Raw genomic sequence first — 109,973 nt, forward strand, 5'->3', positions numbered from 1 at the left:
GGGAGTGAGCGGTGGGCCTGATCTCGGGGATCCTGACCCTGCCGCTGGCGCCGGTGCGCGGTGTCGTCTGGCTCGGCGGCGTGCTGCGCGACCAGGCCGAGCATCAGCTGTACGACCCGGCGGCGATCCGGCGGCAGCTCGAGGAGCTCGACGAGGCCCGGGCGGCGGACCTGATCTCCGCGGAGGAGGCGGCCGAGCGGCAGCAGGAGCTGCTCGACCGGCTGTTCCGGCGATCGGGCGGAGCCGGCTGACGAGAGGGGGTGGGCCAGGTGGCGGAGGCGCGCACCGGCCGGCGGTCGTATCCGCGGGAGCCGTTGCCCGACGACATCGCGAGGGACATTCTCGGCCGTATCTCCGGGCTCACCGGCAAGCGGGCGCTGGGCGTCACGTCGCTGGAGCGGGCCGACGACGGCTGGACGGTCGAGGTCGAGGTCCTCGAGGACAGCCGCATCCCGTCCTCCAGCGACATGCTCGGCCTGTACCGCACCCGGCTCGACGAGGACGGGCAGCTGCTGGAGTTCCATCGGATCCGGCGGTACTCCCGGGGCAAGGGCGACGTCAGCGAGGTGGCCTGACATGAGCATCGCGCGGCAGCAGCAGGGATCCGTCGTCGGAAAGACCTCCGGTGCGGTCTCGACCGGCCACGAGCCGGCGAACCTCGGCGACATTCTCGAGCGGGTGCTCGACCGCGGCATCGTGATCGTCGGCGACATCCGGATCAGCCTGCTCGACATCGAGCTGCTCACGATCAAGCTGCGGCTGGTGGTCGCCTCGGTGGACACCGCCCGGCAGATGGGCATCGACTGGTGGGAGCACGACCCGTGGCTCTCCTCCCGCGCCCGTCCGCAGCTCGAGCCCGCGGAGGAGGAGCCCGAGGCGTTGGCCGCCCCCGAGCGCCGCTCCCGCCGGCGCGCGGCCGAGCGGGACGAGGAGCCCGAGGCTTTGGCGGCTCCGCGGCGGCGGTCCCGGCAGTACACCGCCGAACGTGACGAAGAACGCGTGCGAGAGCGCCGTGACTGACGACGACGGTGTCTGGCTGCACGCCGTGGCCCGGGACCTCGATCCGGGCGCGCTCGCCGGCCTGAGCGGGGTCGGCGGCGGGCCGCTGCGCGCGGTCGAGGCGGCCGGGCTGGCGGCCGTGGTCAGCTCGGTCGGGCTCGACGAGTTCGGCGCCGAGCCGATGCGCCGCAACCTGGAGAACCTGGCCTGGCTGGAGGCGGTGGCCCGCGCGCACCACGGTGTCGTCGACGCCGTCGGCCGGCACGGCCCCGTGGTCCCGGCCCGGCTCGGCACCGTGTACCTGGACGACGCGCGGGTCCGGGCCGCGCTGGCCGAGCGGCACGACGACTTCGTCACGGTGCTGGAGCGGGTCGCCGGGCGTACCGAATGGGGCGTCAAGGCATTCACCGCGGACCGGCCGGAGCCCGCCGAGCCCGCGCCGGCGCCCGCGGCCGGGGAGCGGTCCGGACCGGGGGCGGCCTACCTGCGCCGGCGGCGCGACGAGCTGTCCGCCGGCGAGCGGCGGCAGCGGGCCGCGGCGGAGAGCGCCGAGGAGGTGCACGGCGCGCTCGCCGGCTGCGCCGCGGCGGCCCGGCGGCATCCGCCCCAGGACCGCAGCCTGAGCGGCGAGCCGGGCCAGATGGTCCTCAACGGTGCTTACCTGGTCGACGCGGGCCGCGCGGAACGGTTCCGCGACACGGTTTCGGCGCTGGCCGCTCGGTTTTCGGCGGTACGGCTGCAGCTGACCGGGCCCTGGCCGCCCTACTCGTTCGCCACGCTCGACGAGGACCGGCAGGGAGCGCCGCGATGACCTCGGACCAGCCGTCCTCGGCGCTCGCGACCGAGCCGATCGCCCTGGTGGACCTGCTCGACCGGGTGCTGGCCACCGGCGTCGTCATCAGCGGCGAGATCACGCTGTCGATCGCCGACGTCGACCTGGTCCACATCTCGCTGCGGGCGCTGGTGTCGTCGGCGGGCACGCTCGGCGCCCCATCTCCGGACGGCGCGGCCCGATGAACGATCCGCACGGCGGCGCCGAACCGGTCCGCCGGCCGGGCCGGCGCGTCGAGGTCGACCGGGACTCGGTGGAGCGCGGCTTCGCCGGCCTGGTGCTCACGGTCGTGGAGCTGCTGCGCCAGCTCATGGAGCGGCAGGCGCTGCGCCGGGTGGACGTCGGTGACCTCACGGACGAGCAGATCGAGGAGATCGGCGCGACGCTGATGGCCCTGGAGGAGAACATGGCCGAGCTGCGCGAACACTTCGGCCTCAAGCCCGAGGACCTGAACATCGACCTCGGCCCGCTCGGCCCGCTGCTGCCCCGCGACTGACCGCATGATCGTCGTCGATGTGACCCGTATCACTGCCCAGCGGAAACCGCCCCCGCCCTCCCGGTCGTCTTCCCTGATGTGACACAAGACGAGGGCGAGCGCGGGCGGCGGCCACCGCAGCGGGGCGTCGATGGTCGGCGTGGGGCTCGGCGGTCATCGGCGCCGACCTGGCTCGCTGGCCCGGAGGCGGACGTTTGTCTCCGTGATCATGATGCCCGTCGTGGCCGGACCGCGGGTTTGCCATGATCCCGGAGACTTCAGGTACACAGGGGTACATCAGCACTCCGTGATCATGAAAAACCGTTGGTGTCGGCGGCGGGTACAGCATGATCGCGGAGACTTCTGGTCAATGTGCTGTGCTCCGCGGCGGGCACCCGGTGAGCTCGCGGTCAACTCGCGGCCGTGTGATGTGCTGCGGCGCCGTGCTCTGGTCCGGCATCGTCCGGCTCGTCGTCGCCGGCGAGCGCACCGGGGTGATCGTCTACAACGCGCGCTGCCGGTCCGGTGACCGGGGGTCAGCCGGTCAGGGGGACGGTGTCGCGGCTGGTCCGGGACGGGTCGCCCATGTCGAGCAGGACCGTGGCGTCGTGGTCGGGGGTGCCCGGGGTGGCGTAGTAGGCGATCAGCCGCTGCCCGTCCGTGCCGTTGAGGGTCATCGCCTCGTACCCCAAGGTGAGCCGGCCGACCATCGGGTGGCGGAAGCGCTTGCGGCCGTCGGTGTGGGCGTCGACCGCATAGCGCTCCCAGAGCCGGGCGAACTCGTCGCTGCTCACCGTCAGCTCGCCGACGAGGCGGACGAACTCGGGCGTCTGCGCATACTCGCCCGCCATGGCGCGCAGGTGCGCCACCACGCCCGGGGCCATCTCGTCCCAGTCCTCGTACAGGCCGCGGGCGACCGGGTGGAGGAAGACATACCGCACGATGTTGCGCTGCCGGGCGGGCCAGTCGTCGATGCCGGCGAGCAGCCGCAGGCCGGACGGGTTGGCGGCGAGCAGGTCGTTGATCGGGCCGACGACGTAGGCCGGGTTGGGGCGCAGCGCTTCCAGCAGCGCCCGCACGCCGGGCCGCACGGTGCGGGACAGCGCGACGCGGCCCCGGGCCGCGCGCGCCCCGCGCGCGACCAGCTCGCGCAGGTGCCGGTGCTCGTCCCGGGTCAGCCGGAGCGCGCCGGCCAGCGCGTCGACCACCGACGGGCTGGGCCTGGTCTCCTTGCCGCGCTCCAGCCGGGTGTAGTAGTCCACGCTCACCCCGGCGAGCGTGGCCACCTCCTCGCGGCGCAGGCCGGGCGTGCGCCGCAGGCCGGCGCCGCCGGGCAGGCCGACGTCCTCGGGGCGCACCGTGGCCCGGTGCGCGCGCAGGAACCTGCCCAGCTCGTTGTCGCCGCTCGTCACCCTCTCAGTCTGGCAGCCGACGGGGCCGCGGCAAGGCGTCAGAGGGGGTGCAGCACGCCCAGGAACGACGGCCGGCGGCGGGCTACGGTCGGCCTGACGGTGGACGCATCGGTGTCGGCTCAGGTTGCTCACCAGCTGCTGGCGGCCATCGAACTAACCCTTTTCCTAGGGACTTCGAAGGATTTAACATGGCGACAGTCACACCACCGACCCCGGCGTCGGTCGCCCAGGCCGAGCAGCGGGCCGTCGCGCCCAACGCGGTGCTCGCCGCGGCGCTGCTCGGGTTCGTCGTGATCTCGCTCGACGCGTTGATCGTCAACGTGGCGTTGCCGGCGATCGGGGCGGATCTCGACGGCGGCATCTCGGGGCTGCAGTGGGTCGTGGACGGCTACACCCTGACGTTCGCCGCGCTGATGCTGTCCGCGGGCGCGCTCTCCGACCGGATCGGGGCGAGCCGCGCGTTCGCCGGCGGCCTGGTGGTGTTCACGCTGGCCTCGGTCGCGTGCGGGCTGGCGACGCACATGTGGATGCTCGTCGCGGCCCGGCTGGTGCAGGGCGCGGCCGCCTCGCTGACGATGCCCGCCTCGCTCGCGCTGGTCCGCCAGGCGTTCCACGACGCCGACCGGCGGACCCGGGCGATCGCGATCTGGACGGCCGGCGGCGCGATCGCCACCACCGTCGGACCGGCCCTCGGCGGCCTGCTGACCAGTGCGTGGGACTGGCGGATCATCTTCTTCATCAACGTGCCGATCGGCATCGTCGGCCTGGTGCTGCTGCGCCGCACCCAGCCGTCGCCGCGGCGGCCCGCACCGCTGGACATCCCGGGCCAGCTCACCGCGATCGTCGCTCTGGCCGGGCTCACCATCGGCGTGATCGAGGGCGGCGCGCGGGGCTACACCAGGCCCGAGGTGATCGCCGCGTTCGTCGTCGCGTTCCTGGCGGTGGTCGCGTTCCTGATCATCGAGGCCCGGCAGAGCAACCCGACGATGCCGCTCGGGCTGTTCCGGCTGCGCCCGGTGTCGATCTCGATCGCCGCCGGGTTCGCCATCAACGTGGCGTGGTATGGCACGATCTTCCTGCTCAGCCTCTACTACCAGGGCGTGCTGCACCAGTCGCCGCTGGTGGCCGGGCTGATGTTCGTGCCGACGACCGCGCTCGTGGCGATCTCCAACCTGTTCTTCGCCGCGAAGCTGATCAAGCGGTTCGGGCCGCGCCTGCCGATGGCGATCGGGCAGGCCGGCACCGTCGTCGGCCTGATCCTGCTGTTCTTCGTCACGCCGTCGACCCCGGCCGCGCTGGTCGCCCTGCTGGCCGTGCCGACCGGGTTCGCCGGTGCGCTGGCGGTCCCGTCGCTGACCGGTCTGCTGCTGGGCAGCGTCGAGGCGGCCCGGGCCGGCACCGCCGCCGGCGTGCTCAACACCATCCGCCAGATCGGCGCGGCGATCGCGGTCGCGGTGTTCGGGGCGCTGGTGGCCGACCAGGCCGGCTTCCAGACCGGCATGCGGGCCAGCCTGGTGATCGCCGCGGTCGTGCTCGGCGCCACCGCCGTCGTCACCCTCGTCGGACTCCCCGGGCGGCGGCCCGCGGACAGTTGATCCCCGGCACCGCCGGGACATACACCTGGGCCTGCCGGCCCTCCGCCGAAAAGGGCGGGGCCGGCGGGCCGTCCGCATTTGCCGGCATCGCCGGGCAACTGTGAGGAATGCGCGGTTAACCGTGCGCTGCGGATTTACCGCAGCGCATGTTCTTACATCCTGAAGAAGATTATGAGTCGCGAATGTTTCATAAGATTCTACGGGGATCACGGACCGTGGATCCGATTTCGCCATGCGTAAAATTCATCGCCTTCCGCGAATGTGAAATGGATGCGATTCTGTCCTGCGTCGATAGGTCGGCCGGCGCCACCGGCGATTCGGGCGGCCGAGGCAGGATGGGAGGATTTCGTGGCAGTTGTCGAGCCGATCACGCGCCGGGCCGCACCGCCGCCCGGCGTGGCGGCGCTGTTCGAGCCGGTCGCCGTCAACGGACTGACGCTGGCCAACCGCATCGCGATGGCCCCGATGACCCGGTATGCCTCGCCCGGCGGCGTGCCGGACGAGACGGTGGCCCGCTATTACGCCCGCCGCGCGGCGAACGGGGTGGGCCTGGTCATCACCGAGGGAACGCTCGTCGGCGACCCGGTCAACGTCGCTCCGGAAGGGGTACCGCGCTTTCACGGCGACGACGCGCTGGCCGGCTGGGCCGACGTGGTGCGGGCGGTGCACGCGGCGGGCGGGCGGATCGTGCCGCAGCTGTGGCACGTCGGCATCTACCGGGAGCCCGGGTTCCTGCCCGCGGCGCCCGCCCTGCCGGTCGGCCCGTCCGGGCTGGACCTGGCCGGCGAGGCGTTCGCGGCGCCGATGACCGGCGCCGAGATCGCCACCGCCGTCGACGCGTTCGCCCGAGCGGCCGCCGACGCCCAGCGGCTGGGCTTCGACGGCATCGAGCTGCACGCCGCGCACGGCTTCCTGATCGACCAGTTCCTCTGGGCGGCCACCAACCGGCGTACGGACGGCTACGGCGGCGCCGCGCGGGCCCGGGCCCGCTTCGGCGCCGAGGCCGTGGCCGCGATCCGGCAGGCCGTCGGCCCGGCGTACCCGATCATCCTGCGGTTCTCGCAGTGGAAGGTCACCGACTACCAGGCCCGCGTCGCGCAGAGCCCGGACGAGCTGGCCGAGCTGCTGGGCCCGCTGACCGAGGCCGGCGTCGACGCGTACCACTGCTCCACCCGGCGGTTCTGGCTGCCGGCGTTCGCCGGTTCGCCGCTCAGCCTCGCCGCCTGGACCAGGCGGATCACCGGCAAGCCGGTGATCGCCGTCGGCTCGGCGGGCCTCGCCGACAGCGACTTCCAGGACGCCTTCGAGGGCAAGGCCACCGAGCCGGCCACGCTCGACCGCGCGGTGTCCGCGATCGGCCGGGGCGAGTTCGACCTGCTCGCGGTCGGCCGGGCGGTGCTGTCCGACCCGGCCTGGGCGGCCAAGATCCGCGACGGGCGGACGGACGAGCTGCGCCCGTTCGACCCGGCCGCGCTCGAGTCGCTGGCCTGACGTCACCGGGCCGTGCGGCCCGACTCCAAGGGGGAACCGAACATGTCTGCACTGCAAGCCACCGCCGGCGGCCCGGTCGCGGTGACCGGCCGCCGGCCGGACCTGCCCGCCCTCACCGGCCTGCGGATCTTCGGGGCGCTGGGCGTCTTCCTGCTGCACTCGCTGATGCTGGCCGACCCGCTCAAGCCGTCGGTACCGATGAGCTTCTTCGCCGACCGCGGCATCGCGGTGCCGGTGGCGCACCTGGTCGGCAAGGCCGGGTTCATCGGGGTCTCGTTCTTCTTCGTGCTCAGCGGCTTCGTGCTGTGCTGGTCGGCGCGGCCGGTCCTGGACCGGCGCGCGTTCATCCGGCGCCGCCTGGTCAAGATCTTCCCCAACCACGTGGCGCTGTGGATCGTCACCATGCTGCTCGTGCCCGCGGTCGCCGGGTTCTGGCGGCCGCTGGCGAACCTGCTGCTCATCCACGCCTGGTTCGATGACCCGAAGACCTTCATCAGCGTCAACTCGCCGGCCTGGTCGCTGTGCTGCGAGCTGCTGTTCTACCTGTCGTTCCCGTTCCTGATCGGGCCGGTGCGGCGCATCGCCGAGCACCGGCTGTGGTACTGGGCGGCCGCGATGATCGCCGGCATGGCCGGGATCGCGCTGATCAACAACTTCGCCGTCCCGGACCACCCCCGCTCGGCGCTGCTGCCGATGGCCGTGCCGCAGCAGTGGTTCGGCTACATCTTCCCGGCGCCGCGGCTGTTCGAGTTCGTCCTCGGCATGATCCTGGCCCGCATCCTCATCGCCGGCCGCTGGCCGCGCATCCGGCTCTGGCAGGCGGGCCTGCTCGCCGCCGCCGGATACGTGGCGACGCTCTACGTGCCGTCGCCGTTCGACTTCATCCTGGCCATGATCGTGCCGGTCGCGGTGCTCATCCCCACCGCCGCCGCGGCCGACCTGGCCGGCGGGGCGCGGTGGCTGCGCAGCCGGCCCATGGTGTGGCTGGGCAAGGTCTCCTTCGCCTTCTACCTCTGCCAGGGCGTGGTGCTCTTCCAAGGGCGGCTGTGGCTCGGCGGGGACCGGACCTACTCCACCCCGGTCGCGTTCGGCCTGTGGCTGACCCTGTTCGCCGCGACGCTCCTGGTGGGCTGGCTGCTGTTCATCGGGGTGGAGGAGCCGATGATGCGCCGCTTCAGCCGCCGGCGCCCCCGGACCACGCCGCCCGTGCCGGCAGAGCCGGCAGAGCCGGTGACAAGAGCGCCGGTGACAAAAGAGCTGGCGGCAAAAGAGCCGGCGGTAAAGGAGCCGGAGGTAGCGGAGCCGGCGGCGAAGGAGCCGCAGGAGCAGGTCACGCCGGCGGTGGCCGGGTGAGCGGTGCGACGCCCTCCCGGCTGGTGTTCAGCGACGTCGACGAGACGCTCATCCGAGCCAAGAGCATGTTCGAGTTCCTCGACTTCTACCTGGCCGAGCGGCACGGCCCGGCCGGGCTGGAGCGCTCCGCGCAGGTCCGGGCCGAACTGCTGACGCAGGCGGCCGCCGGCGTGCCGCGGGCCGACACCAACCGCACGTACTACCGGATCTGGGCGGGCGCGCCGGTGCGGCACGTGGCGCTCGCCGGCCGGCGCTGGTTCGCCGCGGCCGTGCGGGATCCGCGGTTCTTCCACGCGGACGTGCTCGCCGCGCTGCACGCCCACCGCGCGGCCGGGGCCGGCCTGGTGCTGGTCTCCGGCGCGTTCGCGCCGATCGTGGATCCGATCGCCGAACACGTCGGCGCGGCGCACGCCGAGTGCACGCGGCTCGTCGCGCGCAACGGCCGGTACACCGGGGAAATCATCGGCGAACCGGTCATCGGCCCGGCCAAGGGTGAGCGGGTGCGGGCGCTGCTGCGGGCGTACCCGGCGGTGTCGGCGGCCAACTGCTACGGCTACGGCGACCACCTCTCCGACATGCCGATGCTGGCCGAGGTCGGGCACCCGGTGATCGTCGGCGACGACCCAGGACTGCGGGCGGGCCTGCCCGGCGCACCGGTGCTGGCGGTCGCCTGATCCGCACGGCCCGGCCAGGAGCTGAGCGGCGCGGCTCGGCTACCCCGGCAGGCACGACGAACGGAACGGAGGGATCGCGAGTGCGGGGGGAGGTCGCGGGCGCGGCGGCCGCTGGGGAGGCGGAGCCGTCGACCCGCTCGTTGAGAGAGGGCCAGCCGCCGGAGCTCTCGCCGGTGGAGCTGGTCGAGATCGGGGCGCTGCGCCCCGGGGACTCGCCGCGCAGCGGGGGCGAGGTGGACGAGCACATCCGGGTACTGGCCGAGATCGACACCGCGCACGCGCCGATCGTCGTGCACCGGGGCACGATGCGGGTCATCGACGGGATGCACCGGCTGCGGGCGGCGATGCTGCGCGGCGAGGCGACGATCGCGGTGCGCTACTTCGAGGGCTGCGAGCGCGACGCGTTCGTCATCGGTGTCGAGCTGAACACGGCGCACGGCTATCCGTTGTCGCGCAAGGACCGCACGGCCGCGGCCGGGCGCATCCTCGCCTCGCATCCGCAGTGGTCGGACCGGTCGATCGCGCGGGTCGCCGGGCTGTCGGCCAACACGGTCGGCGGGCTGCGGCGGGCCATGGCGGCGGAGCTGCCGCAGGTCCACACCCGGCTCGGCCACGACGGCCGGAGCCGGCCGGTGAGCGCGGCCCACGGCCGGCAGCGCGCGGTCGAGCTGATCGCCGAGAATCCGGACGCCTCCATGCGCCGGATCGCCCGCGAGGCCGGCATCTCGCCGCGCACCGTGGCCGACGTGCGGGACCGGCTCAGCCGCGGGGAGAACCCGGTGGAGCCGAAACGGACCCGCCGGGAGGCGCCGCCGGGCGCCGGCCCGCCCGCCCCGCCCCGGCCGGCCGCGGGCGCCCGGGGCGGGACCGGGGCGCTGGAGACGCTGATGAACGACCCGTCGCTGCGGCTGACCGAGCGGGGCCGGCTCATGCTGCGCCTGCTGACCTCGTACTCGGCGCTCGCCCGCAGCCGCGACGACCTGCTCGAAAACCTGCCCGCGCACTGCACGAACATCGTTTCGCTCGCCGCCCAGGAATGCGGCGAGGCATGGCTGGAATTCGCTCGGGATCTGCAGCGTCGCGCTGCCTGAGCCGTTGTCCGAAAGAGCGGGATTGATGCCGTGAACGGCTTTCCGGAGCGCCGGGGGCCGTGCCACGCTGTCGGCGTCCGCAAACGATTGGGAAAACGAAAAGGAGAGCCGGTGTCGGACAAGATTCGTCTCGCCATTTCCGGCACGTACTCGACGGGAAAGAGTACGACGACCGAGGCCCTTTCCATCGCCACCGGCATTCCCCGGACCCACGCGATGACCTCGCGGGAGATCCTCATGGAGATGGTGCCGGGCAAGACGGTGATGGAGCTCAACGCGATGGAGCTCATCCTGCTGGCCATGCGCCGGTTCGAGGAGCGGGTGCACAACGAGGGCGTCGGCGTCGACTCGTTCATCTCCGACGGCGGCTGCGTGCACGAGTGGGTGTACTTCGAGGCCCGCATGCGGGTCGGCATCAACCCGGGCGCCGCGTGGTGGATCGGCGCCGTGAAGAGCCTCGCCGGGCTGCCGGTCAAGCGCTTCTACCAGCGCTACACCGACACCCTCGGCGTGGTCACGAAGGCCCGGGCCCGGCGGGTCTACGACGCCTACGTGCACCTGCCGGTCGAGTTCGACATGGCGCCGGACGGGCACCGGCCGGTGTCGGAGAAGTTCCGCCGGCTCTCCGACCAGCTGCTGCTGGAGGCGCTGGAGGAGGTCGGCCTGCCGTACCACATCGTCGGCGGCACCATCCCGGAGCGGCTGGAGAAGATCATCGACATCTTCCAGCTGCCGGTGGTCGTGCCGCTGGACGAGGCGATCGCCGAGGCACAGCGCCGGGTGACCGACGCGATCGACGTGCTCAAGGCCGACGCCCGCTACCACGACGCGCAGCGGTCCAAGTCGCTGCGCCGCCGGCTCGCCTGGGCACTGCGGTACTGACCGATGAGCGCGCTTGCCGACGACGAGGCCGTGCGGCTGCTCACCCCCGAGGGCGAGCGGTCCGACCATCCCGACTACCCGCTGGAGGTGTCCGCCGACCGGCTGCGCGGCCTGTACCGCGACATGGTCGTGGCCCGCCGCGTCGACGCCGAGGGCGTCCGCCTGCAGCGCCAGGGCGAGCTGGCGCTCTGGCCGTCGCTGCTCGGGCAGGAGGCGGCGCAGGTCGGCTCGGCGCGCGCGGTGCGCGAGGGCGACCATGTCTTCCCCAGCTACCGCGACCACGCCGTCGCGCTGTGCCGGGGCCTGCCGCCGCTGGACGTCTTCACCATGTACCGCGGCGCCCACCACGGCGGCTGGGACCCGGCCCGGCACGGCTTCCACCTCTACACGCTGGTGATCGGCGCCCAGGTGCTGCACGCCACCGGCTACGCCATGGGCATGGCCGCCGATGGCGCCGAGTCGGCGGTGATCGTCTACTTCGGCGACGGCGCCACCAGCCAGGGCGACGTGAACGAGGCGCTGAACTTCGCCGCGGTGTATCAGGCCCCGGTGGTCTTCTTCTGCCAGAACAACCAGTGGGCCATCTCCGCGCCGGTCGAGCGGCAGACCCGCGCGCCGATCCACCGCCGCGCGGCCGGGTTCGGGCTGCCGGGCGTGCGGGTCGACGGCAACGACGTGCTGGCCTGCCTGGCCGTCACCGAGGCGGCGCTCGGGCGGGCCCGGCGCGGGCTCGGGCCGATGCTGATCGAGGCGTACACCTACCGGATGGGCGCCCACACCACGTCCGACGACCCGAGCCGCTACCGGAGCGCGGCCGAGGAGCAGCGGTGGCAGCGGCGCGACCCGATCGCCCGGCTGCGCACTTATCTGGAGCGCAATGGGCTCGCCGACGAGGGCTACTTCGCGGCGACGGACGCCGAGGCGGAGCGGTCCGCGCTGGACATCCGCGCGGCCGTGCGCGCCATGCCCGACCCGCCGCCGGAGCGGATGTTCGCCGACGTGTACGCCGGGGACCACCCGCTGCTGGCCGAGGAGCGCGCCTGGTTCGCCGGGTACCGCTCGTCGTTCGCCGGCACCGGTGGGGGCGAGGCATGAGCGAGCGCACGATGACGCTGGGGCGGGCGCTGAACGAGGCGCTGCGCGGCGCGCTGCGCGACGACCCGAAGGTGATCCTGCTCGGCGAGGACATCGGCCGGCTGGGCGGGGTGTTCCGGGTGACCGACGGCCTGCAGAAGGACTTCGGCGAGGACCGGGTCCTGGACACGCCGCTGGCCGAGTCGGCGATCGTGGGCACCGCGATCGGTCTCGCCCTGCGCGGCTTCCGGCCGGTGGTCGAGATCCAGTTCGACGGGTTCGTCTTCCCGGGGTACGACCAGATCGTCACGCAGCTGGCCAAGCTGCGCCAGCGCTCGGCGGGTACGGTCGCGCTGCCGGTCGTGGTCCGGATCCCCTACGGCGGCGGCATCGGCGCGGTGGAGCACCACGGCGAGTCCCCGGAGGCGCTCTTCGCGCACGTGGCCGGGCTGCGGGTGGTCACGCCGGCGACGGCCGGCGACGCCTACTGGATGCTGCGCCAGGCGATCCGCGGCGACGACCCGGTGATCTTCTTCGAACCCAAGCGGCGGTACTACGACCAGGGCCCGGTCGCCGACGCCGAGCCGGCGATCGGGCCGCACGCGGCCCGGGTGGCGCGCGCCGGGCGCGACGTCACCGTGGCGGCCTACGGCCCGACCGTGCGGACCTGCCTGGAGGCGGCCGAGGTCGCCGCGGCCGCCGGCATCGAGCTGGAGGTGCTCGACCTGCGCTCGGTGTCGCCGCTGGACTTCGACGCCGTGGCCGGGTCGGTCGGCCGGACCGGCCGCCTGGTCGTGGTGCACGAGGCGCCGGTGTTCTTCGGTGCCGGCGCGGAGATCGCCGCCCGGATCACCGAGCGCTGCTTCCACGTCCTGGAGGCGCCGGTGCTGCGGGTCGGCGGCTTCCACACGCCGTATCCGCCGGCCCGGCTGGAGCACGGCTACCTGCCCGACGCCGACCGGGTGCTCGACGCCGTCGAGCGCGCCCTGACGTACTGACCTTTAGGCGTACTGACCTTTCGGCGTACTGATTCGAGGAAGAGACGATGCCCGAACTGCGCGAGTTCCACCTGCCGGATCTCGGCGAGGGGCTGCCGACGGCGGAGATCGTGCGCTGGTACGTCGGCGTGGGCTCACCCGTGACCGACGGCACGCCGGTGTGCGAGGTGGAGACCGCCAAGGCCACCGTCGAGCTGCCGATCCCGTTCGACGGCGTGGTGCACGAGATCCGCTTCGCCGAGGGCGCCACCGTCGAGGTCGGCGCCCCGATCGTGGTCGTGTCCGTCGCGGATGAAACCAAGCAGGGCGCGCTCCTGGTCGGCTACGGCGCGACGGCCCCGGCCACGAGCCGGTGGGCGGCACGGAGGGCGGCCCGCGGCGCGCCCGAGGTCACGCCCGGGCGGGACGGGCCGCTGCCGGCCAAGCCGCCGGTGCGGCGGCTGGCCCGGGACCTCGGCGTCGACCTGGCCCGGGTCACCCCGACCGGCCCCGGCGGCACGATCACCCGCGCCGACGTGGAGGCGTTCGCGCCCCAGCCCCCGTCCCCGTCTCCGCCACCGGCGCCGGCGAACGGGGTGCGAAGGGCGATGGCCCGGGCGATGACGAGCGCGGCGAGCGTCCCGCACGCCAGCGAGTCGGTCACCGTGGACGTGACCCGCACGATGAAGCTCGTGCGGCGGCTGGCCGCCGACCCGGACTTCGCCGGCCGGCGGGTCACCCCGCTGCTGCTGGTCGCGCGGGCGCTGCTGGCGGCGATCGCCCGGTACCCCGGCATCAACGCGGCGTGGGACGCCGGGCGCGAGGAGACCGTCGAGCGGCGGCAGGTCAACCTCGGCATCGCCGTCGCGGCGCCGAAGGGCCTGCTGGTGCCCAACATCAAGGACGCGCCGGCGCTCACCCTGCCCCAGCTGGCCGGCGCGCTGACGGAGCTGACCGAGCGGGCCCGGGCCGGGCGCACCGCACCCGCCGAGATGTCCGGCGGCACCTGCACCATCACCAACATCGGGGCGCTCGGCATGGACAGCGGCAGCCCGATCCTCAACCCCGGCGAGTCGGCCATCCTCGCGTTCGGCGCCGTCCGGCCGCGGCCCTGGGTGCACAAGGGCAAGCTGCGCAGCCGGCAGGTGAGCACCCTGACCCTCGCCTTCGACCACCGCCTCGTGGACGGCGAGCTCGGCGCGCGGGTGCTGGCCATGGTCGCCGCGGCGCTCGAGCGGCCGGACCGCCTGCTGGTGTGGACCTGAGCCGTGACTGCCTTGGAGGACCGATGACCCAACCCCCGGTGCCACCGATGACCGGCGCGCAGGCGCTGGTCGGCGCCCTGGAACAGGCCGGAGCCGACACCGTGTTCGGCATTCCCGGCGGCGCCATCCTGCCCGCGTACGACCCGCTCTACCACTCCACCGCGATCCGGCACGTGCTGGTCCGGCACGAGCAGGGCGCCGGTCACGCGGCCACCGGCTACGCGCAGGCCACCGGCCGGGTCGGCGTGTGCCTGGCCACCTCCGGCCCCGGCGCGACGAACCTCGTCACCCCCATCGCCGACGCCCACCTGGACTCCGTGCCGGTGGTGGCGATCACCGGGCAGGTGCCCTCCGGCGCGCTGGGCACCGACGCCTTCCAGGAGGTCGACATCATCGGCATGACGCTGCCGATCACCAAGCACAACCTGCAGGTGACCGAGGCCGGGCAGATCGTGCCGGCGATCGCCGCGGCGTTCCACATCGCCTCGACCGGCCGGCCCGGGCCGGTGCTGGTGGACATCACCAAGGACGCCCTGCAGGGGCACACGGAGTACCACTGGCCGCGGCAGCCGGCCCCGGCCGGGTACCGCCCGGTGCCGCCGCCCGAACCGGCCGCCGTGCGGATCGCGGCCCGCCTGCTGGGCGCCGCCCGCCGGCCCGTGCTCTACGTCGGCGGTGGGGTGCTCAAGGCCCGGGCCACGGCCGAGCTGCGCGAGCTGGCCGAGCTCACCGGCGCGCCGGTGACCACGACGCTGATGGCGCTGGGCGCCTTCCCCGACAGCCACCCGCAGCACCTCGGGATGCCGGGCATGCACGGATCGGTGCCGGCGGTCGCCGCCCTGCAGCGGGCCGACCTGATCGTGGCGATCGGGGCGCGGTTCGACGACCGGGTCACCGGGCGGACCGACTCCTTCGCCCCGCACGCCCGGATCGTGCACATCGACGTCGACCCGGCGGAGATCTCCAAGAACGTGCCGGCGCACCTGGCCGTCGTCGGCGACGCGCGGGACGTGCTGGCCCGTCTGGTTCCGGTGGTACGGGCGGAATGGGCGGCCGGCCGGCGCGGCGACTACCGGCAGTGGTGGCAGCGGATCGGCCGCTGGCGGGCCCGCTACCCGGCCGGCTTCGCCGCCACCGGCGACGGGCTCGCGCCGCAGCAGGTCATCCGCCGCCTCGGCGAGCTGGCCGGCCCGGGGACCGTGTTCACCAGCGGCGTCGGCCAGCACCAGATGTGGGCCGCCCAGTTCCTCACCCACGACCGGCCGTACACCTGGCTCAACTCCGGCGGTGCCGGCACCATGGGCTACGCGATCCCGGCCGCCATGGGCGCGAAGGCGGGCCGGCCGGAGGCCGCCGTGTGGGCGATCGACGGCGACGGCTGCTTCCAGATGACCTGCCAGGAGCTGGTCACCTGCGCGGTGAACGGGATCCCGATCAAGGTCGCGGTCATCGACAACGGCACGCTGGGCATGGTCCGGCAGTGGCAGGACCTGTTCTACGGACGGCGGTACTCGCACACCACGCTGCACGGCGGCGGCGACCGGGTGCCGGACATCGCCCGGCTGGCCGAGGCGATGGGCTGCCACGGCCTGCGCTGCGAGTACCCGGGGGAGCTCGACGCGACCATCGAGAAGGCCCTCGCCCTCGACGACGCCCCGGTCGTCGTCGACTTCGTGGTCGACCAGGACGCCATGGTGTGGCCGATGGTGCCGGCCGGCACCTCGAACGACGACATCATGGCCGCCCGCGACGTACGCCCGGATTTCGGCGACGAGGAGTAGCCACCCATGCAAACCCGAACCCTGTCGATCCTCGTGGAGAACCGGCCCTGGTCGCTGACCCGGATCGCGGCCCTGCTGTCCCGGCGCGGCTTCGCCGTGGACTCGCTCGCCGTCGGCCCGAGCGAGCGGCCCGAGCTGGCCCGCGTGACGGTCGTCGTGGACAGCGCCCGCCAGCCGGTGGCGCAGATCGCCGCCCAGCTCGACAAGCTGGTCGACGTCCGGGAGGCGGTGCCGCTCGACCCCGACCTGGCGGTGCGCCGGGAGCTGGTCCTGGTCAAGGTCGCGGTGGCCGGGGCGGCGGCGCAGGCGCGCGTCGCGGAGATCCTGCGGCTCTTCCACGCCAGCACCGAGCAGGTGGGCGCGGACGCGGTCGTGGTGCAGGCGGTCGGTACCGCGGCCGAACTGGCCTCGCTGCTGGCCCTGCTGGACGAGTTCGGCGTGCGCGAGGTGGTCCGCTCCGGCGCCGTCGCGCTGGAGGGCTGCGTGGCGCCGGCCGGTGCCGGTGCCGGTCGGCCGGGCGCCGGCCGGCTGCAACGGGCCGGGGCGTCACGGGCGGGCACGGGAATGGAGAGCGCGAGATGGAGCAGTTGACGCTGCGGGACGGCGGGCCGCGGGGCGATGCCGTCGACGACTACCTGGGCAATGGCGCCCATCGATTCTTCGGGGAGGGCTACAAACGGGCCCGGCAGCGGCTCGCCGCGATCGGGGTGCACGTCGGGGCCGACGGCACCGGCACGGTCGAGGCGTCGGCCTCGGTGTCGTATCCGCCGGACTGGTCGCGGAAGGGCTCGGCCGACCAGCCGCCGCACCTGAGCAGCATCGACGTGCTGCTGGTGGCCGGGGAGGTGGCCGAGGTGTACCTCACCCGGGCGCTGGGCCTGACCCCCGAGCAGCGGGCCGGGCTGCGGCTGCGCCGGGTGCGGCTGCAGGCCGGCACCACCCCGGTCGAGCAGGAGCTGGCCGCGTTCGGCGTCCGGGCCCGCATCGGCGCGCCGGCGGACGGGCCGCACCGCGACGGGCTGGCGATCAGCACGGTCGACTGCGAGGTGGGCACGCTGCGGGCCCGGGCCGAGGTGCTGCACCCGGCGCAGCCGGTCACGCCCGGCTCGGCCGCGTTCGCCGACGCGGACGCGGCGCTGGGCCCGGCGGCGCTGCGGCCGTTCGCGGCCGCGCACCGGGCGAAGGGCCAGTCCGTCGACCGGATCGAGCTGGACGCGTCCGGCCACCGGGCGCGGGCCCGGCTGGCGGCGACCTGGTCGACGCCGGACGGGCTGGCGCTGACCGGACTGGAGAGCTACGCGCACCGCGCGGTGTCCATCGTGGACGTCTTCGTGGCCGCGATCCAGCTGGGCCAGATCCTGCTGTACGAGCTGGACGGGGTGCGCCGCGCCGACAGCAACACGCTGTGGATGCGCCGCACGACGCTGGACATCGCCGAGCCGGGCCGGCCGGTGTCCGGGCCGGGCCCGATCGAGGCCCGCCTGGACGACGCCGAGCTGCTGGCCGCCGGCGACGGCACCCGCTGGCGGGCGGCGCGCATCGAGGCCGCCTTCGACCACATGAGCATCGGCTGCGCGGTCGCGCACCGGCTGCCCGGCGGCATCGACTGGAGGGAACGATGAGCCGTACCGCAGTGCTGGCCGGCGTCGGCGGCTACGTGCCGCCGCGCCGGGTGACCAACGCCGAGCTGGCGCCCGGGCTCGGCACCGACGACGGGTGGATCCGCACCCGCACCGGGATCCGCGAGCGGCGCTGGGCCGACGCCGGGACCACCACCGGCGACCTGGCCGCCGAGGCGGGGCAGCGGGCGCTCAAGTCGGCCGGGGTGAGCGACGCCGACCTGGTGATCCTGGCCACGAGCACCGGCAACCAGCCGATGCCGGCCACCGCGCCGGAGGTGGCCGCGATGCTGGGCCTGGGCCAGGTCGCGGCCTACGACGTGTCGGCCGCCTGCGCCGGGTTCGTCTACGCGCTGACCGCCGCCGCCGGTGCGATCGCGATCGGCGTCGCCGACCGGGTGCTCGTGATCGGCGCGGACCTGTGGTCCACCCGGCTCGACCCGGCCGACCGCTCGACCGCGATCATCTTCGGCGACGGCGCCGGGGCGGTCGTGCTGCGGGCCGGGACGGCGGGCGAGCGCGGCGCCCTGCTGGGCTTCGACGCGGGCAGCGACGGCGACCGCCGGGCCCTGGCGGTGGTCCCGGGCGGCGGCTCCCGGCAGCGCTCCGCCCCGCACCTGGCGGAGCTGGCCAACGAGTACCTCACCATGCAGGGCCGGGACCTGTTCACCCAGGCGGTGGAGCGCATGGCCGCCTCGTCCGAGCGGCTGCTGCGCCGCGTGGGCTGGACCGGAGCCGACGTCGACAAGTGCGTCGCCCACCAGGCCAACGTCCGGATCCTGCACACCGTGGCCGACCTGCTCGACGTCGGCCGGGACCGGATGCTGACCAACCTCGACCGGGTCGGCAACACCTCGGCCGCGTCGATCCCGCTGCTGCTGTCCGAGGCCGGCGCCGACGGGCGGCTGCGCGGCGGCGACCGGGTCCTGCTCACGGCGTTCGGCGGCGGGCTCAGCTGGGCCTCGGCCGCGCTGGTCTGGCCGGCCCTGACCGAGCGCTGAACCACCACATCACCGGCAAAGGAGGGCAACCATGACGGACCAGCAACTCACCGACAAGATCGCCGCGTTCGTGGCCGAGCGGAGCGATGCCGAGGAGGAGGTCACGGCGGACACGAAGTTCCTCGACCTCGGCCTCGACTCGCTGGTGCTGCTGGAGCTGGCCGCGCAGCTCAAGCGCGACTACGGCATCCCGGTCACCGACGACGACCTGTACGCCGCCGGCACCGCGGCCGGGGCCGCCGCGCTCGTGGCCGAGCGCCGGGCGGTGGCGCCGCAGGTGTGACCCGCCGCCGGGCGAGTCCGGCACCGTTGGGCGGCCGGGCGTGACGGGATGGGCTACCGTGCCCACCGTGGAGAACTCGATCGTCGCGGTCACCGTCTACCCGGCGCAGGCGCGGGTCACCCGGCGCGGCCGGACCACGCTCGAGCCCGGCGACCAGGTCGTCGAGGTCGGGCCGCTGCCGCTGGGCCTGGACACCGACTCGATCCGGGTCAGCGGGCGCGGCCCGGCCACCGTCCTCGGCGTCGACGTCGTCCTGCGCCGCCACGCCGAGCCGTCCGACGCCGCGGTGGGCGCGGTGCGCCAGGAGCGGCTCCGGCTCGCCGCGGAGGCGGCCGGGATCGACGACGCCGAGACGGTCCTGCGGCAGCGCCAGGCGTTCCTCACCACGCTGGGTGAGCGGGCCAGCGGCGCCTACGCCCGGGCCCTGGCCGCGGGGGAGACGGCCGTGGACGCGGTGTCGGCGTTCACCACCACGATGGGCGGCGAGCTGACCTCGGTGCTGGCCGGCATCCGCGAGCTGGAGCGGCGCCGCACCGAGGTGGCCGACCGGATCGCCGCGCTGGACCGGCAGCTGCACGACCTGTCCGGCAAGCGCGAGCCCGACGCCCGCTACGCCGTGATCGCGCTGGCCGTGTCCGCGCCCGGCGAGGTCGAGCTCGACGTGTCGTACCAGGTGCCCAACGCCGGCTGGCGCTCGACCTACGACGTCCGGCTGACCGGCGAGTCGCTGCAACTGACCTGGTTCGGGCTGGTCGAGCAGCGCACCGGCGAGGATTGGCCGGAGTGCGAGCTGGCGCTGTCGACGGCCCGCACCAGCGGCGTGGCGGCGATTCCCGAGTTGCAGCCGTGGTACCTCGAGGTGTTCGTGCCCGCGCCGCCGCCGCGCTCGCTGGGCTACGGCGCGCCCGGCATGGCGCTGCCCCCCGCGCCGGCGATGGCGCCCCAGCCGATGGCCCGGGCCGCCGCCTTCGACGAGGCCGCGCCGCCGGCGGTCGAGCTGGCCCAGGCCCGGGTCGAGGAGGGCCCGGTCGCGGCCACCTACCGCCCGGCCCGCGCGGTCGCGGTGCCCGCGGACGGCACCACCTCCCGGGCCACGATCGCCGTGTTCGACCTCGCCGCCCGGCTCGACCACGTCACCGCCCCGGGCCGCTCCACCGACGTGCACGTGCGGGCCGTGGTCACCAACACCTCCCCGCACACGCTGCCCCCGGGGCAGGCGGCGGTGTTCCACGAGGCCGACTTCGTCAGCCGCACGACGCTGTCCACCTGGGCGCCCGGCGAGGAGCTGGAGCTGGCGCTCGGCCTCGACGACCGGGTCCGGGTCGAGCGCGAGCTGGTCCGCCGCACCGCGACGAAGGCGACGCTGGGCTCCAGCCGCCGCCGCGAGGTGGAATACCGCACCACGGTCGGCAACTACACCGGCCGCCCGGTCCGCATCACCGTGCTCGACCAGCTCCCGGTCAGCCGCCACGAGGGGATCACGGTCCGCGAGACGGTGCTGGAGCCGGCCCCGGCCGAGCGGACCGAGCTGGGCGTGCTGACCTGGCGGCTGACGTTGCCGGAGAGCCAGTCCCAGCAGATCCGGATGGGGTACCGGGTGGAGACCGGCAAGGGCATCGAGCTCTCCGGCTGGCGCGAGTAGCCGCTCAGGCGGCGGCCCGGGCCAGCACCGCCTCGGCCACGACGAGGTCCTGCCAGGCCATGCCGGAGCCCTTGAACAGCACCGGGCCGTCCCGCTCGCCCAGGGCCCCGGCGGCGGCGCCGATCGGCACCAGCCGGTCGGCGGTCAGGGCGCCCTCGGCGGCCGCCAGCACCACGTCGCCGCACTCGCGCAGGGCCGTGGCGGCGTCCTCGACGACCACGGTGGCCCGCCGGCACAGCGCCGCGTCGACCTCGCGGGCGTCGGGCTCGTGCGAGCCGACCGCCACGACGACCGCCCGGTCCGGCAGTACCCCCGAATCGAACAACGGCGTGCGGGCGGTCGTCGCGCACACCACCACGTCCGCGGCGCGCAGTGCCTCGGCGACCGCGGCGGAGCCCGCGCGCAGCAGCCGGGCCGGCGTGCGGCCCACCACGGCGGCCATGGCCTCCCGGTCCACGGCGCCCGGCGAGCGGACCACCACGTCCACCGCGGCCAGCTCGGCCACCGCGGCGAGCGTCGCGATGTGCCCGGCGCCCTGCGGGCCGGCGCCGAACACCACCAGCCGCAGCGGGCCCGCGCCCAGCGCCGGGCGGACCGCCGCCACCGACACCGCCGGGGTGCGCAGCGTGGTCAGCGCCGCACCGTCGAGCAGCGCGACCGGCCGCAGCGTGGGGCCGTCGAACAGCACGTAGACGGCGTTGATCCGGGGCAGGCCGAGGGCGGCGTTGCCGGGCGCGATCGTGGCCAGCTTGACCCCGGCGTGGCCGGCCGACGCGGCAGGCATCAGCAGCAGCTCGCCGGCGGGCAGCGGCACCGAGGCGCGGGCCACCCCGGCCGAAGGGTCGAGGCCGCCGCGCAGCGCCTCCTCGATCGCGGCCACCGCCACCGCGGGCGGGACCAGCCGGGCGATCGCCGCGGCGTCGAAGTAGGGCATCATCGCAGCACGAATCCCGGGGTCAGCGGGTCGCCGGGGTCCACCGTGAAGACGTGCTCGCCGGTCGGGTAGGCCATCCCGGTGATGACCGGCAGGACGCGGCCACCCGCGTCGAGGCTCGCCGTCGCGGTGAAGCGGGAGCCGACGATCGAGTCGTGCACGAGCGTGTGGCCGGGGGCGAGCGCGCCGCTCGCGGTCAGCGTCGCCACCCGGGCCGCCGTGCCCGATCCGCACGGCGAGCGGTCCAGCTCCCCGTCGGCGAAGATGGTGACGTTGCGCTGGTGCAGCGCCCCGCCGGCGGTGGTGCCGAGGTCCTCGTAGAGGATCGTGCCGTAGACGCCGCTGAGCCGGTCGTCGTCGGGGTGGCGGGCCACCGGGTGCGCGTCGAGCGCCCACTTCACCTCGCGCCCGAGCGCGATGAGCTCCTGGTGGTGCTCCGGCGTCACCGCGAGCCCCACCGCCGCCGCGTCCACCTGCGCGTAGATCGCCCCGCCGTAGCTCACGGCGGCGGTGACCGTCCCGCGCTTCGTGGCCACCTCGACCTCGGCGGCGATGAGGTACGACGGCACGCTGACGAAGTCGACCGAGCTCACCTTCCCGCCCGCCGTGTGCACCCGGGCCGTGACCCGCCCGGACGGCACGTCGATCACCACGTCGGCGACGCCGTCGGCGGGCGCCGCGACCAGCCCGGAGCGCACCGCCCACGCGCCGAGCGCGATGGTGCCGTGACCGCACGCGGTGGAGAAGCCGTCCTTGTGCCAGAACAGCACCCCGAGCCGGGCCCCGCCGTCGTCGGGCGGCACGAGGAATCCGCCGTACATGTCGGCGTGCCCGCGCGGCTCGTAGCACAGCACCCGCCGCAGCCCGTCCACCGCCGGGTCGCGCATGGCGAACACCCGCCGCTCGGCGACGCTCGCCCCGCGGATCTCCACCGGCGGCTCCGGCACGATCCGGAACGGCTCACCCCCGGTGTGGTAGTCGACGGTCCGCACCACCTCGAACTCCATCGCCCCATCACACCACGCTCGGGAAGCGGGCGAGCGCGGCACGGACCTCCTCGGCGGTGGCGCTGGCGCCGAAGAGCTCCGTGCCCGGGCCGAAGCGGCGGCCCTCGGCGAGCGGGCCGGCGTCGACCGGGTCGAAGCCGAGCGCGTCGACCAGGGCGGCCACCGCGGCGCGGCCGGCCGGGTCGTCGCCGGCCAGGGCCAGGGCGCGGCGGCCCGCCGCGCCCGGCGGGCGGGCCTGCTCCTCCAGGTCGTGGTAGCCCATGTGGTTGAAGGCCTTCACCACCCGCGACCGCGGCAGGAACGCCTGGACGGTCTCGCTGGAGGTGGTGGCCGGGTCGGTGAGGTCGGGGCGCTCCCCGTCGACCTCCCACCAGTAGTTCATGGCGTCGATCACCAGCTTGCCGTGCAACCGCTCGGCCGGGATGGTCCGGTACTTGCCCAGCGGCAGGGCCAGGATGACCACGTCGGCGCCGGCCGCCGCCTCGGCCGCGGTCACCGCGACCGCGCCCGGGGTGACGATCTCGGCGATGAGCGAGATCCGCTCCGCCGGGCCGGAGCCGGCGACGAGCACCCGGTAGCCGGCGGCGAGGGCCAGCCGGGCCAGCACCGTGCCGACCTTGCCGGCGCCGAGGATGCCGATCGTGCGCACCGTGCTCTGATCGCTCCGCTCGCTCATGCCGCGAGCAGGTCGCGGACCATGGGCAGGACCTTGCTGCCGTAGAGCTCGACCGCGCGGGTGCGCTCGCGCACCGGCATCGAGCCGGCCGAGTAGATCATGTCGAACCGGCCGACGCCCAGCCGGCGGATCGCCCCGGCCATCTTGCGGGCCACCGTCTCGGGTGAGCCGATGTACATCGAGCCGTGCGCGACCTCGGCGTCGAACTCCTCGCGGCGCAGCGCCGGCCAGCCGCGCAGCTTGCCGATGCGGTCGCGGATCACCTTGTACCGCGGGTAGAACAGCTCCTTCGCCTCGGCGTCGGTGTCGGCGACGAAGCCGGGCGAGTGCATGCCGACCGGGTGATCCGGCGTGCCGAACTGCTCCGCCGCCCGCCGGTAGAGCTCCAGATACGGCGCGAAGCGGTCCGGCGCCCCGCCGATGATGGCCAGCATGAGCGGCAGCCCGTAGCGGGCGGCGCGGACCACCGACTGCGGCGAGCCGCCGACGCCGACCCAGGTGCTCAGGTGCCCCGACTCGGTCTTGGGGAACACGTCGGCGTCCACCAGCGGCGCGCGGGTGGTGCCGCTCCAGGTGACCGGCCGCTCTTCCAGGAGCCGGGCGAACAGCTCGATCTTCTCCTCGAACAGCACGTCGTAGTCGCGCAGGTCGTAGCCGAACAGCGGGAACGACTCGGTGAACGAGCCGCGGCCGAGGATCACCTCCGCCCGCCCGTTGGAGATGGCGTCGACGGTGGCGAAGCGCTGGAACACCCGGACCGGGTCGTCGGAGCTGAGCACGGTCACCCCGGAGGCGAGCCGGATCCGCGAGGTGCGCGCGGCGATGGCGGCGAGCACGGTCTCCGGGGTCGAGATCGCATACTCCGGTCGGTGGTGCTCGCCGAGCGCGATCACGTCGACGCCGAGCTCGTCGGCGAGCACGGCCTCGTCGACGACCTGGCGGATCGCGGCCGCGTGCGACATGGGCGCGCCGTCGCCGTCCTCCGGCACGTCACCGAAGGTGTCGAGGCCGAACGTGACGTCCACCATGGCTGGCCCCCTTCCGGGCGCTGACACGCTGTAATTGACGCGTCAATCATGCGCCGATATGATTGACGCGTCAATCAGAGGGGTGGGGCTGTGGTGCGGGACACTTCGGGCGGCCGGCCCGGCCGGCGGCTGCCCACGCGCGAGGAACTGGCCGTCTGGCGGGACTTCATCGAGACGGCCGAGGCGCTGCGCGGGCGCATCGCGGCCCGGCTGCAGACCGACGCCGGGCTGTCGAGCGGTGATTATGTGGTGCTGCTGGCGCTGAGTGAGGCGGCGGAGCACCGGCTGCGCTCCTCCGACCTGGCCACCGCCGCCGGCTGGGAGCGCAGCCGGCTGTCGCACCACCTGGCCCGTATGGAGCGGCGCGGGCTGATCCGCCGCGAGGACTGCCCGACCGACAGCCGGGGCGCCGAGGTGGTGCTCACCCCGGACGGCGCGGCGGCCTTCCACGGCGCCACCGTCCCGCACCTGCGCGCCGTCCGCGAGCTGTTCGTCGACGCCCTCACGCCCCAGCAGCTCGCCGCGGTCGCCGACCTCACGGCCGCGCTGCGGGACGGGCTCGCGGCCCCGCCCGCCGCGCCGCCGCGGCCTTGACGCCTACCGCTTCCGCCTCAGGCCGGCGCCGCGGCCAGCCAGGGGCGCAGGATCGGCAGGACCACCGCCGCCTGCATGGCGCGCATGTGGTCCAGGCCGTCCAGCACGTGCACCTGCCAGCCGAGCGCCTCCAGCTCCGGCCGCCGGGCGGCCAGCGCGGGGCCGATACTCACCCGGACGCCGCCCCAGCGCTCGTCGTAGTCGATCTCGTCCGCCGAGCCGGCGAAGCACAGCCGCGGGACGGTGAGCCGGGACAGGGCCGCGCGCTCGTCGAAGCCCCGCAGCGCCTCGTACAGCGTCACGAACTGCCGGGTCTGGGCCTCCGACAGCGTCGGCTCGACGCCCGACCAGTCCGGCTCGGCCGCGGGATCGGCCGGCGGACCGGGCTCCGCGGGCGGCCGGGGCCGCGGGCCGGCGACCGCCGCCGCGTGGGCCGCGGCGGTGACCTTGAGCATTTCCCGGTACGGCCCGCCGAGCGCCGGGAAGCCGCCCATGGCCAGCGCGGTGAGCCGGTCGGTGCGCACGGCCAGCTGCAGGCCGGCGACGGCGAGCCAGGAGTAGCCGTAGTAGGCGAACCGGTCCGCGCCGGCCGCGCCAGCCACGGCGAGCAGGTCGGCGGCCAGGTTGTCCGGGGTCAGCGTGCCGGGCTTCGGCGCCGCCAGCACGTGACCCTCGTAGTCGAACGCCACCACCCGGAACGCGCCGGCCAGCCCGTCGATCAGGGTGCGGCCCAGCGCCGGGTCGGCGCCCCAGCGGCGCAGCTCGTCGGCCTGCGGCCCCTCGACCGGCACCGGGTTCACCGGCAGCAGCACCGTCGGGCCTTCGCCTCGCACCTCCACGGCGATGGCGGCGCCGTCATGCAGTCGTACGCGGAGAGTCATGGCCTCCAACGTATCGTTGAACCGTCCGGTGAGACTTTTCGCGACGCCGCGCAGGCCGGCGCCCGGCAACCCTCAAACCGGTGGACACCGAGTCCGATTTCCGTCAGGACCCGGTTTGCAGCCGCCCGACCAGGTCGACATAGCGCTGTTGGGCGTCCTGCCGGTCGGTGCCCTCGAGGGCCTTCCACGCGTCGAACTTGGCCCGCCCGACGAGGTCGAACACGCCGGGCCGCCGGCCGCTCGCGTCGCCCTGAGTGCCCTGCTTGAACAGGGCATACAACTCCAGGAGGACCTCGTTGCCGGGCCGCTGCGGCAACTGCTTGACCTCGTGCTGCGCCTGCTCGAACGCTTCGCTCACGGACACCCGGCAAGCCTATCCGGCTTTACCCGTGGGCGTCGGGGCGATTGCCGGGACGTAAGGCGGATAGGGCAGGATCGTGGCATGAGCGCTTCGGGGGAGCGGGGACGCGGCCGGTGGGCCGAGCGGGCGGGCGATCTGCTCACCGGGTGGGTGGACCGGCTGCCCATGCGACTGCGCCGGTATCTGCCCCGTGACCTGGTCGGCTTCGCCATGCTGGGCGCGTTCACCTTCTCGGTCGACCTCTGCACGCTGATGGTGCTGCGGCACACCACCCGGCTGCCGCTGCCGGTCGCGGTGTCGATCGCCTACCTCACCGCCTTCGGCCTCAATTTCGTGCTCAACCGCACGGTCAACTTCCGCTCACACGCCCCGGTCGGCGGCCAGGTGCTCCGCTACGCGCTGGTGGCGGTCGGCGACTACCTGATCACGGTCGGGGTGTCCTCCGGGCTCTACGCGCTCGGCCTCGACGTGCGGGTCTCCCGGGTCACCGCGGCGGCGGTCGTGGCCCTGTTCACCTACTCGCTGTCGCGCTGGTGGGTGTTCCGCGACCGGTCCGGCGCCGCCCCCGCCCCCGGCGAGCCCGCCACCGAGGAGCCGGCCGGCGCCCGGCCCGGGGAGCCGGCGGTCAGCGGGATCGCGGGTCCGGGCCGTACCGTCGGGGAATGACCAACTCCTATGCGAGCCCCTCCGCCCTGGAGGGCAAGGCCTGCATCGTGACCGGCGCGGCCCAGGGCATCGGCCGCGGCATCGCCCAGGCCCTCACCGAGCGCGGCGCGGCGGTGCTGCTCGTCGACCACAACCCGGACACCCTGGCCGCGACCGCCGCCGCCCTGTCGGCCGACGGCCGCCGCGCGGAGCCGCTGCTGTCCGACATCCGCGGGCCGGCCGAGCCCGACCGCATCGCCGCCACCGCCGTCGAGCGCTTCGGCCGCCTGGACGTGCTGGTGAACAACGCCATCGCCACCCGACCCGCCGGCCCGTTCACCGAGCACACCGACGCCGACTACGACCTGGTCTTCGACACCGGCCCCCGGGCCACCTTCCGCCTCATGCGGGCCGCCTTCCCGCACCTGGCCGCCTCCGGCGCCGGCTCGGTGATCAACCTCGGCTCCAGCGCCGGCACCGAGGGCCAGGCCGGCTGGGCGACCTACGCCGCGGCGAAGGAGGCGATCCGCGGCTTCTCGAAGGTCGCCGCGACCGAGTGGGGCGCCGCGCAGGTCCGGGTCAACGTGATCTGCCCGTTCGCCAACTCGGAGGGCGCGCAACTATGGGAGCGCTTCGACCCGGACGGCTTCAACGCCGCCCTGGCCAAGGTCCCGCTCGGCCGCATCGGCGACACCCGCACCGACATCGGCGCCCTGGTCGCCTTCCTGGCCGGCGACGAGTCCACGTACATCACCGGCCAGACCATCATGATCGACGGCGGCTGGGGCATGCACCGCATCTGAGCGCCTCAGGCGTAGGTGAGGTCCAGGGTGTCGGCGTGGCCCGGCCAGGTGAGGGTCAGCCGCCAGCAGCCGGGCCTGGGCAGGTCGACGATCGACGGGCCCGGGCCGCCCTCGACGGTGTCGCCGGCGGTGGTGGCCGTGCCGTCGAGAGCGGCGCTGATCGTGAGGTCGCCCGGTGGGTACGACTCCTTCGCCACCCACAGGATCTTGTTGGCCTTGCCGTCCGTGCGGGCGGCCGTGAGCGGAGACCCGAAGAGGACGGCGGTGATCGTGCCGCGGTCGCCCAGGACGTGCGGGACGCTCGGGTCGCCGGAGAAGCCGGCGCGGGCCCAGTCCGGTAGCGGGCCGGTGTCGACCGGCGAGCCGCAGCCGGTCCGGGCCGCGGCCGGCGACTCCGCGGCCGGCGGCGGGGGCGGGGGCGGGGCGGTCGCGGTGCAGGCGGTGAGGGCCAGGGCGGCGGCGAGCGGGGGCAGCAGTCTCACGAAGAGGAGGAGCCGCGGCGTGGGCGCCCGGTTCCCGGTGACACCGCGGCCGCCTCGGCCGTCGCGCTCGGTGATTTACCCTGGGCGATGTGAAGTGGGTCGTGGGGGCGGCGTTCGCCGTCGTTGCGTACGCGGTCGCGCTCATCGGCTGGCTGCTGGTGCCGGGCTGCGGTCCGGTGCCCTTCCCGCTGTGCCTCGTCGCGTTGTTGGCACCGTTTCCGCTTGCCGCCGCTGGCGCCATCGTCGGGCCGCGGGTGCCGCTGCGGCGGCCGGGCGCGGTGGTCGCCGGTGCCGGCGCCGCCCTCGTCGCGCTGTTGTTCGCCGCTCTCGTCGCAACCGTAGCCCTGCCGTTGCCGGCACCGCCCGGCCCGGGTGTGCCCGAGGACGTCGGCGGCGGGTACGTGTTGGACCAGCACGGCTCGCAGACGCCCCTGTCCGTCGATGACTACCGGACCGCGCTGATGTCGCACGAGCGGTTCATGTTGTGGACCGGTGCGCTGTTATGCCTCGTGGGGACGCTCGCGGCGGGCGTGCACGGGGAGCGGCTGGCCGACCGGGCGGCTCGGCGTGGCTGATGGTTCCGCGCCGGAAAATCGCGGATCCCCATGGGGCTAGTGGCCGAAGGCTTCCTCCAGCCACCAGGAGCCGTGGCTGGCGGTGACTTTCGCGTCCAGCAGTAAAGGGCGGTCGCGCGGGCCGGACAGCCAGTCCGCGACCGCGGCCAGGTCGGCGGGGGCGCGGACCACGGCGGCGGCGCAGCCGTAGCCGCGGGCGATGGCGGCCAGGTCGGTGTCGGGGAAGGTGACCGTGTCCAGCGGGTGGCCGTGCGGGCCGAAGTGGTGCACCTCCGCGCCGTAGGCGGCGTCGTCGTACACCACGATGATCATCGGCAGGCCGAGCCGCACGACGGTCTCCAGCTCGGCGACGCCCATCAGGAAGCCGCCGTCGCCGAGCGCCGCGACCGGCAGCCGGTCCGGGCGGGCGATGGCCGCGCCGATCGCGGTGGCCAGGCCGAGGCCGACCGACTGGAACGCCTGCGTGAAGCAGAACCCGGCGGCGTCGGGCACCGAAAGGTACATCGCCGGATAACCCATGAAATTGCCCGAGTCCACGCTGAGGGTCCGCTCGGCCGGCAGCAGGTCGTCGAGGCCGATCGACAGCGTGCGCGGGTCGATGCGGCCGGTGCCGGTTTCGTCGTGGTACGGCACGTCCCGCCACCGCACGGGCGGCAGCGGGCGGTCGCGGTAGCCGGGCGCGGCGTGGCCGCGGGCGGCGAGCAGCGCCTCGGCGGCGGCCGCGGTCGCGCCGGCGTCGCCGAGCACGCCCAGTCCGACCCGGGGGTTGGCGTGCAGGGCGTCGGGGTCGACGTCGACCTGCGCGACGTCGGCGTCCGGGCCGAGGAGTTTGCCGTGCCGGGTGGTCCACATGTTCAGCGCGCAGCCCCAGGCGACCACGGCGTCCGCGCCGGCGATCCGCTCGGCGGCGGCGGGCGAGGCGAAGCCGCCGGACACGTCGAGGTACCACGGATCGCCGTTGAACAGTCCCTTGGCGACGGCCGACGTCGCGAGCAGGGCGCCGCACCGCTCGGCCAGGGCGGCGATGGCGGCCGCGGCCGCCGGGTCGCGCGCGCCGCGGCCGGCGACGAACACCGGGCGCTTCGCGGCAGCCAGCAGGTCGGCCAGCGCCGCCACCGCCTCCGGCGCGGGGGTGAGCAGCGGGGGAGCGGGCAGCGGCCGGTGCGGCGCGGCGGGCGCCTCGCCGGCCTGCACGTCCAGCGGCAGGCTGACCACGACGGTGCGCCGCTCGGTCCGGGCCCGGCGGACGGCCCGCAGCACGTCGTCGACGGCGGAGTCCGGGGTGGCGGCCCGCTCGTGGGTCGCGCCGACCGCGGCGGCGAGCGCGGCCTGGTCGAGGCGGAAGTTGGACCGGGCCCCGGCCGCGCCGGTGTCGGCGGCGAGCACCACCATCGGGGTGCGGCTCTTGGCCGCCTCGGCGATGCCGGTCAGCGCGTTGGTCACGCCCGGGCCCTGGTGCAGCGTCAGCACGCCGAGCCGGCCCGACGTGCGGGCGTAGGCGTCGGCCATCACCGCGGCGCCGCCCTCGTGCCGGGCCGCGACGAACCGCACGCCGGCCGCGGCCAGCGCGTTGGTCAGGTGGAAGTTGCCGCTGCCGACCACGCCGAAGGCGCACTCGACGCCGGCCGCGGCCAGCGCCCGGCCGACGGCCTCGGCGACCAGCACGGCGCCCGCCTCAGCGCTCGACCAGGGCGAGGACCCGGCACGGGCTGCCGGAGCCGCGCAGGATGGGCAGCGGCGCCGCGACGATGACGGCGCCGGTCGGCGGGAGCCGGTCGAGGTTGCGCAGCTGGGTGAGGCCGTACTTCCCGGCGCCGAGCAGGAACGAGTGGCACGGGAACGGCGGGTCGAAGGAGTGCGCGGCGCCCGCGTCGGTGCCGACGGTCTCCACGCCGAAGCCGGCGATCGGGGACTCCTCGGCCAGCCACCGCGCGCACGCCACGGACACGCCCGGCGTGTTGCCAGCGTTGAGGAAGGCGGCGTCGTCCTCGCCGCGGGCGTCCCAGCCGGTGCGGTACAGCAGCCAGCCGCCGGCCGGCAGCGGACCGTGCTCGGCCTCCCAGGCCCGGATGTCGTCGACCTCGAGCAGGTAGCCGGGGTCGGCGGCGGCCCGCTCGGCGCGGTCGATGACCACCGCGGGCGCGAGCAGCCGCCGCGCCGGCACCTGCGACACGTCCTCGCCGTCGCGGCCGGTCACCCAGTGGATCGGCGCGTCGAAGTGGGTGCCGGTGTGCTCGCCGGAGCGGAAGTTGTTCCAGTACCAGCCGGGGCCGCGCTCGTCATACCGGCTGATCTCTTCGAACTGGAACCGCCACGTGTTGCCGAACGGCTCGGGCAGTTGCAGGATCGGCGTGTCACCGCTGAGCGGCGCCGTCAGATCGACAACCTCGATCGAGCCGGCCGTGACGGCATCCACCAAATCGGACAGGAGCGACATGCGGCGACCGTAACACCCCGGCCGCCGCAGTCAACGGTCATTCGTCGTCCGGGTCGGGCTCCTCGATGTGCTGGCCGTGCTGGGCCGGCTCCGCGTATTCGGCCCGCTGGGCCGGCATCAGCTCCCCGGCCACCGGGGCGGCCTCCTGGAACTCGGTCGCCACCTGCGGCTGGTTCACCCACAGCGCGCGCATCTGCTGCTGCATGAAGGCGGTGAGGCGGGCGCGGTACTCGTGGTCGAACCGCTCCAGCGACTCGATCTGCTGCTGCAGCGCCGTGCGCTTGGCGGTCAGCCCGCCGACCACGTCCTCGTAGGTCTGCTCGGCCCGGTGCCGGATGTCGTGGGCCTGCCGCTGCGCCTCGCCGACGATGTCCTCGGCCCGGCCCTGCGCCTCGGCCATCACCTCGTTGGCGTTGCGCTCGGTCTCACCGGCGAACGCCTCGGCCTCGCGGGCGATCTTCACCGCCGACGAGCGGGCCCGGTTGAGGATCATCTCCGCCTCGTCGCGCAGCGAGTCGGCCTGGGCCTGCGCCTCCGACACGATCTGGTTGGCCGCGGCGTGCGCCTCGCCCCGGATGTGCTCGGCCTCGCGCCGCGCCGACTCGATGTGCTCCTCGGCGGTACGCTGCGCCATGGTCAGCACCATGAGCGCCTTCTGCTGCTCGTTGACGCCCGGCGGGCCCATCGGCTGCTCGGGGATCTGGCCCACCGCACCCGTTCCGCCGTTTAAGCGGTCGTCGTACCCTCGCATCCCGCTTTGCGTCATTTCGTGCCCTCCTCCGTGCCGGTTGCGCAGACCGGCCGGGAGTCCGCCGGCAGCCTGGAATGCCCCGCGCAGGGTACCCGAGAAGCCCCCGAGTGTGAGTCCCGCTCAGGATCTGTTCATGCGGACCTAAGCATCTCCTAACCCGCCGCGCCCCGCCACCGGGACTCTGGCACCGGCCCGCGTGCCCCTGAGGGCCGGGGCACGAGCGGTTCAGGGACGGCGATCGGGTGACCGGCGCGCCGGCAGGAGGGTCGGGTGGCCGCCGGCGAGGGAGACCTCGGCGACGTGCAGGCCGTCGTCGAAGACCGTCGAGGGGAAGCGGTCCCAGACGGCGGACTCGTGGAAGGGGAGGATGCGGCGGGTGTCCCGGCCGACCGCGTCCAGCATGGCCTCGGCCAGGTCGAGCCAGGCGGCGGCGCTGCCGGTGGTCATCGCGATCGGGGCGTAGACGCCGTCGCCGTGGATGCCGTCGACGTTTTCGTAGGTGTACATGTTGTCGCCGGCGAAGAGCCACGGGCCGTCGGCGGCGTTGGTGACGGCGACCAGCTGGGAGCCGGCGGTGTGGGTGTCGTGTGCGGGGCGCAGTTCGATGCCGGGGAGGACCTCGAGGGTGCCGTCGGCGAGGGTGGCCGGGCGGGCGGCCAGCTGGGCGGGCAGGTCGGCCTGGCAGGAGCGGGTGAGGAACTCGAAGCGGGCGGGGCGGGCGGCGGCGGCCTGGTAGCGCTCGATCTCCCGGCGCTGGATGTAGACGTGCGCGGCGGGGAACCGCTCGACGCAGCCGGCGTGGTCGAAGTGGTTGTGGGTCAGCAGGATCGTGTCGACGTCCTGCGCCGCGACGCCGACGCGGGCCAGCACGTCGACCGGGGCGAGCCAGCGGGTCCGGCCGTACTTGGCGGTGAGCCGCTCGTAGATGGCCGGGTCGGCGAAGCCGGTGTCGACCAGGATGCAGCGCTCGGCGGTGCGCACCAGGCCGAAGCAGTACGGCATCCGCCGGTGCCCCTCGTTGGGCTGGGCGGCGAACAGGTTGCTGGCCGGGAAGGCGTCGACGTAACCGTACTCCAGGATCCAGATCGAGGCGTTCACCGCTCGGCCGCCGGGCGGACGTCGAAGACGGCCAGCTGCCAGGCCAGCATCGTGTAGTACCCCAGAATCGTGACGAGCTCGAGCAGCCCGGGCTCGCCCAGCAGCTCGGCGGCGGCGCGGAACTCCTCGTCGGCGAGCGTGCCGTGGCGCAGGATCGCCCGCGTGGTGCGCAGCGCGCAGGACTCCACATCGGACAGTCCGGCCGGCTCGCGGCCCTCGGCCAGCGCCGCCTGGTCGGCGTCGGTGAGCCCGGCGGCGGTGGCGGCGCGGCCGTGGGCGTGCAGCTCGAAGGGGCTGTCGTGGTGGTGGGCGACGAGCAGGATGGCGATCTCGCGGGTCCGGGCCGGCAGCCGCGAGCCGAACCGGACCGTCCCGCCGATCTGCTCCAGCGCCCGGCCGAAGCGCGGGCTGAGGATCCACACCGCGGGCGGGCCCTGCAGCCGGCCGTCGGCGCCGACCAGCGAGAACGCGCTGCCGGGGGCGGCCCTCGGGCCGGTGGTGAAGGCCTCGTAGAGCTCGCGCTGCTCCGCGGTCATGTCCGCCGGATCGACGCCGTCGACTCTCATGCCGTGACTCCCAGGAACGCGCGCGGATTGGCGGACACCATGGTGGACAGCTCTTCGGGGGTCCAGCCGAGGTACGCCAGCTGCTCCAGGAACATGCGCAGGCACTCCGGCTCCGGCGGTACCCACCGGGAAAAGACGTCGGTGCTGAGGATCGCCCGCTGCGGCCCGACCGCGCGCAGGGCCGCGTGGACGTCCCGCACCGTCATGTGCCCGTCCGGGTGGACCAGCGGGGCGTTGGCGAACTCCAGGTAAGCCCCCGTGTCGGCGAGCTCGCGCAGCCGCTGCGGGTCCTGGCTGTAGTGCAGCGGGTGCGTGATGAGCAGCCGCTGGCCGATGTCGGCGCAGTAGGCGGCGACGGCGCGGCTCTCTTCGAGGGAGGCGTGGCCGGTGGCGAGCGCGAGGTCGAGGGCGCGGCAGGCGTCGATGACCTCGCGCGCCCGCCCCGACAGGCTCCCGCCGGGCTCGCACAGCGCGATCGCGGTCCTGGCGTTGTACTCGGCGAACGACGGCGAGATGCGCCGCAGCAGCATCGAGATGTACCCGTCGCGGGCCAGGTCGGCGGCGGCGCCCCAGGTCGGCAGGAACACCACCCGGGCGCCGTGGGCGGCGGCGAGCTCGACGACGCTGGGCTCCAGGCCGCCGACCGGCGGGTTGAGGGTGATGCTGCCGTGGACGGCGAAGCCGGTGCCCGACAGGGCCTGCCGGATGTGCGCGGCCCGGTCCATTGTGGACCACAGGTGGGACTTGAGCACCCAGCCGGACATGCCGTAGGCGTGGGCCAGCCGGGCGACCTCGACGTCGTCGCCGCGGTTGCGCAGCCCGGCGGAGAGGTCGGGCTGGCCGTGGACGTGCACGTCGATCGCGCCGCGCAGCAGCGCGTCGAACCCCTCCGGCAGCGCGGCCGGAAACGGATCAGCTCCCAGGTCGGTCATCAGCGCGATTGTATGACAGTATGACCGGAGGATCAAACCCGGGTTGAGCTGGGAAAACGTTGATCGGTTGCAACGTGGTCGTTGACAGTGTTTGTATGACGATTCTACAATCCCCTGCAACCCTCGAAACACCCCGCATCAGAATCGAGGCTCTCATGGCCGCTACGGGCACAACCAGCGGTACCGACATCAATTTGCGCCGGCGCCGGGCCGTGCGTGGCGCCTACACCGGGTTCTTCGTCGACTCGTTCGACATCTACCTGCCGGCCATCGCCCTGCTGCCGGCGATGATGTACTTCAACAAGGGCCTCTCGCCGGGCGCGGCGCAGATCGCCACCGACCTCACCTTCGCCGCCACGCTGCTGGGCCGCCCGGTAGGCGCGCTCATCTTCGGGCACTTCTCCGACCGGCTGAGCCGCAAGCAGACCGGCGCCATCGCCATCTACGGGTTCGCGGCGGTCACCTTCCTCATCGCCTGCCTGCCCGGCGCCGAGCAGGTCGGCGCGGGCCTGGCCATCGGCATCCTCATCTTCCTGCGCTTCGTCGACGGCATCTTCCTCGGCGGCGAGTACACGGCGGCGACCCCCATGGCCATCGAGTACACCGACCCGCGCCGGCGCGGCTTCATCGGCGGCGTCATCCAGTCCTCGGCCACCACCGGGTACATCGCCATCGCGATCTTCACCTATCTCGCCCTGAAGATCCTGCCGGCCGGCAAGATCGACTCCGGCTACGTGCAGTGGGGCTGGCGCATCCCGTTCTTCGTCGGCGCGATCCTGGCCTTCATCGTCGCCCGGTTCATCCGCCGCGACGTCGAGGACTCCGTGGTCTGGCAGGAGGCCGAGCGCAGCAAGGCGCCGCTGCGCGACACCTTCACCGGGTCGTCGTTCCGCGCGTTCCTGCAGGTCTTCGTGGTCATGACCGGCATCTTCTTCTGCTCCAACATGCTCGGCTCGCTGATGCCCCAGCTGCTGCTGGGCCACAAGGGCTACACTGCCAGTGACCTGACGCTCACGCTCATCTTCTGCAACCTGCTGGTGCCGTTCTCCTACATCCTCGGCGGGCGCCTCGCCGACGTGAAGGGCCGGCGCTTCGCGATGATCCTGACCGGCTCGATCACCGCCGTCGTGATGACCGCGGCCCTGGCCCTGCTGGGCTCCAACAGCTACAACGGCTGGTTCCCGCTGACCGTCACCGCGTTCTTCGTCGCCTTCTCCTCGGTCGGGGCGTTCGGCGTGATGCCGGCGTACATCAACGAGCGCTTCCCGACCCGGGTCCGCTCGTCGGGCTGGGGCATGGGCTACAGCTTCGCCGCGATCATCCCGGGCCTGTTCACCTTCTACCAGACGGCGCTCACCGGCTGGATGCCCCGCTCGTACACCCCGGCCGTGCTCGCCTGCCTCGGCGGCGTGCTGATCGTCATCGGCGGGATCATCGCGCCGGAGACGCTGGGGCGTAACCTCGCCGAGGTCGATGAGCTGGAGCAGTCGCAGCAGCCCTCGTCCGCCACGTCCACGACCCTCGCCACGGCCAACTGAGGCCACGTTGTCAGGAGTGCAGATGCGGTACCGCCGGACCGACGTACCCACCTATCGCCAGCTGCTGGCGCGGGACGACGGCCCGGCGGGCTCGTCCTGGGGTGTCTTCGGCGAGCGCGACCAGCTGGGCGCGCTGAACTTCCAGACGCCTCAGAGCCGGGCCGGTGCGGCCGGGCTGGTGCGCACCGGGGCGGTGTTCAACCTCGACTACCCGGTCAACGCGTTTGTGCCGAGCATCGCCGGCACCCGCCCGCCGACCGAGCACCACATGTTCGCCAACAACCCCAACCACCGCGACGACTGGCTGGACTCCTTCTACCTGCAGTCCACCACGCAGATCGACGGCCTGCGGCACATGCGCCACCCGGTGCACGGCTTCTACGGCGGCGTGCCCGACGAGGCGATCGAGGCCGGCACCCCGGACCTGGGCATCCAGCTCGTGGCCGAGCACGGGATCCTCGGCCGGGGCGTGCTGCTGGATCTGCCGCGGTACTTCGCCGACGCCGGCAAGCCCTACGACCTCACCACCAACCAGGGCATCACCCCGGCCGACCTCGAGGGCGCGCTGCAGGCGTGCGACGTGGAGCTGGACTCCGGCGACGTGCTGCTGGTGCATACCGGGTTCGCCCGGCGGTACCTCGGCCTCGACCCGGAGGCGCAGGCCGCCTTCCGCGCCGACATCCAGGTGCCGGGCCTCGCCCAGTCGCCGGAGATGGCGGAGTTCCTGTGGGACCACCAGGTCTCGCTGGTGGCCAGCGACAATCCGGGCGTGGAGGCCTTCCCGGTCGACCGGGCGTCGGGCTTCTGGGACCCGGACGAGCCGGCCCCGGCCCGCGGCCCGACCCACAACGGGATGCTGCACCGCCCGGTGCTCGCCCTGCTGGGCATCCTGCTCGGCGAGCTGTGGAAGCTCGACGAGCTGGCCGAGGCGTGCGCGGCCGACGGCCGCTACGAGTTCCTGCTGACCGCCAAGCCCCTCGCGGTGGTCGGCGGCGTGGGCTCGCCCGCCAACGCCATGGCGGTCAAGTGACCTGCGGCCGATGGAAGGGTGGCATTTGCCGCTTGCATCGCGATTCGGGGGGATTTTTGTAGGTATAGCGGGACTCGCGCTAGGTTCGGCCGCATGCGACGGCGAAACCTCCTCACCCTGGCGGCCGCGGGCACGGTGGCCGGCTGCGCGAAGCCCGGCGCCGGCACCGCCGAGAACCTGGCGCCCGACGCACCCGACCCCGCCGGCTCCTCCAGCCCGGCGGGGCCGGCGTTTCCCGAGGGATTCGGCTGGGGGGCGGCGACGTCGGCGTACCAGATCGAGGGCGCCGCGAACGAGGACGGCCGCGGGCCGTCCGTCTGGGACGTGTTCTGCCACGAGCCGGGGCGCATCCGCAACGGGGACACCGGCGACGTGGCCGCCGACCACTACCACCGTTACGTCTCCGACCTCGACCTGATGCAGGACCTGGGCCTCACGTCGTACCGGTTCTCGGTCTCCTGGTCGCGGGTGCTGCCCACCGGCCGGGGCGCGGTCAACGCCAAGGGCATGGACTTCTACCAGCGACTGGTCGACGGGCTGCACGAGCGCGGGATCGCGCCGGTGGTCACGCTCTTCCACTGGGACACCCCGCAGGCGCTGCAGGAGCTCGGCGGCTGGGAGAACCGCGACTGCGCGAAGTGGTTCGCCGACTATGCCCACACCATGTTCACCGCGCTCGGCGACCGGGTGCCGACCTGGCTCACCCTCAACGAGCCCAAGACCGTGGTCGACGTCGGCTACACCGCCGGCACGCACGCCCCGGGCAAGCGGGACCGCAACCTGGCCAACGTGGTCGGCCACCATCTGCTGCTCGGGCACGGGCTGGCGGTGCAGGCACTGCGCGGTACCACCGGGAAAAGCCGCATCGGGGCGGCGCTGAGCCTGTCGCCCGCCTACCCGGCCGACGACTCGGCCGCGGCGGCGCACCAGACGGCGATCGCCGACGGCGAGGAGAACCGCCGCTGGCTCGACCCCGTGCTGCGGGGCCACTACCCGCAGGACTGGCTGGACACGCAGCCCGCCGACGCGCCGGTACGCGCCGCGATCAAGGACGGCGACCTGGCCGTCATCGGCACGCAGAGCGACGTGCTGGGCGTGAACTACTACGGCACCACGCACGTGACGAGCACCGGCGGCCGGATCATGGTGCACCCGACCTCGCAGGCGACCTGGCAGGAGATCGACCCCAACGGGCTTTACGACCTGCTGACCCGGATCAAGCGCGACTACGGCGACATCCCGCTGAGCATCACCGAGAACGGGATGGCCACCACCAACCCGCTGCGCGACGAGGACCGCATCGCCTTCCTGCGCGACCACTTGGCCGCCGCGCACCGGTCGATCCAGGCCGGGGTGAAGCTGGAGAGCTACCATCTGTGGTCGCTGATGGACAACTTCGAGTGGGCCGAGGGCTACACGCAGCGCTGGGGCATCGTCAACGTCGACTTCGCCAGCCAGCGCCGCACCCACAAGTCCAGCGCCGACTGGTACAAGACGGTCATCGCCCGCAACGCCGTCTGACCTGCACCCCGAAAAGTCGGGCGCTCCGCGCCACGACTTTTCGGATTTATACCCCGACAGGCGAAATATCCGTTAAGTGCCAGCTCGGCCGGACGGATGTCTCCGCGATCATGCATCAATTGCGGTGCGCACACGGGTTTTTCATGATCGCGGAAGGTCGATGTACTCGTGGGTACCTTAAGGTTCCGCGATCATGAAAAACTGGCTGCGCGCGGGTGGGATTCGCATGATCGCGGAGAGATTCGCTCATTCGGTCGCAGCGGCAGCGGCGGCAGCAGCGGCAGCGATGGTAGCGGCGGTGGGGGTGCGCGGCGCGGCGATCGCGGCGCGGCAGCGGCGGGGGTGCGGGACGGCGATCGCGGCGGCGGCGGGGTGCGGGGCGGTGATCGCCGCGGCAGCGGCGACGGCGGCAGCGGCCGAGCGGCAGCGGGGGTGCGGCAGCGGGGGTGCGGGGCGGTGATCGCCGCGATCGGGCGTCGGCGCGGCGGATTCCGCCGGTTCTGGTGGCGGTGCCGAAGGGTGCGGGGCGTGGAGCGTCCCGCCGGTGACGGTGCGTGGGCGGGTCGCGCGGCGGGCGATGGTGTGCAGGTTGCGACCGGGGTCGGTGGGCTGCCGGCCGGTCGGACCGTGCGTGGGGTGCGCCGCGGGGGCGGGGTCAGGTGGCGCGGCGGGCGATGGTCTGCAGGTCGCGGGCGGGGCCGGTGAGCTGCTGGCCGGTCGGCCACACCATGCGCAGGGTGCGCCGCAGTGGCAGTCCGGCGACCGGCACGGCGACAAGGGCGCCGGTGCCGAGTTCGCCGGTCACGGCCAGCGAGCTCAGCACCGCCGGGCCGCTGCCGGCGGCCACCGCCTGCTTGATGGCCGTCGTCGAGGATAGCTCCAGCATCGGCGCGGCCGGGGTGTGACCGTGCTCGCGCAGCGCCGCCTCCAAAGCTCGGCGGGTGCCGGACTCCGCCTCGCGGGCGACCAGCGGCGTGCCGGACAGCTCGGCCGGCGTGATGCCGCGCCGGCGGCGGGTCCATGGGTGGCCGGGTGGGACCAGGACGACCAGCCGGTCCTCCGCGACGGCCTCCGCGTGCAGGCCGGTCGGTAGGTCCGGGCCCTCGATGAAGCCGAGCCCGGCCCGGCCGGCGAGGACGGCGGCGGCCACCTGGGCGGAGTTGCCCGCCCGCAGCGTGACCGCCAGCTCGGGGCTGGTCCGCCGCAGCGCCACGAGCCAGGCGGGTAGCAGGTACTCGGCGACGGTCTGGCTGGCCGCCACCGCGAGCCGGCTCTCCGCGGTGCCGCGCAGCGCCGCGGCGCCGGCGGCCAGCGCCGCCGCGGCGTCGACGGCGACCCGGGCCCAGTCCGCGACCAGCGCGCCGGCCTCGGTGAGGGTGGAGCCGCGCGGGCTGCGGTGCAGCAGCGTCACGCCGAGGCGCCGCTCCAGCTGGCGCAGGCGGGCGCTGGCCGCCGGCTGGGACATGCCGTGCGCCGCGGCGGCGGCGCCGACGCTGCCGGTGCGGACCACGGACAGCAGCAGGTCGAAGCTGGTCAGGTCGGTCACCAGCGGCGGCAGGGGCATAACCACAGCTTATGAGGGCAGAGGCGGGCGCCGCCTACCGGCCGGGCGGGCGGCGGCGCAGCCTCAAGCACATGACCGCACTGCTCGCCGCCCAGGTCCCGGCTCCTGCGGCCGGACGCCGGGACGCCTTCGCGTATCTGGGGCCGAACTGGTTCACCACCGTGATGGGTACCGGCATCGTGGCCAACGCCGCCGTCAGCCTGCCGGCGCACTGGCCCGGCCTGCGGGCCGTCGCGACGCTGGTGTGGGCGCTCGCGGCCGTGCTGCTGGTCGCGGTGACCGCGGCGTGGGCGGTCCACCTGCGCCGGCACCGCGCGACCGCCCTCGGCCACGCCGCCGACCCGGTGATGGCGCAGTTCTGGGGCGCGCCGCCGATGGCGGCGATGACCGTCGGCGGGGGCGCGCTGCTGGTGGGCCGGGACTGGCTCGGCTTGCCGGCCGCGGTCGCCGCCGACCTGGTGCTGTGGACCGCCGGCACGGTGGGCGGGCTGGTCGTGGCGGTGGCGATCCCGTACCTGATGATGACCCGCCACGAGACCGGCCCCGGCGCCGCGTTCGGCGGCTGGCTGATGCCGCTGGTGCCGCCGATGGTCTCGGCCGCGAACGCCGCGCTGCTGGTGCCGCACCTGCGCAGCGGCCAGCTCCGGCTGGACCTGGTGCTCGCCGGCTACGCCATGTTCGGCATCAGCCTCGTCGCCACGCTGGTCATCCTGCCCCAGCTGTGGGCCCGGCTGGTGCACCACCGCACCGGCCCGGCCCGGCTGGTGCCCACGCTGTGGATCGTGCTCGGCCCGCTCGGCCAGTCGATCACCGCCGCGCACCTGCTCGGCACCGCCGCGGCGGGCGTGCTGCCGGAGCCCTACGGCCCGGGCGCGCAGGTCTTCGCCCTGCTTTACGGGCTGCCGGCGCTCGGCTTCGCGCTGCTGTGGCTGGCCCTGGCCGCCGCCCTCGCGGTGCACGCCGCCCGGTCGGCGCCGGGCGGCGTGCCGTTCACGCTGGCCTGGTGGAGCTTTGTCTTCCCGGTCGGCACCCTGGTCACCGGCACCGCGGGCCTCGCCGCGCGCACCGGCTCCGCCGCGCTCACCACCTTGGCCGTCGCCCTCTGGCTGCTGCTCCTGGTGACGTGGGCGACGGCCGCCGCCCGCACGTTCTCCGGCGCCCGTCGCGGCGACCTGCTGCGTCCGCCGAGTCCTTGAGCAGGCGGGGGCTACGCGGGCTCGGGGGCCGGGTAGTCGGCGGCGTTGAAGACCCAGCCGTCCATGGCGGAGAAGTCGAAGCGGGGCGGGGAGAAGATGTCGATCAGGTGGTTGGTGCCCGCGCCGACGGCCTCGCTGGTGTGCAGCGACGGGGGCGGGATCACCGTGACCGAGGGGCCGAAGACGGTCTCGTGCTCGTCCTCGCGCCAGTTGGCCCGGTTGGTCGTCCAGGGCCAGCGGATGTGGTGCACATACTCGCCCTGCAGCACCACCGAGCACTGCTCGAAGTCGTCGTGCGTGTGCGGGGAGAGCTTCGCCGGGTCGCGCGGGCCCTGCACCGGTTCGATGAAGTTCACCATGAACGTGGTGCAGCGGAAGAGCCGGAACTTCGGGTTGGCCAGGGGCGGCACGGTCAGGTCGTAGGTGCGCACCCGGTAGCCGCCGACCGGCTCCGGCCACGGCTGGAACGGCGCGATGTTCTCGTGCCGATCGGCGTAGGAGGCGGCGTTGGCGGCGAGCGCGGCCACGTCCTCGGCGCGGGTGGTCAGCAGCCGCAACACGCGGCCCCGGCCGGTGATCCGCACCGAGCTGTCCCCGGGAGGCACGACGATCATCGTGCGGCCGGCGGCCGGTACCTCCGCACCGGACGCGGTCACCGTCGCGCTGAGCCCGTCGTCGAGCAGCAGCACGACGTGCTCGTCGGGGTGCGCCGTGCGGTCGAAGGCGGCCGTACCGTCCACTTCGGAGTATCCGACGACGAAGTTCTGCCCGCGGGCATACCACGTCGCCACCTCCCCGGTCTTCTCCACCGGCGGCAGCTCGCCGAACTTCACATGCTCGGAACCGGAGAACCGCTCGGGCACGGCCACCTTGGCGGCGGGCAGGGTCGAGCGCGCGTCGGACGGGTCATAGGGCATCGCTGGCTCCCTCGGCGAGGCGTTGGCGGACGTCGGCGACGGTGGTCGCGGCGGCGGAACTGAGCAGGCTGGTGTCGTTGCTGACCATGACGTAGCGGAAGCCGCGGGCGGCGGCCGCCTGGGCCTGCCGCGCGTTGCCCACCGCGGTCCCGGCCGGCACGCCGCGCGCGTCGGCGGCGGCCAGGAAGCGCTCGACGAGCTTCTGGATGTCCGGGTCGGACTCGGGCAGGCCGGAGGACAGCTGCAGGTCGCCCATGCCGAGGAAGACGCCGTTGAGCCCGTCGACGGCGAGGATCTCCTCCACGGCCTCGATCGCGGCCCGCTCCTCCAGCTGCACCGCGCGCATGACCTCCTCGTCGCCGAAGCGCAGGTACTCCGCCCGGCCGAGGGCGCCCCACCGGCCGGCCCGCGACGTCATGCCCATGCCGCGGTCACCGCGGGGGGAGAACAGCATCTGCGCGGCGGCCGCGCGGGCCTCCTCGGCCGAGGTCACCCGCGGCACGAGGATGCCGTCGACGCCCGCGTCGAGCAGCCGCTGCAGGTGGCTGCCGCTGCGGTCGGGCACCCGCACCACGACCGACAGCCCGGCGCCCTGTGCCACGACGGTGGCGGCGTAGGCGAACTCGAACGTCAGCGGCGCGTGCTCCTGGTCGATGACGATGAAGTCGAAGCCGGCGTCGGCCAGGATCTCCACCGGCTCCAGCGCCGGGGTCTTGAGCCAGGTGCCGATCAGGCACTGCGGGGCGGTGGCCAGCCGCTTGGCGAAGCCCTGCCGCGCGATCATGCGTCGAGCCCGATCAGGCGGGCCGGGTTGTCGTGCACCATCAGCCGAATGTCGCGCTCCGGCACGCCGCTGTCCAGCAGCCGGCCGACGATGGCCAGGTAGCCCTCCATGGGCAGCGGGTTGCCGACCTGGCCGAGATCGGAGCCGAGCGCGGTGTGCTCCGGTCCGACCAGCTCGATCCAGTCGAGCAGCACCTGGAGGGGGAAGATCTTGTCGTTGTGGTACATCGCGACCTCGTGCTCGATGACCGCGCCCAGCTCGGCCATGGCGATGGCGTCCTTGGCGCCGACGTCCACCACGTAGTTGGGATGGCTGAGGATGAGCCGGCGGTGCCCGGCCGCCGCGGCGGCCTCGACCAGCGCGCGGGCCGCCTCCGGCCCGAGGTGACCGGTCGAGATCAGCGCGCCGGCCTCCTTCGCCTGCTCGATGATCGTGTAGACCGCGGGCAGCAGGTCGCCGTCGGGGCCGAAGATGGGCACCTCGTCGCTCTGCATCATGCCCAGCGGCTGGAAGTGGCTCTGCACCGCGGGATCCTCGGCCGCGTGGCAGAGGTGGGCGGGGGAGGAGATGGTCGGGAACCAGATCACCCGGCCGCCCATGCGCAGGCAGCGGTCGACGGCGTGCGGGTTGAGCCCGCCGACCTGGCTGTTGAGCGCGATCCCGCCGTAGACCCGCGTGGACACCCCGGACAGCAGCGGCGCCATGGAGAGCACGTCGGTCACCGTGTCGTGGTAATGGCACTTGACGACGATGGCCCGGAACCCCAGCGCCGCGGCCTGTTCGGCCGCCTCGGCGTGGGTGATGCGCCGCGGCATTGGGGACGGTCCGGAATGGCAATGCAGGTCAACCGCGCCCGCCAAGAGCTTTTCCACCGCGCCCATGTCGCTCCTCACAAGGAGTTTTGTTTCGCGGAAATGTATCATCGTCATACGATCTGCGGCAACCCGGCAGGCTTCTGCCGGAGTGCTTGTGCTGGGTACCATGGCAGGAAATCCGACGTGGTGTGTGTGTCGACAGGGAGTTTGCAGTGACGAGGGCCAATCCATTGCGCGTCGAGCGCACCCCCGCGCTCATCCGCTCGCAAGTCGTCGACAACCTGCGCCAGGCGATCCTCGACCGCCGGCTCGCGCCCGGCAAGCGCCTGATCGAGCGCGAGCTGGTCGAGCTGACCGGTGTCTCGCGCACCAGCGTCCGCGAGGCGCTGCGCGAGCTGGCCGCCGAGGGCCTGGTCACCGCCATCCCCAACAAGGGCACCGTCGTCACCAGCGTGAGCGCCGAGGAGGCGCGCCAGCTCTACCAGGTCCGCTCGGTGCTGGAGGCGCTCGCCGGCCGGCTCTTCGTGCAGCACGCGAGCGCGACCCAGCGCCGGGCGCTGGTGAAGGCGCTGGAGCGCATCGAGCGGCTGACCGTGAAGGGCGCGCCGGTGCTGGCCGCCAAGGACGCCTTCTACGAGGTGCTGTTCGAGGGCGGCGGCAACGACGCGCTGCGCTCCGTGGTCGCCGGGCTGCACGCGCGGGTGAGCGTGCTGCGCTCGCTGTCGCTGTCGGTGCCCGGCCGCACCGAGAACAGCACCAAGGAACTGCGCGCGATCGTCGACGCGGTGCTGGCCGGCGACGCCGACGCGGCCGGGGAGGCCTGCGCCCGGCACGTCGAGGAGGCCGGCCGCGCCGGCCTGCTCGCGCTGTCGGAACAGGACGGCGCCTGAACCCCTAACATGCGGCCGCACGCCGTGACGGCGTTTCCACGGGTCTGCTGAGATTGTATGATGGTCGTACGCAGTGCCGGTAGCTGGCGCCTGAATGGGAGCGGTCTATGAGTGATGACGACAGCCGACTTGAGCGCGGCAACCAGGTCCGGCGCGAGGTGCTCGGCGATGCACACGTGGACCGGTCGCTGGCGCAGGCCACCGACTTCTCCCGGGTCGTGCAGGAATACGTGACGGCGAGCTGCTGGGGCGACGTCTGGTCGCGCGGCGGGCTCGACCGGCGCACCCGCAGCCTGGTCAACCTCGCGATGCTGACCGCGCTCAACCGGCCGCGCGAGTTCCAGGTCCACGTGCGTGGCGCGATCCGCAACGGCTGCACCGAGGAGGAGATCCAGGAGGTGCTGCTGCAGACCGCGGCCTACTGCGGCGCCCCCGCCGCGCTCGAGTCGTTCCGCCTCGCCGAGCGGACCCTGGAGGAGCTGCGCCAGGAGGCGCCGATCGACGGCGAGCCGGTCGCCGGCCTCGCCACCGGCATCACGACCGGGTTCACCGCCGCGTGAGCGGGCACACCGGCGCCGAGGTCGTCGCCGACATGCTCGACGGCTACGGCGTGACCCACGTGTTCCTGGTGCCGGCGATCCTCCGGCGCACCCTGGCCGAGCTGGAGCGGCGGCATCCCCACATCGCCCGGGTGGTCACCCACGGCGAGAAGTCCGCCGCCTACATGGCCGACGGCTACGCCCGGGTCACCGGGCGCCCGGGCATCGCGGCGGCGCAGGTCGTCGGCGCGCTCAACCTCGCCGCCGGGCTGCGCGAGCCCTTCCTGGCCGGCTCGCCGGTGATCGCGCTCACCGGCGGTCGCTTGCCGGCGACCAAGTTCCGGCAGGTGTACCAGGAGATCGACGACCTGCCCGCGTTCGACCCGGTGACGAAGTTCAACGGCACGATCGACGACGCCGGCCGGTTCCCCGACATGCTCCGGCACGCCTTCCGGGTCGCCACCAGCGGCCCGCCCGGCCCGGTCCACCTGCAGATCCAGGGCAACGAGGGGCAGCTGGACACCGCGGAGACCGACGCCGAGCCGATCGTCGAGCCCGGTTTCGCGCGGGTGCCGGCGCTGCGCCCGGCGCCCGGCGACGACGCGGTCGCCGAGGTGCTGCGCCTGCTCGCCGCCGCGGACCGGCCGGTGATCGTGGCCGGCGGCGGCGTGCGGGCCTCCGGCGCCGGCGCCGAGCTCATCGCGCTCGCCGAGGCGCTCGGCATCCCGGTGGCCACCTCCGCCAACGGCAAGGACACCATCCCGGGCACCCATCCGCTCTCCGTGGGCGTCGTCGGCTCCTACTCGCGCGAGTCCGCCAACCGGATCGTCGGCCGCGCCGACCTGGTCTGCTTCGTGGGCACCCACACCGGCGGGATGACCACCCACTTCTGGGCGGTGCCGCCGATCGGCACCCCGGCGATCCAGATCGACATCGAGCCGACCCATCTCGGCCGTAACTACCCGCTGCGGGCCGCGATCTGCGCCGACGCGAAGGCCGCCCTGGCCCGGCTGCTCGCCCTGTCCGTCCACTCTGGACGGCCGGACCGGTCGGCCTGGCTCGCCGAGGTGGACGCGGAGCAGGCGGCCTGGCGCGAGCGGTACCGTGAGGTCCTCACCAGCGACGCGGTGCCGATCCGGCCCGAGCGGATCTGCGGCGAGCTGACCGCCGCCCTGCCGGCCGACGCCGTGGTGCTCGCCGACACCGGGCACGCCGGCATGTGGATGGCCCAGTTCTACGACGTCACCGACCCGGGCCAGGACTACCTGCGCAGCGCCGGGCACCTCGGCTGGGCGTTCTCGGCCGGCATCGGCGCCAAGTGCGGCGCCCCCGACCGGCCGGTGGTCGTCTTCACCGGCGACGCCGGCCTCTACTACCACCTCGGCGAGATCGAGACCGCCGCCCGGCGGGGCATCAACCTGGTCACCGTCGTGAACAACAACCACGGCGGCAACCAGAGCAAGCGCGGCTTCGACCGCGCCTACGGCGGGCAGGGCAGCGAGCAGTCCCGCGAGCTGTGGACCTATCGCGACGTCGACTTCGCCCGCATCGCCGGGGAGATGGGCGCGCTGGGCATCCGCGTCGACAAGCCGGGCGACCTGGCCCCGGCCCTCGACCGGGCGCTGAGCGCGGGGCGACCCGTCGTGGTGGACGTGCACACCGACATCGACGTGGTCGCCCCGCTGCCGGTCAGCTGACGGCCGTCGAGGAAGACGAGAAGGCGTCCAGCTCCTCGGCGAGGATGGGCGCCGCCGTGGTCGCCGCGTGGATGCCGATGACGCTGGCGATCTCCAGGACCTCGACGATCTCCTCGGTGGTGGCGCCGAGGCGGATCGCGTTGCGCATGTGCAGCTTCAGGCCGGGCACGTAGAGGTGGGTCGCGGCGGCGTCGAAGGCGATGTACACGAACTCCTTGACCTTCGGCTCCAGCACGCCGGTCTTCCAGGGCACGGAGGAGAACTCGACGTACGCCTCGAAGAGCTCCGGATCGAGCTCCAGCAGGCCGTCCCAGAACTCGTGCCAGTACCCCCGATTCCTGGTGAACTCCGCCTTCAGCTCCTCCTGGTGCTCGCTCAGCGGCGCCGGGCCGGTCCGCTTGCCCTCCTCCTCCAGCACCTCGATCAGCAGCGGGATGCCGATGTTACAGGCGTGGATGCCCAGCGTGCTGGTCAGCTCCAGCACCTCCATCAGCTCCGCCGCGGTGGCGCCGAAGGCGAGCGCGGCGCGCATGTGCTGGCGGACGCCGGGGGTGTAGAGGTGGGTGGCGGCGGCGTCGACGGCGATGTACATGAACTCCTTGACCTTCGGGTCCAGGTGGTTCTTCCGCCACGGCACCGCCGACCAGGCCAGGTAGGCCCGCAGGAAGGCCGGATCCAGCTCCAGGATCCGCTCCCAGGCGTCGCTCCACGTCGAACGGACGGCGATGAACTCGTCCTTCAGCTGCTGCTGTTCGGCGGTCAGCATCTCGCGCTACTCCTCATGCTCGGTGGTGTCACGATGCCCGGAGAGCCAGGCCGCGACCTCGGTGTGATCGGCGTCGGCGGGCAGGTCCTCGGCGGCCGCGGCCCAGGCGGCCACCGCGGCGGCGGAGACCGGCGCCGGCGTGCCCGTGCCCTGCTCCAGGCCGAGCGCGATGCGCATGTCCTTGAGCATCAGGCGCAGCCCGAAGCCGGAGTCGTACTTCCCGGTCAGCACGAACTTCGGCCACTTCGTCTCGGTGGAGCCGCTGCGGCCGCTGGAGGCGTTGACGATGTCGAGCATCACCTGCGGGTCCAGGCCGAACGCCTGCCCGGCCAGCAGCGCCTCCGACGTCACCATGAGGTGCGCGGCGGACATCAGGTTGTTCAGCGCCTTGACCGCGTGCCCGGCGCCGACCACCTCGCCCGCGTGCACGACCCGCGAGCCCAGCGCGTCGAAGATCGGCCGCAGCCGGGCGAACGCCTCCGCCGGGCCGCCCGCCATGATGGTCAGCGTGCCCGTGCGGGCGCCCCCGACGCCGCCGGAGACCGGCGCGTCGACCAGCGTGACCCCGCGCTCGGCGGCGCGCGGGGCGAGCGCGCGGGTGCGGGCCGGGTCGGAGGAGCTCATGTCGACCAGCAGCGTGCCCGGCGCGAGCCGGTCGAGCAGCCCGTCGCCGAGCACCACCCGCTCGACCACGGCGGAGTCGGGCAGCATCAGGATCACGACCTCGGCGCCGGCCACGTCGAGCAGCCGCTCCGCGACGGTGGCGCGGCCGGCGAAGCGCTCCCGGGCGGCCTGCGCCACGTCGAAGACGGTCAGGTCGTGGCCCGACCCGATGAGGCGGCCGGCCATCGGCTCGCCCATGTTGCCCAGGCCCACGAACCCGATCATGCGACCGCCTCGCGCCATGCGGTGCGGCCCAGCGAGATCGCCAGGTGGATGAGGTACGTCTCGGGGCCGCCGCCGTGCCAGTGCACCTCGCCCGGCGGCACCCAGACCGTGTCGCCGGCCGACAGCCGCTGCGGCTCGCCGCCCTCGGAGCAGATCAGGCCCGAGCCGGCCGTGACGACCAGGATCTGGCCGCGCTCGTGGGAGTGCCAGAAGGTGCGGGCGCCGGGCGCGAAGAAGACGTTGGCGAGCGTGACGTCGGGGCCCGCGCGCAGCGGGTCGGCGAACACGGTGCCGGTGAACGTCGCCGTGCGCTGCTCGGACGGCGCGTGGTCGGCGTATGCGCGGATGATTTCCATTACTCCTCCGTGGTGTGCAGCCGCGTGCCGCCCGCGACGTCGCCGATCGCGTCGACGACCCGGTTGCTGATCTGGTCGGCGTAGCCGAGGTTCATGGCCAGCCCGAACGCCGCGAGTGGGCCGGCGGCGGACAGCGACGGCACGCCCAGCCGCCCCAGACAGTCGACGTAAAGGGCGACGTCCTTCATCATCAGCGCGTTGGTGAGCCCGCCGGTGAGGTAGTCGCCCTTGACGATGTGCGGGAAGCGGTTGAGGGTGGCGAAGTTGACCCCGCTGCTGGCGTTGACGACCTCCAGCACCTGGGTCAGGTCCAGCCCGGCCCGTTTGGCGGCCACCATGACCTCGGCGGTCGCGGCCAGGCTGATCGCGTTGAGGAAGTTGTTGAGCACCTTCGTGGTGTGACCGGCCCCGGACTGTCCCATGTGGACGACGGTGGTGGCGAACGCGGCGAAGACGCCCTCCACCTTGGCCAGTGCCTCGGCCGAGCCGCCGACCATGATGGTGAGCGCGCCCTTCTCCGCGGCGGCGGCACCGCCGGAGATGCCCGCGTCGAGGTACTCCACGCCGGCCTCGCCGAGCTCGCCGTGGATGCGCACGGTCGAGGCCGGTGCCGCGGTGCTCAGGTCGATCACGATCTGGCCCTCCCGGGCCGACTCCAGCACGCCGCCCGGGCCGAGCACCACCGGCTCGACCACGCGGCTGTCCGGCAGCGACAGCAGGACGGCGTCGCTGCCCTCGACCACGGCCCGGACGCTGTCCGCCGCCGTGGCGCCGGCCTGCGCCGCCCGCGCCGGATCGGTGTCGAAGCCGAGCACCGGCGTGCCCGCGTCGACGAGCCGGCGGGTCATCCGCCCGCCCATGTTCCCCAGCCCGATGAAACCAACCCTCACGATCTGTCCTCTCCGTAAAGCGCGCGGTCGACGGCGGCGAAGTCCCAGGCGCCGGCGCCGCCGGACGGGCGTACCGTGCTCACGATGTTGGCGCCGCCGTCGACCGAGACCACCTCGCCGGTCATGTAGGCGGCGTCGTCGCTGAGCAGGAAGGCGACCACCCCGGCGATGTCGTCGCCGGTGCCGGCCCGGCGCAGCGGCGTGGTGCTCGCCCGGCGGACCATGTCGTCCTTGCCGCCGGCCGCGGCCGGGGTCGCGGCGAAGAGCTCGGTCGGCACGATGCCCGGCGCGACCGCGTTCACCCGCACGCCCAGCGGCCCGCCGTACATGGCGGCGCCGTGCAGGATGCCGAGCACGGCGTGCTTGGAGGTCTGGTAGGCCAGCAGGTCGGCGCTGCCGCGCAGGCTGCCGATCGAGCCGGTGATGACGATGCTGCCGGGCGCGCCCTGCGCGGCGAACTGGCGGAACGCCGCCCGGACGCCGAGGAACACGCCGCGCACGTTCACCCCCATGACCCGGTCGAACTCGGCGGCGGTGAGCTCGGGCAGCGTCGCGAACGACCCGGCGATGCCGGCGTTGAGGTGGTGCAGGTCGACCCGGCCGAAGCGGTCCACGGCGGCCGCCATGTAGGCCGCCACGCCGTCCTCGGCGGAGACGTCGGCGCGCAGCCAGGCGCTCTGCGTCGGCAGCGCCTCGGCGACCGCCTTGGCCCCGGTCTCGTCGGTGTCCACCGCGACGACGTGCGCGCCCTCGGCGGCCAGCCGCCGGGCGGTCGCCGCCCCGATGCCGCCGGCCGCGCCGGTGATGACCGCGACCTTGCCGGACAGTCCGCGCATGGTTACCTCTCCCCAATGGTGATCCGGGCGGCGAGGCCGTCGCCGATGACCGGGAACCGCCGCATCACGTCCGGGTCGTGCCCGGCGACGAGGCGGTGCGTCGCGGACAGCTCGCGCAGCCGGTCGAATGCCGCATACATCGCCGGCAGGTCGGCGACGTGGGTGAACGGCCGGTCCCGGTCGAGCTCCTCGTAGTAGTGCAGGGCGTCGGAGGCGAGCACGACGTCGCCGGCGAGCACCACCAGCTGCCCCGGGGTGTGGCCGCCGACCTCGAGCAGCTCGACGCCCCCGGGCAGGCTCGCTTGCCCGTCGACGAACCGGACCCGCCCGGCGGCGTGCGCCTCGCGCAGCGCGGCCGCGTCGTCGGCCTCGCCGGAGGTGGCGAACAGCGCCCTGCGGCCCATCGGCCCGGTCCAGAACTCGTACTCCCGGCCGGACACCACCAGCTCGGCGGCCGGGAAGGCGCGCAGGTTGCCGATGTGGTCGTAGTGGCCGTGGGTCACCACCAGCGTGGTGATCGCGGCCGGGTCGACGCCGAGCCGCTCCAGGGCCCGCACCGGCGGGCAGAGCATGGTCCGCTTCCGGCGCGCGCCGCTGTCCTCGTTGAAGCCGCAGTCGACGAGGACGGTCGCCCCGTCCACCCGCACGATCCAGAAGAAGTAGTCCATCTCCAGGTCGGCGTCGGGCTCGCCGTAGACGTCGTAGTGCAGGAACACGTCGCTCTTCCGCGTCCGGCGGGTGCCGTAGCGAACGGCGAGCACTTCTCCGATCACGCCTGGGACTGTACGGCAATCATACAATCGTGTCACCGCCGAGGAGCATCGATGCGTTGTCCGGCCATCGTACGCGGCCCGGCGATCATGCGGTCAAATTGTCGGACCGTCGGACGTTGTCCGGGGTGCCCGGCAGCCATTACAGTCACTGCATGGCGCACCGCCGGCGCCGCTGGGCCCGCACCCGCAAGACGGCGGCCTCCGCCCGGCCGTATCACCGTCGAAATGGGGTTCCTCATGTCATCGCCCGGATCCGGCGCCTTACGCGCGTCGATGGCGGCCTGCGTGGCCGCGCTGTCACTGCTCGCCACCGGCTGCTCCAGCGCCCTGTCCGACAACCCGTCCGGCGACGCCGGCGTCATCCGGCTCGGCTTCGTGGCCGAGCGCAGCGGCGTCTACCAGAGCTACGGCAACACCATCTACCGCTCCAGCAAGCTCGCCGTCGACGAGCTCAACAAGGCCGGCGGCGTCACCGTGGCGGGCAAGAAGTACACCTTCGCCCTCGACCTCTGCGACGACAACAGCGACCAGGCCCAGGTCGCCGCGTGCGCGACCAAGCTGGTGAAGGACAACGGCGACCGGTTCGTCTTCGGCGGGCTCGGCCAGTTCGGCCCGATCGTGGCCGGCATCAGCGACCCCAGCGGCGCGATCTACTTCGCCTCCGGCTCGGCGGTCGCCAACAAGCTCGGCGACTACAAGAACGTCCTGCTCGTCGTGCCGGCGCTGCCGGTGCGCATGCAGCTGGCCGTGAAGGGGCTGCGGCAGGCCTACCCCGACGCCAAGCGCATCGCGATGCTCGGCGACGAGGAGGCGACCACCACGCAGACCTTCCCGCCGCTGGCGGACCTGATGAAGCAGGCCGGCCTGGAGATCGTCAGCACGCAGACGGTACCGCAGAACCAGAACGACTACTCGGCCCAGCTCACCGCCATCAAGGCCGCCCAGCCCGACGTGCTCTACGCCTACGTGTCCAGCCCAGAGCGGCTGCAGACGATGCTGACCACGGCCGAGCGGCTGCACGTGACGACCAAGGTGTTCCAGTGGACGTTCGGCTGTGACGCGCCGTCGAAGTACCTCAAGGAGACCACCTACACCGGCGACACCTTCGCGGGCGCGAGCACCAGCCAGCCGCCGGAGAACGTGGCCGCCTTCCTCAAGAACTACTACGCGCAGCCCAACACCCCGAACCCGGACCCGAACATCGACGCCGCGCTGTGGAACTACGACTTCTTCGGCATGCTCGGCAAGGCCATGGCCGACGCCGGCAGCACCTCCGACACGGCGAAGATCCTGGCGAGCTTCGGCAAGGTCTCCTACTCCGGGCTCAACGGCACGGTGACGATCAAGGACCGGGCCGCCGTCTTCCAGCAGTCGATGTGCACGCTGTCCGGCGGCAAGATCTCCACCTTCCTCGTCCAGCCCTCCTGACCGGCGCGCGCGATGAGTATCTTCCTGCAGCAGGTGTTCAACACACTGAGCTCGGCGAGCGTCTACGCGCTGCTCGCCGTCGGCGTGACGCTCGTGTTCGGCCTGACCCGGATCGTGAACTTCGCGCACGGCGACCTGCTCACGGTCGGCTCGTACGTGCTGTTCCTGGTCGCCCCGGGCGGGGCGGTCTGGTTCCTGGCCGGCTTCACGGCGGCGATCGTGGCGGTGGCGGTGCTCGCCGTCGTGCTGGAGCGCCTGCTGTTCCGGCACACGCTCGTCGCGCCCATCCGCGGCTTCCTGGTCTCGCTGGGCCTCATCCAGATCATCGAGAGCGGGCTGTCGTACGCCTTCACCGCCAGCCCCCGCACCGTCCACCCGGCGATCGACCGCGTGTGGACGGTCGGCGGGGTGGACATGCCGGCCGACCGGGTCCTCGTCATCGTGGGCACGGTCGCGGTGTTCCTGGCCCTCACGTACTACCTCGAGCGCACCAAGGCGGGGCTGATGATCCGCGCGGTGGCCATCGACGCGGAGACCGCCGGGCTCATGGGCGCGCCGGTGACCAGGGCGATCGCCGGCGTGTTCGCCCTCGGCGGCATGCTCGCCGGGGCCGGCGGCGCGTTCGGCGCGCTGCTGGCCCCGGTCACGCCGTTCCTCGGCTACAGCCTGATCCTCAAGGGCTTCGCGGTCGCGCTCATCGGCGGGCTGGGCAACGTGCGCGGCGCGGTGCTCGGCGCCATCGTCCTGGCCGCGCTGGAGACGATCGTCATCACCATCGGCCTGAGCACGTGGGTGAGCTTCCTGGGCTTCGCGATGATGATCGTGCTGCTCGTGGTCCGGCCCAGGGGCCTCCTGCGCGGCGTGGACGCGGAGATCTGACCATGACACGGTACTGGAAATCGCTGCTCGTGCTGGCCGTCCTCACCGTCCTGGCGCTGCTGCTGCCCGCGGCCGGACCCTCCCAGCGGGTGCTGAGCCTGGCCACCCTGGCCGGCATCTACGCGATCGTCACCTACGGCGTGGCGATCCTCTACGGCACCGGCGGCCTGCTGTCGATCGCGCACGGCGGGCTGTGGGGGATCGGCGCCTACTCGGCCGCGCTGCTCGTCGTCGACCGCGGCTGGGGCTTCCTGGCGGTGCTCGGCGCGGCCGTGGTCGTCACCGCGTGCTTCGCCACGGCGGTGGCGCTGATGTCGCTGCGGGTCAAGGGACACTACTTCACCATCATCACGTTCGCCGTCGCGGAGGGCATCCGGGCGCTGCTCAACGCCTGGGAGCCGGTGACCCACGGCACCGAGGGGATCGTGGTCTCCGCCCCGGTCCGCATCGGTGGGCTGGAGGTCTCCGGCAACGCGGACTGGTACACGCTGGTCGTGATCAGCCTGGCCGTGGTCATCGCGCTGACCCGGCTGGTCGTGGTCTCGCCCTTCGGGCGCAGGCTCGCGGCCACCCGGGACAACCTCGACCTGGCCGCGTCGGTGGGCATCGGCGTCGGCTCGCTGCGGCTGGCCGCGTTCGGCTTCAGCGGCGCGCTCGCCGGCGTCGGCGGCGCCTACTGGGCCATGTCGCAGAGCTACGTGCACGGCGACCAGTTCGGCGCCGGCGCCAGCATCGTGTTCATCCTGTGCATGCTGCTCGGCGGCGCGAAGTACACCTACGGCCCGGCGATCGGCGCCCTCATCGTGGTCTTCATGCCGCCGCTGCTCGCGCTGCCGCCGCTGGCCGGCACCGCCGCCCTCGGCGTCGTCTTCATCATCGTCATCATGGTCGCCCCGGGCGGCCTGGCCGGCCTGCCCGACCGCTTCCGCGGCGGCCGCCGCCCCGCGGTGCCGGATCCGCCCGACGTGCCCAGCCAGGCGGCCGAGGTCGTGGCGGAGCGTGCGTCATGACCGCCACCGTGCTGCAGGCCCGCGGCCTGACGAAGCGGTTCGCCGGGGTCACCGCGCTGGCCGGTGTCGACCTCGACGTGCACGAGGGCGAGATCCTGGCCGTCGTGGGCCCCAACGGCTCGGGCAAGACGACGCTGTTCAACGTGGTCTCCGGCTTCCACTCGGCGACCGCCGGGACGGTGACCTTCCGGGGCGCGGTCATCTCCGGCAAGCGGGCCGACCGGATCAACCGGCTGGGCCTGGCCCGCACCTTCCAGCAGGCGATGGCCTTCCCGACCTTCACCGTGGCCGAGAACCTGGAGCTGGCCCAGCTCGCCCACCGCGACGACCCGGCCCGCCGGCGCGAGCTGCTGGGGCTGTGCGGCCTGGCCGGTGTGGCCGAGGCCCGCGCGGCCGACCTGCCCTACGGCCTGCAGCGCAAGCTCGGCGTGGCCGTGGGCCTGGCCACCGGCCCGGCCCTGATGCTGCTCGACGAGCCGGCCGCCGGGCTCTCCGACACCGACGCCGAGGACCTGGCCGAGCTGATCCTGGCCCTGCCCGGCCGGGGCGTCAGCGTGGCCTGCATCGATCACAACCTGCCGTTCCTGCTGCCGATCGCGCACCGGGTCGTGGTCCTCGACGCCGGGCGGAAGATCTTCGACGGCGAGCCCCTCGAAGCGCGGCGCTCGGCCGCTGTGGTCGAGGCGTACCTGGGAGGAAGCGATGTCTGACCCTGCCGCCCTGCTGGAGATCGAGGGGCTGTCGCGCGGCTACGGCCCGGTCGCCGCGCTGCGGGACGTCTCGCTGCGCATCGACCCGGGCGAGGCGGTGTTCCTGGCCGGCCCCAACGGCGCCGGGAAGACGACGCTGCTGCGGGCCGTCTCGGGGCTGGTCCCCGGCGGCGGGGGCCGCATCTCCTTCGCCGGCCGGCGGATCGACGGGCTCACCCCGTGGGCCATCGCGGCCGCCGGGGTCGCCCACGTCCCGCAGGGGCGGCGGTGCTTCGGCCCGTTGTCGGTGGAGGAGAACCTCCGCCTCGGCGCCTACACCCGCACCGCGGGCGTCGCGGCGGCGATCGACGCCGCCTACGAGCTGTTTCCGGTGCTCAAGGAGAAGCGCCGGCAGCGCACCGAGGAGCTCAGCGGGGGCCAGCAGCAGATGGTCGCGATCGCGCGGGCGCTGGTGGCGAGCCCCAAGCTCATCATGCTCGACGAGCCGTCGCTGGGCCTGGCCCCGATCATGGTCGAGGGCGTGCGGGTGGCGCTGCGGCGGATCCTGCACGAGTTCTCCACCAGCATCCTGCTGGTGGAGCAGAACGCCCGGCTCGCCGTCTCGGTCGGCGCCCGCGGCTATGTGCTGCGGTCGGGCCGGGTCGTGCTCGCCGGGCCGTCGGCCGAGCTGGAGGGGCAGATGAAGGAGGCCTACCTCGGGGTGTGACCCCGAGGTCAGCGGGCGATGTATCCGCCGTCCACGCTGAGGATGGTGCCGGTGATGCCGGCCGACTCGGGCGCGGCCAGGAAGACGATCGCGCGGGCCACCTCGTCGGGCGTCGACATGCGCCCGATGGGGTGGTTGCTCAGGGTCACCGCCAGGCTGGCCGCCGGGTCCGGGTCGGCGGCGCGGGCCTCGTCCATGAACTCGGTGTCGACCGCGCCGGGCGCGACGGCGTTGACCCGCACCCCCCGCCCGGCGCACTCGATGGCGAGCTGGCGGGTCAGCTGGACGATCGCGCCCTTGGTCATCGCGTAGACGCTCTGGTTGGCCACGCCGATCAGGCCGGAGATGGAGGCCACGTTGACGATGCAGCCGCCGCTCTCGATCAGGTGGGGCAGCGCGGCGCGGGCGAAGCGGAACGCCGGGCGCACGTTGACCGCGAACAGCCCGTCGAAGTCGGCGTCGGAGGTCTCCAGGATCGGCCGTCGCAGGAACCGGGCGGCATTGTTGACCAGCAGGTCGAGCCGGCCGAAGCCGGTCACCGCCCGCTCGATCGCCGCGCCCGGCGTGCCGTCGGCGGTCACGTCGGCGACGACGGGCACCACCCGGCCATCCTCGGCGAGGTCGGCCACCGCGGGGGAGACGTCGACCGCGACGACCCGGTATCCCGCGGCCAGCAGCCCGGTGACGACGCTGCGGCCGATGCCCCGGGCGGCGCCGGTCACGATCGCGGCGGGCTCGCTCACGCGTGCTCCCTTCCCACTCGCCTGCCGCGCAAACCGAAGCGGTCGAGCACCCGGAGCATGGCGAGATATCGCAGGTGGGACCCGGGCCACTGGGTGATGTTGTGGCCGGTGTCCGAGTGGTAGTAGTTGTGGCAGCCGGACTCCATGGCGGAGGCGGCGCTGGACAGGCGCCGGTCGATCCAGCGCACATAGCGGCGCTGAGCCTCCGGGTCGGTGTCGACGTCGCGCCAGCGGCCGCTCACCAGCCGGGCCACGGCCCGGGTCGCGAGCTCGGCCTGGCGCTCCAGCTGGGCGATGATGGACAGCCCGCCGTTGGTGTTGGGGCCGTAGAGCACGAAGAAGTTGGGGAAACCGGCCACGGTGACGCCGAGGAAGGCCGAGGCCCGCTCGGCCCAGGCGTCGTGGATGCTGCGCCCGTCGCGCCCCTTGACGTCCAATGTGGACAGGAACCGGGTCGGCTGGAAGCCGGTGGACAGGACGAGCACGTCGATCTCGCGCTCGGCGCCGGTCGCGTCGACGATCCCGGTCGGGGTGACCGAGGTGACCGGGTGCGGCACCAGCTCGACGTTGTCGCGGTTGAAGGCCTGGTAATACGTCGTGGCGAGGATCGGGCGCTTGCAGCCCCACGGATAGTCGGGGGTGAGCGCGCGGGCGACCTGCGGATCCTCGACCGTGCGGGCGATGTAGCCCTCGCACAGCTCGCGCATCTGCTGTTGCCGGCGGCTGGTCACGTCGAAGCCCTTGAAGCGGCGGATCGACTGGTAGAACAGCCAGGCCCGGTGTGCGCGGAAGGCGAGCGGGACGTGACGATACATCCACCGCTCCCGCGGGGTGAAGGCCCGCTCCCGCTTGGGCTCGATCCAGCCCGGCTCGCGCTGGAACACGTAGAGCTGCTCGACCTGCGGGGCGATCGCGGGCACGACCTGGGCCGCGGTCGAGCCGGTGCCGACCACGGCGACCCGCTTGCCGGTCAGGTCGTGCTGCGGCTCCCAGCGCGAGGTGTGGAACGAAACGCCGGTGAAGTCGGACAGGCCCGGCCACTCCGGATAGCGCGGCACGCTGAGCAGCCCCAGCGCGGAGATGACCACGTCGAACTCGTGGTCCTCGCCCGACTCGGTGCGCAGCCGGTAGCGGCCGGTGGACTCCTCCCAGACCAGCTCCGCCACCCGGGTGTCGAGCCGCAGGTGCGGGCGCAGCCCGAAGTGGTCGACCACGTGCTCGGCATAGGCCAGCAGCTCCGGCTGGGTGGCGTGGGTGCGCGGCCAGTCGTAGCGCACGAACGAGAACGAGTAGGCGTGCGAGGGCACGTCGACCTCGCAGCCCGGGTAGCGGTTGTCGAACCAGGTGCCGCCGACGCCGGCGGACTGCTCGAAGATGGTGAACTCGACGCCGGGCAGCCGGCGCAGCTTCACCGCGGCCGCGATGCCGCCGAAACCGGCTCCGATGATGGCGACCCGGACCCGGCGGCGCGCGCGGGGCCGCATCAGCAGGGCAGGCATGGCGGTGACCTCCGTACTCCGACGGTGACTTGTGACGGTAACCCCGTCCGCGATGGGCGGGAAGTGTGGTCGCGCACAACTCTGGCGCGTCGGTGTTGTCCTTCCGCACAGCTCGACCATCTGTCCGACCGTCATACATTATCAGCGGTACCGGCCGGGTCGCCAGAGCCGTTTCAGCGGCGTTAAGAAATGATTGACTGTCTGACAATTTGGGTCTAGCGTTCCCGGCAACTCGCCGCGGGGACCGCCGCCCTGCGCCACCGGTGACCCGTCCCGCGTCGCAGGCGGCTTCGAACAGCGCTCGTGCCAAACACCGGCCAAACTTGGAGGCGTCTGGTGAATCGCAAGCATCTGCTGATCCCACTCTTGGCAACGGCACTGGTAACCACCGCGTGCGGATCCTCCACATCGGACGGAGGAGCCGGCGCTCCAGCGAGCAGCAAGACCACCATCACCTGGCAATCGACCGGCGGTGATGGACAGAAGCAGGAGATCCAGGCGTTCCAGGAGCCGTTCACCGCCAAGACCGGCGCCAAGTTCAACAACGTCACGTCCCTGTCCTACATCGCCCAGCTGCAGACCATGGTCGACGCGAAGAAGACGATCTGGGATGTCGTGCACACCGGGTCGTATCTGGCCATGGCCTACTGCGGCAAGCTGTTCGAGAAGGTCGACACGAGCAAGATGGCCGCCTCGCTGATGCCGGCGGGCACGACGACCGAGTGTTCGGTGCCGGGCACGAAGTTCGCCACCGAGTTCGCCTACAACACCACGGTCTACAAGGACGTCGTGCCGACGAAGATCGCCGACTTCTTCGACACCAAGAAGTTCCCCGGCAAGCGGGTCGTCTACAACAACCCGAAGGGCATCCTCGAGGCCGCCCTGGCCGCCGACGGGGTGCCGCCGGACCAGATCTTCCCGATGGACGTCGACCGGGCCCTGAAGAAACTCGGCACCATCAAGTCCGACCTGATCTTCGCCCCGTCCTACACGGCGTTGCAGCAGAACCTGGTCGACAAGCAGGCGACGATGACGCTGACCCTCAACGGCCGGCTGAGCATCATCAACGACAGCGGCGGCACCATGGCGCCGGTGTGGGACTTCTCCAGCTGGGACTACGACGCCTGGGTGGTGCCCAAGGGCGCGCCCAACGCCAAGGCCGCCGAGGAGGCGATCGCCTTCGCCCTGGAGCCGGCCCAGCTGAGCAAGTACAGCTCGCTCAACGGCCTCATCCCGGTCCGCAGCGACATCGATCCCGCCTCGATCCCGCTGAAGGAGAACGTCAAGCTCTTCAACGCCTTCACCGGCGCGCAGCGGGGACAGCTGGCCCGGCAGGACGCCGCCTACTGGGCCGCGAACGTCGCCGAGGTGACCAAGAAGTGGACCGCCTGGCAGGTGGGCTGAGCATGTCGGTGGCATCCGAGGTCGACGTCACGACCCCGCCCGCCGCCGCGGGCCCGGGGCCCGGCCGCGCGCTCGCCGCGCGCGCGGCCGGCCCCGTGCTGCTCCTCCCGGCCGTCGTCGCGTTCGCCCTGCTGTTCCTGTATCCGCTCGGCCGCATCGTCTACGTCAGCCTCACCGAGCCGGCCGCCGGCTTCGGCAACTACGCCGACGTGCTCGGCGACGGCTACACGGTGCGCATCGTGCTCCGCACGATCTGGGTCGCCCTGCTGGTGACGCTGATCGACCTGGTCATGGCGTTCCCGTTCGCCTACGCCATGACGATCACCGGGCCGCGGGTGCGGGCCGTGCTCTTCACCATCGTGCTCATCCCGTTCTGGACCAGCGCGATCGCGAAGAACTTCGCCTGGCTGGTGCTGCTGCAGTCCGGCGGACCGGTCGACCGGTTGCTGGGCGTCTTCGGCGTGCACCACCCGCTGATCGGCACCACCCAGGCGGTGGTGGTCGCGATGTCGCAGGTGCTGCTGCCGTTCGCGGTCCTGCCGCTGTACGCCCGGCTGGACCAGATCGACCGGCGACTGCTCGACGCCGCCCAGGGCCTCGGCGCGACCCGGGCCGGCTCGTTCCGGCAGGTGTACCTGCCGCTCTCGGTGCCGGGCGTGGCCTCGGCGGCGACGCTCACCTTCATCCTGTCGCTCGGCTTCTACATCACCCCGGCGATGCTCGGCTCGGCCCAGCAGACCCTCATCGCGCAGCTGGTCATGATCCGGGTACAGCAGGTGCTGGACTACCCCGGCGCGGACGCGATCGGCATCTTCCTGCTGCTGGTCACGCTGGCCATGCTGCTGCTGAGCCGGCTGCTGTCGGCGCGGGCGGGCGGCGGCGGGGCGCCCGGCGGCCGCGACCTCGTCGGCCGGATCGGTCGTGACGCGTGAACGCCCGCCGGATCCCGCTCTACGCCTTCGTGACGCTGGTCGCCGCGCTGATGACCCTGCCGACGCTCGTGCTGATCCCGATGAGCCTGTCCAGCGGCACGACGTTTCAGTTCCCGCCGCCGGGGTGGTCCGGCCAGTGGTACCGCAACCTCGTCGACGCCCCGCAGTGGCGGGAGGCCACCGTGACCTCGCTCAAGGTCGCGCTGCTGGTCACCCCGCTGGCCCTGGCGATCGGCACGTGCGCCGCGTTCGGGCTGGCCCGGCTCGGCCGGCGGGTGCGCGCCGCGGGCATGACCACGCTGGTCTCGCCGCTCATGGTCCCGCACATCCTGGTGGCCCTCGCGGTCTACGGGATGTTCCTCAAGCTCGGGCTCAGCGGCACCCTGCAGGGGCTGGTGTTCGGCCAGACCGCCCTCGCCGTCCCGTTCGTGCTGATCGCGGTCTCGACCCGGCTGCAGGGCTACGACCGGTCGCTGACCTCGGCGGCGCTGAGCCTCGGCGCCACGCCGTTCACCACGTTCCGGGCCGTGACGCTGCCGCTGATCCTGCCCGGCATCCTGGCCGGCGCCGTGATGGCGTTCGTGGCGTCGTTCGACGAGCTCGTCATCGCGCTGCTGCTGCAGGGGCCGGGCGCGACCACGCTGCCGGTGCAGATGTTCAACAGCGTCGCCGAGGAGGCCGACCCGACGATCTCGGCCGCCTCCACGGTGCTGGTCGTGGTCGTCAGCGCGGTCATCCTGCTGGCGCAGCTGGGCTGGATCCGCAGGGACCGAAAGGCGGTCGGACATGGGGACTGAGCACGAACCGGGCCACATCGAGATCGGCCGGCTCACCAAGCGCTTCGGTGCGGCGGGGGAGGCCGCGGTCGACGGGATCGACCTGAGCATCAAGGCGGGGGAGTTCATGACCCTGCTCGGCCCGAGCGGGTCGGGCAAGACGACCACGCTGAACATGATCGCGGGCTTCGTGCCGCCGACGTCCGGCTCGATCCTGCTCAACGGCCGCGATCTCAGCCTCGTCCCGCCGTACCGCCGCGACTTCGGCATGGTCTTCCAGAACTATGCGCTGTTCCCGCACATGACCGTGTTTGACAACGTGGCCTTCCCGCTGCGCCAGCGCCGGATGCCCCGCGAGAAGATCCGCGCGCTCGTCGGCGACATCGTCGCCCGGTTCGGCCTCGGCGGCATGGAGTCGCGCAAGCCCGACCAGCTCTCCGGCGGCCAGCAGCAGCGGGTGGCGCTGGCCCGGGCGGTGGTCTTCTCCCCGGCGGTACTGCTGCTCGACGAGCCCCTCGGCGCGCTGGACCGCAAGCTGCGCCAGTCGCTGCAGGCCGAGGTCAAGCGGCTGCACCGGGAGCTCGGGCTGACCTTCGTCTTCGTCACGCACGACCAGGACGAGGCGATGTTCCTCTCCGACACCATCGCCGTGTTCAACCACGGCCGCATCGAGCGGGTGGGCAGCCCGGCCGAGCTCTACGACGACCCCGGCACGCTGTTCGTCGCCGACTTCCTCGGCGAGGCCAACGTGTTCCCCGGCGCGATCGTCGACGCCGGCACCTACCTGTGGACCGACCGCAAGTGGCGGATCGCCGGCCCGCCGGCGCCGGCCGACGCGGTGCTCATCGTCCGGCCCGAGCGGGTGCGGATCTTCGGCGCCGACGCCGTGCCCGACGGCTGGAACGCCACGCCCGCGGTGGTCACCGACTACTCGCGCCTGGGCGCGGTGTGCCGGGTCGACGTGCGCTTCCCCGACGGCTCGCCCGGCTCGGCGACCATGCCGACCGGCGGCCTGCCGGTGCGCCCCGGCGACAGCGTGCAGGCCGCCTGGGAGCCGGGCGCGCAGGCCTTCGTCGTGGCCGGGGCGTGAGGCGGATGCCGGACCTGCCCGACTACGCCGCGCTGCGCCGGCGCACCGACGCGCCGGCCGGGTCGTCCTGGGGCCTCTTCGGCCCCGGCGACGACCTCGGCATGCTCAACTTCCTCACCCCGCAGTGCGCCGCCGCCGCGGCCGCGCTGGTCACCACCGGCCAGGTCTTCGACCTCGACTACCCGGTGAACACCTTCGTGCCGAGCCTGGCCGGCACCCGGCCGGCGACCCGGCACACGATCCTCGCCGACGACCCGGACCGCCGCGGCGACCGGCTCGACTCGTTCTACCTGCAGTCGACGTCGCAGATCGACGGCCTGCGGCACATCCGGCATCCGGAGGCGGGTTTCTACAACGGTACCGCCGACGCCGACGTCACCGAAGGCGCGCCGCGGCTGGGCATCCAGCGCGTCGCCGAGCACGGCATCGTCGGGCGCGGCGTGCTGCTGGACATGCCGCGCGCCTTCGCCGTGCAGGGCCGGCCGATGGAGCGCACGCAGGCGTTCACCCCGTCCGACCTCGACGCCGCCGCCGAGATCCACGGGGTGTCGTTCCGGCCGGGCGACATCCTGCTGATCCACACCGGCTGGGCCGAGCGCTACCTCGCGCTCAGTCCCGCGGAGCGGGCCGCCCGGCGCGGCTCCCCGGGCCTGCACCAGTCCCACGCGATGCTCGCCTGGCTGTGGGACCACCGGTTCAGCCTGGTCGCGGCCGACAACGGCGGCCTGGAGTCGTTCCCGGTCGACCCGCACTCCGGGTTCGTGTATCCGGACGAGCCGCCGCCCGAGCGCGGCCCCAGCCACAACGGGATGATGCACCGTCAGCTGCTCGCCCTGCTCGGGCTGCTGATCGGCGAGCTGTGGCGGCTGGCCGAGCTCGCCGACGCCTGCGCCCGCGACGGCCGCTACGAATTCCTGCTCACCGCCAAGCCGCTCAACCTCGTCGGCGGGGTGGGCTCGCCCCCCAACGCCATGGCAGTGAAGTAATGCCTGGAAAGGAGCACCCGTGCCCAGGGCACTCGACCAGCTGTTGAACCCGGACATCGACGCCGACCGCCTGCTCGCCGACCCGGAGGCCGACGCGCTGCTGCAGGGCGCCGTCGACATGCACGTCCACCCCGGCCCCAGCCCGTTCCCGCGCCGGATCGGCATCCTCGACGCGGCCCGCGACGCGGCCGACAACGGCTTCGCCGCCATCGTCGTCAAGTCGCACCACCTGAGCATGCAGACCGACGTGCTGGCCCTGCGCGGCGCGGGCCTGTCCGCCGTGCCGATCGACGTCTACGCCGGCATCGCGCTCAACCGCACCGTCGGCGGGCTCAACCCCTACGCCGTGGAGGTGGTGCTCGGCCTCGGCGGGCGGGTGGTGTGGTTCCCGACGATCTCCTCCAAGGCGCACATCGACTTCCACCACACGCACCACGACAGCCGCTTCCCGACCTCGAAGCTGCGGCTGCGCGAGCACGAGCCGCTGTCGCTGCTCGACGACGACGGCGCGCTGCGCCCGGAGGTCCGCGACATCCTCGACGTCATCGCCCGGGAGGAGGCCGTGCTCAACGCCGGGCACCTGCCGGCCGACGAGATCGACGCGCTGCTGACCGCGGCCGGCGAGGCGGGCGTCACCCGGATGGTGGTCAGCCACCCGACGTTCATCGTCGACGCCACGCCGCAGCGGTGCGCCGAGTGGGTGCGCAAGGGCGCCACGATCGAGCACTGCCTGGCGATGGCGGTCGGCCGGCCGCAGTCCAGCCTCACCATGGCGGTGCTGCAGCCGTATCTCGACGCCGCCGGCGTGCGGCACACGATCTTCTCCTCGGATCTGGGCCAGGCCGCCGCCATCCTGCCGGTGACCGGCTTCCGGCGGATGGCCCGGCGCCTGATCGACCACGGCTTCGACACCGAATCCATCCGCACCATGTTCGGTGGCAACGCGAAAGATCTCTTGAAGCGGAGCGAGGCCTGATGCGTGAGCCCGTCCTCACCATGTTCGGTGGCAACGCGAAAGATCTCTTGAAACGGAGCGAGGCCTGATGCGCGATCGCGATGATCCGTCCATTGTGGATGGTGTGGCGGTCCGCGAGGCGGTCTTCGGCGCCGAGCTGGTCGACCGCAACTACCGCAACGCCTCCGACTTCCACCGGCCGGTCCAGGACTGGATCGCCGGCGCCGTCTGGGCCGACGTCTGGACCCGCCCGGGCCTGGACCGGCGCACCCGCAGCCTGCTCAACCTCGCCATGCTGACCGCGCTGAACCGCCCGGTCGAGTTCGACATGCACGTGCGCGGCGCGATCGCCAACGGCTGCACCGTCGCCGACATCCAGGAGGTCCTGCTGCACGCCGCGCCCTACTGCGGCGCGCCCGCCGCCCTGCAGGCCTTCCGCCAGGCCGAGCTGGTGCTGCGCGAGCTCGGCGTCCTCGGGGAGTCCGAGTGAGGTGCCGCGCTCACTCCTGCTCGCCGGCCAGCTCGGCCAGCCGGTTCATGCCGGTGCGGGCGGCGTTGCGGACATGAGTGGTGCACGCCCGCGCGGCCCGCTGCACGTCGCCCGCCTCGATGGCGTCGACGATCTCGGTCAGCTCGCGCACCGAGACCTCGGCCCGGCCGGGCACCGACAGGGACGTGGCCCGCAGCAGGCGCACCCGGCTCTGCAGGATGGTGAGCATCTGGGCCAGCGGCGGGCTGTCCGCCCCGGCCAGCAGCACCTCGTAGAAGCCGTCCTTGGCCTGCAGGTCCCGGTTGGTGCCGCCGGCCTTCTGGCGCACCGCCCGCTGGTAGCCGGTCAGCGCCCGGCGCAGCTCGCGCACCTGCTGCGGGCTCGCCCGCTCGACGAAGCGCTGCACGGCCAGCACCTCCAGCGCGACCCGCATCTCGTAGATGTCGGCGGCCTCGGCGGCCGAGAGCACCGAGACGATGGCGCCGCGCTGCGGGATCACGGTGACCAGGCCCTCGGAGGCCAGCCGGGCCAGCACCTCGCGCACGGTGGCCCGGGACACCTCCAGCTCCTCGACCAGCTTGCGCTCGATGAGCCGCTGGCCGGGCCGGATCTCGAAGTTGAGGATCGCCTGGCGCAGCACCGTGATCGCCTGGTCGCGCAGCGGCGCGGCGACGCGGCCGACGGGGCTCACGCTCCAGTCCGCCGCGGCCCGCTGGGCCGGGGCCTTGCCGCTGGTCGCCTTGGCCGTCACCACGTCAGGCTACCCGGTGCAAGACAAGGCGGGACAAGCCGTTCAGCATGGGGGCTCCTGCGCGCTGGGCAGTTCAGATCGACTGACTGTCCGACAATTTATGGTACGGTGAGTCTGCTCCGCCGATGCGGCCCGGTCAAGCTCCCGTCAACCCGTGGCCGCTCCGCATGGAGGTCCAATCGATGACTTTCGACCTGTTGCTCAGCCGTGCCCACGTCCTGGATCCGGGGCAGGGCCTCGACGCGCGGCTCGACGTCGGCATCCGCGACGGCCGGATCGCCGCGATCGGCCCCGACCTGTCGGCGGAGCCGGCCCGCCGGGTGCTCGACCTGCGCGGCGCCGACCGCTATCTGCTGCCCGGCCTGGTCGACCTGCACGCGCACGTCGCCTACGGCGCCACCACGCCCGGGGTCGGCATGGCGTGCTGCGAGCCGGACTTCGCCGGGGTCAGCTCCGGCGTGACGACCGTGCTCGACGCCGGATCGGTCGGCGTGGCCAATGTCGGCGTGCTCGGCGCCCACGTCATCGGCCGGGCCAGCACCCGGGTCGTGTGCTTCCTCAACGTCGGCAGCTTCGCGCACACGATGCCCGGCCCGGCCGACATCACCGCGCTCGACCAGATCGACGCCGCCGCCATCCGCGCCTGCATCGAGGCGAGCCCGGGACTGGTCCAGGGGTTCAAGCTCCGGCTCGTCGGCCCGCTCGTGCTCTCCGACGGCGAGGAGCTGATCCGCCGCTCGGTCGCCGTCGCCCGCGAGCACGACCTGCCGCTGATGGTGCACATCGGTGACCTGATGGGCGCCGAGGGCACCGGCGAGCGGATGGGCGACGTCACCCGCTACCTGCTCGACGAGTTGCGCGCCGGCGACATCCTGACGCACCTGTGCACGCCCAACGTCGGCGGCGTCATGCACGCGTTCGAAAAGACCATGCCGATCCTGACCGCGGCCCGGGAGCGGGGCGTCGTGCTGGACTCCGCGCTCGGCATGGGCAACTTCGGCTACCGGGTGGCGCAGGAGCAGTTCCGGGCCGGGCTGCGCCCCGACACGATCAGCTCCGACCTGACCGCCTTCGGCCAGTCGTTCCACAGCCTGCTCGAGTGCATGGCCAAGTTCCTCGCCATCGGCTACAGCCTCGCCGACGTGGTGCGGATGACCACCGCCAACGCTGCTGCCGCGCTCGGCCGGTCCGGCGAGCTCGGCGCGATCGCCGTCGGGCGCGAGGCCGACCTCAGCGTCATCGACGTGGTCGAGGGCGACTTCGCCTTCACCGACACGGTCAAGGAGTCCTTCACCGGCCGGTACGGCCTGGTGCCGGTGCAGACCGTGCGGGCCGGCGAGCCGTTCGCGCCGCGGTGGGGCACCCACCCGTGGGGCTGGCTGCCCGCCGCGCGGGAGGACTGATGTTCACCACCGCCGAGGGCGCCGGGCTGCGGGTGCTCGGCGCCTGGGAGCGGCTGCCGCCCGGCCTGACCCACCGCGACGTCGCCGACGTGGCGATCGACCCGCGCGACGACACGGTGTACCTGTTCGTCCGGCACGACTCGCAGGTCATCGCCTTCGACCGGGACGGGCGCTACCTGCGCCACTTCGGCCGCGGCCTGTTCACCATGGCGCACGGCATCACCGTCGACGGCGAGGGCTGCGTCTACTGCGTCGACAACGCCGACCACACCGTGCGCAAGTTCAGCCCGCGCGGCGAGCTGCTGCTGACCCTGGGCACGCCCGGCACCGGCGCGCCGACCGGGATCCGCACCGACGAGCCGGTCCGCATCCACAGCGTCGAGCGGGTGCGGTACCCGGGGCCGCCGTTCAACGGCTGCACCGACATCGCCGTCACCGCCGACGGCGACATGTTCGTCACCGACGGCTACGGCAACTGCCGCGTCCACCGCTTCTCGGCCGCCGGCGAGCCGCTCGGCGCGTGGGGCGAGGTCGGCTCCGGACCGGGCCAGTTCCGCCTGCCGCACGCGATCGTGCTCGACGGCGCCGGCCGGCTGCTGGTCGCCGACCGGGAGAACGACCGGATCCAGATTTTCGACCGCACCGGACGGTACCTCGGCGAATGGACGGATCTGCAGCGTCCGACCGATGTCGCCGTCGCCGCCGACGGCCGGATCTTCGTCAGCGAGCTGTGGCGGCCGAAGGGCAACCGCGGCTTCGTCGGCGACGACCCCGGCCGCGACCGGCCGAGCCGGCTCACGGTCCTCGACCCGTCCGGCGCCGTGCTGGGCCGGTGGGGCGCGTCGACCGGCGCGAAGAACGCTCCCGGCAACTTCATCGCGCCGCACGGGCTGGCCATCGACTCCCGCGGCAGCCTCTACGTGGCCGAGGTGACCTACACCTTCGCGCTGGCGCCGGGCTGGGTGCCGGCCGACCACGCGGACCATCAGTTGCAACGCTTCGACCCCCGCTCCGAAACCCTGACCGAACCGAATCCGGAGGAGCCCAGCGCATGAGGCGGAGTACCGATCGAATCCTGACCACACACGGCGGCAACCTTCCGCGCCCCGAGGACCTCGACGCCCTCATCGCCGAGGGCGAGCCCGCCCGGGCCCGCATCGACGCCCGCGTGCCCGGCGCCGTCGCCGAGGTGGTGGCCCGGCAGCAGGAGTGCGGCGTCGACATCCTCAACGACGGCGAGTACGTCAAGGCGGCCACCGCCACCAACTACGCCGACTACATCGATGCCCGGGTCACCGGCTGGGAGCGCCTGCCGGTCGACCCGGCCAAGCCGGCGAAGCGCGACGGCGTCGGCGCCCGCGACCGCCGCGACTTCCCCGGCTTCTACCACTCGGGCCTGTGGCTGTCCGGCTCCGGCGGCCGGGTCCGCCCGGGCTTCTCCACGCCGGGCGCGCCGCCGGAGCCGGCCACCGAGCGGGTCTGCACCGGCCCGGTCACCTACGTCGGCCACGCGGCCATCGCCGGCGACGTCGACGCGCTCAAGGTGGCCACCGCCGGCAAGGACGTCGACGGCTTCATCGCCGCCCTCGGCCCGCTCAGCCTCGGCGCGGGCCACCGCAACGAGTACTACCCCGACGAAGAGTCCTACATGGCGGCCGTCGCCGAGTGCATGCGCGAGGAGTACAAGGCGGTCACCGACGCCGGCCTGGTGCTGCAGATCGACGAGCCGGAGTTCGCCACCACGTGGCAGTTCCACCCGGAGTGGTCGGTCGAGGACCTGCGGCGGTATCTCGCCTCCGCCGTCGAGGTCATCAACCACGCCATCGACGGCCTGCCGAGCGAGCAGATCCGCTTCCACATGTGCTGGGGCAGCGGCCACCGCCCGCACACCCACGACATCCCCCTCAAGGACATCGCCGACCTGCTGGTGACCATCAACGCCGGCGCCTACGCGGTCGAGGCGAGCAACGTCCGCCACGCCCACGAGTGGCGGGTCTGGGAGGACGTGAAGCTGCCCGACGGCAAGATCCTGGTGCCCGGGGTGGTCGGCCACTCGACCGACCTGGTCGAGCACCCGGAGCTGATCGCCGAGCGGCTGACCAACTTCGCGAGCGTCGTCGGCCGGGAGAACCTGCAGGCCGGCACCGACTGCGGCATCGGCTCCCGGGTCGGCCACCCCGAGATCGTGTGGGCCAAGCTCCGCGCGATGGCCGACGGCGCCGCCCTGGCCGCCGCCCGGTTGTGGCGCCGCTCCTGACCCGTCGCGTTGCCCCTGATCGGCGCCCGTAGCCTGGAGGGCGTGCTCCATGTTGCCGTGCCCGATCAGGGCCTCACCGACGCCTCCGCCTTCGTCGACGCCGGGGTCGGCGTCGAGTTCACCGTCTGGACGCCCGGCGAGCCGGCGCCGGCCGCCCCCTTCGACCTGCTCGTGCTGCCCTACATGCTCCCCGCCGCCGAGCTGCGCCACCTGCCCGCCGGCCTCGCCCGGGTGCTGCAGAGCCAGTCCCTCGGCTACGACGGCGTGGCCGGCTACCTGCCGCCCGGCTTCGTCTTCTGCAACGCGCCCGGCGTCCACGAGGCGTCGACCGCCGAGCTCGCCGTCGGCCTGATCATCGCCGACCGCCGCGGCTTCCCCGGTTTCGGCGCCGCCCAGCTGGAGCGCCGCTGGGCCCACACCGCCGAGCCCGGCCTGGCCGGCTCCCGCGTCCTGCTGCTCGGCGCCGGCGGCGTCGGCGACCAGCTGCGCCTCATGCTGGAGCCCTTCCAGGTCGACCTGATCCGGGTCGCCCGCACCGCCCGGCGCGACGAGCACGGCCCGATCCACGCCATGGCCGACCTGCGGCAGCTGCTGCCCACCGCCGATGTCGTTGTGGTGGCGGTACCGCTCACCGACCAGACCAAGGGCCTCGTCTCGGACGACTTCCTGGCCGCCATGAAGGACGGCGCACTGCTGGTCAACGTCGCCCGGGGCCCGGTCGCCGACACCGCGGCACTGCTCGCGCACACCGCGAAGGGCCGGCTGCACGCGGCGCTCGACGTCACCGACCCCGAGCCGCTACCGGACGACCACCCACTGTGGTCCGCCCCCAACGTGATCATCACCCCGCACGTCGGCGGCCACGTCGGCGCCATGATCCCCCGGATGCGCCGGGTCATCCGCACCCAGGTCGACCGCCTGGCCGCCGGCCTCCCACCGGCCAACGTCGTCGTCTCGACCTGAGCCGCCCCGGTCAGGCGCCGCCGGGTCGCGTTGACATGGTGACCTGCCGGTCACGGCAGTTCCAGGAACTCACGCAGTGCCGCTTCGACGGCGTTCATGGTGGCGTGCGAGACGAACCCATGGTTGTCGCGCAATGCGGTTCGGTCCAGGATCTGCCCGACGCTGTGGATTCTGACGTATGCCCCGGCGAGGGGGTCGTCCTGCTCGAGGCGTACCACCAAATGGTTGGGGTGTGGCACGTCCCGCACCACGGTCAGCGCCCAGACGGCGAGTTCTTCGACGGCGTTGTATTCGTCGTTGCTCACCACGAGGACGCGATGCTCGCCGCCGCCGCGGAGCAGGGTCCAGATCTGGCCGCGCCTCACCACTGCGCGTCGCGCAGGGCGATGTCGTTGCTGTGCTCGATCATGGCCCGGTCGTCCTCGGCCTGCTGAGCGGACCGCCGGCGCAGGTACTCTCCGTACGCCTGCGCCGCCTCCCGCTGGCGCTCCCGGCGCGCCTGGGGAAGCACGCGCCGCACGGCGTCGACGACCGCGGCCGAGGCATTGCCCTGACTCTGCAGATACGCGGCGACGTCGTCGGGCACGCTGATGCTGAGCTTCACGGTCATACTTCTATCCTACCGGCGCCTCCCAGCGGTTGCCGTCGGGCCGTGGGCGTGCCGACATGATCGCGGACGATGGGTTCGTGGCCGGTGAGCTGCGGCGATGCGGCTCGGCGCCTACGCCTACCCGCAGGGCAACGTGCTCGGCGCGTATCTGGCGCTGGTCACCGACGTCCGCTACGCCGGGCTCTTCGACCGGCCCCTGCCGTACCAACCCTTCGACCCGCTGCGGGTCGCGCTGCCGGCGCTGCCGTGGCTCTTCGCGGCCTGCGTGGTGGTGTTCCTGCTGCTGTCCGCGGCCGCGCTGCCGCGCCGCCGGCGGCCCGCCGCGCTGCCGGCCTCGGCGGCTCCGCCCGCGCCGGCGTCCCGGCCCGGCTGGCCGGCGTGACCGCCCTCGGGGTGGAGGCCTCCGGCCTCACCGGGGCGGGCCACCGACCGCGCCCTGGTCCGGGCGATCGCTGGCCTCGCCGCCGCCCGCGACGCGCTCATCGTCACCGCCGACCGCCGACCGCCGACCGCCGACCGCCGTGGCGAGCGGGACTTCGCCCCCTTCACCGACCGCGCCGAGGCTTTGTCCGGCACCTGCGTGACCTCGCCGCCTGACCTTCACCCGCACTGCGCGAAAATTGAAAACCTTCAGTTATCAAATCGTTGTTCGTCGTTTTGTGAATATTCCTGGGACGCCGTTTCTGGCGACTGTCCACGCCGTGCGCCGACAAATACGTTTGCCCCCGTTGTGATTCTTTTGCGACAACAGAAAGGGCAAAGGATGAACCTGGGCAACGAAACGGCGGTGCCGCCCGGCTCTGGGACCATGGCACAGCCGCGACAAGGCCGCCGAGGAGTCCGCGTCGTCGCCGCGCTGGTCGGAATCCTGGTGTCGATCGTCTCGTCGGTGGTGCTCCTCGCCTCGCCGGCACACGCCGACGTCTTCGCCGGCTGGACCGGGATGCTGCGCAGCATGCCGCAGGGGCAATGCCTGGACAGCAACTACAACGGTGAGGTCTACACGCTGGGCTGCAATGGCGGGCAGTATCAGCAGTGGAGGTTCGTGCACGTCGATGACGGCTCCGGCTACCCCGTCTGGGCGCTCAAGGACCAGCAGACCCAGCGCTGCCTGCGCGCCACAGACTCGTCGCTGTCCACCGTGTCGTGCGGCAGCGACGCGGGCACGTTCTTCTACGCCATTTACCCCCAGCCTGATCACAACGTCCTCAAGCTGATGACGTGGACCAGCGGCGGGTGTTTGGACGCCAATCTGCCGTGGGAGCGGCCGTATATCCGGTGGCCGTGCGATTCGGACTACCAGGATTGGCACCTGGGATACTGAGACGATTCCGGCACCCGTGAACGTCGGCGGGCGCCGGCGAACAGGCCGCCCAGCCCGAAGCGGTGGGGCCGCCCCAGCCGGCTGGCTGGGGCGGCCTCGTTCGTCAGCCACGCGCTCACGGCGACATCCTGCCAGGATGGCGGACGGATTCGGGCTCGTTCTCGGGCGCGTGCAGTCGGGGCTCTCGGCCGGTCCGGGCGGCAAGGCAAGGCGAGGCCGCGGTCGGGTGAGGTGGGCCGCGGCGACGGTGTTGGCCGGTCCGGGCGGCGAGGAGGGGTGGGGCCGCGGTCGGGTGAGGTGGGCCGCGGCGACGGTGTTGGCCGGTCCGGGCGGCGAGGAGGGGCGGGGCCGCGGTCAGGTGAGATGGGCGGCGGCGACGGTGTTGGCCAGGAGCATGGCGATGGTCATGGGGCCGACGCCGCCCGGGACGGGGCTGATGACGCCGGCGACCCGGCTGACCGATGGGAAGTCGACGTCGCCGCGCAGGCCGTCGGGGTGGCGGTGGATGCCGACGTCGATGACGGTGGCGCCGGGGCGCACGGCGTCGGCGCGGATCAGGCCGGGGCGGCCGGCGGCGACGACGAGCAGGTCGGCGCGGCGGCAGACCGCGGGCAGGTCGCGGGTGCGGGAGTGGCAGATGGTGACCGTGGCGTCGCGCTCCAGCAGGAGGGCGGCCATCGGGCGGCCGACGAGCTCGGAGCGGCCGACGACCACGGCCTCGGCGCCGGACAGGTCGTGGCCGTAGGCGTCCAGCAGGGCCAGCACGCCGGACGGGGTGCACGGGCGCAGGCCGGGGCGGCCCAGGGCGAGCCGGCCCGCGCTGGCCGAGGTCAGGCCGTCAACGTCCTTGTGCGGCGGGATCCGCTCGATCAGTGCCACCGGGTCGAGGTGGGCGGGCAGCGGGAGCTGCAGCAGAATGCCGGTCACCTCCGGGTCGGCGGCCAGCTCGTCGACGACCGCGGCCACCTCGGCCTGGCCGGCCGAGGCCGGCAGGTGCCGGTGCAGGTCCAGCATGCCCGCGGCCACGCACTCGCGCCGCTTGTTGCGCACATACACGGCCGAGGCCAGGTCGTCGCCGACCAGGATCGTGGCCAGGCCCGGCGGGCGGGTCAGGGTGGCCGCCTCGGCCGCGGCCTTGGCCCGCACCTCGCGGGCCACGGCCCGCCCGTCGAGCACCACCGGGGCGCCGCTCATGACAGCACCGCCGGGGCGGCGAGGGCCTCGCGCAGGACCGGCTCGATGCGCTCGGCCGCGGGCCGGCCGTAGGCGTCGGCCAGCCGGGCCAGGCCGGCGTCGGGCTCCAGGGTCCATTCCTGCGCGCCGGTGCTCTCCAGCACGGCGGTCGCCACCAGCGAGGCGAACTGCGCCGACGCCTCGCTGTCGAGGCCGCTGTCGAGGCCGACCAGGAAGCCGGCCCGGAAGGCGTCGCCGACGCCGGTCGGGTCGAGGATCGCCTTGGGCGGGACGGCCGCCACGCGGGTCTCGTGGCCGGCGTTGTCCACGATCAGCGAGCCGCCGGCGCCCAGCGTGGTGATCCGCAGGCCCACCCGGGCGGTCAGGTCGCGCTCGGCCCAGCCGGTCTTGCGCAGCAGCAGCTGCAGCTCGTACTCGTTGGTGAACAGGTATGCGGCGCCGTCGACAAGGTCGCGGCACTGGTCCGCGTCGAGGCGGGGGAGCTGCTGCGACGGGTCGGCGGCGAACGGTATGCCGAGCGCGCGGGCCTGGGCGGTGTGCGCCAGCATCGCCTCGGGCATGCTCGCGCCGACCAGCACGAGGGCCACGTCGCGGCCGTGCACGATCGGCTGCAGGGCGATGTCGGCCGAGCGGTCCATCGCGCCGGGGTAGAACGAGGCGATCTGGCACTGCTCGTCGTCGGTGGTGCAGGTGAAGCGGGGCGTGTGCGCCGTCTCGACGGTCAGCACACCGGAGCAGTCCACGCCGTGGCGCTCCAGCCAGGAGCGGTAGTCGGCGAAATCGGCGCCGACCGCGCCGACGAGGATCGGCCGGCGGCCCAGCACGCCGAGCGTGAAGGCGATGTTCGCGGCGACGCCGCCGCGGCGGACATCGAGGTCGTCGACCAGGAAGCTCAGCGAGACCCGGTCGAGCTGGCCGGCGACGAAGTTCTCGCTGAACCGGCCGGGGAAGTGCATGAGGTGGTCGGTGGCGATCGAGCCGCTGACCACAACGGTGCCGATGGTCACTGCAGTGCCTCCGTGGGCTCAGAAGACGATGGTGGTGCGGCCGTCGAGGAGCACCCGGTCGGCGCAGTGCCAGGCGATGGCCCGGGACAGCACGGTCCGCTCGATGTCGGCGCCGGCCCGGGTCAGGTCGGCGGCGCTGGCCCGGTGGCTGACCCGCAGCACGTCCTGCTCGATGATCGGGCCCTCGTCGAGATCCTCGGTGGCGTAGTGCGCGGTGGCGCCGATGAGCTTGACCCCGCGCAGCTTTGCCTGCTCATACGGCCGGGCGCCAGCGAACGCGGGCAGGAACGAGTGGTGGATGTTGATGACCGGCACGCCGACGCGGGCGAGGAAGTCGCCGGAGAGGATCTGCATGTAGCGGGCCAGCACGACCAGGTCGACCCGGCCGCGCAGCAGGTCGAGCTGGTGCCGCTCGGCCTCGGCCTTCGTCGCCGCGGTGACCGGGACGTGGCTGAACGGCACGCCGAAGGAGGCCACGTCGGGCTCCAGGTCGGGGTGGTTGGACACCACCCGGACCACGTCGATCGGCAGCTCCCGGCGCCGGGCCCGCCACAGCACGTCGAGCAGGCAGTGGTCCTGCCGGGACACGAACAGTGCGACCCGGGTCGGCGTCGCCGCCGCCCGCAGGTGGATCTGCGCGCCCAGCCGGGCGGCGAGCTCGGCGACGCCGGGCTCGAGGCGCTCGCGCCGCTCGGCCAGCCGCGGCAGGTGGAACTCGACGCGCAGGAAGAAGCGGCCGCCTGTCGGGCCGGTCGAGTACTGATCGGACTGGACGATGTTGGCGCCGTTGCGGAACAGGAACGAGCTGATGTTGGCCACGATGCCCGGCCGGTCCTCGCAGGACACGACGAGCCGGCCGATGTCCTGCGCCGCCGCCGCGGGGTCGCCGAGCCCGGGCGGGCTCGGCCGCTGCGAGGTGATGGTCACCGCCGGCCCCTCAGACGGACGCCGGCTGGGCTTGCACCGTGGGGCGGTCCAGCCCGGCCGCGGCGCGCAGCTCGTCGGCCCGGTCGGTGCGCTCCCAGGGCAGGTCGACGTCGGTGCGGCCGAAGTGGCCATACGCCGACGTCGGCGAGTAGATCGGCCGCTGCAGGTCGAGGTAGGCGCGGAAGGCGGCGGGGCGCAGGTCGAAGCAATCCTGCACCAGCCGCTCGATCAGCCGCGGGTCGACCCGGGCGGTGCCGAACGTCTCGACGAGCAGCGAGACCGGCCGGGCGACGCCGATGGCGTAGGCGACCTGGACTTCGGCCCGGGAGGCCAGCCCCGCCGCGACCACGTTCTTGGCGACGTACCGCGCGGCATAAGCGGCCGAACGGTCCACCTTGGACGGATCCTTGCCGGAGAAGGCGCCGCCGCCGTGGCGGGCGAACCCGCCATACGTATCGATGATGATCTTGCGGCCGGTCAGTCCGGCGTCGCCGACCGGGCCGCCGGTGACGAACCGGCCGGTCGGGTTGACCAGCAGGGTGCGGCGCAGCTCGTCCGGGTCGTAGAGGTCGACCGGCAGCACCGCGCTCACCACGTGGTGCCAGACGTCGTCGCGGATCTGCTCGCTGGTGGCCTCGGGCGCGTGCTGGGTGGAGACGAGGACCCGCTCGATGCCGACCGGCACGCCGTCGCGATAGCGGACCGACACCTGGGTCTTGCCGTCCGGGCGCAGGTATCCGGCAAGGCCGCTGCGGCGCACCTCGGCCAGGCGGCGGGCCAGCCGGTGGGCGAGGGTGATCGGCATCGGCATGAGCTCGGGCGTCTCGTCGGAGGCGTAGCCGAACATCATGCCCTGGTCGCCGGCGCCGACCTGGTCGTAGGCGTCCGCGGACTGGCCCTCGCGAGCCTCGTGCGCCCGGTCGACGCCCTGGGCGATGTCGGGTGACTGCTTGTCGAGCGCGACCAGCACCGCGCAGTGGTTGCCGTCGAAGCCGTAGGCGCCGTCGTCATAGCCGATCCGGTTGACGGTGTCCCGCACGATCCGCGGGTAGTCCAGCTGCACCGGCGTGGTGATCTCGCCGGCCAGCACCACCATGCCGGTCGTGATGAGCGTCTCGCAAGCCACCCGGGACTGCGGGTCGGCGTCGAGCGCCGCGTCGAGCACCGCGTCGGAGATGGCGTCGGCGATCTTGTCCGGGTGCCCCTCGGTGACGGACTCGGAGGTGAACAGGAATTCGGACGAACTCATGGCGTCGCTCCCTGGGATTCGGGGTGGAGGGCGGACAGCTCCGCCCGGACCAGGGCGGTGCCGGCGACCATGGCGGCCAGCTTCGCCCGGGCGACCGGGCCGGTGAGGTTGCGCAGCCCGCAGTCGGGGTTGATGACGAGCCGCTCGGCCGGCACGTGCCCCAGCGCCCGGCGGATCCGGGCGGCGATGAGCTGCGGTGACTCGACCGTGCCGCTCTTGACGTCCACGACGCCCAGGCCGAGGGCGCCGGGCCAGTCGTAGCGGTCGAGCAGGCTCAGGTCATCGTCGCCCTTGCGGGCGAATTCGAGCACGAGCTGGTCGACGCCGGCCCGCAGGACCTCCGGGAAGAGGAAGTCGTAGTGGCCCTCCCAGGACGGGCGGGCGTAGCGGTTGCCGTAGCACACGTGCAGCGCCCACGGCACGTCGACACCGGCGGTGACCACGTTGACCGCGTCGATGGCGAGCGCCACCTGGTCGGTGTGCCCGGCCAGGAACGGCTCGTCGATCTGCAACAGCTCGGCGCCCTGCTCGGCGAGGGCGTGCGCCTCGGCGTTGAGCACCCGGGCCATCGCGAGCACGAGGTCGCGCTGCGCCGTCCCGCCCCGGTCGTGCACCCGGCAGGACAGCGAGAACGGGCCGGTGAACGAGAACTTGACCGGCGCGGTGGTCTGGGCCGCGGTGAACGCGAGGTCGGCGGCGAGCCCCAGCGGCGACGTGCCGGCCGGCTCGGGCGGCGGGCCGGCGAGCCGGGCCTCGTAGTAGTCGAAGTAGAAGTCCTTCGCCGTCTCGGGGATCTCGATTCCGGGCATGCGGGCCAGCGTGTAGTCGATGTCGTTGTCGCGGCGCAGCTCGCCGTCGGAGACGATGTCGATGCCGGCCATCTCCTGGTCGCGCAGCGCGGCCTTGATCGCCATGTCGTGGACGTCCTGGAGCTGCCCGTAGCTCATCCGGCCGCGGAAGTAGTCGGTCTTGAGCCGTTCGAGCCATTCGGAGACCGGATACGAGCCGACGACGGTGGTCGGCAGCAGCGGCACCCGGTCGGGCACGGCGCGTCGTCCCATGGTCAGTCCCGCACCTGGGCGGTCATGGTCACGATGTTGCCGCCCTGCCGGTGCCGGAACGGCTCGTAGTGCACGTCGAAGCCCTTGCGCCGGGCCAGGTGTGCCATCAGCGGGCCGTTGACCCAGTTGACCACCGAGCCGTCGTACTTCCCCGGGCCGCGGAAGGTGGCGCGGTAGTCCTGCAGGCCGGTGACGAACAGGTCGTGGCAGATGAGCCGGCCGAACGGGTGCAGCAGGGCCAGGCTCTCGGCGAAGCTGCGCAGCGCCCCGTTGTTGACGTGCATCCGCAGGTCGGCGCCGGACTCCAGCAGCGGGCGCAGGATCTCGCCGGACAGGTCGGGGGCGAGCCGGTACTCGTCGAGGCCCGCGATCGGCACATACCGCTCCTGCAGCCGCACTGCCGACCACGCCCGCCGCCAGAACTCCACCGCCGCCTCGACCGTCGGGAACCGCTCGGGTGCCATCTCGCACAGCAGTGCCGGGCCGAGCCGCAGCAGGGACTGGACCAGGCCGGCCAGTTGCCCGGTCGGCACCCCGATCGATGCGGCGAGCCCGTCGGCGGCCTCTGCCGGCAGGTAGGCGCGGGTGTCGACCCGGTAGGTCCGCCCGCCCAGCTGCGCCACCTCGTCGGTCGGCAGGTTGTCGTAGACGTTGCTGATATACACCAGGAAGACCTTGTATTTCAGGAACCCCAGCGACGTGAGCGGGCGGGTCGCGTCCAGCGCCATCGCGCTGACCCGCTCGCCGTGCTCGGCGACGGTCTCCGCGGCGAGGTCGAGCACGTGCTGGGAGTAGTCGCACATGAGGTATTGCAGGCGCCGGTAGTAGCCTCCGCCGCCCTCCTCGTCGAGCCGCCGGAACTCGTCCAGGAAGACCTTGGCCTGGTGCCCGTTGCCGACCCCGAGCTCGACCACGAACAGCTCGTCGGGCAGTGCGCCCGCGGCGGCGAGCGCGTCCCATCCGTGGAACAGCTCGGTGACGAGCTCGCGGGCGGCGTCGCGGTTGCGCGCGTCGCTCTCCCCGCCGGGCAGCGCCTGCTCGTAACCGCGGCCGGTGGCCTTCTCCCACAGCTCCAGCGCGCTCCAGTAGAGCGCGTTGAACTCCCAGATGCAGCTGGCCGAACCGGGCCCCCAGTCCTCCAGGTAGATCCGCCCGGCGGACTCGGCGCGCAGGGACTCGGCGGTGACCTCCCGCAGCGCGACCTGGCCACTGCGCCGCACGTCGACGGCGATCTCGAGGTCGTGCTCGCGCACCGCGGCCGGCGTCGGCACCGGGCCGTGGTCGCCGGCCCGGCGCGGGGGCGGCGGCAGCACCGGCCGCACGTCGACCACCTCGCGGAAATTCTCGCGATACTGGATCCAGTCGCAGACGACCCGAATCCGCGCGAGGTCCAATGTGGACTCACTCAGCGCGGCCACCACCGGCGTGAGCGAGGTGGCCAGATCCACCGGTTCCTTGGCCCGCAGCCGGCCGTGCGGCCGGAAGTCAAGCAGCATCGTTGTGGCCCTCCTGTGCGGCCGGGCCGACCCCGGCGCGCCGCACGATCTCGGACACCTCGTCCTCGTGCCCGAACGCCATGACATGCACGCCGGACACGCCCGGGACGGTGACCAGCTCCCGGATCGTCTCGACGCACAGCTCCAGCCCCTCCTCGGCGACCCGCTGCTCGGGCACCCCGCGCAGCCGCCGGGCCACCTCGTCGGGCAGGTGCAGGCCCGGAACCTTGGTGGCCAGGAAGTCGAGCATGCGCAGCGACCGGACCGGGCCGACCCCGGCCAGCACCGCGCAGTGCTCGGTGACGCCGAGCGCGCGCACCTGCTCCATCCACCGCGCGAACAGCGGCACGTCGAACACGTATTGCGTCTGCACGAACTCGGCCCCGGCCGCGGCCTTCTTGGCCAGCCGCCGGGCGCGGATCTCGGTCGGGGCGGCGAACGGATTCTCCACGGTGCCGATCAGCCAGCCGGGGCGGTGCCCGATGGCCCGGCCGGACAGGTGGGTGCCCTCGTCGCGCAGCGTCCGGGCGGTCCAGACCAGCTGCACCCCGTCGAGGTCGAAAACCGGCCGCGCCTCGGGATGGTCGCCGAGGGTGGGGTGGTCGCCGGTCAGCAGCAGCACGTTGGGCACGCCCAGGATGCCGGCGCCCAGCAGGTCGGACTGCAGCGCGATGCGATTGCGGTCGCGGCAGGTCAGCTGCATCACCGGCTCCAGCCCGGCGCGCTGCACGAGCACGCTCGCGGCCAGGCTGGACACGCGCACGTTGGCGCCCTGGTTGTCGGTGACGTTGGCCGCGTCGACCCAGCCGCGCAGCGCCTTCACCTTGCGCAGCACCGCGTCGGGGTCGGCGTCGCGCGGCGGCCCGATCTCGGCGGTCACCACCGGCCGGCCCGAGGCCAGCGCGGCGCGGAGCCCCTCCGTCATCGCGCCTCCTCCTTCGCCAACGCCAGCGGGGGATCGACCCACCGCCGCTCGTCCGTGGGATCTGCTCGCAGCCGCTCGTCGGCGGGATCGATCCACAGTCCCTCGTCGCGGCCCTGCCAGTAGTTCACCCACGAGCTGCGGGTCCACTGGCGGTGGTCGGCCGGGCGCAGCAGCAGGTCGAGGTCGGCGTCGTGACCGCCGGCCGCCGCGCGCTCGCCGGCGATCACCCACACACAGGTGAGCTCGGGCACCACCTCGCAGCGGCCGGTCGGCGAGGCGCCGCCGCACGGGCCGTTGCGCAGCTGTTTCGGGCAGGTCATCGGGCACGCGTACCCGGTGGCGGGCAGTGCACACTGACCGCACATCCGGCAGCCGAAGAGCCGCTCCTTGGTGACCCGCTCGGCCGTGGTGAACCAGCGGTAGACACCCGGGCGGCGCTCGACGGCGGCGGCGAGGCGGTGGTAGAGGCGGTTGCGGGCGAGCAGCCGGTGCGCCGCGTAGGCGGGCCGGGCCCCGATGCGCGGGCGGAACGGACGTGGACCGCCCGCATCGGTTTCACGCCGTCGCTCGTGCATCGGGGCCTGCCTTCCCGCCCGGTGTGGCCGGGCTGTCTTGGCTCCTCACCCTGCCAGCGGCCGCCCGTGCCCGTCATCGGGCCGGACCGCAACGATCGCCGGACCGGGTTGTGCTGCGGCACAGTGGCGACTCCGACGCCTCCACTCCATGAGGCGCACTTGCGGCGCAGGGGCCCTTTGTGTTGGAGCACAAAAAGGAGGCTGCGGGTCTGCCGCCGAGGCCGGGCGAGGCATAGGCTGCGCTCATGACGACCGTGAGCGCGATGGAGGCGCCCGCCCGCGACGAGTCGGCGCTGCTGCGCCGGATCGTCACGATGTGCGGGCACATGTCGGCGCTCGCCTCGCAGTCCGCGGGCGTCGACACGATCGCGCAGCTGCTGTATGACGACATCGACGCGGCCGTCATCGTGCTCGATCGCGGCCTGGAGGTCATCGCCGCCGCGGCCACCGACGAGCCGCAGGAGCTGATGGCGGCGCTGCGCGGCCAGGCGGGGCTGGCGGGCCTCAACACCGTGCTCGCAGCGGCCGCCCGCAACCGGCGCGCGCTGACGGTCCCGTCGCTCGGCGCCGCACTCGATTGGGTGGTGGTGGCGCCGGTCTGTGTCGGTGACGGTGTCGCCGCCTATCTGGTCACGGTCGGCACCCGCACGCACGAGCTCGACGAGCACCTGCGGCTGATGGTCATCGAGCACGCCGCGATGATCTGCGGCGTGGTGATCGGCCGCGGGCTGGTCATCGCCGCGGCCGCCAGCCGCGCCCGCCAGCAGCTCTTCGACGGGCTGCTGCTGGCGCGCAACGCCGACGACGAGGAGCTGGAGCGCTGGGCCCGGCACATCGGGCTCGATCCCGGCCGCGACCACCAGGTCGCCACGTTCACGCTGCCGGAGGCGCAGCGACGGGGCGGGCTGGCGACCCTCGAGTCGGCGGTGACCCGGCTGGCCCCGCGGGCGGTCGTGGTGGCCCGCACCGACGAGGTGGTCGCCATCTTCCCGGTCGAGCCCGGCGCCGGTCCGCCCGGGCCGACGGGCGGGAGCGCGCGGCCGGGCGGCGCCACGCGGCAGGACGAGGCAGCGCGGCAGGGCGGAGGCACAAGGCAGGACGGGGGCACGAGGCAGGACGGGGGCACGAGGCAGGACGGGGGCACGAGGCAGGACGGGGGCACGAGGCAGGACGGGGGCACAAGGCAGGACGGGGCCACGAGGCAGGACGGGGGCACAAGGCACGACGGGGCCACGAGGCAGGACGGGGGCGCCCGGTTGGTGGCCGAGCAGTGCGGTCCGGCGGTGTCGGGGCGCGGCCTCGGCCCGGTCGCGGCCGGCATCGGCAACCCGTGGGCCACGCCCGGGGGCATCGCCCGCTCCTACGCCGAGGCGCGGCTCGCGCTGGCCGCCAGCGAGCGGATGGGCGACTTCGGCGGCATCACCACCTTCGCCCAGTTGGGCATCCAGCGGCTGTTCCTGCGTGTGCCCGAGGTGGCCGACCTGCGGGCGTTCGCCGACGAGGTGCTGGGCAAGGTCTTCGAGGGCGCGGCCGGCGGCGAGCTGCTGTCCACCCTCGCGGTGTATTTCGAAGAGAACGGCAGCCTGCAGCGGGCCTCGAAGCGGCTGCACGTCCACCCCAACACGGTCACCTACCGGATCCGGCGGATCGAGGAGATCTCCGGGCTGTCCCTCGACGTCCACCGCGACCGGCTGATGGCCGCGGTCGCGGTCGAGATCATCTCGACGCTGGGCGGTTCCCAGCGATGACGATCGGCGGGCGGATCCTGGTGTGTGACGGCGCGGTGCCGGGCGCCGCCGGCAACGGCGTCGGCCGGGTCCGGCTGGTGGCCGGGGTCGCGATGATCCCTGGCGACCCGATGATCCCTGGCGACCCGATCAGCGCGTTCCTCGCCCGCAACCAGGGCCAGGTCTCCTCCGACTCGGGTGCGAGCATCACGAGGCCGGGTGGTTCCCGGCGATGATGCTCGACGAGCGGATCCTGGTGTGTGACGGCGCGACCGGCACGATGTTGCACGCCGCCGGCAACGCGCTTGACAAGGCGCTGCCCGGGCTCAACCTGAGCCACCCCGACCTGGTGCTGGCCGTGCACACCGGATACGTCGAGGCCGGGGTCGACATCCTGCAGACCAACACGTTCGCCGCCGGGCGGCTGCGGCTGGCGGAGTACGGGCTGGCGGGGGAGTGCGAGGCGATCAACCGGGCGGCGGTGCGCATCGCCCGGGAGGCCGCCGAGACTGACCGGCCGGTGCTCGTGGCCGGGTCGGTGTCGCCGGCGGTGCGGGCCCAGCAGCGCAACGACGTGAAGCCGCAGGAGCGGGCCGACGCGCTGCGGCAGCAGATCGGCACCCTTGCCGAGGCCGGGGTCGACCTGATCCTGCTGGAGACCTTCGGCTACCTCGACGAGCTGGTCGAGGCGGTCGAAATCGCGGGGGAGCTGGCCGGGGTGCCGGTGATCGCCCAGGCGACGTTCGGCAACGACTACCTGACCCTGTGCGGCCACACGCCGCAGCAGGTGGTCGAGGCGCTGGCCGGCGCGCCGATCGCGGCCCTGGGCACCAACTGCGTGCTCGGGCCGATGCGCACCCTGCGGATCGTGCGCGAGTTGCGCCGGCACACCGAGCTGCCGCTGTCCGCGCAGCCCAACGCCGGGCTGCCGCGGCGGATCGCGCCCGCCCGGTTCGAGTACGACACCGACGCGGAGTACTTCGTGCGCTACGCCCGGCAGCTCGTCGAGGCCGGCGCGAGTGTTGTCGGCGGCTGCTGCGGGACCACGCCGAGCACCATCGCCGCCGTCGTCGAGGCCGTCTACGATCTGCGCCGGCCCGCCCGGCAAGGGCCGCCGGTCACGGCGGTGCCGCGGCCGCGGGTCGCGCCGGCGCTTGCCCCGGGGCGCCTCGAGGGCTCGGGCCGGGTCGTTGCCGTCCAGCTCATCACGCCGCCGGTCGACGGGCTGGACGAGGTTGTCGGCACGGTGCGCGACGTGGTGGCGCTGGGCGTCGACGCGGTGTCGATCACGCCGTCCTACAGCGGCCGGCCCCGGCTGACGACCGTCGACGTCGCGCTGCACCTGCGCCAGCAGTTCGGGGTCGAGGCGATGGCCGGGGTGATGACCTGGGACCGCACCGGCATGGTGCTGCAGGCCGACCTGCTCGGCGCGCACGCGCTGGGGCTGCGGCAGATCATCTGCGAGACCGGCTCGCCGCCGCCGTTCGGGGACTACCCGCTCACCGGCGGGATCTGGGACCTGGACTCGGTCGGGCTGATCCGGCTGCTGCACGGGCTGAACGAGGGCCGCGACTACTACGGCCTGGCGATGCCGGTCCGCACCGAGTTCGACATCGGGGCGCGGATCAATCCGGGCAGCCACGACCCGGTCCGGGAGGGGCGGCGGGCGCTGGAGAAGCTCGAGGCGGGCGCCCGGTTTCTGGTGACCCGCCCGGTCTACGAGCGCGTGGGGCTGGAGCGGCTGCTCGACGTGATCGGGGGCCGGGCGCCGGTGCTGGCCACGATCGCTCCGCTGCCCGGGTTTGACCAGGCCGACTTCCTGGCGCACGAGGTGCCCGACGTGATCATCCCGGCGGCGACGCTGGCCGCGCTGCAGCGGGCCGGGGTCGGGGCGACGGCGGCCGGGGTGGAGTTTGCCGCCGAGCTCGCCGCGGAGGTGGCGCCGCTGGTGGCCGGCGTCGTGCTGGCCCCGGTCGCGGAGATCGTGCCGTCGGTGCGCACCCTGCTCGACGCGTTGGGGACCAGTGCGGAGTAGGCCCAGCGGCGCGGGGCAGAGGCTTCGCGCCCGGGTGGGCCGGGGGTGCGGGTCAGGCTTGGGGGGTGGTGGCGGACTCGATGACGGCGGCGGCGTCCGGAACGGTGCGGCCGGCGAAGGCGGTGCGGCCGCCGTAGGGGTCGGCGTCGGTCCACAGGGTGGTTGGGAGCTCGCGGCGGACGACCGGGATGACCTCCGCGGCGAAGCGCTCCAGCATGTCCAGTTGCTGCTCGTGCGGGATCATCGTGGGCAGGCTGAAGGACTGCAGGTCGTGGTGGAAGCCCTCGTGGAAGTACATGATTTTGTCGATGACCTGTTGGGGGCTGCCCACCAGCACCGGGCCCTCGGCGATGGCGTGGTCGATGTCGCGGAACTCCATCTCGTTGCCGGGGGTGTGGTTGCCCGGCATCAGGAAGAACTCGACCATCTTGGTGTACGTCGGGCCGAAGCGCTCGCGGGCCTCCTGGGTCGTGTCGGCCACGTAGAGGAAGCCGGCGCCGGCGCCCACGTAGGCGTAGCGCGGGTCGTGGCCGTGCTTCTCGTAGTGCTCGCGGTAGTGGTCGATGAGGCGCACGTAATTCTTGCGGGGCTGGATGGCGTTGGCGCTGAACAGCGGGTCGCCCCACCTGGCGGCCAGCTCGGCCGAGATCAGGGTCGTGGCCGAGCCGTGCCAGACCCGCGGTGCGCCGGCATACGGGCGGGGGAGCGTGGTGGCGGCGGTCAGCGGTGGGCGGGAGGTGCCCGACCAGGTGACGTTCTCCTCGCGCCACAGCCGGCGCAGCAGCTCGTAGTTCTCGGCCAGCCGGTCCCACGCCTGGGCCTGCTCGACGCCGAACAGCGGCAGCTGGCGCAGCTCGTTGCCCTTGCCGATGACCAGCTCCATCCGGCCGCGGGAGAGCTGGTCGATGGTGGCGTAGTCCTCGGCGACCCGGACCGGGTCGAGAATGGACAGCACGCTGACGCCGGTCTGGATGCGCACCCGGCTGGTGGTGGCGGCGATCGCGCCGAGCAGCACCGTGACGCCGGAGGACAGGAACGGGCCCGCGTGCCGCTCGCCGATCGCGACGGCGTCGAAACCCAGCTGCTCGGCCCGCTGCGCGGTGGTCAGCGCCTGGGCATAGCGCTCCGCGGTGCTGACCAGCCGGCCGGTGATCGGGTTCTCGATGTTCGGCAGGATGTCCAGCACCTGAAACCGCACGGCGACCACCAATCTATGATTCAGATCATCTTAGCAGGAAATCATTCGGGCACGCGCCGCCAGGAAACCGTGACTATCCGCGGACGGTGAGGCCACGGGAGTTACGGTCCGGACCACGACGGACATCGCGGTAGCTCTATTGCATTCCCAGGAAATGCAGCGCGTTGGCGCCCAGGAGCTTGGCGCGCTGGGCGTCGGTGAGGAAGTCGGCCGCGTCGACCACCGCGCCCACCGGACGCTCACCGAGCGGATACGGATAGTCGCTGCCCACCAGCACCCGGTCCGCGCCGAGGGTCGCGACGAGCAGCCGCAGGGCGGCCGGGTCGAAGACGACCGAGTCGACGCAGAACCGGTCGGCGTAGTGCGACGGCGGGTGCGCGGAGCGGCCCCGGACCACCTCGCCCCGGCGGTGCCAGGCGTTCTCGGCCCGGCCGAGCCAGAAGGCGAAGCTGCCGCCGCCGTGGGCGAAGCAGATCCGCAGCGACGGCGGCACCGCGTCGAAGACGCCGCCGAGGATCATCGCCAGGATCGACAGGTGCGTCTCCGCGGGCATGCCGGTCAGCCAGCGGGCCATCCACCGCCCCAGCCGCGGGCCGTCCGGCATGTCCCAGGGGTGCACGAACACCGGCGCGCCGGCCGCCGCGCAGTGCTGCAGGAACGCGACGATGCCCGGGTCGTCGAGGTCGCGGTCGCCGACGTGGTTGCCGATCTCGACGCCGGCGTGACCGGCGGCGAGACAACGGTCCAGTTCGGCGCACGCGAGGTCTGGATCCTGCAGGGGTACCTGACAAAAGGGCACGAATTGGCCGTCGCCCTCGGCGGCCAGCTTCAGGGTGAGGTCGTTGAAGATCCGGGCCACCTTGATCGCCTGGTCGGCGGGGCGGTCGTAGGAGAAGAAGACCGGAGTCGGCGAGATCACCTGCAGGTCGACGCCGTCGGCGGTCATGTCCGCGAGCCGGGTCCGGGCGTCCCAGGCCGACGGGCCGATCGGGCGGAACTCGGTCTCGCCGACCATGATCATGGCGGCGCGCTCCGAGTCGATGCGCAGCCACGGCCACCCGGTGCCGCCGCACTCGGCCGCGAGGTCCGGCCAGCCGCGCGGCACCAGGTGGGTGTGGACGTCGACTCTCATCCCTTGCCCGGGTGGATGTTCCCGCACTCGGTGCAGGTCCGCGCCTGCTCGTCGGCGTAGAAGGCCTGGAAGACCGGCGGCAGGTCGACCACGATGTCGCGCACCTGCAGCTCGACCTCGTGCACCTTGTTGCCGCAGGACGGGCAGTACCACTGGAACTTCTCCAGCGTCCCCTCCTCGCGGACCCGCTCGACCACGATGCCGATCGAGCCGGCCTCGCGCTGCGGCGAGTGCGGCATGTTGCCCGGCAGCACCCACATGCGGCCCTCGGGGATGTGCACCGTGTCGGGGCCGCTGGGCGTGATGACGTTCAGGTGCATGTTGCCCTTGATCTGGTAGAAGAACTCCTCGTAGGGGTCGACGTGGAAGTCGGTGCGCTGGTTGGGCCCGCCGACGACCATCACGATGAAGTCGGACCCGGTCGGGAACACCTGCTTGTTGCCGACCGGCGGCTTGAGCAGGTGCTGGTTCTCGGCCAGCCACTCCGGGAAGTTCACTGGGGACAAATCCGTCATTTCCCACCTCCAGCGGGGATCAACGCGACCGCCTGGATCTCGATCAGCAGGTGCGGGTGCGGCAGCTGGTGCACCGCCACCGTGGTGCGGGCCGGCCCGGTCTCGTCGAAGAACTCGGCGTAGACCTCGTTGTAGCCGCCGAAGTCGTTCATGTTGACCAGGTACGTCGTGACCTGCACCAGGTCGGCCAGGGACGCGCCGACCGCGGCCAGGATGGCGTCGATGTTGCGCAGCACGGCCCGGGTCTGCTCGCGGATGTCGAGGCTGGTCGTGCCGAGCGCGTCGACCGATGCCCCGGCGATGGTGTTGTCGGGCCGGCGCGCGGACGTGCCGGAGACGTAGGCGAGGCCGCCCGCGACCTTGACGTGCGGGAACCGGCCGCGCGGCCGGGCGGCGCCCTCGACGGTCAGGCCGTCGCCGATCACGACAGGTCCACGCAGACGTTGGTCAGCTCGGAGTAGAAGTTGAGCGAGTGCACGCCGCCCTCGCGGCCGATGCCGGAGGCCTTGACCCCGCCGAAGGGCGAGCGCAGGTCGCGCAGGAACCAGGTGTTGACCCAGATCAGCCCGGCGTCGAGGGCGCGGCCGGCCCGGTGCGCGCGGCCGACGTCGCGGGTCCACACGGTCGCGGCGAGGCCGTAGTCGCTGTCGTTGGCCAGTGCGAACGCCTCCTCCTCGGTGTCGAACGGCGCGACGTGGCAGACCGGGCCGAAGATCTCCTCCCGGTTGGTCCGGGCGTCCGGCGGGAGGCCGGTGAGCACGGTCGGCTGGACGTAGGCGCCCCCGTCGCGGGCGTCGTCGAAGGCCGGCACCCCGCCGCCGGTCACCACCGTGGCGCCCTCGGCCCGGGCCAGGTCGTAGTAGCCGAGCACCTTCTGCCGGTGCTGGCGGGAGATCAGCGGCATGGTGGCGGTGCCGGGGTCCTGCGGCCAGCCCCAGGCCAGCTCCGCCGCCGCCTTGCCCAGCCGGGTGACGAACTCGTCGAAGATCGGCCGCTGCACGTAGAGGCGCTCGGTGCACAGGCACACCTGGCCGCCGTTGGTGAACGTGGAGCGCACCGAGCCGGCGACGGCCGCGTCGAGGTCGGTGTCGGCGAAGACCAGGCCGGCGTTCTTGCCGCCGAGCTCGAACGAGACCGCCTTCACCCCGTCGGCCGCGGCCCGCATGATGGCCGAGCCGGTCGCGGACTCGCCGGTGAACGTGATCGCGTCGACGCCGGGGTGGCGGGTGAGGAACTCGCCCGCCGAGTCCGGGCCGAAGCCGTGCACCAGGTTGAACACGCCGTCGGGCACGCCGGCCGCGGCCATCACCTCGGCCAGCAGGGTCGCCGACGACGGCGTCTCCTCCGACGGTTTCACCACGACGGCGTTGCCGCAGGCGAGGGCCGGGGCCACCTTCCAGGTCAGCAGCAGCAGCGGCAGGTTCCACGGCACGATGATCGCGACCACGCCGACCGGCTTGCGCAGCGCGTAGTTCAGGGCGCGCCCGGTGCTGAACGACTCGGCCGGCGCGGCGGAGACGATGTCGGCGAAGGCCCGGAAGTTGGCCGCGCCGCGCGGGATGTCGAGCGTGCGGGCCTGGGCGATCGGCTTGCCCGTGTCGGCGACCTCGGCCGCGACCAGGTCGTCGAAGCGCCGCTCCAGCTCGTCGGCGATGCGGCGCAGCACGGCCGCGCGCTCCAGCTCGCCGGCCCGGCCCCACGGGCCGCGCACCGCCGCCCGCGCCGCGGCCACGGCGGCGTCCACAGTGGACTCGTCGGCCTCGCAGACCTCGGTCACCAGCTCGCCGGTGACCGGGCTCAGCTTCGCAAACGTCTTGCCGGTGCCGGTGAACCGGCCGCCGACGAAGTGCTCCAGCGTCATCGCCGCCACCCCTTCAGCACCGCGGCGGCGATCGCGCCGGCCGCGAGCACGCCGATCGCCGCCAGCGCCTGGTGCTGCCGCCGCACCCGGTCGCGCACCTGCGCGTAGGGCGTGGTGCTGAACGACACCAGCTCGTAGCGGGAGACGTACCGGCCGGGCAGCGCCCGCTCGAGGGCGTGCTCGACCGTCTTGCCCAGCCGGAACAGCGGCGAGGCCACCTTGTCCCGCATCTCCACGAAGTTGTTCAGCGCCATGGCCGCGATCGCCTCGACGTCCTCGCGGCGGCGCGCCTCGAACAGCGGCAGCGCGGCGGTCAGGTCGTCGCCGGTCTCGTCGAGCACCCGGTCGAGCACGACGCAGTCCTCGAAGCCGCAGTTGGCGCCCTGGCCGTAGAACGGCACGATGGCGTGGGCCGCGTCGCCGATCAGGCCGACCGGGCCGCCGGGCGTCGCCGCGTGCCACGGCCCGCAGCGGACCGTGCCGAGCAGCCCGACCGGGTTGAGCCGGTAGTCGTCGACGAGGTTGGGCATCAGCGGTACCACATCCGGATAAACGGCTTGGAAATGGCGCTCGATCGCGGCCGGGCTGCCCAGCGACGCGAAGCTCGAGGTGCCGCCGTTGGGCCAGAACAGCGTGCAGGTGAAGGTGCGGTCCGGGTTCGGCAGCGCGATCATCATCGAGGTACCCCGCGGCCAGATGTGCAGGGCGCCCGGGTCCAGCGCGAAGTCGCCGTCCGGGGCCGGGGCGATGGTCAGCTCCTTGTAGCCGTAGTCGAGGAAGTCGACGGTCTCCGCCAGCAGGCCCAGGCCGAGCAGCTGGCCGCGCACCGCGCTGCCCGCCCCGTCGGCGCCGATGACGACGTCGGCGCCCACCTTCACCTCGCCCGACGGGGTGGCGAACACGAGCGGGTCCAGTCCGGTCAGCCGGTGCTCGAAGCGGATGGTGATGCCGGCGGTACCGTCGGCCGCGTCGAGCAGCGCGTTGTTGAGCGCGCCCCGGCTGATCGAGTTGATCGCCCGCTGCCCGTCGAGGCTGTAGGACTGGAAGTCCAGCTCGCCTCCGGGCGGGGTGGCCGGGTGGATCATCCGGCCGCGCATCGGCAGCGCGTCGGCGAGCGCCCGCCCGTCGAGACCGATGCGGCGCAGCGCGTCGATGCCGCGCTCGGACAGGGCCAGGTTGATCGACCGGCCGCGCTCGGCGCCGGTGGTGCGCGGGTCGGCGCGGCGCTCGTAGACGGTCACGGTGTGCCCGCGCCGGGCCAGGAAACAGGCCAGCAGGCTGCCGGTGAGCCCGGCGCCGACCACGGCGATGTCTGTCATGACCCCACCTCGTGTGCGATGGCCGCGGCCGCCCGCCAGCAGTCGTGGTACGTCGAGTACAGCGGTACCGGCGCGAGCCGCACGATGTCCGGCTCGCGGCTGTCGGTGATCACCCCGTGCCGGTGCCGCAGCGCCTTGCTCAGCCCGCCCGCGTCGGGCACCCGCAGCGACAGCTGGCAGCCACGCCGGGCGGGGTCGCGCGGGGTGACGACCTCGACCCCGATCGGGTCGAGCAGCCCCTCGAGGTAGCCGGTGAGCCGCTCGCTGCGCGCCCGCAGGGCCGGCATGCCGACCGCGTCGAACAGCGCCAGCGAGGTGCGCACCGGGCTCATGGCCAGGATCGGCGGGTTGGACACCTGCCACGCGTCGGCGGTCCGTGGCGGCCGGGAGACCGGCGCCATCTCGAAGCGGGTGGCCGGCTCCGTGCTCCACCACCCCTCGAATCTGGGCAGTGCCGCGCCGGTGTGCCGCTCGTGCACGAAGGCACCGGCGAGCGCGCCCGGGCCGCTGTTGAGATATTTGTACGAGCACCAGGCGGCGAAGTCGACGTTCCACTCGTGCAGCCGCAGCGGCACGTTGCCGGCGGCGTGCGCGAGGTCCCACCCGACGACCGCGCCGGCCGCCTGCCCGGCCGCGGTGATCGCCGGGATGTCCAGCAGCTCGCCGGTGAGGTAGTTGACCCCGCCCAGCAGCACCAGCGCGATGCGGTCGCCGTGCGCGCGGATCGCGGCCAGCGGGTCGGTGGTGCGCACCACCGTCTCGTCGGGGTCGAGGCCGTGGAAGGCGGCCTGGCTGCGCACCGCGTAGCTGTCCGACGGGAACGCGGTGTCCTCGACGACGATGAGCGTCCGGGCGCCGGCCGGCCGGTAGAACGAGACCATCAGCAGGTGCAGGTTGACGGTCAGCGAGTTCATCACCACGGTCTCGCCCGGCAGCCCGCCGACCAGCCGGGCGGCCGGCTCGCGCAGCAGTTCGTGGTACGGCAGCCACGGCCGCTCGGCCTCCAGGTGCCCCTCGACGCCGAACCGCGCCCACGCGTCGAGCTCCTCGAGCAGCTCGCCGCGCACCGCCCGGGGCTGCAGGCCGAGCGAGTTGCCGGCCAGGTAGGCGGTCTGCGGGTAGTCGCCGCCCTCGGCCGGCGGCACGTGGAACAGCTCCCGGTGGCCCGGGTCCTCGGCGTCGCGCCGGCGGGCGTCGTCCTCCGCTGCCGTCTGCGTCACTAGATCACCGTCCGGGCGGACCACAGCTCGGGGAAGACGACCTTGGCCATGCTCCGGGTCAGCCAGGCGGCCCCGGACGAGCCGCCGCTGCCGGCCTTGTTGCCCATGGTCCGCTGCACCGCGGTCAGGTGCTTGTACCGCCAGTCGCCGAACGCCTCGGCCACGTCGGTGAGCGCCTCGCCGAGCGCGTACAGCGGGTTGTCGGCGCGGTCGTCGTGGTAGATCGCGACCCAGGCCCGCTCGACCGCCTCCGCCGGCTCGTACTCGCGGGCGTGGTCGCGGGTGAGCACCTCGGCCGGGATGTCGAAGCCGCGCCGGGCCAGCAGCGCGGTGACGTCGTCCCACACGCTCGGCGCGGCCAGCGCCGCGGTCAGCTCCTCGTAGAGCTCCGGCTGGCGCTTGAACGGCCGGATCAGCGCCTCGCTCTTGAGCCCGAGCAGGAACTCCAGGTGGCGGTACATCGCGGACTGGAAGCCCGAGGCGTCGCCGAGCTGCCCGCGGAACCGGTTGAAGTCGGACGGGGTCATCCAGCGCAGCCCGCCCCAGGCGGCGATGAGCCCCTCCAGGTGCAGCTTGATCCGGCGCAGCGGGGCCAGCGCACCCCACGCATCGTCGTCGCGCAGCAGCCGCTGGGTGTCGCGCAGCTCGTGCCGGGCCAGCCCGAACCACAGCTCCATCACCTGGCTGACCATGAGGAAGGACATCTCGCCGGGGTCCTTGGTCAGCGGCTGCTGCAGCGAGTGGAGCGTGCTGGCGTGGACATAGGCGTCATATGGAACCTGATCGGGAAAATCCAGTATCGGGCCACTCACCCCTCCATCCTGGCTCGGTGACGCGTCCGGAGAGAAGACCTGATCAACGGTCGTTTAGGCTGGTCAAGTACCGAACGGAAACCATCCTGGCGGATCGACCTTTGGATCGGAAGGTGGCAGTGGACGACATGGACTGGGCGCTCGTGCGCGAGTTGCAGGACGACGCCCGGCTGTCCTACTCCGAGCTGTCCCGCCGGGTGCACCTGTCCCCGCCCGCGGTCGCCGAGCGCGTCCGCCGGCTGGAGACCGCCGGGGTGCTCACCGGCTACCACGCCCACGTCGACCTGACCAAGGCCGGCCGCAACGTGATCGCCATGATCAGGATGTCCTGCTACGGCCCGCGCTGCGTGCTGCGCGACCCGGACGTGCCCCTGTGGCCCGAGATCCTGGAGATCCACCGGGTGACCGGCGACGCCTGCTCGATCCTCAAGGTGGCCACGACGTCGATGGAGGAGTTCGAGTCGGTGATCGACCGGCTGGCCCCGTTCGGCCAGCCGTCGAGCTCGATGGTGCTCTCCACCCCGCTACACTGGCGCCCGGTCGTGCCGTGAACGCCGAGCGGCTGGTCTTCGAGGGCCGGATCGTGCACGGTGGCGACCGGCAGTGAGGCCGAGGTCCGCGGCGCGGTCGGCCCACCGCCCTAGTCGCGGGGACTCGGCGACGGCTGCGGCGGCGGTGACGGCGCGCCGTACGAGGCTGACGGCGATGGCGTCACCGTTCGGACAGGTCCTATCGAGCAGACTTACTCCCGAGAACGGCACCCGGTCGCTCGGGCGGGAGAGCGGACATGCTGAGCAGGACGTTTGTTGTTCCGACGCTGCGCGCCGATGACCAGTACATCGTGGTGTCGTTGGCTGCGCCGTACGCGACGGACGACGGTCGGATGATCCGGCGTGGTAACTGGGTCGCCTACACGATGACGCTCGACATGCCCAACGAGCCGGAGTCCATCACCATCCAGAGCTCGGACCTTCGGGCTCCGGCCGGACGGGACGTCACGCCCGCCGAGATGTTCCGCAGCCTGATGGGCTTTGTGGCCCACTGCGGCGAGCACATCGGGTACAACGTTCGGCCCACTGCCCGGTGTCAGCACGCGGCCAGCGATGCCGATTGCCCGGTCAGCGGCTACCCGGCACCCGCGACGCCTTGTGCACGGAGGCGGAGCGCTTCGAAGCGGCTTCCGACGAGTCGTTCTCGCTTGCTGCCTGAGCGATCCGACCCTGCCCGTGCGCCACCGCCAAACCTCGGTGTCGTCGCGGATTGGGCCGGATCGCCCGGACCGCGCAAACGAGAGAGGAACCGACATGACTGCGACCACCCCGACGCCGACCGGTACCGTTGCCGCGATCCTGAGCGCCGGGTTCGAGTACGGCGACAACATGGAGATGAACGGGCTGGTTATCTATCTGGCACCCGACGAGGTCACCTCGCCGCCACGGTACGACAACTACAACCCGGTGAACTAACCAACCGCTCCGTGCAGCTACAGGCCGCGGTGCTGTGCCCAGCGGCGAGCTGCGGCGAAGACTTCCAGCTTCCACGGCTTCGGGTCGGCCGTGCTGATCTCGTCCCAGAGCGCGACGTTGGCTGCCACGAGCGTGGATACGGCTTCTTCGTCCGCCGTTGCGTACGCGGGCAGACCGTCGGCCCACCGTTCGGCGTCCTTCGGTTCGTGTCCTGCCCGGATCATGTGGAGGGCAAGGAATGCCGTGTCGAGCCACGCCGCACCGATCGCCGGCCAGGCCCAGTCGACGAGCCGGGCCGTAGGCCCGATCAGGACGTTGTGGGCTTGCATGTCTGTGTGGGCGATGGTTCCTCCGTCGAGGAGGGCCGCGCGGTCGCCCGCGTACCCGGCGAGCCGGTCGGACATCGTGCGCAGCGCAACGTCCTGCGGAGCGGGTATCGCTGCCAGCTGGCCGAGCATGTCCGCAATAAGTGGCAGGTCTGGCGAGCCCGGCGACAGGTCGGCCTGCCGGTGATCGGCGAGGTAGCGGAACCCGAGGACATCCCACCCGGCGGAGGCGATGTGAAACTCCAGCGGTGCGGACACCTCACGCACGCTGAGATTGACCAGGGCCTCGTATGCCTGTGTCCGGACGGCACGGCCTCGGTCGTCGGGCACGCCCTTGAGAAAGTACTGGTCACCGTGCTCGGTGGTCATGGCCATGGCGAGCAGGCAGTTGCTGCCTGAGGTCATGTTTTCTTCGCCCGCGAAGGCGCCGGCCTCGGTCTCGATCAGCCGCCGGAGCTCGTCGGGCAGGTCTGCCCAGCGCACGCGGGTCAACATGGTGCATTTCCTTCCTCGCTGGCCGGGTCGACCGGCCACGTTACCCCAGACGAGGGGTGGCCCCGGCCGCCCAGCCGAGACCACCCGTTCGTACCACCGCGCCGGTTCAGTACGGCGCGTCGTCACCGGCGTTGCACGAGCACTTGTTGCCCGCCAGAACCGTCGCTTCGAGTTTGACGAACTCGACCTTCGCCACCTCAGCAGACGGTTCGGGCCGTCGCGAGATCGTGACGGGTACCGGCGTCCGCTGACGCGGGAGCGTCGCTGTCGGTGCCATTGATGATCACCTCCCCAGTTTCTCGGTACTGGCAGTAGCGCTCCATCGGTGACTTCGCCTTGCGGTAGAGCTGCACCAGCGGCATACACGTGCCGCATGTCCCCTGGACGGTGCACCCGGTGCAACCGCCCTGTCTGGTGAGCAGTCCGTCAGCGATGCCGCCGAGTCGGCGCAGACCCTCCACGCCCTCGGCGAGAAGGTCGATGTTGGGCTCCCGGCCGATCTTGCAGACCGACGCCTTGCCGTGCGGATCGACGTGGAAGAACGTGTGCCCGGCGTTGCAGCCCTGGAACGGCTTGCGCTTGGCGATGAGCGGGATCGACTGCACCGCGAGCGGGTTGGCGTCGCCCTGGATCGTCGGGGCCATGTTGCTGAACACGTGGTACGGCACGCCCAGGCCCTCGGCCAACGTGCGCATGCCGTCGACCTCGGTGTCATTCGTCGTGGTCGCGAGGAGGTTGAAGTTCATCCGCAACCCCGCCTCGGCCGCCGCCGTGATACCTCGGTGGAACTTGTCGAACGCACCGCGGCGGCGCACCAGCGCGTCATAGCTGGCCGCTGTCGCGCCGTACACGCTGATGGTGATGCGGTAGGCCGGCCGCTCGCGCAACAGTTCCAGGACTTCCGGGCGCCAGAGCCGAGACGCGTTGGTCGAGAGCGAGATCATCATCCCGAGGTCCCAGGCGTACCGGTAGCTCTCCATGAACAGCCGATCGACCAGGGGCTCGCCGCCGGTCATCTGCAACCAGACAACCCCGGTGTCGCGCAGGACATGCAGCATCTGCACCCGCTGGTCCCAGTCCATGCCCTCGAACAGCTTCAGGCCCAGGTAGCAGTGCTCGCAGTCGTAGTTGCAGCCCAGGTTGAGTTCCCACGTCGCCCTGCCGTAGCCCAGCAGACCGGGTCGGCGCACGTTGACGGCCTCGTTGAGCGGCAGACCCGCCAGGCTGAGGCTCCAGCCGGCCTCTGCGGCCGACGACAGCCAGTCGGGCACCGCAGCGTTGCGAGCCGACAAATCTCGAAGTTCCTCGTAGTGCCCGGCGGGGATCCGCAATCCCTGCTCGCTCCCGGGCCGGAGGACCAGGTGTCCCTCGTCGAGAAACGGGGCAGCGATGAGCTGGTGCACGGGCGTCACCTCTCGGTTCTCAGTCGACGTTGGATCTCGCCCGGATCGTGGGCAGCGCCGCCCGCTGGACAAACACCACGCGGTCGTCGCCGCGCTCGCCGGTCCAGAGGATCTGGTGGCCGATGACCTCGGTGTAGCCCGGCATCAGCTGGGTGCGCGGCACCATGGTGACGCGCAGTCGGATCGATCCGGCACCGTACATGTACTCAGGGTCGGCCAGGCTGAGCAGTTCCCCGACCTCGATGGGTGGCTCCACGCTCGTCATCGCACGGCCCCGTAAAGCTCGCGGCGGTCCCAGTCCTCCTCGGTGCCCATGAGGGCGTGCGCTGCGGCAAGGGTGTCGAACGCTGCCGTCCAGTCCCGGCACCTACGCTGGTGGCAGATACCGCACCGCCCCGGCGCACCCTGATTTGCATGAGCGCTGAGCATGTTTCGGTAGTGGGCGACCTCCTCGTCCGCGAGGTCGAGTCGTTCCCCGTCCATGACGTTCGCGCACATGCCTCGCCTCGCCGGCCTGGCAGTCACACGGGCATTGAGCGCCCGCTTCCAGCCGCGTTTGTTGTTGGAACCGGCCACCAGGGCGCCGGTGCAACCGCCTGCGGAGAGCTGGCAGCATCGCTCTGGCGGTCCCCGGTGGGCCGGTGGCTCGACGGCCGGAAGTAGAGTCGCAACCGTCTCACCAGTGGTTTAGACGGTATGAGCGATGCCGATTGCTTCGGAATGATGTTTCTCGAAGTTGCTGCCAGATCAGTTGTCGAGCGCTGCGATCGCATCGGTGATGAGTCGGCGCGCGGGCTGCCCGACGACGGCCATCGACGACAGCTCCGTAAACCAGCGCGCGTAAACGGCAACCTCGCGCAGCTGTGTGATGGTGAGCTGCGCTGAGGGCGTCTCGACGATGACCCGCTCGTCGTCGTAAATCCAGAAACCTGGACTTGCCCACATGGTCCGGTCGATGTTGCGCGGAATGATGCCGAGACTCACGTTCGGAAGCACGGCCACGGAGATGAGGTGCGCGAGTTGGGATGCCATCATGTCCGTGTCGCCGATGCGGGCGTGCAGCACGTTCTCTTCGAGCACCACGGCGAACGTGTGGTCTCCCGCGTACACAACACGCTGTCGGTCCATCCGCGCCTGCACGGCATGCTCCAAGTCGTCGGGGATGCCGTTGAACTCGATAATGCGACGCATACGTGCCTTGGCGTACGCAGACGTCTGGAACAGGCCCGGAATCACGCCTGCCTCGTAGATGCGGAATTGCCGCGTCCGCTCCCAGAGCGGCACGAACGAGTCTTGAAAGCGACGAAGGCCGGTACGTTGCAGCCGTCGGAGCTCGACCCACATGCCTTCGACGGCGTGCCGAGTGGCGATCAGGTCGGCCACTTGGTCGTCGGCACCGATGTGGCGACACCACACCCGAATGTCGTCGGCCGTCGGTGTCTGGCGGGCATGCTCGATCTTGCTTACCTTCGACCTCGGCCATCCCGCGCGCCTGGCGAGATCGATAGCCGATACGTCAGCGTCGACTCGGATCTCGCGCAGGCGCGCGGCGAGGGCAGCGCGAGCTTCGCCAATCGCGGGAGTTGGTTCGATGGGCAAGGCGGCGGCTCAGGCGGGGCGATAGTTGCTGTGGTCGACCGCGCGACCCCATGCCGTTTCGAACGAGTCCACGCAGAAGGCGATCACGTCTGGGTCGTCGTTCGGCTGCACACCGAGCCACTCGCCGTCACCGCCGGAGAGGTTGAACAACAGGGCATCGTCGACAAGCCAGAAGTCATTGCCCGGAAGTCTCAGGTCGGACGCTTGATCGCGAGGCAGCCATCGCACGACCTCACCCGCGGCGAGGTTGGTCAGCGGCGTGACTTCGTACTCGTAGCGGACGTATTCGGTGATGGGCTCCGAGACGATGCGGAGCCGTCGGATGTCCGCGCCGTGCTCCGCCAGCGGCGCAAGCAGCGCCCGCCATTCGGTGTCGGCATCCCCTCGCTCCGACATGCGGCCGGCCTTCCAAGCGTCGAAGCGTGGAGTACGGGCGTACGTGTCGCGCATCTCTAGGTGCAACGCGCGACGCTTGCCGGACAACAGCAGGTCAGCCAGCTTCGGCAGCGCCATGACCACCGCGTACCTCCGGGAAGATGGGCATCAGTCGCTTGGGAATGCGAATCAGGGTCTCGTGTGGCGGGACGTCGCCGACCTCGGCAAGTGTCGCAGGGTCATCGACTCTCCACCCCTGGACGACATAGGTCTCACCGTCGTCCCAGACAGTCGGCGACTGCCCACCATCAGAAGCGGGGTCTTTTCCGAGGTAGCGAAGTCCCATGATGGTCTCCCTTGCGGATGGGTGTCGACCTTGTAGCCCGAGTGTGCGCGGAGGTCGGATCAGCGGCAAGGCTTGTTTCTCAAAGTTTCTCGGAGCTTCTGTGGGGGTGGGCACAGGAGGTGAGGCGCCGAGGCCCGCCATCGAGAGGCGGGGTCACCGCCGCGGTGACGGGGACGGCAGGGCCGACGACGACCGCGGCACCGGCGACGGCAGGGCCGACGACGACCGCGGTGACGGCGACGGCAGGATCGATGACGACCGCAGTGACGGCACCGCCGGCGGCGGCGGCGGAGCGTCGTCGGCGAACGCGACGGCGGACACGGCGCCGATCGCGGCGACGGCAGCCGCGCACACGACGTAAGCAACGGAACGAACCTTCAGGCGCATCACGGCACTCCAGTGGATTGGGGTACGGCTCTCGCACCGATAGACGCACGACGCCACGAAAGGTTGGCTCCGCAATGGTGACCTGGATCACGGCGCGCGGGCTGCGGCTGGCCGCACCTCGATCAATGCAGCCAGAAGGCGTCCGGGAGGGCCTCGACGTCGATCGCGGACCGTTCGAGCAGCTCGGCGATGGGGAGCAGCGCGATGGACGCCGCATCCCCGGCGGCGGCCATGCGGCGGATCACGCCGGCCTGCCGCCGGGCCCGCTGGGGCACCACGGCTCCGAAGACAGCCCGGTCGCCGTCGTAGCGGTACGCGTCAAGGAGCAGATGCAGGCGGCGGGACCGCTCCCGCAGGTCGCGGTCGCTCAATGGCGTGCCGTCGCGCGGCGACGCGAGCGGCACCCAGGACAGCGCGGAAAACGCCAGATCCCACTGCCGTGAGGACGGGCCGGCGATGTCCCAGTCGCAGAAACCGATCAGCCGGTCGCCGTCCACCACCGCGTTGTAGGGGGACGCGTCCTGGTGCCCGACGACCAACCCGGGACCCATCGTGCCGCCGATGAACCAACGCTCGTCCTCCGGCGGCGTGAAGTCGGCGGTCAGGTCATGGACCCGTCGCAGCCACCGGCCGACCTGGGCCAGCATCGAGTCGGCCGACGCCCAGCCGGGCCAGGGATCCCGGTCTCCGATCGTTTCTCCCGGCAGATAGGTGAGCATCTCGCGACCCTGGTCGTCGAAGCCGAGCGCGCGGGGAGCGGCATCGAAGCCGGCCCCCTCCAGATGCCGCAACACCGCGTGCACCGTCGCCGTCCACGGTGAGGCCGGCTTGTGGACGACACCACCGATCAGCACGGCGCCGGTGGTGTTACCGCCGGGCAGCTCCACTTCGCGCATCTACGGTAAGTACCAGGCTTCGACCGGGCAGCGACACCGAATTTCGCAAGCCATCGGCTACCACCCGACCACACGATGTGGAGCACGGCGTAGCGACCGGAAGTCTCCGCGATCATGCTGTACCCGCCGCCGACACCAACGGTTTTTCATGATCGTGGAGCGGTGATGTACCCCCGTGTACCACAAGTCTCCGGGATCATGGCAAACCCGGTGTGCGGCCACCGCGAGCATCATGATCACGGAGACATACGTCCGGCCCGGCCGCGAGGATCGGATGGTGCGCCCTGCGGGTGCGACATCCGCATCGTCCGCCTCGACGTGACCGGTGGGCGCCGACCAACGGGTGGCGAAGGTGGTCTACGAGGTCACCCTGCACGCTCGCGCAGCGCCTCCCGGCGCCACCACTGTGCTCGCCGTGACGATGGAGCTGTCGGACTACGGGGCACCGGTGACCGTGAAGCGCCCCGGCGGCACAGTGGAGCAGGTTCCGGGCAAATGACGCACCGGGTAACCGCCGGGCCCGGATGGCGGTTCGATCGTGCTTTGTTACCGTCGGCTAAACGTCAGACACCGGTCGGTGCTTACGGGCGCGCCTACGCTGCGCGGCATGAAGCGATCGAGTCCCAGGCTGTCCAGGCTGCTGTTATCCGTGGCCGCATGCGGTGCGCTGTTGCTCACCGCGTGCGGCCACGGCGCCCAGAACACGGCGGCGAACCCCGCTCCGACAACGGCCTCGTCCGGCGACGGCGCGGACGCATCGACGGACGCCGGTGGCGCCGGTGGTGCACCGCCGGCCGACGCGTCGCTGCCGCCCGGTGCCCAGCCCGGGCTCGACGACCTCAACGGCGACAGTACCCCGGATCCGACCTGCGGCCAGCAGGACTTCGGCGGCGGCCTCGTGCTGCGCATTCCGTGCACCATTCCCAACCCGAACGAGCCGGACGACGGCGTCCGCCTGGTCAAGGACTCGCTGTTCCGCCTGCCGTCCTTCGACGCCGACCTGACCGGCATCTCGGGCTCCCTGGTCACCGCCCGGGACGCCGCCGGCAAGAAGGTCGTCGTCATCGTGTTCAACAGCGACAACCTCTTCGCCACCGGCAGCGACCAGCTCGGCGAGAGCAACACGCTCACGCCGGTGGTCACCTTGATCAACAACCGCTTCGCCGGCGGTACCATCCAGGTTCGCGGCCACACCGACAAGACCGGCACGGCCTCGGCCAACCAGGCCCTGTCCGAACGGCGGGCCGCCACCGTCAAGACGTTCCTCACCGGCCATGGCGTCAACGCCGGCGGCGTGTCCTCCGTCGGCCTCGGCAGCAGCCAGCCGCTGGCGGAAGAGAGCAACCCCGACGGATCGCCGAGCCTGCCCGGCCGGGCTTTCAACCGGCGCGTCGAGATCGCCATCCGCCTGCCGTGACCCCGCCGCGCGCGGCCCGATCGTCGGGCCGCGTCGTAGCCGCCTCGCGTTTCGTCGTTGTGAAATATAGTGAACAAAGCCGCGCGGAGGTATCCTCCGTCCGGCTGGACGAGGCCGCCGACAGCGGTATCTCCGCTGTTCACCGGGCGGCGCATCTTGTTCACTGAACTCGTGCCTGATAGAACAGCGGGCAGGTCGGGCTTACAGAGGAGTGAACATGGCAGACTCTCCCTTTCTCTCCCGCCGCTCGGTGCTCCAGTTCGGCGGCGTGGGCGCGCTCCTGCTCGCCACCGGTGCCTGCGCGAGCGGCAGCAAGGACAACACCTCGTCGTCGGCCTCGGGCGGGGCCAAGTCGTCGACCCTGAAGATCGCGGTGTCGAGCTACCTCAGCAGCTGGGACCAGGACTTCGTCGGCTTCGACCTGACCGCGCTCATGCTGTACAAGAACGTCTTCCCATACATGATCGACTACGGCGTGAAGAACGCCGGGAACAGCCGCATCCTCGACACCGAGAACATCATGCCGACGTTCGCCGAGTCGTTCGAGCCCGACGCCACGCAGAAGGTGTGGACGCTCAAGCTGCGCAAGGGCGTCAAGTTCGCCAGCGGCAACGAGATGAAGGCCGCGGACGTGAAGTGGTCCAAGGACCGGGCGTTCGCCGCGAAGGCCAACGTCGCCGGCGTGTACCGCACCATCGGGCTCACCAAGCCCGAGCAGGTGGTCGTGGTCGACGACTACACCGTCGAGTTCCACCAGGACTTCCCCAGCGCGCTGACCAAGCAGATCCAGGCCATCTCGCTGTACGTCTTCGACTCCGTCGAGGCCAAGAAGCACGCCACCGACGCCGACCCGTGGGCCAAGGAGTGGTTCGCCAAGAACCCGCCGACCGGCGGCTACTTCAACGTCAGCAAGGCCACCCAGGGCCAGGAGATCGAGCTCACCGCGAACGACGGCTACCCCGGCCCGGACGGGGCCAAGACCAAGACCATCCGCATCTCGGTCGTGCCGGCCGCCGCCAACCAGCGGCTGCAGCTGCAGGCCGGCGACATCGACATCGCGCTGGGCGCGAGCCCCCGCGACATCAAGGACCTCAAGAGCGCCAGCGGGATCACGGTCATCTCCGCGGCCAGCAACTCGCAGGTCGCGATCCAGATGTCGACGACCACCGCGCCCTTCGACGACGTCAACGTGCGCAAGGCGCTGGCCTACGCCACGCCCTACGACCAGATCATCCGCAACGTGTACGGCGGCGACGCCCGCGCCGGCAAGAGCGTGGTGCCGCTGGACATGCCGGGGTACTCCGAGAAGGGCTACCCCTACGCCTACGACCTCGACAAGGCCAAGGCGGCGCTCGCCGCGTCGGGCAAGACCTCGATCAGCTCGGAGCTGGTCTTCCAGACCGACAACGACGAGCAGCAGCAGATCGCCATCCTGGTGCAGAGCGAGGCCAAGAAGGTCGGCATCGACCTCAAGCTGACCCCGCTCGACCCGGCGACGCTCGCCGACCGGCGCGGCAAGAAGAACATCCCGCTGCAGATCACGTCCGGCCAGCTGTGGGTCAACGACGTCGAGTACATGCTTGCGACGAGCTTCGTCCAGGGCGCGGCGCTCAACTACTCCAACTACACCAACGCCCAGGTCGAGGCGATCTACCAGCAGTCGCACACCACGGTCGAGGCGGCCGCCCGCACCCAGCTGTGGTCGCAGGTGCAGGAGATCATGGCGGCCGACGTGCCGTGGGTGGTGATCTGCCAGCCCAACTTCAACCTGCCGGTGCGCAAGTCGGTGGCCGGCTGGGTGCAGCCGATGGACGGGCTGGCCCGCCTGCGCTACCTGAGCACCTCGGCGTAATGCGGGTTCTCCGGTTCGTCGCCCGCCGGCTGCTCCAGCTCATTCCGGTCCTGCTCGGGGTGGTCGTGCTGACATTCCTGCTGGTCCGGGTGCTGCCCGGCGACCCGATCCGGACCATTCTCGGGCCCAACGCGACCGCCGCCGACGAGGCGGCGGCGCGGGCCCGGTTCGGCCTCGACAAGCCGCTGTGGCACCAGTTCACCGACTACCTCGGCGGCCTGGTCACCGGCGACTTCGGCACGTCCATCCAGAGCGGACAGTCGGTGGGCGGCGAGATCGCGCTGCGGCTCGGCCCGACGATGGAGCTGGTCGTGCTCGCGGTGGCGATCGCCGTGGTGGTCGCCACCGTCGTCGGGCTGTGGTCGGCCCGGCACGCCAACCGGGCCGGCGACCACGGCATCCGGGTGCTCGCGCTGGTCGGCAACTCGATGCCGGAGTTCTGGCTGGGCCTGGTGCTGATCCTGGTCGGCTACGCGGGCCTGGGCTGGTTCCCGGCGCCCAGCGGCCGGGTCGACCCGGACACCGACCTCACCCCGATCACCGGCGCCGACGCGCTCGACGCGCTGCTGACCGGGAACATGCCGGCGCTGGTCTCGGCGCTGTGGCACCTGGTCCTGCCGGTGCTCACGCTCGTCATCGTGATCGTGGCCCCGCTGCTGCGCAGCGTGCGCGCGTCGGCGCTGGAGGTGCTGCGCTCCGAGCCCTACGCGGCCGCCGCCGCGCACGGACTGCCGGACCGGCTGCTGCGCCGCGGCTACCTGGTGCGCGCGGCCCTGGTGCGGCTGCCGTCGCTGGCCGCCCTCGTCTTCGGCTTCGCGATCGGCTCGACGGTGCTCATCGAGTACGTCTACTCCTGGCAGGGCTTCGGCCAGTGGGCGCTGCGCGGGCTGCTCTACCGCGACTACCCGGTCGTGCAGGCCTCGGTCCTGGTGATCGCGCTCTGCTACGTCGTGGTCTTCCTGATCGCCGACGTCGTGCACGCCGTGCTCGACCCGAGGGTGAGGATCTGATGCGCAGCGACGCCCGCTTCGGCAACGCGCTGGTCGCGGTCGGCGCCGGGATCCTGGCCGTCGTCGTCGCCGCGGTGCTGCTCGGCCCGCTGTTCACCCGGTGGGGGCCCAACGAGATCGACTCCTCGGTGGCGACGCTCGCCAGGCCCGGCGGCCCGCACCTGTTCGGCACCGACGTCAACGGCATGGACGTGTGGAGCCGGCTGCTCTACGCGGGCCGGGTCGACCTCGGCATCGCCGTCGTCGCGGTGGCCGCCGCGGTCGTGCTGGGCAGCATCCTCGGGGTCATCGCCGGGTACTTCGGCGGCTGGCTCGACGACGTGCTCATGCGCCTGACCGACATCTTCCAGGCGTTCCCCACGTTCATCCTGGCCCTCGCCGTCGCCGCCCTGCTCGGCAGCGGCCCGGTCAACCTGGCCGTGGCGATCGCGCTGGTCAACGCGCCCGCCTACGCCCGGCTGGTGCGGGCCGAGGTGCGCTCGATCCGCGACCTGACCTACGTCGACGCCGCCCGCACCTCCGGCGCCTCGACGCTCGGGCTGCTGTGGCGGCACGTGCTGCCCAACAGTGTCACGCCGGTGCGGGTGATCGCCCCGCTCAACTGCGGCTGGGCCATGCTCACCCTGGCCGGGCTGTCCTTCCTCGGGCTGGGCATCCCGGTGCCCGACGCCGAATGGGGCGCCATGATCAGCCTCGGTACCGGTGATGTGGTGGCCGGCCGCTGGTGGACCTCGGTGCCGCCCGGCATCGCCCTGCTCGTCTGCGTCCTGGGCTTCTCCCTGCTGGGCGAGGGCCTGCAGGAGCGCGCGGACCGGATCCGACGGTGAGGTGGAGTACCACATGAGCCTCTTGGACATCGAAAACCTCTCCGTGGTCATCGGCGGGCGGGTCGCGGCGCTCAGCGACGTCTCGCTCGGCGTCGACGCCGGCGAGGTCGTCGGCCTGGTCGGGGAGAGCGGCGGCGGCAAGAGCATGGTCGGCCGGGCGATCGCCGGCATGCTGCCGCCCGGCTCCGTGGCCACCGGCCGGGTCGGCTTCGACGGCGTCGACGTGCTGACCATGTCCCCGCAGCGGCTGGCCCACCACCGCGGCCACGGCGCCGCCCTGTGCTTCCAGAACCCGCGCGGCGCGCTCAGCCCGACCCGCACCGCCGGCCGGCAGCTGGTCGACCGGCTCGTCACCCACCAGGAGATGGACGGCGAGCGGGCCCGCGAGTCGGCGCTGGAGCTGTTCGAGGCGGTCGGCATCCGCAGCGCCCGCCGCCGGCTGGGCGCCTACCCGCACGAGCTGTCCGGCGGCATGGCCCAGCGGGTGATGATCTCGCTCGCCACCGGGTGCGCGCCCCGGCTGCTCATCGCCGACGAGCCGACCACCGGCCTCGACGTCACGCTGACCGCCGAGATCCTGCGCCAGTTCCGCCACGCCGCCGACACCGACGGCCGCGGCGTGCTGCTGATCTCCCACGACCTCAACGCCATCGCCCCCATCTGCGACCGGATCGTCGTGCTCTACGCCGGCACGGTGGTCGAGACCGGCCCGGCCCGGCAGGTGCTGACCGCCCCCGCGCACCCCTACACCCGGGCGCTGCTGCGCTCGGTGCCCGACCTCGACGGCCGGCCCGTGCTGGTGACGCCCGGCGCGATGCCGCTGCTGCGCGAGCCCCCGGCCGAGTGCCCGTTCGCCCCGCGCTGCGCCCGCGCCGAGGACGACTGCCGCTCCGCCCGGCCGATGCCGGCCCCGCGCGGCCGGCAGTGGACCGCCGCCTGCTTCCACCCCCTCGACGGCGAGAGCGAGTGGCAGCACACCGCACCCGCGCCCCGCGCCGGAAGAACGGCGGGCGAGGCGGTGCTCGTCGTCGAGGACGCGCACGTGGTCTACAAGAGCCGGTTCGGCCGCGGCGGGCACCACGCGCTGCGCGGCGTCAGCCTCACCGTGGCCAAGGGCGAGCGGGTCGGCGTGGTCGGCGAGAGCGGCTGCGGCAAGTCCACCCTGGCCCGGCTCATCGTCGGGCTGGCCCGGCCCACCGCCGGTACCGTCACGGCCGCCCGCGGCGCCCTGGTGTTCCAGGACCCGGTCGGCTCGCTCAGCCCCCGCCGCACCGTCGAGGACGCGATCGGCGAGCCGCTGCGCGCGCTCGGCGTCCCCGCCGCCGAGCGGGCCCGCCGGGCCGCGGCCGTGCTCGACCGCATGGAACTGGACCGCTCGATCCTGTCCCGCCGCCCGCACGAGCTGTCCGGCGGCCAGGCCCAGCGGGTCGGCATCGCCCGCGCCCTCGTCGGCGAGCCCGACCTGATCGTCTTCGACGAGCCGACCTCGGCGCTCGACGTGACCGTGCAGGCGCAGATCCTCGCCGTCATCGACGAGGTGGCCCTGGACCGCTCGCACGGCTCGGTGTTCATCTCGCACGACCTGGCCACCGTGCGCGGCTTCGCCGACCGGGTCGTCGTGCTGTATCTGGGCCGGATCGTGGAGGAGGGGCCGGTCGAGGAGGTCTTCGCGCGGCCGCGGCACCCCTACACCCGGGCGCTGCTCGCGCGCGGCGTGACGCTGGTGCGCGACCTGGAGGAGGCCGACGCGGCCACCGGGTGCGCGCTGGCCGCCCGCTGCCCGTTCGTCACCGACCGGTGCCGCAGCGAGGACCAGCGGCTGCAGGAGTACGGGGAGAGCCGGGCCGCCTGCTGGCGGGTACCGGAGATTGGGGAGATGCCGTGAGCCTCAGGCTGGCCGTCGACATCGGCGGCACCTTCGTCGACGCGATGGAGCTGGACACCGCCACCAACCGGGTGCGGTTCCGCAAGGCGTCCACCACCCCGGCCCGCCCGGCCGACGGCGTGCTCGCCGCGGTCGCCGCGCTCGGCACGGACCTGTCCCAGGTGGAGCTGTTCATCCACGGCACGACGCTCGGGCTCAACGCGGTGCTGGAGCGGCGCGGCGCGGCCACCGGCATCATCACCAACGAGGGCTTCCGCGACATCTTCCTGATCGGCCGGGGCAACGTCCCCGCCGACCACATGTACGACTTCCAGTACGAGCGCCCGCCGAGCCTGGTGAAGCGCCGGCACACCGCCGGCGTGCGGGGCCGCCTGGACTACAAGGGCCGGGTCGTCGAGGAGCTCGACCGCGACTCGGTGCTCACCGCGGCCCGCGAGCTGGTCGAGGTCCAGGGCGTACGGTCGATCGCGATCTGCTTCCTGCACGCGTTCCTCGACCCGGCGCACGAGCGGGCCGCCGCCGCGATCATCCGGGAGCGGTACCCCGACGTCAGCCTCTCCCTGTCGACCGACATCGCCCGCGAGTACCGCGAGTACGAACGCACCAGCACCACCGTGCTGGAGGCCTACATCCGCCCCATCTTCGAGCGCTACGTCGACGAGCTGGAGCAGGGCCTGGCCGAAGGCGGCTTCGCCGGCCGGTTCCTCATCATGCGCTCCGGCGGCGGGGCGATGACCAGCGCCGCGGCCAAGCGCTCGCCGACCCACACCGTGCTGTCCGGCCCGGCCGGCGGCATCGTCGGCGCCGCCTACCTCGCCGGCGCCCTGGGCCGCGACAGCCTGCTCACCTTCGACATCGGCGGCACCTCGCTGGACGCCTGCGTCATCGAGCAGGGCAGCGCCGTGGCCGCCCACGAGGCGCAGCTGGAGCACTTCCCGCTGCTGATCCCGACGTACGACATCCGCACCATCGGCGCCGGCGGCGGCTCCATCGCCTGGCTCGACCGGGGCCTGCTCAAGGTCGGCCCGCAGAGCGCCGGCGCCGACCCGGGCCCGGTCTGCTACGGCCGCGGCGGCACCCGGCCCACCGTCACCGACGCCGCGGTCGCGCTCGGCTACGTCGACCCGGACCGGTTCCTCGGCGGCGAGATGGGCCTGCAGGCCGACGCCGCCCGCAAGGCCCTGGAAGAGCAGGTCGCCCAGCCGCTGGGCCTGTCCGTCGAGGCGGCCGCGGCCGGCATCTTCGACGTGCTGCTGGCGCGCACGGTCGGCGCGGTCCGGCAGATCACCGTCGAGCGCGGCCGCGACCCGCGGCAGTTCTCGCTGCTCGCCTTCGGCGGCGCCGGGCCGCTGCTCGCGCCCCTGCTGGCCCGGGAGATGGGCATCGCCGAGGTGGTCGTGCCGTTCGCCCCGTCCGGGTTCTCGGCCTGGGGCATGCTCAGCGCCGACATCGAGGACAACTTCAGCCGCACCCTCATGGCCCCGCTGGACGAGGTCGACCCGGCCGAGGTCGGCGCGACCTTCGCCGATCTGGAGTCCGAGGCCCTCGCCTCCCTCGGCGAGCAGGGCGTGCCGGTGGAGCTGACCGTGCTGCACCGGCAGCTCGAGCTGCGCTACCTCGGCCAGGAGCACAGCCTCGCCGTCACCATCGGCGGCGCGCTCGACCCCGAGGCCGTCCGGGCCGCCTTCCAGGAGCTGCACGCGGCCCGCTACGGCCACGCGATGGCCAACCGCCTGCAGATCCTCAACCTGCGCCTGCGCGCGGTCGGCCGCACCGCGAGCCCCACGCTGCCCGAGTATCCGCCGGGCGACGGCGACCCGTCCCGGGCCTTGCTCAAACACCGGGACGCCTTCGACTTCGGCACCCGGGCGATCGTGCCGTTCGCCGTCTACGACCGGGCGCTGCTGCGGCCGGACGACGCGTTCGACGGGCCGGCGCTCGTCGACGAGGGCACGTCGACCACCGTCGTGCCCTCCGGCCAGCGAGTGTCCGTCGATGCCCGCGGCTACCTGCTGGTGCGTGCCCGATGACCACATTGGACGGTGCCACCGCCGAGGTGGTGCGCAGCTACCTGCTCGCCGCGGCCGAGGAGATGCGGGCGACGCTGATCCGCACGTCGTTCAACCCGGTCATCTACGAGGTCCACGACTTCGGGCTGTCGCTCTACGATGCCGGCCTGCGCCTGGTGGCGGAGGCGACCGGGCTCACGTTCTTCCTCGGCGCCAACGACTTCTCGCTGCGCAAGGGCGTGGAGTACGTCGGCCGGGAGAACCTGCACCCGGGTGACGTCGTGCTGCTCAACTACCCCTACTGGAACGCCGCCCACGCCTACGACGCCACGCTGTTCGCGCCGGTGTTCTCCCCGGGCGGGCCGCTGCTGGGCTTCCTCTGCGTCCGGGCGCACTGGATGGACCTCGGCGCCAAGGACCCCGGCTACGTGCTGGACTCCACCGACGTACACCAGGAAGGCATCCTCTTCCCCGGCACCAAGGTCGTGTCGCGGGGCGAGCCCGTGCGCGAGATCCACGAGCTGATCCGGTTCAACTCCCGGATGCCCGACGAGGTGATGGGCGACCTGCACGCCCAGATCGCCGCGCTGCGAACCGGCGAGCGGCGGCTGCTGGAGATCGTCGAGAAGTTCGGCCGGCCGACCGTCGAGGCGGCGATCGAGCGGATGATCGCCGACGGCGCCGCCCGCACCCGGGCCGCCCTGGCCGCGCTGCCGCAGGGCTCCTGGAGCGCCGAGGACCTGCTCGACGACGACGGCATCACCGACGAGCCGATCCGGATGAAGGCGACGGTCACCATCGCCGACGGCACGTTCACCGTCGACTTCGCCGGCTCCTCGCCGGCCGTGGCCGGGCCGGTCAACATGCCCTACGGCGCGACCGAGGCGATCTGCAAGGTCATCCTCAAGTCGATGACCTCGGCCGACCAGCCCTCCAACGCCGGCACCGTCGCGCCCCTGGTGGTCAAGGCCGAGCCGGGCACGCTGTTCCACGCGGTGTACCCCCAGCCGACCTTCACCCTGTGGACCGGCATCGTCGCGGTCGAACTCATCCTCAAGGCCCTCGCCCAAGGCATGCCCGACCGGCTGCCGGCGTCCTCCGGCGGCGACGTGCCCGGGTTCATGATGGTAGGCATCCACCCGGACACCGGAGCGCTGTTCGCGGTCTCCAACAACGAGCCGGTCGGCTGGGGCGGCACCCCGCACCACGACGGCATGAACGCCGCCACGCACGTGTCCGGCAGCACCGGTCGGATCACCCCGATCGAGGTGCTGGAGGCGAAGACGGGCATGTTC

116 protein-coding genes (2 of these 116 running past the window's edge) are annotated in these 109,973 nt (G+C 72.8%); 65 read left to right on the forward strand and 51 right to left on the reverse strand.

What is annotated here, in order from left to right:
- The 7 genes in view from ACQPXD_RS17460 to ACQPXD_RS17490 are tightly spaced (at most 9 nt apart) and all read left to right on the forward strand, a layout consistent with a single transcriptional unit that may run on beyond the window.
- Window positions 1-8, forward strand: partial view of a GvpL/GvpF family gas vesicle protein gene (locus tag ACQPXD_RS17460; protein ID WP_432839645.1) — the 3' portion only. Its footprint begins 745 nt before the window's first position; the window shows 8 of its 753 coding nt (coding positions 746-753); its start codon lies beyond the left edge, outside the window; it ends in the stop codon at window positions 6-8.
- Between the two features lie 3 nt (window positions 9-11).
- The gene (locus ACQPXD_RS17465; RefSeq protein ID WP_432839647.1) at window positions 12-251 is read left to right on the forward strand and encodes a gas vesicle protein GvpG; all 240 of its coding nucleotides are present in this window, start codon (window positions 12-14) and stop codon (window positions 249-251) included.
- Window positions 252-260: 9 nt separating this feature from the next.
- Window positions 261-575, forward strand: coding sequence for a gas vesicle protein GvpO (gene gvpO, locus ACQPXD_RS17470; RefSeq protein WP_432839649.1), 315 nt, complete (start codon window positions 261-263; stop codon window positions 573-575).
- A gap of 1 nt (window position 576) precedes the next feature.
- Window positions 577-1,020 (forward strand): gas vesicle protein, encoded by a 444-nt coding sequence (locus ACQPXD_RS17475; RefSeq protein ID WP_432839651.1) that lies wholly within the window; start codon window positions 577-579, stop codon window positions 1,018-1,020.
- Window positions 1,013-1,810, forward strand: coding sequence for a GvpL/GvpF family gas vesicle protein (locus ACQPXD_RS17480; protein WP_432839653.1), 798 nt, complete (start codon window positions 1,013-1,015; stop codon window positions 1,808-1,810). Before ACQPXD_RS17475 ends, ACQPXD_RS17480 begins: the two co-directional genes overlap by 8 nt.
- Complete coding sequence (locus tag ACQPXD_RS17485; protein ID WP_432839655.1) at window positions 1,807-2,016, forward strand: gas vesicle protein; 210 nt, start codon at window positions 1,807-1,809, stop codon at window positions 2,014-2,016. The genes ACQPXD_RS17480 and ACQPXD_RS17485 overlap by 4 nt, the downstream gene beginning before the upstream one ends.
- Window positions 2,013-2,327: a gas vesicle protein K gene (locus tag ACQPXD_RS17490; RefSeq protein ID WP_432839657.1), complete on the forward strand. Its 315-nt coding sequence runs from the start codon at window positions 2,013-2,015 to the stop codon at window positions 2,325-2,327. Before ACQPXD_RS17485 ends, ACQPXD_RS17490 begins: the two co-directional genes overlap by 4 nt.
- A gap of 515 nt (window positions 2,328-2,842) precedes the next feature.
- Here ACQPXD_RS17490 and ACQPXD_RS17495 read toward each other — a convergent pair.
- Window positions 2,843-3,718 (reverse strand): helix-turn-helix transcriptional regulator, encoded by an 876-nt coding sequence (locus ACQPXD_RS17495; RefSeq protein WP_432839659.1) that lies wholly within the window; start codon window positions 3,716-3,718, stop codon window positions 2,843-2,845.
- A gap of 188 nt (window positions 3,719-3,906) precedes the next feature.
- Between ACQPXD_RS17495 and ACQPXD_RS17500 the strand changes: the two genes are divergently transcribed.
- The 15 genes from ACQPXD_RS17500 to ACQPXD_RS17570 all read left to right on the forward strand — a co-directional run bounded on the left by ACQPXD_RS17500 (window position 3,907) and on the right by ACQPXD_RS17570 (window position 20,446).
- Entirely contained in the window at window positions 3,907-5,313 is a 1,407-nt protein-coding gene (locus ACQPXD_RS17500) for an MFS transporter (RefSeq protein WP_432839661.1), read from the forward strand.
- A gap of 348 nt (window positions 5,314-5,661) precedes the next feature.
- Window positions 5,662-6,804 (forward strand): 12-oxophytodienoate reductase, encoded by a 1,143-nt coding sequence (locus ACQPXD_RS17505; RefSeq protein WP_432839663.1) that lies wholly within the window; start codon window positions 5,662-5,664, stop codon window positions 6,802-6,804.
- A gap of 42 nt (window positions 6,805-6,846) precedes the next feature.
- Window positions 6,847-8,157 (forward strand): acyltransferase family protein, encoded by a 1,311-nt coding sequence (locus tag ACQPXD_RS17510; protein ID WP_432839665.1) that lies wholly within the window; start codon window positions 6,847-6,849, stop codon window positions 8,155-8,157.
- Window positions 8,154-8,831 carry an HAD family hydrolase gene (locus ACQPXD_RS17515; RefSeq protein ID WP_432839667.1) on the forward strand — a complete coding sequence of 226 codons (678 nt, stop codon included), beginning with the start codon at window positions 8,154-8,156 and terminating at the stop codon, window positions 8,829-8,831. Before ACQPXD_RS17510 ends, ACQPXD_RS17515 begins: the two co-directional genes overlap by 4 nt.
- 80 nt (window positions 8,832-8,911) lie before the next feature.
- Window positions 8,912-9,922 (forward strand): ParB/RepB/Spo0J family partition protein, encoded by a 1,011-nt coding sequence (locus tag ACQPXD_RS17520; protein ID WP_432839668.1) that lies wholly within the window; start codon window positions 8,912-8,914, stop codon window positions 9,920-9,922.
- 111 nt (window positions 9,923-10,033) lie between these two features.
- The gene (locus tag ACQPXD_RS17525) at window positions 10,034-10,804 is read left to right on the forward strand and encodes an ATP/GTP-binding protein (protein ID WP_432839669.1); all 771 of its coding nucleotides are present in this window, start codon (window positions 10,034-10,036) and stop codon (window positions 10,802-10,804) included.
- Between the two features lie 3 nt (window positions 10,805-10,807).
- Window positions 10,808-11,899 carry a pyruvate dehydrogenase (acetyl-transferring) E1 component subunit alpha gene (gene pdhA / locus ACQPXD_RS17530; RefSeq protein ID WP_432839670.1) on the forward strand — a complete coding sequence of 364 codons (1,092 nt, stop codon included), beginning with the start codon at window positions 10,808-10,810 and terminating at the stop codon, window positions 11,897-11,899.
- A complete protein-coding gene (locus ACQPXD_RS17535; protein WP_432839672.1) occupies window positions 11,896-12,876 on the forward strand; it encodes an alpha-ketoacid dehydrogenase subunit beta in 981 nt (326 codons plus the stop codon). Before pdhA ends, ACQPXD_RS17535 begins: the two co-directional genes overlap by 4 nt.
- A 47-nt stretch (window positions 12,877-12,923) precedes the next feature.
- Window positions 12,924-14,120, forward strand: a complete 1,197-nt coding sequence (locus ACQPXD_RS17540; RefSeq protein ID WP_432839674.1) for a dihydrolipoamide acetyltransferase family protein — start codon at window positions 12,924-12,926, stop codon at window positions 14,118-14,120.
- Window positions 14,121-14,143: 23 nt separating this feature from the next.
- The gene (locus ACQPXD_RS17545; RefSeq protein WP_432839676.1) at window positions 14,144-15,901 is read left to right on the forward strand and encodes an acetolactate synthase large subunit; all 1,758 of its coding nucleotides are present in this window, start codon (window positions 14,144-14,146) and stop codon (window positions 15,899-15,901) included.
- A 6-nt stretch (window positions 15,902-15,907) separates the two neighbouring features.
- Complete coding sequence (gene ilvN, locus ACQPXD_RS17550; RefSeq protein WP_432839678.1) at window positions 15,908-16,492, forward strand: acetolactate synthase small subunit; 585 nt, start codon at window positions 15,908-15,910, stop codon at window positions 16,490-16,492.
- Window positions 16,480-17,523: an AvrD family protein gene (locus ACQPXD_RS17555; protein ID WP_432839680.1), complete on the forward strand. Its 1,044-nt coding sequence runs from the start codon at window positions 16,480-16,482 to the stop codon at window positions 17,521-17,523. The genes ilvN and ACQPXD_RS17555 overlap by 13 nt, the downstream gene beginning before the upstream one ends.
- Window positions 17,520-18,521, forward strand: a complete 1,002-nt coding sequence (locus ACQPXD_RS17560) for a beta-ketoacyl-ACP synthase III (protein WP_432839682.1) — start codon at window positions 17,520-17,522, stop codon at window positions 18,519-18,521. The genes ACQPXD_RS17555 and ACQPXD_RS17560 overlap by 4 nt, the downstream gene beginning before the upstream one ends.
- A 31-nt stretch (window positions 18,522-18,552) precedes the next feature.
- Window positions 18,553-18,804, forward strand: a complete 252-nt coding sequence (locus tag ACQPXD_RS17565) for an acyl carrier protein (RefSeq protein ID WP_432839684.1) — start codon at window positions 18,553-18,555, stop codon at window positions 18,802-18,804.
- 67 nt (window positions 18,805-18,871) lie between these two features.
- A complete protein-coding gene (locus ACQPXD_RS17570) occupies window positions 18,872-20,446 on the forward strand; it encodes a DUF4139 domain-containing protein (protein ID WP_432839686.1) in 1,575 nt (524 codons plus the stop codon).
- Between the two features lie 4 nt (window positions 20,447-20,450).
- Here ACQPXD_RS17570 and ACQPXD_RS17575 read toward each other — a convergent pair whose 3' ends face one another.
- From ACQPXD_RS17575 to ACQPXD_RS17590, 4 genes are read right to left on the reverse strand one after another with little or no spacing between them, the layout of a single operon-like run.
- Window positions 20,451-21,383, reverse strand: a complete 933-nt coding sequence (locus ACQPXD_RS17575) for an ornithine cyclodeaminase family protein (RefSeq protein WP_432839688.1) — start codon at window positions 21,381-21,383, stop codon at window positions 20,451-20,453.
- Complete coding sequence (locus ACQPXD_RS17580; protein WP_432839690.1) at window positions 21,380-22,387, reverse strand: proline racemase family protein; 1,008 nt, start codon at window positions 22,385-22,387, stop codon at window positions 21,380-21,382. Before ACQPXD_RS17580 ends, ACQPXD_RS17575 begins: the two co-directional genes overlap by 4 nt.
- A 7-nt stretch (window positions 22,388-22,394) precedes the next feature.
- Window positions 22,395-23,063, reverse strand: a complete 669-nt coding sequence (locus ACQPXD_RS17585) for an NADPH-dependent F420 reductase (RefSeq protein WP_432839692.1) — start codon at window positions 23,061-23,063, stop codon at window positions 22,395-22,397.
- Entirely contained in the window at window positions 23,060-24,091 is a 1,032-nt protein-coding gene (locus ACQPXD_RS17590; protein ID WP_432839694.1) for an LLM class flavin-dependent oxidoreductase, read from the reverse strand. Before ACQPXD_RS17590 ends, ACQPXD_RS17585 begins: the two co-directional genes overlap by 4 nt.
- Before the next feature lie 90 nt (window positions 24,092-24,181).
- On the opposite strand from ACQPXD_RS17590, the gene ACQPXD_RS17595 reads away from it, so the two are divergent.
- A complete protein-coding gene (locus tag ACQPXD_RS17595) occupies window positions 24,182-24,685 on the forward strand; it encodes a MarR family winged helix-turn-helix transcriptional regulator (RefSeq protein WP_432839696.1) in 504 nt (167 codons plus the stop codon).
- A gap of 17 nt (window positions 24,686-24,702) precedes the next feature.
- Here ACQPXD_RS17595 and ACQPXD_RS17600 read toward each other — a convergent pair whose 3' ends face one another.
- Together ACQPXD_RS17600 and ACQPXD_RS17605 are read right to left on the reverse strand one after the other, a co-directional pair.
- The gene (locus tag ACQPXD_RS17600; protein WP_432839698.1) at window positions 24,703-25,566 is read right to left on the reverse strand and encodes an alpha/beta fold hydrolase; all 864 of its coding nucleotides are present in this window, start codon (window positions 25,564-25,566) and stop codon (window positions 24,703-24,705) included.
- Window positions 25,567-25,669: 103 nt separating this feature from the next.
- Window positions 25,670-25,930, reverse strand: coding sequence for an acyl-CoA-binding protein (locus ACQPXD_RS17605; protein WP_432839700.1), 261 nt, complete (start codon window positions 25,928-25,930; stop codon window positions 25,670-25,672).
- Window positions 25,931-26,008: 78 nt separating this feature from the next.
- Here ACQPXD_RS17605 and ACQPXD_RS17610 point away from each other — a divergent pair, with 78 nt between their 5' ends.
- Both ACQPXD_RS17610 and ACQPXD_RS17615 read left to right on the forward strand, forming a co-directional pair.
- Window positions 26,009-26,593 carry a GtrA family protein gene (locus ACQPXD_RS17610; RefSeq protein WP_432839702.1) on the forward strand — a complete coding sequence of 195 codons (585 nt, stop codon included), beginning with the start codon at window positions 26,009-26,011 and terminating at the stop codon, window positions 26,591-26,593.
- Window positions 26,590-27,375, forward strand: coding sequence for an SDR family NAD(P)-dependent oxidoreductase (locus ACQPXD_RS17615; RefSeq protein ID WP_432839704.1), 786 nt, complete (start codon window positions 26,590-26,592; stop codon window positions 27,373-27,375). The genes ACQPXD_RS17610 and ACQPXD_RS17615 overlap by 4 nt, the downstream gene beginning before the upstream one ends.
- Window positions 27,376-27,380: 5 nt before the next feature.
- Here ACQPXD_RS17615 and ACQPXD_RS17620 read toward each other — a convergent pair whose 3' ends face one another.
- The gene (locus tag ACQPXD_RS17620; RefSeq protein ID WP_432839706.1) at window positions 27,381-27,857 is read right to left on the reverse strand and encodes a hypothetical protein; all 477 of its coding nucleotides are present in this window, start codon (window positions 27,855-27,857) and stop codon (window positions 27,381-27,383) included.
- 89 nt (window positions 27,858-27,946) lie between these two features.
- On the opposite strand from ACQPXD_RS17620, the gene ACQPXD_RS17625 reads away from it, so the two are divergent.
- Entirely contained in the window at window positions 27,947-28,432 is a 486-nt protein-coding gene (locus ACQPXD_RS17625; protein ID WP_432839708.1) for a hypothetical protein, read from the forward strand.
- Between the two features lie 36 nt (window positions 28,433-28,468).
- On the opposite strand, the gene ACQPXD_RS17630 is transcribed toward ACQPXD_RS17625, so the two are convergent.
- From ACQPXD_RS17630 to ACQPXD_RS17655, 6 genes are all read right to left on the reverse strand, one after another.
- Window positions 28,469-30,097 carry a thiamine pyrophosphate-binding protein gene (locus ACQPXD_RS17630; RefSeq protein WP_432839710.1) on the reverse strand — a complete coding sequence of 543 codons (1,629 nt, stop codon included), beginning with the start codon at window positions 30,095-30,097 and terminating at the stop codon, window positions 28,469-28,471.
- A 10-nt stretch (window positions 30,098-30,107) separates the two neighbouring features.
- On the reverse strand, window positions 30,108-30,869 hold the full coding sequence (locus tag ACQPXD_RS17635; RefSeq protein WP_432839712.1) for a cyclase family protein: 762 nt from the start codon (window positions 30,867-30,869) through the stop codon (window positions 30,108-30,110).
- A 37-nt stretch (window positions 30,870-30,906) separates the two neighbouring features.
- Window positions 30,907-31,578, reverse strand: coding sequence for a DivIVA domain-containing protein (locus tag ACQPXD_RS17640; RefSeq protein ID WP_432839714.1), 672 nt, complete (start codon window positions 31,576-31,578; stop codon window positions 30,907-30,909).
- 267 nt (window positions 31,579-31,845) lie between these two features.
- A complete protein-coding gene (locus tag ACQPXD_RS17645; RefSeq protein ID WP_432839716.1) occupies window positions 31,846-32,718 on the reverse strand; it encodes an N-acyl homoserine lactonase family protein in 873 nt (290 codons plus the stop codon).
- The gene (locus ACQPXD_RS17650) at window positions 32,715-33,284 is read right to left on the reverse strand and encodes a carboxymuconolactone decarboxylase family protein (protein WP_432839718.1); all 570 of its coding nucleotides are present in this window, start codon (window positions 33,282-33,284) and stop codon (window positions 32,715-32,717) included. The genes ACQPXD_RS17645 and ACQPXD_RS17650 overlap by 4 nt, the downstream gene beginning before the upstream one ends.
- The gene (locus tag ACQPXD_RS17655) at window positions 33,281-34,216 is read right to left on the reverse strand and encodes a DUF6282 family protein (protein WP_432839720.1); all 936 of its coding nucleotides are present in this window, start codon (window positions 34,214-34,216) and stop codon (window positions 33,281-33,283) included. The genes ACQPXD_RS17650 and ACQPXD_RS17655 overlap by 4 nt, the downstream gene beginning before the upstream one ends.
- Window positions 34,217-34,371: 155 nt before the next feature.
- On the opposite strand from ACQPXD_RS17655, the gene ACQPXD_RS17660 reads away from it, so the two are divergent.
- From ACQPXD_RS17660 to ACQPXD_RS17670, 3 genes are all read left to right on the forward strand, one after another.
- Window positions 34,372-35,754, forward strand: coding sequence for an MFS transporter (locus tag ACQPXD_RS17660; RefSeq protein WP_432839722.1), 1,383 nt, complete (start codon window positions 34,372-34,374; stop codon window positions 35,752-35,754).
- Between the two features lie 22 nt (window positions 35,755-35,776).
- Window positions 35,777-36,784: a cyclase family protein gene (locus ACQPXD_RS17665; RefSeq protein ID WP_432839724.1), complete on the forward strand. Its 1,008-nt coding sequence runs from the start codon at window positions 35,777-35,779 to the stop codon at window positions 36,782-36,784.
- Between the two features lie 93 nt (window positions 36,785-36,877).
- Window positions 36,878-38,305: a GH1 family beta-glucosidase gene (locus tag ACQPXD_RS17670; protein WP_432839726.1), complete on the forward strand. Its 1,428-nt coding sequence runs from the start codon at window positions 36,878-36,880 to the stop codon at window positions 38,303-38,305.
- 655 nt (window positions 38,306-38,960) lie between these two features.
- Here ACQPXD_RS17670 and ACQPXD_RS17675 read toward each other — a convergent pair.
- Entirely contained in the window at window positions 38,961-39,869 is a 909-nt protein-coding gene (locus ACQPXD_RS17675; protein ID WP_432839728.1) for a LysR family transcriptional regulator, read from the reverse strand.
- Window positions 39,870-39,880: 11 nt separating this feature from the next.
- On the opposite strand from ACQPXD_RS17675, the gene ACQPXD_RS17680 reads away from it, so the two are divergent.
- Complete coding sequence (locus ACQPXD_RS17680) at window positions 39,881-41,065, forward strand: TDT family transporter (RefSeq protein WP_432839730.1); 1,185 nt, start codon at window positions 39,881-39,883, stop codon at window positions 41,063-41,065.
- Window positions 41,066-41,076: 11 nt separating this feature from the next.
- Here the strand turns inward: ACQPXD_RS17680 and ACQPXD_RS17685 are convergent, their stop codons facing one another.
- From ACQPXD_RS17685 to ACQPXD_RS17695, 3 genes are read right to left on the reverse strand one after another with little or no spacing between them, the layout of a single operon-like run.
- Window positions 41,077-41,982 carry a hypothetical protein gene (locus ACQPXD_RS17685; protein WP_432839732.1) on the reverse strand — a complete coding sequence of 302 codons (906 nt, stop codon included), beginning with the start codon at window positions 41,980-41,982 and terminating at the stop codon, window positions 41,077-41,079.
- The gene (locus tag ACQPXD_RS17690) at window positions 41,972-42,766 is read right to left on the reverse strand and encodes an HpcH/HpaI aldolase family protein (protein WP_432839734.1); all 795 of its coding nucleotides are present in this window, start codon (window positions 42,764-42,766) and stop codon (window positions 41,972-41,974) included. The genes ACQPXD_RS17685 and ACQPXD_RS17690 overlap by 11 nt, the downstream gene beginning before the upstream one ends.
- Window positions 42,763-43,581, reverse strand: coding sequence for a DUF6282 family protein (locus tag ACQPXD_RS17695; RefSeq protein ID WP_432839736.1), 819 nt, complete (start codon window positions 43,579-43,581; stop codon window positions 42,763-42,765). Before ACQPXD_RS17695 ends, ACQPXD_RS17690 begins: the two co-directional genes overlap by 4 nt.
- Window positions 43,582-43,793: 212 nt before the next feature.
- Here ACQPXD_RS17695 and ACQPXD_RS17700 point away from each other — a divergent pair, with 212 nt between their 5' ends.
- The 3 genes from ACQPXD_RS17700 to ACQPXD_RS17710 all read left to right on the forward strand — a co-directional run bounded on the left by ACQPXD_RS17700 (window position 43,794) and on the right by ACQPXD_RS17710 (window position 46,707).
- Window positions 43,794-44,471 (forward strand): GntR family transcriptional regulator, encoded by a 678-nt coding sequence (locus tag ACQPXD_RS17700; RefSeq protein ID WP_432839738.1) that lies wholly within the window; start codon window positions 43,794-43,796, stop codon window positions 44,469-44,471.
- Between the two features lie 107 nt (window positions 44,472-44,578).
- On the forward strand, window positions 44,579-45,031 hold the full coding sequence (locus ACQPXD_RS17705) for a carboxymuconolactone decarboxylase family protein (RefSeq protein ID WP_432839740.1): 453 nt from the start codon (window positions 44,579-44,581) through the stop codon (window positions 45,029-45,031).
- Window positions 45,028-46,707, forward strand: a complete 1,680-nt coding sequence (locus tag ACQPXD_RS17710; RefSeq protein WP_432839742.1) for a thiamine pyrophosphate-binding protein — start codon at window positions 45,028-45,030, stop codon at window positions 46,705-46,707. Before ACQPXD_RS17705 ends, ACQPXD_RS17710 begins: the two co-directional genes overlap by 4 nt.
- Here the strand turns inward: ACQPXD_RS17710 and ACQPXD_RS17715 are convergent.
- From ACQPXD_RS17715 to ACQPXD_RS17740, 6 genes are read right to left on the reverse strand one after another with little or no spacing between them, the layout of a single operon-like run.
- Window positions 46,700-47,473 carry a carboxymuconolactone decarboxylase family protein gene (locus tag ACQPXD_RS17715; RefSeq protein WP_432839744.1) on the reverse strand — a complete coding sequence of 258 codons (774 nt, stop codon included), beginning with the start codon at window positions 47,471-47,473 and terminating at the stop codon, window positions 46,700-46,702. The two genes, ACQPXD_RS17710 and ACQPXD_RS17715, sit on opposite strands and share 8 nt — an antisense overlap.
- A gap of 6 nt (window positions 47,474-47,479) precedes the next feature.
- Complete coding sequence (locus ACQPXD_RS17720; protein ID WP_432839746.1) at window positions 47,480-48,361, reverse strand: NAD(P)-dependent oxidoreductase; 882 nt, start codon at window positions 48,359-48,361, stop codon at window positions 47,480-47,482.
- Window positions 48,358-48,717: a cupin domain-containing protein gene (locus tag ACQPXD_RS17725; protein ID WP_432839748.1), complete on the reverse strand. Its 360-nt coding sequence runs from the start codon at window positions 48,715-48,717 to the stop codon at window positions 48,358-48,360. The genes ACQPXD_RS17720 and ACQPXD_RS17725 overlap by 4 nt, the downstream gene beginning before the upstream one ends.
- The gene (locus ACQPXD_RS17730) at window positions 48,717-49,607 is read right to left on the reverse strand and encodes an NAD(P)-dependent oxidoreductase (RefSeq protein WP_432839750.1); all 891 of its coding nucleotides are present in this window, start codon (window positions 49,605-49,607) and stop codon (window positions 48,717-48,719) included. The genes ACQPXD_RS17725 and ACQPXD_RS17730 overlap by 1 nt, the downstream gene beginning before the upstream one ends.
- Entirely contained in the window at window positions 49,604-50,443 is an 840-nt protein-coding gene (locus ACQPXD_RS17735; RefSeq protein ID WP_432839752.1) for an SDR family NAD(P)-dependent oxidoreductase, read from the reverse strand. Before ACQPXD_RS17735 ends, ACQPXD_RS17730 begins: the two co-directional genes overlap by 4 nt.
- Window positions 50,444-50,445: 2 nt before the next feature.
- Entirely contained in the window at window positions 50,446-51,216 is a 771-nt protein-coding gene (locus ACQPXD_RS17740) for an N-acyl homoserine lactonase family protein (RefSeq protein WP_432839754.1), read from the reverse strand.
- Between the two features lie 237 nt (window positions 51,217-51,453).
- Between ACQPXD_RS17740 and ACQPXD_RS17745 the strand changes: the two genes are divergently transcribed.
- From ACQPXD_RS17745 to ACQPXD_RS17765, 5 genes are read left to right on the forward strand one after another with little or no spacing between them, the layout of a single operon-like run.
- Entirely contained in the window at window positions 51,454-52,644 is a 1,191-nt protein-coding gene (locus ACQPXD_RS17745) for an ABC transporter substrate-binding protein (RefSeq protein WP_432839756.1), read from the forward strand.
- A 12-nt stretch (window positions 52,645-52,656) separates the two neighbouring features.
- Window positions 52,657-53,523 (forward strand): branched-chain amino acid ABC transporter permease, encoded by an 867-nt coding sequence (locus ACQPXD_RS17750; protein WP_432839758.1) that lies wholly within the window; start codon window positions 52,657-52,659, stop codon window positions 53,521-53,523.
- A gap of 2 nt (window positions 53,524-53,525) precedes the next feature.
- Window positions 53,526-54,533: a branched-chain amino acid ABC transporter permease gene (locus ACQPXD_RS17755; RefSeq protein ID WP_432839760.1), complete on the forward strand. Its 1,008-nt coding sequence runs from the start codon at window positions 53,526-53,528 to the stop codon at window positions 54,531-54,533.
- Complete coding sequence (locus ACQPXD_RS17760; RefSeq protein ID WP_432839762.1) at window positions 54,530-55,243, forward strand: ABC transporter ATP-binding protein; 714 nt, start codon at window positions 54,530-54,532, stop codon at window positions 55,241-55,243. The genes ACQPXD_RS17755 and ACQPXD_RS17760 overlap by 4 nt, the downstream gene beginning before the upstream one ends.
- Window positions 55,236-55,949 (forward strand): ABC transporter ATP-binding protein, encoded by a 714-nt coding sequence (locus ACQPXD_RS17765; protein WP_432839764.1) that lies wholly within the window; start codon window positions 55,236-55,238, stop codon window positions 55,947-55,949. Before ACQPXD_RS17760 ends, ACQPXD_RS17765 begins: the two co-directional genes overlap by 8 nt.
- 8 nt (window positions 55,950-55,957) lie before the next feature.
- On the opposite strand, the gene ACQPXD_RS17770 is transcribed toward ACQPXD_RS17765, so the two are convergent.
- Window positions 55,958-56,692 carry an SDR family NAD(P)-dependent oxidoreductase gene (locus ACQPXD_RS17770; RefSeq protein WP_432839766.1) on the reverse strand — a complete coding sequence of 245 codons (735 nt, stop codon included), beginning with the start codon at window positions 56,690-56,692 and terminating at the stop codon, window positions 55,958-55,960.
- On the reverse strand, window positions 56,689-58,191 hold the full coding sequence (locus ACQPXD_RS17775) for a flavin-containing monooxygenase (RefSeq protein WP_432839768.1): 1,503 nt from the start codon (window positions 58,189-58,191) through the stop codon (window positions 56,689-56,691). Before ACQPXD_RS17775 ends, ACQPXD_RS17770 begins: the two co-directional genes overlap by 4 nt.
- Before the next feature lie 336 nt (window positions 58,192-58,527).
- On the opposite strand from ACQPXD_RS17775, the gene ACQPXD_RS17780 reads away from it, so the two are divergent.
- The 7 genes from ACQPXD_RS17780 (at window position 58,528) to ACQPXD_RS17810 (ending at window position 64,824) form a co-directional block, all read left to right on the forward strand.
- A complete protein-coding gene (locus ACQPXD_RS17780; RefSeq protein ID WP_432839770.1) occupies window positions 58,528-59,595 on the forward strand; it encodes an extracellular solute-binding protein in 1,068 nt (355 codons plus the stop codon).
- A gap of 2 nt (window positions 59,596-59,597) precedes the next feature.
- Window positions 59,598-60,527 carry an ABC transporter permease gene (locus ACQPXD_RS17785; RefSeq protein ID WP_432839772.1) on the forward strand — a complete coding sequence of 310 codons (930 nt, stop codon included), beginning with the start codon at window positions 59,598-59,600 and terminating at the stop codon, window positions 60,525-60,527.
- Complete coding sequence (locus ACQPXD_RS17790) at window positions 60,524-61,324, forward strand: ABC transporter permease (protein WP_432839774.1); 801 nt, start codon at window positions 60,524-60,526, stop codon at window positions 61,322-61,324. The genes ACQPXD_RS17785 and ACQPXD_RS17790 overlap by 4 nt, the downstream gene beginning before the upstream one ends.
- Window positions 61,314-62,393: an ABC transporter ATP-binding protein gene (locus tag ACQPXD_RS17795; RefSeq protein ID WP_432839776.1), complete on the forward strand. Its 1,080-nt coding sequence runs from the start codon at window positions 61,314-61,316 to the stop codon at window positions 62,391-62,393. The genes ACQPXD_RS17790 and ACQPXD_RS17795 overlap by 11 nt, the downstream gene beginning before the upstream one ends.
- A 5-nt stretch (window positions 62,394-62,398) precedes the next feature.
- Window positions 62,399-63,379, forward strand: coding sequence for a cyclase family protein (locus ACQPXD_RS17800; protein ID WP_432839778.1), 981 nt, complete (start codon window positions 62,399-62,401; stop codon window positions 63,377-63,379).
- Between the two features lie 19 nt (window positions 63,380-63,398).
- Window positions 63,399-64,355: a DUF6282 family protein gene (locus ACQPXD_RS17805; protein ID WP_432839780.1), complete on the forward strand. Its 957-nt coding sequence runs from the start codon at window positions 63,399-63,401 to the stop codon at window positions 64,353-64,355.
- A gap of 67 nt (window positions 64,356-64,422) precedes the next feature.
- A complete protein-coding gene (locus ACQPXD_RS17810; RefSeq protein ID WP_432839782.1) occupies window positions 64,423-64,824 on the forward strand; it encodes a carboxymuconolactone decarboxylase family protein in 402 nt (133 codons plus the stop codon).
- Window positions 64,825-64,834: 10 nt separating this feature from the next.
- Here the strand turns inward: ACQPXD_RS17810 and ACQPXD_RS17815 are convergent, their stop codons facing one another.
- A complete protein-coding gene (locus ACQPXD_RS17815; protein ID WP_432839784.1) occupies window positions 64,835-65,575 on the reverse strand; it encodes a GntR family transcriptional regulator in 741 nt (246 codons plus the stop codon).
- A gap of 182 nt (window positions 65,576-65,757) precedes the next feature.
- Between ACQPXD_RS17815 and ACQPXD_RS17820 the strand changes: the two genes are divergently transcribed.
- Genes ACQPXD_RS17820 through ACQPXD_RS17835 form a run of 4 tightly spaced genes read left to right on the forward strand, consistent with a single transcriptional unit; the run spans window position 65,758 to window position 70,198 of the window.
- Window positions 65,758-66,978: an amidohydrolase family protein gene (locus ACQPXD_RS17820; protein ID WP_432839786.1), complete on the forward strand. Its 1,221-nt coding sequence runs from the start codon at window positions 65,758-65,760 to the stop codon at window positions 66,976-66,978.
- A complete protein-coding gene (locus tag ACQPXD_RS17825) occupies window positions 66,978-68,033 on the forward strand; it encodes a peptidyl-alpha-hydroxyglycine alpha-amidating lyase family protein (protein ID WP_432839788.1) in 1,056 nt (351 codons plus the stop codon). The genes ACQPXD_RS17820 and ACQPXD_RS17825 overlap by 1 nt, the downstream gene beginning before the upstream one ends.
- Window positions 68,030-69,235 carry a hypothetical protein gene (locus tag ACQPXD_RS17830; protein WP_432839790.1) on the forward strand — a complete coding sequence of 402 codons (1,206 nt, stop codon included), beginning with the start codon at window positions 68,030-68,032 and terminating at the stop codon, window positions 69,233-69,235. The genes ACQPXD_RS17825 and ACQPXD_RS17830 overlap by 4 nt, the downstream gene beginning before the upstream one ends.
- Window positions 69,236-69,277: 42 nt before the next feature.
- A complete protein-coding gene (locus tag ACQPXD_RS17835; protein ID WP_432839792.1) occupies window positions 69,278-70,198 on the forward strand; it encodes a 2-hydroxyacid dehydrogenase in 921 nt (306 codons plus the stop codon).
- Window positions 70,199-70,248: 50 nt separating this feature from the next.
- Here the strand turns inward: ACQPXD_RS17835 and ACQPXD_RS17840 are convergent, their stop codons facing one another.
- Window positions 70,249-70,563: a type II toxin-antitoxin system PemK/MazF family toxin gene (locus ACQPXD_RS17840; RefSeq protein WP_432839794.1), complete on the reverse strand. Its 315-nt coding sequence runs from the start codon at window positions 70,561-70,563 to the stop codon at window positions 70,249-70,251.
- Window positions 70,560-70,808, reverse strand: a complete 249-nt coding sequence (locus ACQPXD_RS17845) for a hypothetical protein (protein WP_432839796.1) — start codon at window positions 70,806-70,808, stop codon at window positions 70,560-70,562. Before ACQPXD_RS17845 ends, ACQPXD_RS17840 begins: the two co-directional genes overlap by 4 nt.
- A gap of 97 nt (window positions 70,809-70,905) precedes the next feature.
- On the opposite strand from ACQPXD_RS17845, the gene ACQPXD_RS17850 reads away from it, so the two are divergent.
- Window positions 70,906-71,190, forward strand: a complete 285-nt coding sequence (locus tag ACQPXD_RS17850; RefSeq protein ID WP_432839798.1) for a hypothetical protein — start codon at window positions 70,906-70,908, stop codon at window positions 71,188-71,190.
- 381 nt (window positions 71,191-71,571) lie between these two features.
- Window positions 71,572-72,132 carry an RICIN domain-containing protein gene (locus tag ACQPXD_RS17855; RefSeq protein WP_432839800.1) on the forward strand — a complete coding sequence of 187 codons (561 nt, stop codon included), beginning with the start codon at window positions 71,572-71,574 and terminating at the stop codon, window positions 72,130-72,132.
- Window positions 72,133-72,486: 354 nt separating this feature from the next.
- Here ACQPXD_RS17855 and folD read toward each other — a convergent pair whose 3' ends face one another.
- From folD to ACQPXD_RS17895, 8 genes are all read right to left on the reverse strand, one after another.
- On the reverse strand, window positions 72,487-73,326 hold the full coding sequence (gene folD, locus ACQPXD_RS17860) for a bifunctional methylenetetrahydrofolate dehydrogenase/methenyltetrahydrofolate cyclohydrolase FolD (protein ID WP_432839802.1): 840 nt from the start codon (window positions 73,324-73,326) through the stop codon (window positions 72,487-72,489).
- Complete coding sequence (locus ACQPXD_RS17865; protein WP_432843886.1) at window positions 73,323-74,282, reverse strand: carbohydrate kinase family protein; 960 nt, start codon at window positions 74,280-74,282, stop codon at window positions 73,323-73,325. Before ACQPXD_RS17865 ends, folD begins: the two co-directional genes overlap by 4 nt.
- Window positions 74,283-74,351: 69 nt before the next feature.
- Window positions 74,352-75,260 (reverse strand): formyltetrahydrofolate deformylase, encoded by a 909-nt coding sequence (gene purU / locus ACQPXD_RS17870; RefSeq protein WP_432839804.1) that lies wholly within the window; start codon window positions 75,258-75,260, stop codon window positions 74,352-74,354.
- 10 nt (window positions 75,261-75,270) lie between these two features.
- A complete protein-coding gene (gene metK / locus ACQPXD_RS17875; RefSeq protein WP_432839806.1) occupies window positions 75,271-76,509 on the reverse strand; it encodes a methionine adenosyltransferase in 1,239 nt (412 codons plus the stop codon).
- Window positions 76,506-77,570, reverse strand: coding sequence for a hypothetical protein (locus tag ACQPXD_RS17880; protein WP_432839808.1), 1,065 nt, complete (start codon window positions 77,568-77,570; stop codon window positions 76,506-76,508). Before ACQPXD_RS17880 ends, metK begins: the two co-directional genes overlap by 4 nt.
- A gap of 2 nt (window positions 77,571-77,572) precedes the next feature.
- Complete coding sequence (locus tag ACQPXD_RS17885; RefSeq protein ID WP_432839810.1) at window positions 77,573-79,066, reverse strand: hypothetical protein; 1,494 nt, start codon at window positions 79,064-79,066, stop codon at window positions 77,573-77,575.
- On the reverse strand, window positions 79,056-79,991 hold the full coding sequence (locus ACQPXD_RS17890; RefSeq protein ID WP_432839812.1) for a methylenetetrahydrofolate reductase: 936 nt from the start codon (window positions 79,989-79,991) through the stop codon (window positions 79,056-79,058). The genes ACQPXD_RS17885 and ACQPXD_RS17890 overlap by 11 nt, the downstream gene beginning before the upstream one ends.
- Window positions 79,988-80,566, reverse strand: coding sequence for a methylenetetrahydrofolate reductase C-terminal domain-containing protein (locus ACQPXD_RS17895; protein WP_432839814.1), 579 nt, complete (start codon window positions 80,564-80,566; stop codon window positions 79,988-79,990). The genes ACQPXD_RS17890 and ACQPXD_RS17895 overlap by 4 nt, the downstream gene beginning before the upstream one ends.
- Window positions 80,567-80,811: 245 nt before the next feature.
- On the opposite strand from ACQPXD_RS17895, the gene ACQPXD_RS17900 reads away from it, so the two are divergent.
- The 3 genes from ACQPXD_RS17900 to ACQPXD_RS17910 are packed head-to-tail and all read left to right on the forward strand — an operon-like array spanning window position 80,812 to window position 84,328.
- Entirely contained in the window at window positions 80,812-82,314 is a 1,503-nt protein-coding gene (locus tag ACQPXD_RS17900) for a helix-turn-helix domain-containing protein (RefSeq protein ID WP_432839816.1), read from the forward strand.
- Window positions 82,311-82,529 (forward strand): hypothetical protein, encoded by a 219-nt coding sequence (locus ACQPXD_RS17905; RefSeq protein ID WP_432839818.1) that lies wholly within the window; start codon window positions 82,311-82,313, stop codon window positions 82,527-82,529. Before ACQPXD_RS17900 ends, ACQPXD_RS17905 begins: the two co-directional genes overlap by 4 nt.
- A complete protein-coding gene (locus ACQPXD_RS17910) occupies window positions 82,526-84,328 on the forward strand; it encodes a bifunctional homocysteine S-methyltransferase/methylenetetrahydrofolate reductase (RefSeq protein ID WP_432839820.1) in 1,803 nt (600 codons plus the stop codon). Before ACQPXD_RS17905 ends, ACQPXD_RS17910 begins: the two co-directional genes overlap by 4 nt.
- 52 nt (window positions 84,329-84,380) lie before the next feature.
- Here the strand turns inward: ACQPXD_RS17910 and ACQPXD_RS17915 are convergent, their stop codons facing one another.
- The 8 genes from ACQPXD_RS17915 to ACQPXD_RS17950 form a co-directional block, all read right to left on the reverse strand.
- Window positions 84,381-85,535 (reverse strand): LLM class flavin-dependent oxidoreductase, encoded by a 1,155-nt coding sequence (locus ACQPXD_RS17915; RefSeq protein ID WP_432839822.1) that lies wholly within the window; start codon window positions 85,533-85,535, stop codon window positions 84,381-84,383.
- 127 nt (window positions 85,536-85,662) lie between these two features.
- Window positions 85,663-86,658 (reverse strand): amidohydrolase family protein, encoded by a 996-nt coding sequence (locus ACQPXD_RS17920; RefSeq protein WP_432839824.1) that lies wholly within the window; start codon window positions 86,656-86,658, stop codon window positions 85,663-85,665.
- On the reverse strand, window positions 86,655-87,173 hold the full coding sequence (locus tag ACQPXD_RS17925; RefSeq protein WP_432839826.1) for a 3-hydroxyanthranilate 3,4-dioxygenase: 519 nt from the start codon (window positions 87,171-87,173) through the stop codon (window positions 86,655-86,657). Before ACQPXD_RS17925 ends, ACQPXD_RS17920 begins: the two co-directional genes overlap by 4 nt.
- Window positions 87,170-87,598, reverse strand: a complete 429-nt coding sequence (locus ACQPXD_RS17930; RefSeq protein WP_432839828.1) for a RidA family protein — start codon at window positions 87,596-87,598, stop codon at window positions 87,170-87,172. Before ACQPXD_RS17930 ends, ACQPXD_RS17925 begins: the two co-directional genes overlap by 4 nt.
- Window positions 87,595-89,034, reverse strand: a complete 1,440-nt coding sequence (locus tag ACQPXD_RS17935; RefSeq protein ID WP_432839830.1) for a 2-hydroxymuconic semialdehyde dehydrogenase — start codon at window positions 89,032-89,034, stop codon at window positions 87,595-87,597. Before ACQPXD_RS17935 ends, ACQPXD_RS17930 begins: the two co-directional genes overlap by 4 nt.
- A complete protein-coding gene (locus tag ACQPXD_RS17940; RefSeq protein ID WP_432839832.1) occupies window positions 89,031-90,353 on the reverse strand; it encodes an FAD-dependent oxidoreductase in 1,323 nt (440 codons plus the stop codon). The genes ACQPXD_RS17935 and ACQPXD_RS17940 overlap by 4 nt, the downstream gene beginning before the upstream one ends.
- Window positions 90,350-91,573: a kynureninase gene (gene kynU, locus ACQPXD_RS17945; protein WP_432839834.1), complete on the reverse strand. Its 1,224-nt coding sequence runs from the start codon at window positions 91,571-91,573 to the stop codon at window positions 90,350-90,352. Before kynU ends, ACQPXD_RS17940 begins: the two co-directional genes overlap by 4 nt.
- Window positions 91,573-92,385, reverse strand: coding sequence for a tryptophan 2,3-dioxygenase (locus ACQPXD_RS17950; protein ID WP_432839836.1), 813 nt, complete (start codon window positions 92,383-92,385; stop codon window positions 91,573-91,575). The genes kynU and ACQPXD_RS17950 overlap by 1 nt, the downstream gene beginning before the upstream one ends.
- A gap of 119 nt (window positions 92,386-92,504) precedes the next feature.
- Here ACQPXD_RS17950 and ACQPXD_RS17955 point away from each other — a divergent pair, with 119 nt between their 5' ends.
- The gene (locus tag ACQPXD_RS17955) at window positions 92,505-92,936 is read left to right on the forward strand and encodes an Lrp/AsnC family transcriptional regulator (RefSeq protein ID WP_432843888.1); all 432 of its coding nucleotides are present in this window, start codon (window positions 92,505-92,507) and stop codon (window positions 92,934-92,936) included.
- A 753-nt stretch (window positions 92,937-93,689) separates the two neighbouring features.
- A complete protein-coding gene (locus ACQPXD_RS17960; RefSeq protein WP_432839838.1) occupies window positions 93,690-93,851 on the forward strand; it encodes a hypothetical protein in 162 nt (53 codons plus the stop codon).
- 17 nt (window positions 93,852-93,868) lie between these two features.
- On the opposite strand, the gene ACQPXD_RS17965 is transcribed toward ACQPXD_RS17960, so the two are convergent.
- The 5 genes from ACQPXD_RS17965 to ACQPXD_RS17985 form a co-directional block, all read right to left on the reverse strand.
- Window positions 93,869-94,672: a hypothetical protein gene (locus tag ACQPXD_RS17965; protein ID WP_432839840.1), complete on the reverse strand. Its 804-nt coding sequence runs from the start codon at window positions 94,670-94,672 to the stop codon at window positions 93,869-93,871.
- A 197-nt stretch (window positions 94,673-94,869) separates the two neighbouring features.
- Complete coding sequence (locus ACQPXD_RS17970; protein ID WP_432839842.1) at window positions 94,870-96,075, reverse strand: radical SAM protein; 1,206 nt, start codon at window positions 96,073-96,075, stop codon at window positions 94,870-94,872.
- A gap of 19 nt (window positions 96,076-96,094) precedes the next feature.
- Window positions 96,095-96,340: a hypothetical protein gene (locus ACQPXD_RS17975; RefSeq protein ID WP_432839844.1), complete on the reverse strand. Its 246-nt coding sequence runs from the start codon at window positions 96,338-96,340 to the stop codon at window positions 96,095-96,097.
- 482 nt (window positions 96,341-96,822) lie between these two features.
- Entirely contained in the window at window positions 96,823-97,674 is an 852-nt protein-coding gene (locus ACQPXD_RS17980) for a helix-turn-helix domain-containing protein (RefSeq protein ID WP_432839846.1), read from the reverse strand.
- A gap of 9 nt (window positions 97,675-97,683) precedes the next feature.
- Window positions 97,684-98,187 (reverse strand): DUF6879 family protein, encoded by a 504-nt coding sequence (locus ACQPXD_RS17985; protein ID WP_432839848.1) that lies wholly within the window; start codon window positions 98,185-98,187, stop codon window positions 97,684-97,686.
- Between the two features lie 308 nt (window positions 98,188-98,495).
- On the opposite strand from ACQPXD_RS17985, the gene ACQPXD_RS17990 reads away from it, so the two are divergent.
- On the forward strand, window positions 98,496-98,756 hold the full coding sequence (locus ACQPXD_RS17990) for a hypothetical protein (protein ID WP_432839850.1): 261 nt from the start codon (window positions 98,496-98,498) through the stop codon (window positions 98,754-98,756).
- A 148-nt stretch (window positions 98,757-98,904) separates the two neighbouring features.
- Here the strand turns inward: ACQPXD_RS17990 and ACQPXD_RS17995 are convergent, their stop codons facing one another.
- The gene (locus ACQPXD_RS17995; RefSeq protein ID WP_432839852.1) at window positions 98,905-99,678 is read right to left on the reverse strand and encodes a phosphotransferase; all 774 of its coding nucleotides are present in this window, start codon (window positions 99,676-99,678) and stop codon (window positions 98,905-98,907) included.
- A 352-nt stretch (window positions 99,679-100,030) separates the two neighbouring features.
- On the opposite strand from ACQPXD_RS17995, the gene ACQPXD_RS18000 reads away from it, so the two are divergent.
- The 8 genes from ACQPXD_RS18000 to ACQPXD_RS18035 all read left to right on the forward strand — a co-directional run.
- Window positions 100,031-100,177, forward strand: a complete 147-nt coding sequence (locus ACQPXD_RS18000) for a hypothetical protein (protein WP_432839854.1) — start codon at window positions 100,031-100,033, stop codon at window positions 100,175-100,177.
- Window positions 100,178-100,285: 108 nt separating this feature from the next.
- Window positions 100,286-101,095: an OmpA family protein gene (locus tag ACQPXD_RS18005; RefSeq protein WP_432839856.1), complete on the forward strand. Its 810-nt coding sequence runs from the start codon at window positions 100,286-100,288 to the stop codon at window positions 101,093-101,095.
- Window positions 101,096-101,312: 217 nt separating this feature from the next.
- Window positions 101,313-102,947, forward strand: coding sequence for an ABC transporter substrate-binding protein (locus ACQPXD_RS18010; RefSeq protein WP_432839858.1), 1,635 nt, complete (start codon window positions 101,313-101,315; stop codon window positions 102,945-102,947).
- Complete coding sequence (locus tag ACQPXD_RS18015; RefSeq protein WP_432839860.1) at window positions 102,947-103,957, forward strand: ABC transporter permease; 1,011 nt, start codon at window positions 102,947-102,949, stop codon at window positions 103,955-103,957. Before ACQPXD_RS18010 ends, ACQPXD_RS18015 begins: the two co-directional genes overlap by 1 nt.
- Window positions 103,957-104,784, forward strand: coding sequence for an ABC transporter permease (locus tag ACQPXD_RS18020; RefSeq protein WP_432839862.1), 828 nt, complete (start codon window positions 103,957-103,959; stop codon window positions 104,782-104,784). Before ACQPXD_RS18015 ends, ACQPXD_RS18020 begins: the two co-directional genes overlap by 1 nt.
- 13 nt (window positions 104,785-104,797) lie before the next feature.
- Window positions 104,798-106,669, forward strand: coding sequence for a dipeptide ABC transporter ATP-binding protein (locus ACQPXD_RS18025; protein ID WP_432839863.1), 1,872 nt, complete (start codon window positions 104,798-104,800; stop codon window positions 106,667-106,669).
- Window positions 106,666-108,699: a hydantoinase/oxoprolinase family protein gene (locus tag ACQPXD_RS18030; protein WP_432839865.1), complete on the forward strand. Its 2,034-nt coding sequence runs from the start codon at window positions 106,666-106,668 to the stop codon at window positions 108,697-108,699. Before ACQPXD_RS18025 ends, ACQPXD_RS18030 begins: the two co-directional genes overlap by 4 nt.
- A protein-coding gene (locus tag ACQPXD_RS18035; protein WP_432839867.1) for a hydantoinase B/oxoprolinase family protein crosses the window boundary here: on the forward strand, window positions 108,696-109,973 show its 5' portion. 387 nt of this gene lie beyond the right edge of the window; only the first 1,278 of its 1,665 coding nucleotides appear in the window; its start codon is at window positions 108,696-108,698; the stop codon falls past the right edge of the window. The genes ACQPXD_RS18030 and ACQPXD_RS18035 overlap by 4 nt, the downstream gene beginning before the upstream one ends.

This window comes from Dactylosporangium sp. CA-092794 (genome assembly GCF_050948465.1).
In the GTDB taxonomy this organism is placed as follows: Bacteria; Actinomycetota; Actinomycetes; order Mycobacteriales; family Micromonosporaceae; genus Dactylosporangium.

Excerpts from the sequence above, each read along its gene's own strand:
- ACQPXD_RS17475 (WP_432839651.1), top strand. The coding sequence starts at position 577 with ATGAGCATCGCGCGGCAGCAGCAGGGATCCGTCGTCGGAAAGACCTCC.
- ACQPXD_RS17485 (WP_432839655.1), top strand. The coding sequence starts at position 1,807 with ATGACCTCGGACCAGCCGTCCTCGGCGCTCGCGACCGAGCCGATCGCC.
- ACQPXD_RS17490 (WP_432839657.1), top strand. The coding sequence starts at position 2,013 with ATGAACGATCCGCACGGCGGCGCCGAACCGGTCCGCCGGCCGGGCCGG.
- ACQPXD_RS17500 (WP_432839661.1), top strand. The coding sequence starts at position 3,907 with ATGGCGACAGTCACACCACCGACCCCGGCGTCGGTCGCCCAGGCCGAG.
- ACQPXD_RS17510 (WP_432839665.1), top strand. The coding sequence starts at position 6,847 with ATGTCTGCACTGCAAGCCACCGCCGGCGGCCCGGTCGCGGTGACCGGC.
- pdhA (WP_432839670.1), top strand. The coding sequence starts at position 10,808 with ATGAGCGCGCTTGCCGACGACGAGGCCGTGCGGCTGCTCACCCCCGAG.
- ACQPXD_RS17535 (WP_432839672.1), top strand. The coding sequence starts at position 11,896 with ATGAGCGAGCGCACGATGACGCTGGGGCGGGCGCTGAACGAGGCGCTG.
- ACQPXD_RS17540 (WP_432839674.1), top strand. The coding sequence starts at position 12,924 with ATGCCCGAACTGCGCGAGTTCCACCTGCCGGATCTCGGCGAGGGGCTG.
- ACQPXD_RS17545 (WP_432839676.1), top strand. The coding sequence starts at position 14,144 with ATGACCCAACCCCCGGTGCCACCGATGACCGGCGCGCAGGCGCTGGTC.
- ilvN (WP_432839678.1), top strand. The coding sequence starts at position 15,908 with ATGCAAACCCGAACCCTGTCGATCCTCGTGGAGAACCGGCCCTGGTCG.
- ACQPXD_RS17555 (WP_432839680.1), top strand. The coding sequence starts at position 16,480 with ATGGAGCAGTTGACGCTGCGGGACGGCGGGCCGCGGGGCGATGCCGTC.
- ACQPXD_RS17560 (WP_432839682.1), top strand. The coding sequence starts at position 17,520 with ATGAGCCGTACCGCAGTGCTGGCCGGCGTCGGCGGCTACGTGCCGCCG.
- ACQPXD_RS17565 (WP_432839684.1), top strand. The coding sequence starts at position 18,553 with ATGACGGACCAGCAACTCACCGACAAGATCGCCGCGTTCGTGGCCGAG.
- ACQPXD_RS17575 (WP_432839688.1), bottom strand. The coding sequence starts at position 21,383 with ATGATGCCCTACTTCGACGCCGCGGCGATCGCCCGGCTGGTCCCGCCC.
- ACQPXD_RS17580 (WP_432839690.1), bottom strand. The coding sequence starts at position 22,387 with ATGGAGTTCGAGGTGGTGCGGACCGTCGACTACCACACCGGGGGTGAG.
- ACQPXD_RS17585 (WP_432839692.1), bottom strand. The coding sequence starts at position 23,063 with ATGAGCGAGCGGAGCGATCAGAGCACGGTGCGCACGATCGGCATCCTC.
- ACQPXD_RS17590 (WP_432839694.1), bottom strand. The coding sequence starts at position 24,091 with ATGGTGGACGTCACGTTCGGCCTCGACACCTTCGGTGACGTGCCGGAG.
- ACQPXD_RS17600 (WP_432839698.1), bottom strand. The coding sequence starts at position 25,566 with ATGACTCTCCGCGTACGACTGCATGACGGCGCCGCCATCGCCGTGGAG.
- ACQPXD_RS17610 (WP_432839702.1), top strand. The coding sequence starts at position 26,009 with ATGAGCGCTTCGGGGGAGCGGGGACGCGGCCGGTGGGCCGAGCGGGCG.
- ACQPXD_RS17615 (WP_432839704.1), top strand. The coding sequence starts at position 26,590 with ATGACCAACTCCTATGCGAGCCCCTCCGCCCTGGAGGGCAAGGCCTGC.
- ACQPXD_RS17635 (WP_432839712.1), bottom strand. The coding sequence starts at position 30,869 with ATGTCGCTCCTGTCCGATTTGGTGGATGCCGTCACGGCCGGCTCGATC.
- ACQPXD_RS17650 (WP_432839718.1), bottom strand. The coding sequence starts at position 33,284 with ATGAGAGTCGACGGCGTCGATCCGGCGGACATGACCGCGGAGCAGCGC.
- ACQPXD_RS17655 (WP_432839720.1), bottom strand. The coding sequence starts at position 34,216 with ATGACCGACCTGGGAGCTGATCCGTTTCCGGCCGCGCTGCCGGAGGGG.
- ACQPXD_RS17660 (WP_432839722.1), top strand. The coding sequence starts at position 34,372 with ATGGCCGCTACGGGCACAACCAGCGGTACCGACATCAATTTGCGCCGG.
- ACQPXD_RS17665 (WP_432839724.1), top strand. The coding sequence starts at position 35,777 with ATGCGGTACCGCCGGACCGACGTACCCACCTATCGCCAGCTGCTGGCG.
- ACQPXD_RS17670 (WP_432839726.1), top strand. The coding sequence starts at position 36,878 with ATGCGACGGCGAAACCTCCTCACCCTGGCGGCCGCGGGCACGGTGGCC.
- ACQPXD_RS17675 (WP_432839728.1), bottom strand. The coding sequence starts at position 39,869 with ATGCCCCTGCCGCCGCTGGTGACCGACCTGACCAGCTTCGACCTGCTG.
- ACQPXD_RS17680 (WP_432839730.1), top strand. The coding sequence starts at position 39,881 with ATGAGGGCAGAGGCGGGCGCCGCCTACCGGCCGGGCGGGCGGCGGCGC.
- ACQPXD_RS17685 (WP_432839732.1), bottom strand. The coding sequence starts at position 41,982 with ATGCCCTATGACCCGTCCGACGCGCGCTCGACCCTGCCCGCCGCCAAG.
- ACQPXD_RS17690 (WP_432839734.1), bottom strand. The coding sequence starts at position 42,766 with ATGATCGCGCGGCAGGGCTTCGCCAAGCGGCTGGCCACCGCCCCGCAG.
- ACQPXD_RS17695 (WP_432839736.1), bottom strand. The coding sequence starts at position 43,581 with ATGCCGCGGCGCATCACCCACGCCGAGGCGGCCGAACAGGCCGCGGCG.
- ACQPXD_RS17705 (WP_432839740.1), top strand. The coding sequence starts at position 44,579 with ATGAGTGATGACGACAGCCGACTTGAGCGCGGCAACCAGGTCCGGCGC.
- ACQPXD_RS17715 (WP_432839744.1), bottom strand. The coding sequence starts at position 47,473 with ATGCTGACCGCCGAACAGCAGCAGCTGAAGGACGAGTTCATCGCCGTC.
- ACQPXD_RS17720 (WP_432839746.1), bottom strand. The coding sequence starts at position 48,361 with ATGATCGGGTTCGTGGGCCTGGGCAACATGGGCGAGCCGATGGCCGGC.
- ACQPXD_RS17725 (WP_432839748.1), bottom strand. The coding sequence starts at position 48,717 with ATGGAAATCATCCGCGCATACGCCGACCACGCGCCGTCCGAGCAGCGC.
- ACQPXD_RS17735 (WP_432839752.1), bottom strand. The coding sequence starts at position 50,443 with ATGCGCGGACTGTCCGGCAAGGTCGCGGTCATCACCGGCGCGGCCGGC.
- ACQPXD_RS17745 (WP_432839756.1), top strand. The coding sequence starts at position 51,454 with ATGTCATCGCCCGGATCCGGCGCCTTACGCGCGTCGATGGCGGCCTGC.
- ACQPXD_RS17750 (WP_432839758.1), top strand. The coding sequence starts at position 52,657 with ATGAGTATCTTCCTGCAGCAGGTGTTCAACACACTGAGCTCGGCGAGC.
- ACQPXD_RS17755 (WP_432839760.1), top strand. The coding sequence starts at position 53,526 with ATGACACGGTACTGGAAATCGCTGCTCGTGCTGGCCGTCCTCACCGTC.
- ACQPXD_RS17760 (WP_432839762.1), top strand. The coding sequence starts at position 54,530 with ATGACCGCCACCGTGCTGCAGGCCCGCGGCCTGACGAAGCGGTTCGCC.
- ACQPXD_RS17765 (WP_432839764.1), top strand. The coding sequence starts at position 55,236 with ATGTCTGACCCTGCCGCCCTGCTGGAGATCGAGGGGCTGTCGCGCGGC.
- ACQPXD_RS17775 (WP_432839768.1), bottom strand. The coding sequence starts at position 58,191 with ATGCCTGCCCTGCTGATGCGGCCCCGCGCGCGCCGCCGGGTCCGGGTC.
- ACQPXD_RS17785 (WP_432839772.1), top strand. The coding sequence starts at position 59,598 with ATGTCGGTGGCATCCGAGGTCGACGTCACGACCCCGCCCGCCGCCGCG.
- ACQPXD_RS17795 (WP_432839776.1), top strand. The coding sequence starts at position 61,314 with ATGGGGACTGAGCACGAACCGGGCCACATCGAGATCGGCCGGCTCACC.
- ACQPXD_RS17800 (WP_432839778.1), top strand. The coding sequence starts at position 62,399 with ATGCCGGACCTGCCCGACTACGCCGCGCTGCGCCGGCGCACCGACGCG.
- ACQPXD_RS17810 (WP_432839782.1), top strand. The coding sequence starts at position 64,423 with ATGCGCGATCGCGATGATCCGTCCATTGTGGATGGTGTGGCGGTCCGC.
- ACQPXD_RS17820 (WP_432839786.1), top strand. The coding sequence starts at position 65,758 with ATGACTTTCGACCTGTTGCTCAGCCGTGCCCACGTCCTGGATCCGGGG.
- ACQPXD_RS17825 (WP_432839788.1), top strand. The coding sequence starts at position 66,978 with ATGTTCACCACCGCCGAGGGCGCCGGGCTGCGGGTGCTCGGCGCCTGG.
- ACQPXD_RS17830 (WP_432839790.1), top strand. The coding sequence starts at position 68,030 with ATGAGGCGGAGTACCGATCGAATCCTGACCACACACGGCGGCAACCTT.
- ACQPXD_RS17845 (WP_432839796.1), bottom strand. The coding sequence starts at position 70,808 with ATGACCGTGAAGCTCAGCATCAGCGTGCCCGACGACGTCGCCGCGTAT.
- ACQPXD_RS17850 (WP_432839798.1), top strand. The coding sequence starts at position 70,906 with ATGCGGCTCGGCGCCTACGCCTACCCGCAGGGCAACGTGCTCGGCGCG.
- ACQPXD_RS17855 (WP_432839800.1), top strand. The coding sequence starts at position 71,572 with ATGAACCTGGGCAACGAAACGGCGGTGCCGCCCGGCTCTGGGACCATG.
- folD (WP_432839802.1), bottom strand. The coding sequence starts at position 73,326 with ATGAGCGGCGCCCCGGTGGTGCTCGACGGGCGGGCCGTGGCCCGCGAG.
- ACQPXD_RS17865 (WP_432843886.1), bottom strand. The coding sequence starts at position 74,282 with ATGCACTTCCCCGGCCGGTTCAGCGAGAACTTCGTCGCCGGCCAGCTC.
- metK (WP_432839806.1), bottom strand. The coding sequence starts at position 76,509 with ATGAGTTCGTCCGAATTCCTGTTCACCTCCGAGTCCGTCACCGAGGGG.
- ACQPXD_RS17880 (WP_432839808.1), bottom strand. The coding sequence starts at position 77,570 with ATGGGACGACGCGCCGTGCCCGACCGGGTGCCGCTGCTGCCGACCACC.
- ACQPXD_RS17885 (WP_432839810.1), bottom strand. The coding sequence starts at position 79,066 with ATGCTGCTTGACTTCCGGCCGCACGGCCGGCTGCGGGCCAAGGAACCG.
- ACQPXD_RS17890 (WP_432839812.1), bottom strand. The coding sequence starts at position 79,991 with ATGACGGAGGGGCTCCGCGCCGCGCTGGCCTCGGGCCGGCCGGTGGTG.
- ACQPXD_RS17895 (WP_432839814.1), bottom strand. The coding sequence starts at position 80,566 with ATGCACGAGCGACGGCGTGAAACCGATGCGGGCGGTCCACGTCCGTTC.
- ACQPXD_RS17900 (WP_432839816.1), top strand. The coding sequence starts at position 80,812 with ATGACGACCGTGAGCGCGATGGAGGCGCCCGCCCGCGACGAGTCGGCG.
- ACQPXD_RS17905 (WP_432839818.1), top strand. The coding sequence starts at position 82,311 with ATGACGATCGGCGGGCGGATCCTGGTGTGTGACGGCGCGGTGCCGGGC.
- ACQPXD_RS17910 (WP_432839820.1), top strand. The coding sequence starts at position 82,526 with ATGATGCTCGACGAGCGGATCCTGGTGTGTGACGGCGCGACCGGCACG.
- ACQPXD_RS17920 (WP_432839824.1), bottom strand. The coding sequence starts at position 86,658 with ATGAGAGTCGACGTCCACACCCACCTGGTGCCGCGCGGCTGGCCGGAC.
- ACQPXD_RS17925 (WP_432839826.1), bottom strand. The coding sequence starts at position 87,173 with ATGACGGATTTGTCCCCAGTGAACTTCCCGGAGTGGCTGGCCGAGAAC.
- ACQPXD_RS17935 (WP_432839830.1), bottom strand. The coding sequence starts at position 89,034 with ATGACGCTGGAGCACTTCGTCGGCGGCCGGTTCACCGGCACCGGCAAG.
- ACQPXD_RS17940 (WP_432839832.1), bottom strand. The coding sequence starts at position 90,353 with ATGACAGACATCGCCGTGGTCGGCGCCGGGCTCACCGGCAGCCTGCTG.
- ACQPXD_RS17960 (WP_432839838.1), top strand. The coding sequence starts at position 93,690 with ATGACTGCGACCACCCCGACGCCGACCGGTACCGTTGCCGCGATCCTG.
- ACQPXD_RS17965 (WP_432839840.1), bottom strand. The coding sequence starts at position 94,672 with ATGTTGACCCGCGTGCGCTGGGCAGACCTGCCCGACGAGCTCCGGCGG.
- ACQPXD_RS17975 (WP_432839844.1), bottom strand. The coding sequence starts at position 96,340 with ATGACGAGCGTGGAGCCACCCATCGAGGTCGGGGAACTGCTCAGCCTG.
- ACQPXD_RS17985 (WP_432839848.1), bottom strand. The coding sequence starts at position 98,187 with ATGGCGCTGCCGAAGCTGGCTGACCTGCTGTTGTCCGGCAAGCGTCGC.
- ACQPXD_RS17995 (WP_432839852.1), bottom strand. The coding sequence starts at position 99,678 with ATGCGCGAAGTGGAGCTGCCCGGCGGTAACACCACCGGCGCCGTGCTG.
- ACQPXD_RS18005 (WP_432839856.1), top strand. The coding sequence starts at position 100,286 with ATGAAGCGATCGAGTCCCAGGCTGTCCAGGCTGCTGTTATCCGTGGCC.
- ACQPXD_RS18010 (WP_432839858.1), top strand. The coding sequence starts at position 101,313 with ATGGCAGACTCTCCCTTTCTCTCCCGCCGCTCGGTGCTCCAGTTCGGC.
- ACQPXD_RS18015 (WP_432839860.1), top strand. The coding sequence starts at position 102,947 with ATGCGGGTTCTCCGGTTCGTCGCCCGCCGGCTGCTCCAGCTCATTCCG.
- ACQPXD_RS18020 (WP_432839862.1), top strand. The coding sequence starts at position 103,957 with ATGCGCAGCGACGCCCGCTTCGGCAACGCGCTGGTCGCGGTCGGCGCC.
- ACQPXD_RS18025 (WP_432839863.1), top strand. The coding sequence starts at position 104,798 with ATGAGCCTCTTGGACATCGAAAACCTCTCCGTGGTCATCGGCGGGCGG.